The sequence below is a fragment of the Magnetospirillum sp. XM-1 genome (genome assembly GCF_001511835.1).
In the GTDB taxonomy this organism is placed as follows: Bacteria; Pseudomonadota; Alphaproteobacteria; order Rhodospirillales; family Magnetospirillaceae; genus Phaeospirillum.
Genome location: NZ_LN997848.1, coordinates 3566153 through 3679088, shown reverse-complemented (window position 1 = coordinate 3679088; position 112936 = coordinate 3566153). Strand labels below are relative to the sequence as shown.

At 66.8% G+C, this 112936-nt stretch carries 103 protein-coding genes, 4 tRNA genes and 1 riboswitch (2 of these 108 cut by a window edge); of the genes, 66 read left to right on the top strand and 41 right to left on the bottom strand.

Going from position 1 to position 112936, the window contains the following annotated elements; genetic code table 11:
* On the top strand, window positions 1-823 hold the 3' portion of the coding sequence (locus tag XM1_RS17020) for a fumarylacetoacetate hydrolase family protein (protein ID WP_068435567.1). The gene continues 200 nt to the left of window position 1, outside the view; the window shows 823 of its 1023 coding nt (coding positions 201-1023); its start codon lies off the left edge, out of view; its stop codon occupies window positions 821-823.
* Between the two features lie 9 nt (window positions 824-832).
* On the opposite strand, the gene XM1_RS17015 is transcribed toward XM1_RS17020, so the two are convergent.
* Both XM1_RS17015 and XM1_RS17010 read right to left on the bottom strand, forming a co-directional pair.
* Window positions 833-2983, bottom strand: coding sequence for a methyl-accepting chemotaxis protein (locus XM1_RS17015; protein ID WP_068435565.1), 2151 nt, complete (start codon window positions 2981-2983; stop codon window positions 833-835).
* Window positions 2984-3077: 94 nt separating this feature from the next.
* Complete coding sequence (locus XM1_RS17010; protein ID WP_231920559.1) at window positions 3078-3911, bottom strand: DUF3108 domain-containing protein; 834 nt, start codon at window positions 3909-3911, stop codon at window positions 3078-3080.
* Window positions 3912-4124: 213 nt separating this feature from the next.
* Between XM1_RS17010 and XM1_RS17005 the strand changes: the two genes are divergently transcribed.
* From XM1_RS17005 to XM1_RS16990, 4 genes are all read left to right on the top strand, one after another.
* Window positions 4125-5711 carry a Re/Si-specific NAD(P)(+) transhydrogenase subunit alpha gene (locus tag XM1_RS17005; RefSeq protein WP_068435562.1) on the top strand — a complete coding sequence of 529 codons (1587 nt, stop codon included), beginning with the start codon at window positions 4125-4127 and terminating at the stop codon, window positions 5709-5711.
* A gap of 10 nt (window positions 5712-5721) precedes the next feature.
* Window positions 5722-7131, top strand: a complete 1410-nt coding sequence (gene pntB, locus XM1_RS17000) for a Re/Si-specific NAD(P)(+) transhydrogenase subunit beta (RefSeq protein ID WP_068435560.1) — start codon at window positions 5722-5724, stop codon at window positions 7129-7131.
* Window positions 7132-7529: 398 nt separating this feature from the next.
* On the top strand, window positions 7530-8525 hold the full coding sequence (locus XM1_RS16995) for a cytochrome-c peroxidase (protein WP_068435558.1): 996 nt from the start codon (window positions 7530-7532) through the stop codon (window positions 8523-8525).
* Window positions 8526-8604: 79 nt separating this feature from the next.
* Window positions 8605-9711 (top strand): NapC/NirT family cytochrome c, encoded by a 1107-nt coding sequence (locus XM1_RS16990; protein WP_231920558.1) that lies wholly within the window; start codon window positions 8605-8607, stop codon window positions 9709-9711.
* 9 nt (window positions 9712-9720) lie between these two features.
* Here XM1_RS16990 and XM1_RS16985 read toward each other — a convergent pair whose 3' ends face one another.
* Both XM1_RS16985 and rpsU read right to left on the bottom strand, forming a co-directional pair.
* Complete coding sequence (locus tag XM1_RS16985; RefSeq protein WP_068435556.1) at window positions 9721-11766, bottom strand: methyl-accepting chemotaxis protein; 2046 nt, start codon at window positions 11764-11766, stop codon at window positions 9721-9723.
* A 190-nt stretch (window positions 11767-11956) separates the two neighbouring features.
* The gene (rpsU, locus tag XM1_RS16980; protein ID WP_002726599.1) at window positions 11957-12160 is read right to left on the bottom strand and encodes a 30S ribosomal protein S21; all 204 of its coding nucleotides are present in this window, start codon (window positions 12158-12160) and stop codon (window positions 11957-11959) included.
* Window positions 12161-12321: 161 nt separating this feature from the next.
* Between rpsU and XM1_RS16975 the strand changes: the two genes are divergently transcribed.
* Window positions 12322-12963 (top strand): COQ9 family protein, encoded by a 642-nt coding sequence (locus XM1_RS16975; RefSeq protein ID WP_068435555.1) that lies wholly within the window; start codon window positions 12322-12324, stop codon window positions 12961-12963.
* Here the strand turns inward: XM1_RS16975 and XM1_RS16970 are convergent, their stop codons facing one another.
* The 3 genes from XM1_RS16970 to XM1_RS25040 all read right to left on the bottom strand — a co-directional run bounded on the left by XM1_RS16970 (window position 12964) and on the right by XM1_RS25040 (window position 15416).
* Window positions 12964-13827: a suppressor protein gene (locus XM1_RS16970; RefSeq protein ID WP_068435550.1), complete on the bottom strand. Its 864-nt coding sequence runs from the start codon at window positions 13825-13827 to the stop codon at window positions 12964-12966.
* A 120-nt stretch (window positions 13828-13947) separates the two neighbouring features.
* Window positions 13948-14925: an EF-hand domain-containing protein gene (locus tag XM1_RS16965; RefSeq protein ID WP_082700571.1), complete on the bottom strand. Its 978-nt coding sequence runs from the start codon at window positions 14923-14925 to the stop codon at window positions 13948-13950.
* Between the two features lie 257 nt (window positions 14926-15182).
* Window positions 15183-15416 carry a hypothetical protein gene (locus tag XM1_RS25040; RefSeq protein ID WP_231920811.1) on the bottom strand — a complete coding sequence of 78 codons (234 nt, stop codon included), beginning with the start codon at window positions 15414-15416 and terminating at the stop codon, window positions 15183-15185.
* Between XM1_RS25040 and XM1_RS16960 the strand changes: the two genes are divergently transcribed.
* The 5 genes from XM1_RS16960 (at window position 15303) to XM1_RS16940 (ending at window position 19084) form a co-directional block, all read left to right on the top strand.
* Window positions 15303-15899, top strand: coding sequence for an RNA polymerase sigma factor (locus tag XM1_RS16960; RefSeq protein ID WP_068435548.1), 597 nt, complete (start codon window positions 15303-15305; stop codon window positions 15897-15899). The two genes, XM1_RS25040 and XM1_RS16960, sit on opposite strands and share 114 nt — an antisense overlap.
* Window positions 15896-16222: a hypothetical protein gene (locus XM1_RS16955; RefSeq protein WP_068435546.1), complete on the top strand. Its 327-nt coding sequence runs from the start codon at window positions 15896-15898 to the stop codon at window positions 16220-16222. The genes XM1_RS16960 and XM1_RS16955 overlap by 4 nt, the downstream gene beginning before the upstream one ends.
* Complete coding sequence (locus tag XM1_RS16950) at window positions 16222-16692, top strand: periplasmic heavy metal sensor (RefSeq protein ID WP_068435545.1); 471 nt, start codon at window positions 16222-16224, stop codon at window positions 16690-16692. The genes XM1_RS16955 and XM1_RS16950 overlap by 1 nt, the downstream gene beginning before the upstream one ends.
* 71 nt (window positions 16693-16763) lie before the next feature.
* Window positions 16764-17879 carry a peptide chain release factor 2 gene (gene prfB, locus XM1_RS16945; protein WP_068435544.1) on the top strand — a complete coding sequence of 372 codons (1116 nt, stop codon included), beginning with the start codon at window positions 16764-16766 and terminating at the stop codon, window positions 17877-17879.
* Between the two features lie 164 nt (window positions 17880-18043).
* Window positions 18044-19084 carry a TIM44-like domain-containing protein gene (locus XM1_RS16940; protein ID WP_068435543.1) on the top strand — a complete coding sequence of 347 codons (1041 nt, stop codon included), beginning with the start codon at window positions 18044-18046 and terminating at the stop codon, window positions 19082-19084.
* Window positions 19085-19141: 57 nt separating this feature from the next.
* Here XM1_RS16940 and XM1_RS16935 read toward each other — a convergent pair whose 3' ends face one another.
* From XM1_RS16935 to XM1_RS16925, 3 genes are all read right to left on the bottom strand, one after another.
* A complete protein-coding gene (locus XM1_RS16935; RefSeq protein WP_068435542.1) occupies window positions 19142-19429 on the bottom strand; it encodes a hypothetical protein in 288 nt (95 codons plus the stop codon).
* 66 nt (window positions 19430-19495) lie between these two features.
* Window positions 19496-20209, bottom strand: a complete 714-nt coding sequence (locus XM1_RS16930) for a TetR/AcrR family transcriptional regulator (RefSeq protein ID WP_068435540.1) — start codon at window positions 20207-20209, stop codon at window positions 19496-19498.
* A 59-nt stretch (window positions 20210-20268) separates the two neighbouring features.
* Window positions 20269-20730 (bottom strand): carbon monoxide dehydrogenase subunit G, encoded by a 462-nt coding sequence (locus tag XM1_RS16925; RefSeq protein ID WP_068435538.1) that lies wholly within the window; start codon window positions 20728-20730, stop codon window positions 20269-20271.
* 88 nt (window positions 20731-20818) lie between these two features.
* On the opposite strand from XM1_RS16925, the gene XM1_RS16920 reads away from it, so the two are divergent.
* Window positions 20819-21706 carry a DMT family transporter gene (locus XM1_RS16920; RefSeq protein ID WP_068435536.1) on the top strand — a complete coding sequence of 296 codons (888 nt, stop codon included), beginning with the start codon at window positions 20819-20821 and terminating at the stop codon, window positions 21704-21706.
* Window positions 21707-22227: 521 nt separating this feature from the next.
* Window positions 22228-23106, top strand: a complete 879-nt coding sequence (rpoH, locus tag XM1_RS16915) for an RNA polymerase sigma factor RpoH (RefSeq protein WP_068435534.1) — start codon at window positions 22228-22230, stop codon at window positions 23104-23106.
* Window positions 23107-23233: 127 nt separating this feature from the next.
* Here rpoH and XM1_RS16910 read toward each other — a convergent pair whose 3' ends face one another.
* The 3 genes from XM1_RS16910 to gltX form a co-directional block, all read right to left on the bottom strand.
* Entirely contained in the window at window positions 23234-23575 is a 342-nt protein-coding gene (locus tag XM1_RS16910) for a cyclic nucleotide-binding domain-containing protein (RefSeq protein ID WP_068435532.1), read from the bottom strand.
* A 196-nt stretch (window positions 23576-23771) separates the two neighbouring features.
* On the bottom strand, window positions 23772-25088 hold the full coding sequence (gene gltA, locus XM1_RS16905; RefSeq protein ID WP_068435530.1) for a citrate synthase: 1317 nt from the start codon (window positions 25086-25088) through the stop codon (window positions 23772-23774).
* 50 nt (window positions 25089-25138) lie between these two features.
* The gene (gene gltX, locus XM1_RS16900) at window positions 25139-26572 is read right to left on the bottom strand and encodes a glutamate--tRNA ligase (protein WP_068435526.1); all 1434 of its coding nucleotides are present in this window, start codon (window positions 26570-26572) and stop codon (window positions 25139-25141) included.
* A gap of 176 nt (window positions 26573-26748) precedes the next feature.
* Here gltX and XM1_RS16895 point away from each other — a divergent pair, with 176 nt between their 5' ends.
* Window positions 26749-28908: a ComEC/Rec2 family competence protein gene (locus tag XM1_RS16895; protein WP_068435521.1), complete on the top strand. Its 2160-nt coding sequence runs from the start codon at window positions 26749-26751 to the stop codon at window positions 28906-28908.
* Here XM1_RS16895 and XM1_RS16890 read toward each other — a convergent pair.
* The 3 genes from XM1_RS16890 to XM1_RS16880 all read right to left on the bottom strand — a co-directional run bounded on the left by XM1_RS16890 (window position 28905) and on the right by XM1_RS16880 (window position 32448).
* Window positions 28905-30623 carry an ATP-binding protein gene (locus XM1_RS16890; protein WP_068435519.1) on the bottom strand — a complete coding sequence of 573 codons (1719 nt, stop codon included), beginning with the start codon at window positions 30621-30623 and terminating at the stop codon, window positions 28905-28907. The two genes, XM1_RS16895 and XM1_RS16890, sit on opposite strands and share 4 nt — an antisense overlap.
* A gap of 82 nt (window positions 30624-30705) precedes the next feature.
* Complete coding sequence (locus XM1_RS16885; RefSeq protein ID WP_231920557.1) at window positions 30706-31122, bottom strand: bacteriohemerythrin; 417 nt, start codon at window positions 31120-31122, stop codon at window positions 30706-30708.
* 60 nt (window positions 31123-31182) lie between these two features.
* On the bottom strand, window positions 31183-32448 hold the full coding sequence (locus tag XM1_RS16880; RefSeq protein WP_068435516.1) for a D-amino acid dehydrogenase: 1266 nt from the start codon (window positions 32446-32448) through the stop codon (window positions 31183-31185).
* A gap of 82 nt (window positions 32449-32530) precedes the next feature.
* On the opposite strand from XM1_RS16880, the gene XM1_RS16875 reads away from it, so the two are divergent.
* Both XM1_RS16875 and XM1_RS16870 read left to right on the top strand, forming a co-directional pair.
* Window positions 32531-33982 carry a bifunctional ADP-dependent NAD(P)H-hydrate dehydratase/NAD(P)H-hydrate epimerase gene (locus XM1_RS16875; protein WP_068435514.1) on the top strand — a complete coding sequence of 484 codons (1452 nt, stop codon included), beginning with the start codon at window positions 32531-32533 and terminating at the stop codon, window positions 33980-33982.
* Window positions 33979-35397, top strand: coding sequence for a malonyl-CoA decarboxylase (locus XM1_RS16870; protein ID WP_068435512.1), 1419 nt, complete (start codon window positions 33979-33981; stop codon window positions 35395-35397). The genes XM1_RS16875 and XM1_RS16870 overlap by 4 nt, the downstream gene beginning before the upstream one ends.
* 66 nt (window positions 35398-35463) lie before the next feature.
* Here the strand turns inward: XM1_RS16870 and XM1_RS16865 are convergent, their stop codons facing one another.
* Complete coding sequence (locus tag XM1_RS16865) at window positions 35464-36795, bottom strand: globin-coupled sensor protein (RefSeq protein WP_068435510.1); 1332 nt, start codon at window positions 36793-36795, stop codon at window positions 35464-35466.
* Window positions 36796-37043: 248 nt separating this feature from the next.
* Here XM1_RS16865 and XM1_RS16860 point away from each other — a divergent pair.
* The 7 genes from XM1_RS16860 (at window position 37044) to XM1_RS16830 (ending at window position 44116) form a co-directional block, all read left to right on the top strand.
* Window positions 37044-37128 (top strand) — tRNA-Leu (locus XM1_RS16860).
* 84 nt (window positions 37129-37212) lie between these two features.
* Window positions 37213-38598: a trigger factor gene (gene tig, locus XM1_RS16855; protein ID WP_068435508.1), complete on the top strand. Its 1386-nt coding sequence runs from the start codon at window positions 37213-37215 to the stop codon at window positions 38596-38598.
* Between the two features lie 108 nt (window positions 38599-38706).
* Window positions 38707-39348 carry an ATP-dependent Clp endopeptidase proteolytic subunit ClpP gene (gene clpP / locus XM1_RS16850; protein WP_068435506.1) on the top strand — a complete coding sequence of 214 codons (642 nt, stop codon included), beginning with the start codon at window positions 38707-38709 and terminating at the stop codon, window positions 39346-39348.
* 160 nt (window positions 39349-39508) lie between these two features.
* Complete coding sequence (gene clpX / locus XM1_RS16845; protein WP_068435504.1) at window positions 39509-40774, top strand: ATP-dependent Clp protease ATP-binding subunit ClpX; 1266 nt, start codon at window positions 39509-39511, stop codon at window positions 40772-40774.
* A gap of 252 nt (window positions 40775-41026) precedes the next feature.
* Window positions 41027-43438 carry an endopeptidase La gene (lon, locus tag XM1_RS16840; RefSeq protein WP_068435501.1) on the top strand — a complete coding sequence of 804 codons (2412 nt, stop codon included), beginning with the start codon at window positions 41027-41029 and terminating at the stop codon, window positions 43436-43438.
* Between the two features lie 226 nt (window positions 43439-43664).
* On the top strand, window positions 43665-43937 hold the full coding sequence (locus XM1_RS16835) for an HU family DNA-binding protein (protein WP_008617506.1): 273 nt from the start codon (window positions 43665-43667) through the stop codon (window positions 43935-43937).
* Between the two features lie 103 nt (window positions 43938-44040).
* Window positions 44041-44116, top strand: a tRNA-Val gene (locus XM1_RS16830).
* Between the two features lie 78 nt (window positions 44117-44194).
* Here the strand turns inward: XM1_RS16830 and XM1_RS16825 are convergent.
* Together XM1_RS16825 and XM1_RS16820 are read right to left on the bottom strand one after the other, a co-directional pair.
* A complete protein-coding gene (locus XM1_RS16825; protein WP_068435500.1) occupies window positions 44195-46168 on the bottom strand; it encodes a methyl-accepting chemotaxis protein in 1974 nt (657 codons plus the stop codon).
* Window positions 46169-46354: 186 nt separating this feature from the next.
* Window positions 46355-46430 (bottom strand) — tRNA-Lys (locus tag XM1_RS16820).
* A 173-nt stretch (window positions 46431-46603) separates the two neighbouring features.
* Between XM1_RS16820 and XM1_RS16815 the strand changes: the two genes are divergently transcribed.
* Entirely contained in the window at window positions 46604-47962 is a 1359-nt protein-coding gene (locus XM1_RS16815) for a TrpB-like pyridoxal phosphate-dependent enzyme (RefSeq protein WP_068435498.1), read from the top strand.
* Window positions 47963-48025: 63 nt separating this feature from the next.
* On the opposite strand, the gene XM1_RS16810 is transcribed toward XM1_RS16815, so the two are convergent.
* The 5 genes from XM1_RS16810 to argC form a co-directional block, all read right to left on the bottom strand.
* Window positions 48026-50662: an AsmA family protein gene (locus XM1_RS16810; protein WP_231920556.1), complete on the bottom strand. Its 2637-nt coding sequence runs from the start codon at window positions 50660-50662 to the stop codon at window positions 48026-48028.
* An 8-nt stretch (window positions 50663-50670) separates the two neighbouring features.
* Window positions 50671-52080: a hypothetical protein gene (locus XM1_RS16805; protein WP_068435493.1), complete on the bottom strand. Its 1410-nt coding sequence runs from the start codon at window positions 52078-52080 to the stop codon at window positions 50671-50673.
* On the bottom strand, window positions 52077-53648 hold the full coding sequence (locus XM1_RS16800) for a hypothetical protein (protein ID WP_068435491.1): 1572 nt from the start codon (window positions 53646-53648) through the stop codon (window positions 52077-52079). Before XM1_RS16800 ends, XM1_RS16805 begins: the two co-directional genes overlap by 4 nt.
* A gap of 77 nt (window positions 53649-53725) precedes the next feature.
* The gene (locus XM1_RS16795) at window positions 53726-54244 is read right to left on the bottom strand and encodes a gamma carbonic anhydrase family protein (RefSeq protein ID WP_068435486.1); all 519 of its coding nucleotides are present in this window, start codon (window positions 54242-54244) and stop codon (window positions 53726-53728) included.
* Between the two features lie 9 nt (window positions 54245-54253).
* Complete coding sequence (gene argC, locus XM1_RS16790; RefSeq protein WP_172821972.1) at window positions 54254-55297, bottom strand: N-acetyl-gamma-glutamyl-phosphate reductase; 1044 nt, start codon at window positions 55295-55297, stop codon at window positions 54254-54256.
* An 85-nt stretch (window positions 55298-55382) separates the two neighbouring features.
* A riboswitch (cobalamin riboswitch) is annotated at window positions 55383-55568 on the top strand.
* An 89-nt stretch (window positions 55569-55657) separates the two neighbouring features.
* On the opposite strand from argC, the gene cbpA reads away from it, so the two are divergent.
* From cbpA to XM1_RS16780, 3 genes are all read left to right on the top strand, one after another.
* The gene (gene cbpA, locus XM1_RS23525) at window positions 55658-55774 is read left to right on the top strand and encodes a modified peptide precursor CbpA (RefSeq protein WP_082700568.1); all 117 of its coding nucleotides are present in this window, start codon (window positions 55658-55660) and stop codon (window positions 55772-55774) included.
* Window positions 55771-57150 carry a peptide-modifying radical SAM enzyme CbpB gene (gene cbpB, locus XM1_RS16785; RefSeq protein WP_068435484.1) on the top strand — a complete coding sequence of 460 codons (1380 nt, stop codon included), beginning with the start codon at window positions 55771-55773 and terminating at the stop codon, window positions 57148-57150. The genes cbpA and cbpB overlap by 4 nt, the downstream gene beginning before the upstream one ends.
* A gap of 172 nt (window positions 57151-57322) precedes the next feature.
* The gene (locus XM1_RS16780) at window positions 57323-57679 is read left to right on the top strand and encodes a DUF4189 domain-containing protein (protein WP_068435483.1); all 357 of its coding nucleotides are present in this window, start codon (window positions 57323-57325) and stop codon (window positions 57677-57679) included.
* A 7-nt stretch (window positions 57680-57686) separates the two neighbouring features.
* Here XM1_RS16780 and XM1_RS16775 read toward each other — a convergent pair whose 3' ends face one another.
* From XM1_RS16775 to XM1_RS16760, 4 genes are read right to left on the bottom strand one after another with little or no spacing between them, the layout of a single operon-like run.
* Complete coding sequence (locus XM1_RS16775) at window positions 57687-58847, bottom strand: hypothetical protein (protein ID WP_068435482.1); 1161 nt, start codon at window positions 58845-58847, stop codon at window positions 57687-57689.
* Window positions 58844-59311 (bottom strand): hypothetical protein, encoded by a 468-nt coding sequence (locus tag XM1_RS16770; RefSeq protein ID WP_068435480.1) that lies wholly within the window; start codon window positions 59309-59311, stop codon window positions 58844-58846. The genes XM1_RS16775 and XM1_RS16770 overlap by 4 nt, the downstream gene beginning before the upstream one ends.
* The gene (locus tag XM1_RS16765; protein ID WP_068435478.1) at window positions 59308-60663 is read right to left on the bottom strand and encodes a hypothetical protein; all 1356 of its coding nucleotides are present in this window, start codon (window positions 60661-60663) and stop codon (window positions 59308-59310) included. Before XM1_RS16765 ends, XM1_RS16770 begins: the two co-directional genes overlap by 4 nt.
* A 10-nt stretch (window positions 60664-60673) precedes the next feature.
* Entirely contained in the window at window positions 60674-61303 is a 630-nt protein-coding gene (locus tag XM1_RS16760; protein WP_068435476.1) for a penicillin-binding protein activator LpoB, read from the bottom strand.
* Window positions 61304-61482: 179 nt separating this feature from the next.
* On the opposite strand from XM1_RS16760, the gene XM1_RS16755 reads away from it, so the two are divergent.
* Window positions 61483-62805 carry a GGDEF domain-containing response regulator gene (locus XM1_RS16755; protein WP_231920555.1) on the top strand — a complete coding sequence of 441 codons (1323 nt, stop codon included), beginning with the start codon at window positions 61483-61485 and terminating at the stop codon, window positions 62803-62805.
* A 1-nt stretch (window position 62806) separates the two neighbouring features.
* On the opposite strand, the gene XM1_RS16750 is transcribed toward XM1_RS16755, so the two are convergent.
* The 5 genes from XM1_RS16750 to XM1_RS16730 form a co-directional block, all read right to left on the bottom strand.
* Window positions 62807-63133 (bottom strand): DUF6867 family protein, encoded by a 327-nt coding sequence (locus tag XM1_RS16750; protein ID WP_068435472.1) that lies wholly within the window; start codon window positions 63131-63133, stop codon window positions 62807-62809.
* Window positions 63130-63843: an ABC transporter ATP-binding protein gene (locus XM1_RS16745; RefSeq protein WP_068435470.1), complete on the bottom strand. Its 714-nt coding sequence runs from the start codon at window positions 63841-63843 to the stop codon at window positions 63130-63132. The genes XM1_RS16750 and XM1_RS16745 overlap by 4 nt, the downstream gene beginning before the upstream one ends.
* A complete protein-coding gene (locus XM1_RS16740) occupies window positions 63843-64616 on the bottom strand; it encodes an ABC transporter ATP-binding protein (protein ID WP_068435468.1) in 774 nt (257 codons plus the stop codon). The genes XM1_RS16745 and XM1_RS16740 overlap by 1 nt, the downstream gene beginning before the upstream one ends.
* Before the next feature lie 119 nt (window positions 64617-64735).
* Window positions 64736-65983 carry a high-affinity branched-chain amino acid ABC transporter permease LivM gene (gene livM / locus XM1_RS16735; protein ID WP_068435466.1) on the bottom strand — a complete coding sequence of 416 codons (1248 nt, stop codon included), beginning with the start codon at window positions 65981-65983 and terminating at the stop codon, window positions 64736-64738.
* A 1-nt stretch (window position 65984) separates the two neighbouring features.
* Window positions 65985-66899, bottom strand: a complete 915-nt coding sequence (locus tag XM1_RS16730) for a branched-chain amino acid transporter permease subunit LivH (protein WP_068435464.1) — start codon at window positions 66897-66899, stop codon at window positions 65985-65987.
* Window positions 66900-67133: 234 nt separating this feature from the next.
* Between XM1_RS16730 and XM1_RS16725 the strand changes: the two genes are divergently transcribed.
* The 6 genes from XM1_RS16725 (at window position 67134) to XM1_RS16700 (ending at window position 73372) form a co-directional block, all read left to right on the top strand.
* On the top strand, window positions 67134-68813 hold the full coding sequence (locus tag XM1_RS16725; RefSeq protein ID WP_068435462.1) for a methyl-accepting chemotaxis protein: 1680 nt from the start codon (window positions 67134-67136) through the stop codon (window positions 68811-68813).
* Between the two features lie 61 nt (window positions 68814-68874).
* Complete coding sequence (locus tag XM1_RS16720) at window positions 68875-71070, top strand: cation-translocating P-type ATPase (protein WP_231920553.1); 2196 nt, start codon at window positions 68875-68877, stop codon at window positions 71068-71070.
* Window positions 71067-71462 (top strand): Cu(I)-responsive transcriptional regulator, encoded by a 396-nt coding sequence (gene cueR, locus XM1_RS16715; RefSeq protein WP_068435461.1) that lies wholly within the window; start codon window positions 71067-71069, stop codon window positions 71460-71462. The genes XM1_RS16720 and cueR overlap by 4 nt, the downstream gene beginning before the upstream one ends.
* An 86-nt stretch (window positions 71463-71548) precedes the next feature.
* The gene (locus XM1_RS16710) at window positions 71549-72640 is read left to right on the top strand and encodes a divergent polysaccharide deacetylase family protein (RefSeq protein WP_068435460.1); all 1092 of its coding nucleotides are present in this window, start codon (window positions 71549-71551) and stop codon (window positions 72638-72640) included.
* Window positions 72641-72723: 83 nt separating this feature from the next.
* Entirely contained in the window at window positions 72724-73101 is a 378-nt protein-coding gene (locus tag XM1_RS16705; protein ID WP_068435459.1) for a hypothetical protein, read from the top strand.
* A 70-nt stretch (window positions 73102-73171) separates the two neighbouring features.
* Window positions 73172-73372: a heavy-metal-associated domain-containing protein gene (locus tag XM1_RS16700; RefSeq protein WP_068435457.1), complete on the top strand. Its 201-nt coding sequence runs from the start codon at window positions 73172-73174 to the stop codon at window positions 73370-73372.
* Here the strand turns inward: XM1_RS16700 and XM1_RS16695 are convergent.
* The 3 genes from XM1_RS16695 to XM1_RS16685 all read right to left on the bottom strand — a co-directional run bounded on the left by XM1_RS16695 (window position 73369) and on the right by XM1_RS16685 (window position 77650).
* Complete coding sequence (locus XM1_RS16695; RefSeq protein WP_068435453.1) at window positions 73369-73938, bottom strand: hypothetical protein; 570 nt, start codon at window positions 73936-73938, stop codon at window positions 73369-73371. The genes XM1_RS16700 and XM1_RS16695 overlap by 4 nt on opposite strands.
* Window positions 73939-74239: 301 nt before the next feature.
* Complete coding sequence (gene trpE / locus XM1_RS16690) at window positions 74240-75760, bottom strand: anthranilate synthase component I (protein WP_068435448.1); 1521 nt, start codon at window positions 75758-75760, stop codon at window positions 74240-74242.
* Between the two features lie 18 nt (window positions 75761-75778).
* Entirely contained in the window at window positions 75779-77650 is a 1872-nt protein-coding gene (locus XM1_RS16685; RefSeq protein WP_068435446.1) for a peptidyl-prolyl cis-trans isomerase, read from the bottom strand.
* Between the two features lie 277 nt (window positions 77651-77927).
* On the opposite strand from XM1_RS16685, the gene XM1_RS16680 reads away from it, so the two are divergent.
* From XM1_RS16680 to XM1_RS16525, 32 genes are all read left to right on the top strand, one after another.
* The gene (locus XM1_RS16680; protein WP_068435444.1) at window positions 77928-78329 is read left to right on the top strand and encodes a hypothetical protein; all 402 of its coding nucleotides are present in this window, start codon (window positions 77928-77930) and stop codon (window positions 78327-78329) included.
* A 27-nt stretch (window positions 78330-78356) separates the two neighbouring features.
* Entirely contained in the window at window positions 78357-78587 is a 231-nt protein-coding gene (locus XM1_RS16675; protein ID WP_068435441.1) for a sulfurtransferase TusA family protein, read from the top strand.
* Between the two features lie 104 nt (window positions 78588-78691).
* Entirely contained in the window at window positions 78692-79831 is a 1140-nt protein-coding gene (locus tag XM1_RS16670) for an NAD(P)/FAD-dependent oxidoreductase (protein ID WP_068435439.1), read from the top strand.
* A gap of 10 nt (window positions 79832-79841) precedes the next feature.
* A complete protein-coding gene (locus XM1_RS16665) occupies window positions 79842-80387 on the top strand; it encodes a hypothetical protein (RefSeq protein ID WP_068435437.1) in 546 nt (181 codons plus the stop codon).
* Window positions 80388-80517: 130 nt separating this feature from the next.
* Window positions 80518-81273 (top strand): triose-phosphate isomerase, encoded by a 756-nt coding sequence (tpiA, locus tag XM1_RS16660; protein WP_068435435.1) that lies wholly within the window; start codon window positions 80518-80520, stop codon window positions 81271-81273.
* A gap of 152 nt (window positions 81274-81425) precedes the next feature.
* The gene (secG, locus tag XM1_RS16655) at window positions 81426-81761 is read left to right on the top strand and encodes a preprotein translocase subunit SecG (protein WP_068435433.1); all 336 of its coding nucleotides are present in this window, start codon (window positions 81426-81428) and stop codon (window positions 81759-81761) included.
* A 96-nt stretch (window positions 81762-81857) separates the two neighbouring features.
* The gene (locus XM1_RS16650) at window positions 81858-83483 is read left to right on the top strand and encodes a CTP synthase (RefSeq protein WP_068435431.1); all 1626 of its coding nucleotides are present in this window, start codon (window positions 81858-81860) and stop codon (window positions 83481-83483) included.
* Window positions 83484-83511: 28 nt separating this feature from the next.
* On the top strand, window positions 83512-84363 hold the full coding sequence (kdsA, locus tag XM1_RS16645; RefSeq protein ID WP_068435429.1) for a 3-deoxy-8-phosphooctulonate synthase: 852 nt from the start codon (window positions 83512-83514) through the stop codon (window positions 84361-84363).
* A 27-nt stretch (window positions 84364-84390) separates the two neighbouring features.
* Window positions 84391-85668, top strand: a complete 1278-nt coding sequence (eno, locus tag XM1_RS16640; protein WP_068435427.1) for a phosphopyruvate hydratase — start codon at window positions 84391-84393, stop codon at window positions 85666-85668.
* A gap of 310 nt (window positions 85669-85978) precedes the next feature.
* A tRNA-Asp gene (locus tag XM1_RS16635) sits at window positions 85979-86055 on the top strand.
* 246 nt (window positions 86056-86301) lie between these two features.
* Entirely contained in the window at window positions 86302-86667 is a 366-nt protein-coding gene (locus XM1_RS16630) for an NADH-quinone oxidoreductase subunit A (RefSeq protein ID WP_011385165.1), read from the top strand.
* Between the two features lie 20 nt (window positions 86668-86687).
* Window positions 86688-87224, top strand: a complete 537-nt coding sequence (locus tag XM1_RS16625) for an NADH-quinone oxidoreductase subunit B family protein (protein ID WP_369816052.1) — start codon at window positions 86688-86690, stop codon at window positions 87222-87224.
* A gap of 21 nt (window positions 87225-87245) precedes the next feature.
* Complete coding sequence (locus XM1_RS16620; RefSeq protein ID WP_068435423.1) at window positions 87246-87845, top strand: NADH-quinone oxidoreductase subunit C; 600 nt, start codon at window positions 87246-87248, stop codon at window positions 87843-87845.
* 1 nt (window position 87846) lies between these two features.
* The gene (locus XM1_RS16615; protein WP_068435421.1) at window positions 87847-89025 is read left to right on the top strand and encodes an NADH-quinone oxidoreductase subunit D; all 1179 of its coding nucleotides are present in this window, start codon (window positions 87847-87849) and stop codon (window positions 89023-89025) included.
* Window positions 89022-89630 (top strand): NADH-quinone oxidoreductase subunit NuoE, encoded by a 609-nt coding sequence (gene nuoE / locus XM1_RS16610; RefSeq protein WP_068435419.1) that lies wholly within the window; start codon window positions 89022-89024, stop codon window positions 89628-89630. Before XM1_RS16615 ends, nuoE begins: the two co-directional genes overlap by 4 nt.
* Window positions 89630-90913, top strand: coding sequence for an NADH-quinone oxidoreductase subunit NuoF (nuoF, locus tag XM1_RS16605; protein WP_068435413.1), 1284 nt, complete (start codon window positions 89630-89632; stop codon window positions 90911-90913). The genes nuoE and nuoF overlap by 1 nt, the downstream gene beginning before the upstream one ends.
* A 16-nt stretch (window positions 90914-90929) precedes the next feature.
* On the top strand, window positions 90930-93002 hold the full coding sequence (nuoG, locus tag XM1_RS16600) for an NADH-quinone oxidoreductase subunit NuoG (RefSeq protein WP_068435411.1): 2073 nt from the start codon (window positions 90930-90932) through the stop codon (window positions 93000-93002).
* On the top strand, window positions 92995-94020 hold the full coding sequence (nuoH, locus tag XM1_RS16595) for an NADH-quinone oxidoreductase subunit NuoH (protein ID WP_068435410.1): 1026 nt from the start codon (window positions 92995-92997) through the stop codon (window positions 94018-94020). The genes nuoG and nuoH overlap by 8 nt, the downstream gene beginning before the upstream one ends.
* A 13-nt stretch (window positions 94021-94033) precedes the next feature.
* Window positions 94034-94522, top strand: coding sequence for an NADH-quinone oxidoreductase subunit NuoI (nuoI, locus tag XM1_RS16590; protein WP_068435409.1), 489 nt, complete (start codon window positions 94034-94036; stop codon window positions 94520-94522).
* Window positions 94523-94535: 13 nt separating this feature from the next.
* Window positions 94536-95144, top strand: coding sequence for an NADH-quinone oxidoreductase subunit J (locus tag XM1_RS16585; protein WP_068435408.1), 609 nt, complete (start codon window positions 94536-94538; stop codon window positions 95142-95144).
* Window positions 95144-95455 (top strand): NADH-quinone oxidoreductase subunit NuoK, encoded by a 312-nt coding sequence (gene nuoK, locus XM1_RS16580; protein ID WP_068435407.1) that lies wholly within the window; start codon window positions 95144-95146, stop codon window positions 95453-95455. The genes XM1_RS16585 and nuoK overlap by 1 nt, the downstream gene beginning before the upstream one ends.
* Window positions 95456-95459: 4 nt before the next feature.
* On the top strand, window positions 95460-97388 hold the full coding sequence (nuoL, locus tag XM1_RS16575) for an NADH-quinone oxidoreductase subunit L (protein WP_068435405.1): 1929 nt from the start codon (window positions 95460-95462) through the stop codon (window positions 97386-97388).
* A gap of 18 nt (window positions 97389-97406) precedes the next feature.
* The gene (locus tag XM1_RS16570; protein WP_068435402.1) at window positions 97407-98921 is read left to right on the top strand and encodes an NADH-quinone oxidoreductase subunit M; all 1515 of its coding nucleotides are present in this window, start codon (window positions 97407-97409) and stop codon (window positions 98919-98921) included.
* A gap of 14 nt (window positions 98922-98935) precedes the next feature.
* Window positions 98936-100399 (top strand): NADH-quinone oxidoreductase subunit NuoN, encoded by a 1464-nt coding sequence (nuoN, locus tag XM1_RS16565; RefSeq protein WP_068435401.1) that lies wholly within the window; start codon window positions 98936-98938, stop codon window positions 100397-100399.
* The gene (locus XM1_RS16560) at window positions 100396-101142 is read left to right on the top strand and encodes a biotin--[acetyl-CoA-carboxylase] ligase (RefSeq protein ID WP_068435399.1); all 747 of its coding nucleotides are present in this window, start codon (window positions 100396-100398) and stop codon (window positions 101140-101142) included. Before nuoN ends, XM1_RS16560 begins: the two co-directional genes overlap by 4 nt.
* A 12-nt stretch (window positions 101143-101154) precedes the next feature.
* Complete coding sequence (locus XM1_RS16555) at window positions 101155-101937, top strand: type III pantothenate kinase (RefSeq protein ID WP_068435397.1); 783 nt, start codon at window positions 101155-101157, stop codon at window positions 101935-101937.
* Window positions 101934-103583: a ribonuclease J gene (locus XM1_RS16550; RefSeq protein WP_068435394.1), complete on the top strand. Its 1650-nt coding sequence runs from the start codon at window positions 101934-101936 to the stop codon at window positions 103581-103583. The genes XM1_RS16555 and XM1_RS16550 overlap by 4 nt, the downstream gene beginning before the upstream one ends.
* Before the next feature lie 106 nt (window positions 103584-103689).
* Window positions 103690-104172: a flavodoxin FldA gene (gene fldA / locus XM1_RS16545; RefSeq protein ID WP_068435392.1), complete on the top strand. Its 483-nt coding sequence runs from the start codon at window positions 103690-103692 to the stop codon at window positions 104170-104172.
* Window positions 104169-104543: a DUF2023 family protein gene (locus XM1_RS16540; RefSeq protein ID WP_068435390.1), complete on the top strand. Its 375-nt coding sequence runs from the start codon at window positions 104169-104171 to the stop codon at window positions 104541-104543. Before fldA ends, XM1_RS16540 begins: the two co-directional genes overlap by 4 nt.
* A 92-nt stretch (window positions 104544-104635) precedes the next feature.
* Complete coding sequence (locus tag XM1_RS16535; RefSeq protein WP_068435387.1) at window positions 104636-106693, top strand: methyl-accepting chemotaxis protein; 2058 nt, start codon at window positions 104636-104638, stop codon at window positions 106691-106693.
* A gap of 43 nt (window positions 106694-106736) precedes the next feature.
* Window positions 106737-107228: a molybdopterin-guanine dinucleotide biosynthesis protein B gene (gene mobB, locus XM1_RS16530; protein ID WP_068435385.1), complete on the top strand. Its 492-nt coding sequence runs from the start codon at window positions 106737-106739 to the stop codon at window positions 107226-107228.
* 421 nt (window positions 107229-107649) lie between these two features.
* A complete protein-coding gene (locus XM1_RS16525; RefSeq protein ID WP_068435384.1) occupies window positions 107650-108282 on the top strand; it encodes a response regulator transcription factor in 633 nt (210 codons plus the stop codon).
* A 53-nt stretch (window positions 108283-108335) separates the two neighbouring features.
* On the opposite strand, the gene XM1_RS16520 is transcribed toward XM1_RS16525, so the two are convergent.
* The 5 genes in view from XM1_RS16520 to bioD are tightly spaced (at most 13 nt apart) and all read right to left on the bottom strand, a layout consistent with a single transcriptional unit that may run on beyond the window.
* Window positions 108336-109013 carry an ABC transporter ATP-binding protein gene (locus XM1_RS16520; RefSeq protein ID WP_068435383.1) on the bottom strand — a complete coding sequence of 226 codons (678 nt, stop codon included), beginning with the start codon at window positions 109011-109013 and terminating at the stop codon, window positions 108336-108338.
* On the bottom strand, window positions 109010-110257 hold the full coding sequence (locus XM1_RS16515; protein ID WP_068435381.1) for an ABC transporter permease: 1248 nt from the start codon (window positions 110255-110257) through the stop codon (window positions 109010-109012). The genes XM1_RS16520 and XM1_RS16515 overlap by 4 nt, the downstream gene beginning before the upstream one ends.
* Window positions 110258-110270: 13 nt before the next feature.
* On the bottom strand, window positions 110271-111281 hold the full coding sequence (locus XM1_RS16510) for an efflux RND transporter periplasmic adaptor subunit (RefSeq protein WP_068435379.1): 1011 nt from the start codon (window positions 111279-111281) through the stop codon (window positions 110271-110273).
* Entirely contained in the window at window positions 111278-112597 is a 1320-nt protein-coding gene (gene bioA / locus XM1_RS16505; protein WP_068435377.1) for an adenosylmethionine--8-amino-7-oxononanoate transaminase, read from the bottom strand. Before bioA ends, XM1_RS16510 begins: the two co-directional genes overlap by 4 nt.
* Window positions 112594-112936, bottom strand: the 3' portion of a protein-coding gene (bioD, locus tag XM1_RS16500; RefSeq protein ID WP_068435375.1) for a dethiobiotin synthase. 275 nt of this gene lie beyond the right edge of the window; 343 of the gene's 618 nt are visible here — the last part of the coding sequence; its start codon lies off the right edge, out of view; its stop codon occupies window positions 112594-112596. The genes bioA and bioD overlap by 4 nt, the downstream gene beginning before the upstream one ends.

The window sequence follows — 112936 nt, the reverse complement described above, 5'->3', positions numbered from 1 at the left end:
GGCGGCCAAGGCGCGCGGCATGACCCTGTCCTTCGATCCCTCGAACATGGTTTCGCTGATCGCCGCCGGTGATTTCGCCCTGGCCCAGGCCCGCCAGCTGATGCTGGAAGGCCCCGATTCCGGCCCCATGGTGTCCGACGTCCGGCTGCTGGCCCCCATTCCGGAACCGACCCGCAACGTCTACGCGGTGGGCTGGAACTATCTCGAGCATTTCAAGGAGGGCGAGGCCATGCGCCTCAAGACCGCCGAACTGCCCGAGCATCCGGTGTTCTTCTCCAAGGCGGTGGGGACCATCAACGGGCCCTACGACCCCATTCCCTATGACCCGGCGGTGTCGACCTCCATCGACTGGGAGTGCGAACTGGCGGTGATCATCGGCAAGAAGGGCAGGAACATCGCCGAGGCTGACGCCATGAAGCACGTCTTCGGCTTTTGCGTCATCAATGACACCACCGCCCGCGACGTGCAGCAGAAGAAGCACGGCGGCCAGTGGTTCAAGGGCAAGAGCCTGGACGGGCACGGACCGCTGGGCCCCTGGATCGTGCCGGCCTCGGACATCGACCACACCCGGGTCCATCTGATCACCCGCGTCAACGGCGTGGTCAAGCAGGACGCCAGCACCGAGCAGATGTACTTCAAGGTGCCGCGCATCATCGCCGAACTGTCGGCGGGATTGACGCTCGAGCCCGGCGACATCATCGCCACCGGCACGCCGCCCGGGGTGGGTGGCGCGCGCAAGCCCCCGGAATTTCTCAAGCTCGGCGACGTGATGGAGACCGAGATCGTCGAGATCGGCCTGCTCAGGAACGTGATCGGCGGATAGGAAGCGGGATCACCCCGCCATCCGGGCTTCCTCCAGGGCGGCCAGTTCGGTGGCCAGGGTCTCCAGCATGGCGACCACGGCCACCGACGCCTTGTTCATGTCGTCGATGGCGGCGAAGGCGGAATCCAGGTCGCCTTGGGCGGCATGGGTCAGCGCCCGCTTGGCCGCCGCGTGCACCTCCTGGTGCGGGGTGACCAGATTGGAATAGGCGGGCTTGCCCGAGATGGCCTTGTCGGTGATGGCGTCGTACCACTTGCCCAGGCGGCAATTGTGGTGGTCGGGCACACCGTCGGCCTTCAGGTCCGTACGGCCCAGCACGCCGTCCAGCACCCGGCGCTTGAAGGCGATGTGGTCGTTCTTGGCGATCTCCACCAGCAGGGCGCCCGAGCCCAACTGGGCGTAGTTGCCCACCTGGGAATCCAGGTGCTGGCTCATGCGGCCCATGGCTTCCAGCACGTCGCCCAGCAGCTTGTTGTTGGCCTGGGTCAGGCTGACCACCTGGGTGGTGCCGTCGGCCAGCTTTCCGGCGGTGTCCGACTGGCTGTCCAGCACGTGGGAGATGGTGCTCATGCTGGTCTGCACCGAGCCCACCTGATCGGCGATGCCGTGCAGGCGCTCGCCCAGCGCGCCCACCAGCGAGCGGCCTTCGGTGACCGCTCCGGTGCTTTCGTCGATGGCGCCGACGATGGCCCCCATCTCGCCCTGCAATCCCTCGATGCGCGAGCGGATGTCCACCGTGGCTTTGGCGGTCTGGTTGGCCAGGTTCTTGACCTCGCCCGCCACCACGGCGAACCCTTTTCCCGCCTCGCCGGCACGCGCCGCCTCGATGGTGGCGTTCAAGGCCAGCAGGTTGGTCTGGCCGGCGACCGTCTCGATGGCGGTGACGATCTCGCCGATCTGGGCCGAGGCCTCGGCCAGCCCCTGGACCTTATGGCCGGCAGCGTTGACCGCGGCGACGATGCGCTCGAAGGCCGACAGCGCCTCCTGGCTGGCGTTCAGGCCGGTGACCGCCGCCTGTCCGGCTTCGCCCGCGCCTTGGGCGGCCTGGGAGGAATCGGCGTTGATGGCCTCGATGGACTCGCGCATTTCGTCCACCGCCTGGGCCATGCGGCCCACCTCGGCGGTGGACATGTCGATTTCGCGCTTCATGCGCGACAGGGTGATCATCGCCTCGTTGCCCAGCATGGCCGCCTGGACCAGTGAGCGCAGCATGTCGCGCTGCATGATGAAGCGGTCGTGGTCGGCCTTCTTGCGCGCCGCCTGGCGCTCGGCTTCAGCGGCGTCGAGACGGCTGCGGGTCTCGGCCATCTCGCCCAGCACCTCGGCCACCTCGCGGAACTCGTCCCTGCGCTGGGGGCTGAGTTGCATGGCGTCGCCCGCCTCGCCGGTGCGCAGGGTGTTGACGTCGTGATGCAGCGCCCTGAACCCCGACGAGACGCTGCCGGTGATCAGCAGGCCAAGGCCGCCCACCACCGCCAGGATGGCGGCCAGCAGCATGCCGCGCTGGGCCAGTTCGGCCTTGAAGGCGGTGTCGATGTCGTCGATGTAGACGCCCGAGCCGATCAGCCAGCCCCATTGGGGAAAGCCTTTGACGTAGGACATCTTGGGATAGGTCTCGGTGGTGACGCCGCCGCCCTCCTTGGGCTTGGGCCAGTCATAGGTGACGTAGCCCTGTCCGGCCTTGTCGACCACCGTGACGAAGGCCCCGAACAGGTTGACGTTGTTCAGCGGCTCGAACGGGCCGGAATTGCCGGTCCGCATGGAGGTGGCCTTGTTGAACTTGGCATCGTCGAGGATCTTGCCGTCCAGCTGGGGCGAGATGGGGTGCATGACGATTCGGGGCACCGGCTTGCCCATGTCGTTCATCCACAGATACTCGACCTTTTCGTAGCGCATCTTCTTGATGGCGCCCATGGCGGCGGCCTTGGCCTGATCCTCGCTCATGCGGCCCTGTTTCGCCTCTTCGGCGTAATGGTCGAGCACGCCCGAAGCGGCCTCGACCACGTGGCGCAGCTTGACCTCGCGCGCCGCCACCATCTCTTCCTTAAGTTGAAGCGAATCGGCGACGAAGACGGCGGCGAGGCCTGCCAGGGGCAGGCCGCCCAAAAGCCACAGACGCGTGGTGATCCGCAGCCCGGACAGGGCGTCGAGCATTCCCATGGTTCCAGCCTCCCTTGGCGCGCCCGGTTCATGCCGGCGCGTCCGCACACTCTTTGGTGTCAGCCTAATATGCAGGAAGGATGAGATACAAGGGTTACGGCTCACCCGCCGCCAGCAGCGGGGCGCATTGTTCCGCCGCCACCCGGCAGGGCTCGACGGCGTTGATCACCGTGGCGGCGGCGAAGCTGTCGGTGTAGATGCGCAGCGGCAGAAGGCTGTCGGGGTCCAGGTGGACGACGTACTCGGCCCCGGACCACATCTTCTGGAAGCGCGGCTTGAAGCCGGCCACCGGGCGCAGCACCATGGCCAGTTCGATGGAATCGTATCCCCGGCCCCGGATGTCGAGGCGCCTGGCCCCCTTGACCGCCACGTCGAAATCATAGGCGCGGCGGCCGTCATAGCCCGCCACCTTGAAATTGGCCGGGCCGTCCCCGGCCATGGCCTGCCGGGCCTTGCGGCCGACCACCGACACATTGGTCAGCGGGTCGCGTACGCCCTTCTTCGCCTCGGGCGGCACGGCGGGGGCGGGCTCGTCGTCCTCGGGCGGCGGCGCGAACACCGCCAGCACCTCGTCGAGCACGGTGACCGCCTCGCCGCCGCTGTAATGCACGCGCAGCATCTGCTCCTGGTAACGGCCCCGAAAGCGGGTCTGGTAATGCTCGGAGCCCAGTTCGCCCGAACCGATGTCGCGGCCGCCGCCCTCGGCGGCGAAGCGCAGGCGCAGAAGCTTGTCGAACAGGCCGACGGTGCGGATGGTCATGCCGGTGCGGACCGCTTCGCCTTGCTGGTCGCGGGTCACCGCCATGTCGCCGGCGTGAAAGCCGCCCCACATGATCTCGTAGCGCCAGCCCAGAGGGTCGGCGATGGCCGGCGACGCCGCCCCGAGGGCGGCGACGAGAACGGTGGCGATTGCCGCAGGCCTGGCCATGGTTCCTCCTGGAAACGCCGGCCAGGATGGCAAGATCCGCCCGGTCAACGCCTTGATCAAGGTCATGCGGCCCCCTCGGGCGCCGTCTACTGTAAAATAGGTCCAAACGACTGATTTTCAAACACGATCGGGCTTGGCAAACCGCCGCTCAGAAGGCATTGTTCTGGGCAAAATGTACGGCAAATGCAGTAACAGCCAGCAACAGGAGAAGCCATGTCTCTGACCATTGGTGTTCCCAGGGAAACGTTCCCCAACGAGAAGCGGGTGGCAACGGTTCCCGACGTCGTCGAGAAGCTGATCAAGCTGGGCTTCTCGGTGGTGGTCGAGACGGGGGCGGGCGCGCTCGCCAATTTCGATGACGAGTCCTATGTGGCGTCGGGCGCCTCCATCGCCAAGAGCGCCGCCGAGCTTTGGAACGCGTCGAACGTGGTCTTCAAGGTCCGCGCCCCCAGCATGGACGAGGTGCCGCTGATCAAGGAAGGCACCATCCTGATCGGCTTCATCTGGCCGGCCCAGAATCCCGATCTGATGGAGGCCCTGAAGGCCCGCAAGATCACCGTGCTGGCCATGGATTGCGTGCCGCGCCAGCTTTCCCGCGCCCAGAAGATGGACGCGCTGTCCTCCATGGCCAACATCGCCGGCTACCGCGCCGTGATCGAGGCCGCCAACCAATTCGGCCGCTTCTTCACCGGCCAGATCACCGCCGCGGGCAAGGTTCCGCCGGCCAAGGTGTTCGTCGCCGGCGCCGGCGTGGCCGGTCTGGCCGCCATCGGCACCTCGGTGGGTCTGGGCGCCGTCGTGCGCGCCAACGACACCCGCGCCGAGGTGGCCGATCAGGTCAAATCCATGGGCGCCGAGTTCGTCAAGGTGGACTACGAGGAAGAGGGCTCGGGCGGCGGCGGCTACGCCAAGGTCATGAGCGAGGGCTTCCAGGCCGCCCAGCGCGAGATGTACGCCCAGCAGGCGCGCGAGGTGGACATCATCATCACCACCGCCCTGATCCCCGGCAAGCCGGCGCCCCGGCTGATCACCGCCGACATGGTCAAGTCCATGAAGGCCGGCAGCGTCATCGTCGACATGGCCGCCGAACAGGGTGGCAATTGCGAGCTGACCGTGCCGGGCGAGGTGGTGGTGCGCCACGGCGTGACCATCGTCGGCTACGCCGACCTGCCGTCGCGCCTGTCCAAGCAGGCCTCGACGCTGTACGCCACCAACCTGCTGCGCCTCACTGAGGAGATGTGCAAGGCCAAGGACGGCACCATCGACGTCAACATGGAAGACGACGCCATCCGCGGCCTGACCGTCATCAAGGAAGGCGAGATCACCTGGCCGCCGCCGCCCCTGGTGCTGCCGGCCCCGCCCGCGCCCAAGCCGGCCGCCGCCATGCCGGAGAAGAAGTCGTCGGGCCACGGCCACGGCGCCGGCGAGCCCATGAGCGTCAAGACCCTGGCCATCGTCATGGGCATCGGCGCCCTGGCCTTCTGGTTCGTCGGCTCCTACGCGCCGGCCGCCTTCCTCGGTCATTTCACCGTGTTCGTGCTGGCCTGCTTCGTCGGCTACATGGTGGTGTGGAACGTCACTCCGGCGCTGCACACCCCCCTGATGAGCGTCACCAACGCCATCTCGTCGATCATCGTGATCGGCGCGCTGGTGCAGATTTCCCCCCCGCTGGCCGAGGGCGTCTCGCGTCCCGGCTTCTTCATCGGCCTTCTGGCGGTGATCAGCATCATCCTCACCTCGATCAACATGTTCGGCGGCTTCGCGGTCACCAAGCGCATGTTGGCGATGTTCCGCAAGTAAGGGGGGCACCATGTCTTCGAGTCTCGCTACCGTTTCCTATATCGGTGCCACCATCCTGTTCATCCTGTCCCTGGGCGGCCTGTCCAATCCCGAGACCTCGCGGCGCGGCAACGTGCTGGGCATGATCGGCATGACGCTGGCGGTGATCGCCACCGTCTTCGGGCCGGAAGTCACCTGGGGCGGCGTGCCGTGGATCGTCATCGCCATGGCCATCGGCGGCTCGGTCGGCCTGTATGCCGCCCGCACTGTGCAGATGACCCAGATGCCCGAGTTGGTCGCCCTGATGCACTCGCTGGTCGGTCTGGCCGCCTGTCTGGTGGGCTACGCCTCCTATGCCGACACCGCTCACACCTTCGTCGGCGTCGAGAAGACCATCCACGAGGTCGAGATCTATATCGGCATCCTGATCGGCGCGATCACCTTCTCCGGCTCGCTGATCGCCTTCGGCAAGCTGTCGGCCAAGATCGACGGCAAGCCGCTGCTGCTGCCCGCCCGCCACTGGCTCAACCTGGCCGGTCTGCTGGTGGTGATCTATTTCGGCAAGGTGTTCGTCAACGCCGAAAGCGCCTGGGGCGGCTCGTTCGCCCTGATCGTCATGACCGGCATCGCGCTGGCCTTCGGCGTCCACATGGTGATGGCCATCGGCGGCGCCGACATGCCGGTGGTGGTCTCCATGCTGAACAGCTATTCCGGCTGGGCGGCCTCGGCCACCGGCTTCATGCTGAACAACGACCTCCTGATCGTCACCGGCGCGCTGGTGGGTTCCTCGGGCGCCATCCTATCGTACATCATGTGCCGGGCCATGAACCGAAACTTCGTCAGCGTCATCGCCGGCGGCTTCGGCACCAGCGGCGGCACCGTGGTGGCGGCGGCCGACGGCCAGCCGGCCGGCGAGGTCAGCCCGATCAGCGCCGTCGAGACCGCCGAACTGCTGAAGGACGCCAAGAACGTGATCATCGTTCCCGGCTACGGCATGGCGGTGGCCCAGGCCCAGCACACGGTGTTCGAGATCACCAAGCACCTGCGCGAGAAGGGCGTCAACGTCCGCTTCGGCATCCACCCGGTGGCGGGCCGCATGCCCGGCCACATGAACGTGCTGCTGGCCGAGGCCAAGGTTCCCTATGACGTCGTCATGGAGATGGACGAGATCAACGACGACTTCCCCGACACGGACGTCGCCATGGTCATCGGTGCCAACGACATCGTCAATCCGGCGGCGCAGGAGGATCCCAATTCCCCCATCGCCGGCATGCCGGTTCTCGAGGTGTGGAAGGCCAGGACCTCCATCGTCATGAAGCGTTCCATGGCGTCCGGCTATGCCGGCGTCGACAATCCGCTGTTCTACAAGGAGAACAACCGGATGCTGTTCGGCGACGCCAAGAAGATGCTGGACGAGGTGCTGGGCGCGCTGAAGGCGTAATACCAGGATGCGCTGATCGAAACCGATCATCGCATCGCCCTCAATCGCCGGGCGCCGCCCGTGGCGGGTTGGCTCCCGCCGCATAAGCGGCGCGGTCCCTTGGACCTAGCCAAACTGCAATGAGTCGGGCTCATCGCAGTTTGGTGTAGGCCTTCCTAGTCATAGCCTGAGCAGGCGGCGGCCTTCCGAAAGGGAGGCCGCCGCTTTGCTTTCGGCCATATGCTGATTGTTTAGAGTTAGAAGAATTCTAAATACATCTTCCAAATCCACATTAAAGTTGTGAGTATGGTCGGGTGCTCGCATCCCGGGCCCGGCCGGAAGGAGAGAGCCGGCGGGGCGGGGGGAAGTCCTCCGGGGAGTGGTCACGCACTGAAAATCGATATCAGGGGTACCATGCCATGATCAGACGCATGACGCTTTCGCTCGCCCTTTTCCTGGGACTGGGAGCGGTTCCGGCCCTGGCGGCCAACGAGCCGATCCAGCCCATCGCGCCGGCCAAGGTCAAGGATGCCGGGATGGTCGAGCTGGGCAAGAAGCTCTACTTCGACACCCGCCTGTCCAAGTCGGGTTTCATCTCGTGCAATTCCTGCCACAACCTGTCGCTGGGCGGCACCGACAACCTCAAGACCTCCATCGGCCATAACTGGCAGAAGGGGCCGATCAACGCGCCCACCGTTCTGAATTCCAGCCTGAACCTGGCGCAGTTCTGGGACGGCCGTGCGCTCACCCTGCAGGACCAGGCGGGCGGCCCCATCGCCAATCCCGGCGAGATGGCTTCGACCCACACCCTGGCGCTGTCGGTGCTGCAGTCCATTCCGGCCTATGTGGACGAGTACAAGAAGGTGTTCAAGTCGGACAAGATCAGCGTCGACGGCGTCACCAAGGCCATCGCAGCCTTCGAGGAGACCCTGGTCACCCCCAACTCGCGCTTCGACAAGTGGCTGAAGGGCGACAAGAAGGCGCTCACCGCCCAGGAAGTAGCCGGCTACGAGCTGTTCAAGGATTCGGGCTGCACCGGCTGCCATAACGGCGCGGCCGCCGGCGGCAACACCTACCAGAAGATGGGCGTGATCGAGCCCTACAAGTCGTCCAGCCCGGCCGAGGGCCGCGTCGCGGTGACCAAGGAGGAGGCCGACCGCTTCTTCTTCAAGGTGCCGACGCTGCGCAACGTCGAACTGACCTACCCCTACTTCCATGACGGTGAGGCCGCCACCCTGGCCGACGCGGTCGACACCATGGGCCGCATCCAGCTGGGCAAGAAGTTCAGCCCTGAGGAGAACGGCAAGATCGTGGCCTTCCTCAAGTCCATGACCGGCGAGCAGCCCAGCTTCGCCCTGCCCATCCTGCCGCCGTCCAACGAGAACACTCCGCGTCCGCAGCCCTTCGACAAGTAAGGGATCGGGTCAAGAAACAAGAGAGGGAGTGGGGCCGGAAATCTCTTCCGGCCCCATCGTTTCGAGGAGAGGGCGGGCCGTGCGCAAGGTGATCTGGGGATTGGCGTGGATGCTGGCGGGGGTGGTCGCCTGGGGCGGCTTCAACACCGCGCTCGAGGCCACCAACACCACGTCCTTTTGCATTTCCTGCCACGTCATGCGCGACACGGTCTACGTCGAATACCGGCAATCGGCCCATTTCCAGAACCGTTCGGGAGTGCGGGCGGGCTGTCCCGACTGCCACGTGCCCAGGGACTGGAACCACAAGCTGATCCGCAAGGCCCAGGCCAGCAACGAGCTGTTCCATTGGGCGCTGGGCTCCATCGACACGCCGGAAAAGTTCGAGGCCAAGCGCCACGACCTGGCGGCGCGGGAATGGACGCGCATGCGGGAAAGCGATTCCCGCGAATGCCGCAATTGCCATTCCTTTGAAGCCATGGACTTTCACAAGCAGTCCATGAAGGCGGCCCGCGCCATGCGCGAAGCGGCCAAGGCGGGCAAGACCTGCATCGACTGCCACAAGGCGGTGGCCCACAAGATGCCCGACGTCACCTTGAAGCACCGGGCCATGCTGGCCGCCCTGTCCGCCGAGGCGCGGAATACGGTTCCGGCGGTGGGCGACGTGGTCTATGCCGTCGAGCCCAGAATGCTGCGGTCCCGGCCCGATGCCGAGCCGGTGGGCGAACTGGCGGCGGCGGTTCCCGTCCGGGTGCTGGCCGTGGCCGGCGATTCGGTGGAGATCGAGATTGCCGCCTGGGTCCGCGACGGCACGCCGGCCGTTCTCTACAGCCGCTTCGGCAAGCGCATGGCCGTCGCCAGCCTGACCGAGGCCGCCCAATCCGTGCTGGAAAGCGGAGAGACGAAGGAAGACGCCGATACGGGGCAGGCCTGGACGGCGCAGCGCCTGCGGGCCTGGGCCCCGGCGGCGGGCTGGACCCGCGACCCGGAAAGGCTGTGGGCCTATGGCGAGCGCATGGTGCAGGACAATTGCACCCTGTGCCACACCCGGCGCTCGCCCGGGGAATACACCGCCGATGCCTGGATCGGCCATTTCAATATGATGCGCCGCCTGGTGCCGCTCGACGATTCCGAAGCCGCCTTCCTGCTGACCTACCTGCAGGGAAGGGCGGGGGACATGGTCCCCTGACACGGCTCCTCAGGCCCGCTCCACCCCGGCCAGGAAGCGCTGGACCGAGGTGTTGAGGGTCTCCGACTGGCGGCCGAGCGCCTGGACGGCGCCCAGCACGTCGGTGGCGGTCTTGCCGGTTTCGCCGGCCTCGCTGGTGACGTCGGTGACGTGGCGCGAGACCTCGCGGGTGCCGCCGGCGGCTTCGGCCACGTTGCGGGCGATGTCCCGGGTGGTGGCGTCCTGCTCCTCCACCGCCGCGGCGATGGCCGACGCGACCTGATTGATGCGCTCGATGATGGCGCCGATGCTCTCGATGGCCGAGACCGCCTGGTCGGTGGCCGATTGCACGGCGCCTACCTGCTCGGTGATCTGGCTGGTGGCCTTGGCGGTCTGGGTGGCGAGGTGCTTGACCTCGTTGGCGACGACGGCGAAACCCTTGCCCGCCTCGCCGGCCCGCGCCGCCTCGATGGTGGCGTTCAGGGCCAAGAGGTTGGTCTGGCCGGCGATGTCGCCGATCATGGTGACCACCTCGCCGATGTTGCGCGCCGCGTCCGCCAGCCCGTGGACCAGGGCGTTGGTGCGCTCGGCCTCGACCACCGCTTCCTGCGACACCTGGGCCGAGGTGGCGACCTGGCGGCTGATCTCGTTGATGGAGGCGGCCAGTTCCTCGGCGGCGCCGGCCACCGTCTCGACGTTGATGCTGGCCTCCTCGGCGGCGGCGGCCACGGCGGCCGCGTGGCCCTCCATGCTCTGGGCCGAGGCGCCCAGCGAGTTGGCCGAATTGTCCAGCAGGCGGGTGGCGTCGCCCACCGCCGCCAGGGCGCCGGATACCTCCTGGCGGAAGGCGGCGGTCAGTTGCTCGATGGCCTGGCGGCGGCGCTCCTTGGCCTCCTGCTCGGACTTCTGCTCGGCGGCCAGCGCCTCGGCGGCGATGCGGTTGTTGCGGAAGACCTCGACGGCGCGGGCCATCTCGCCCTCCTCGGTCTGCAACTGGAGCCCGTCCACCGAGATGGAGGTGTCGCCGGTGGCCAGCCGGCTCATGGCCTGGGTGATATGGGCGATGGGGCCGGTGATGCCGCGGGCCAGCACGCCGGCGGCGGCGAAGGTGATGCCCAGGCCGCCGATCACCGCGATGATCTGGCCCCACAGGAACAGCTGGGCGTCCGAGCTGGTCTTGGTGGCGGACGCCACCAGATCCGAGGCGATGCGGTCCTCGACCACCTTCATCAGGTCGATGCGCTTGGTGGTGGCCTCGAACCACTTGGGTGCGGGGACGCCCTCGCCGCCGGCCAGGGCCTTGGCGTGGGCGGCTTCACGCATGGCGTTGACCTCGGCGACGATGGGGTCGCCCATCTTGTCGCGGAAGAAGGCCACCAGTTCGGGGGACGCGGTGCGGATGAAATGGGAGAACAGCATCTCCTGGTCGGCGATCAACGAGACCAGACGGCGGTAGATCACCGGATCGAAGGTTCCGGCGAAGCCGGCCGAGCCGGTGGCGCGCTCCTGGCCGGCCCGCTCCTTGGCCTCCATGAAGGCGAGATAGGCGCTGACCGCCTCGGCGGCCTTCTTGTCGGGGGTCTGGCGGGCCATCTGGCCGACCATGTCCAGCTGGACCTTGATCATGGCGGTATAGGCCTGGAACACCGCGTTGCGGTCCAGGGTTCCCGCCTCGATGTCGCCGCGCAGCTTGGCGCGTCCGGCCAGCGCCTCGCGCGCCTTGCCGAGCGAGGAGGCGAAGTCCGGTCCCAGGGCGGCGGCGGAAACGCCGGCCTGCTCCTCGAAGCGCTTGGCCATGTCGTCGGAGAGCTTGCGCTGGGCCTCGACCCGGTCGCCGAACTGCTTGCGGCCGCTGGCCACGTAAAGCGACGAGGCGCCGCGTTCCTTCTGCAGCTCATGGACGACGGTGCTGACGCTGTTGGCCATGGCGGCCATGCGGATCAGCCCGCTGGTGTCGTTGACCACCAGCCAGCGGAGCACGATCACATAGCCAGAGAAGGCGACAAGGCCGAACACCGGAAGTAGAAAAGCCAGAAGAATACGTCGCCCAATCCTAAGATTACGCAGTAATTCCATGGCCGGAACCCCCCCAGACGACCCAATCCCGCATACAAACTACTAGTATGAGGCCCCAGGGGCAAGGCGGCAAATTTGCTGAAAATCAAGACCGAAAAGCGCCATGACCTAGGGTCATGGCGCCAGCGATGGCGACGCTTGAATTTCCGGTCCGGCCGCGCCTTTTATCGGTGCGGCCGAATTGAAGGCTTTAGAAGCCCTCGCGCTCCAGGCGCTTGCGCTCCAGCTTGCGGGCGCGACGCACGGCTTCGGCCTTTTCACGGGCGCGACGCTCGGACGGCTTCTCATAGTTCCTGCGAAGCTTCATCTCGCGGAAAACCCCCTCGCGCTGCATCTTCTTCTTGAGCGCCTTCAGGGCCTGATCGACATTGTTGTCACGAACGAGAACTTGCACGTTTCGCCACCGCTCCTCTACGCTAGAAAACCCTCCCGACGGTCGGCATCTCTGCCGTCCGGGGAGGTGGGTTGATAGCACAGTGCCGCCCCCTTGTGAAGGGGTTAGGCGGGGCCTATAACCCGGAAAGTGCTTTTGTTCGCAGCCGGGGAGATTTTGACATGGAATCGCGTCCGCTCAAGGATGCCCTGGTGGGCGCCATGCTGCCCCACGCCACCTTCGACGGCTGGTCTTCCGCGACCCTGGCGGTGGCGGCCGACGACCTGGAAATCGAGCGGGCGCTGCTGCCCCGGCTGTTCCCCAGGGGCGCCGTGGATGCGGTGGCCCATTTCGTCGACCACGCCAACCGGACCATGGAGGCCGATCTGGCCGGGGCCGGGCTGGAAGGGCGCGGCGTGGGGGAAAAGGTCTTCCTGGCGGTGAAGCTGCGCCTCGAGCGCTGGGGCGAGCACCGCGAGGCCATCCGCCGCGCCACCTCGCTCCTGGCCCTGCCGCAGAATCTTCCCCTGGCGGCACGGCTGACCTGGGGGACGGCCGACGCGATCTGGCTGGCGGTGGGCGACCGCGCTCACGATTTCTCGTGGTATTCCAAGCGCGCCACCCTGGCGGCGGTATACTCCGCCACCTTGCTCTACTGGCTGGACGATGAATCCGAGGGCTCGGCCGACACCTGGGGCTTCCTGCGCCGCCGTCTGGCCGAAATCCGCTCGCTGCCGCAATTGCGCCAGAAGCTCGAAGGGCTGGTGGGCGGCCCGAAGACCGCCCTGATGAGCCGGTTCAGGTCGCCCCTGTCCGGCTGCTGATCACGCCACCGTGTCGATCAGGCCGCCCGACAGCAGCTTGCCCAGATAGGACGAGGTCGCCTCGGAATCGGAATTGCCCTTGGTCAGGGATTTGAGGATCGACTGCAGCGCGTCGGCACTGGACCCATCCGCCTGTCCATAGGTCACCGAGGTGGAACTGGAGCCGTCGCCGTATTTGGTGACGGTGGTCTTGGTGCCGTCGGGCGAGGTGGTGGTGGTCACCGAGACCACTTCGTCCGACGAGCCGCTGGAGGACCCTTCGCTGGCCGACCCGCCGCCACCGCCGCCACCCGCCGGGGGTGGGCCGGAAGGCGCGCCGCCGCCCGCTGGCGGACCGGCATTTTGCAAACCGGTGGCGAACTGCTCCTGGCTGAGGCCCTTGGCGCCGTCGCCGCCGCTGTTCTCGGCGATCTTGTCGTAGAACTTGCCGGCGTCTTCCTCGCTGACCTTGTCGGGGCGTCCGGCGACGAATTCGTCGCGGGTCACCGTGCCGTCGCCGTCGCTGTCCAGCTTGGAGAACAGTTCCGCCGCATCCGGGCCGCCCTGGCCCCCGGCGCCCTGGCTGCCGCCGGGGCCGCCCGATTGCCGGATCTGGCTTTCGAATTCATCGAGCGCCTTGACCACCGCGTCGGCCTGCTCCTGGCTGAGCGCGCCGGAGGACACGCCCTCGGTCAGCTTGGCCTCGATGGCGGCACGCATGTCGGTGGGCGAGGGGGGCTGGCCCGACGAGGACTGCGACTGGAAGACCGATGAGATATCCGATTCCACCTGCGAGGCCACGTCCGACGACAGGCCGTTCTTCTTCAGGTCGTTGAGCAGCAGGTTCTGGATGGAGGATTGGTTCCCCACGGAGGCAATGGACATGGCCCTTCTCCTTCTGAGATCGAGGTTCTGTTTGCTTCCACGGGGGCGCTTGGGGTTTCCCTGCGAAAAAAAGCGCCTTCCATGCCGAATGGGTGGTCCGGCATGGAAGGCGCGGGAAGGCTAGGCCGCCAGATTGGTGTTGGCGACGCTGAGCAGGTTGGCCTTCTGATACGAGCCGATGGCCTTGAGCAGTTCCTGCAACAAAAGGTCGTCGTTGCTGCTGGAGGTCTGTGTCGAGGCCGTCTGGCTGGCGGCCGCCTGGTCGGGCGGTCCGGCCTTCTTCATGCCCTCGGCCAGCTGGTCCTGGCTGAGGCCGGAGGCGGAATCGGCCCCCGCGACCGAGGTGATCTTGTCGTAGAAGGAGCCTGCCTGATCCTCGCTGACCTCGCCGGGGCGTCCGGCCACGAATTCCGACTTGGTGACCGTGCCGTCGCCGTCGCTGTCCAGGTCCTCGAACATCTTCGACGGATCGGGAGCCTGGCTGGAACCGGAAGCCGAGGATTGCTGGAGCATGGCCAGCAACTGGTTGATCAGCTGGTTGTCGGTGGAGCCGGTCTCGGAAGACGATTCCGAATCCGGGGGAGGCGGCGGGCCCATGGCCTGAAGCCCGCTGGCCAGCTGGTCCTGGCTGAGGCCGGTGGCCGAGTCCGCCCCGGCCGCCGAGGCGATCTTGTCGAAGAATGCGCCGGCCTGCTCCTCGCTGACATCGTCCGGGCGCCCCGACACGAATTCGTCGCGGGAGACGGTGCCATCGGCATCGGCATCCAGGTCCTCGAACATCTCCTCCGGGTCGGGCGGGCCGCCGCGGCCCCCCTTTTGGCCGCCCTGGACCTCCTGGGATTGCAGCAGCACCGCCTGCATGCCCGACGCCATCTGCTGGAAGGCGGAACTCAGCGCGTCCTGGCTGAGCGACCCGCTGCCCGACGAATCCAGCTTGTCGAACAGGGCGCCCGCCTGATCCTCGCTGACGTCGTCTGGCTTTCCGACAATGAACTCATTGCGGCTGACGCTGTTGTCTGAATTTGTGTCGAGCTTTTTAAAGATAGAACTGATGTTCTGTTGGGATTGTGAGGCGGATGTGCCTAGTCCGTGTAGCATGGTGACTCTCCATCAGTTATGAACTGATCGGATAAAATTCCGGTCGAGTCGTTCCACGCTTGAGCTATTGCTTTACATGTGCTGGTTATATAAAAATAATTATTTTCTTTTTCTTGAAAAGACGTGGTGCACCGCTCTATTTCTATGCGGTGTCGTCTCGCTCATCCCGCTGCAAGGTGGGGGCCAGGGCGCGATGCTACCCATAACGCCTTGATTCGGTGTGAAATGTCTCGTTTCTCCGCCCCATCGTGCGCTCTTCACCCGGCAGGACTTGCCGGGTCGGGCGGCAGATTTTGCCGGGTGGGCGCATGATTTTCCGCATGGATCGCTTTTTTCGTGCCGTTCAATCTTGCGATGACGGTTGTCGTGGAGGTGGTTTGGATCAGGGCGGGCGGACGCGTTCCCAGGGGGATGCGGCCAGTGACGACGATCTGCTGCGTTTCATCGCCCAAGGAGACCGCCGGTGCTTCCAGCGGCTGATGGATCGGCATGTCCGCGCCATGCTGGCCCTGGCCACCCGCGTGCTGCGCAATTCCGACGACGCCGACGAGGTGGTGCAGGAGGCATTCTTGAAGGTGTGGACCATGGCGCCCAAGTGGCAATCGGACCGCGACGCCAAGTTTTCCACATGGCTGTACCGGGTGGTGTTGAACGCCAGCCTGGACCGATTGCGCCGGGTCCGCTTCGTCGCCGAGGACGAGGCGGAGGAACAGGCCGATCCCGCTCCGGGCGGGCTGGAGCGCGCCATGGCCCGCCAGCGCGAACGGCTGGTCTCGGCGGCCATGGCCGAGATGCCGGCCAGACAACGCCAGGCGTTATCGCTATACTATTTCAGCGACTTGAGCGCCCCGGAGGCGGCGCGGGTGCTGGACCTGTCGCTGGGCGCCATGGAGGCCCTGCTGGTGCGGGGCAAGCGCAGCCTGAGGACCGCCCTGGCCCGCCTGGGCGTTCGGGGCATTGGAGACGTGACATGAGTGCCGACGATCTGGACGAAGTGATGCGCAGACTGGCGCCCCCGGTGGAGGTGTCGCCCGAGCGCGCCCTGCGTGTCATGGACGCCGTGATGGCCCGCCTGGACGAGCGGAGCATGGCGGCCGCGCCAAGGCCTTCGTTCGGGGGAGGGCTGAGGGGTGGGGAATGGCTGGCGGGGCTGCTACCGTTCTCCCGCTTCGCCCTGCCCATGGCCGCCGCCGTCTTGCTGGGCATCGTGGTCGGCCATGATCTGCGCGCCGATACCGAGACCGTCGTCCTGGGCCAGGACCTTGTCACCACTTATTATTCGGGGCTGGGCTATTGATGGGGCGTGACTTTCTTTCCCGCTGGGCCTTGCCGGTGTCGCTGGCCCTCAACGTCTTTCTGGCCACGGTCCTGGTCATGCGTGAACCGGGCCCGCCGCCGCGTCCGCCCGGCGGCGGGCCGCCCAGCCCGCTGCACATCGCCGAGCGGCTGGCTGCCGACCTGCCGCCGGCCGATGCCGCGATCCTGCGCGCCGCCATCGCCCGGCGCGCCCAGGAGGTGGAATACCGGAACGGCATCTGGACCGGTCTGCCGGCGCGGATCGGCACGGCGCTGGCCGCTCCCGATTTCGACGCCGAGTCCCTGCGCGCCATATTGGCCGAGGGCCGCCAGGCCCATGCCGCCATGGACGACGCCGTCGCCGAGGTGATCATGGAAGCCGCGTCGGGCATGTCGGCGGAGGGCCGCCATGCCGTGGCCCGCTGGCGTCCGCCCCATCCGCCCAAGGGCGGGCCGCCGCCGCCGCGCTAATCTCTCGGGTTGCCAGTGGGGGCGGACTTCCTTAAAAAGGGCGCCTCCATAATGCCTTTAGGGGAACAGCCATGCGGGCCGAGATCGAGGCGCTCGCCCAGGACATCCGGCGCTCTGCCGCCCTGCTCAAGCGTCATCTCAATTGGGACGAGGCCTTGATGCGGCTCGACGAGCTGAACGCATCGGCCGAGAATCCCGATCTGTGGAACGACGCCGCCAACGCCCAGAAGATCATGCGCGAGCGCACCGAGCTGGATAACGCCATCCAGGGCTGCCGGACGCTGGAGCGCGAGCTGGCCGATCTGCTGGAACTGATCGAGCTGGGCGAGATGGAAGGCGACCAGACGGTCATCGACGACGCCGAGGAACAGGTCCGCGCGCTCAAGGAGCGCGCCGGCAAGATGGAGCTGGAGACCCTGCTCTCGGGCGAGGCCGACCACAACGATTGCTATCTGGAAATCAACGCCGGGGCCGGCGGCACCGAATCCCAGGACTGGGCCGAGATGCTGCTGCGCATGTACACCCGCTGGGCCGAGAAGCACGGCTACAAGGTGGAATGGCTGGAAGAAAGCGCCGGCGAGCAGGCGGGCATCAAGTCGGCCACCGTGCGCATCCTCGGCCATAACGCCTATGGCTGGCTGAAGACCGAAAGCGGCGTCCACCGGCTGGTGCGCATCTCGCCCTATGACAGCGCGGCGCGCCGCCACACCAGCTTCTCCTCGGCCTGGGTCTATCCGGTGATCGACGACACCATCGACATCCAGATCAACGAGAGCGAGTGCCGCATCGACACCTACCGCGCATCGGGCGCCGGCGGCCAGCACATCAACAAGACCGATTCGGCGGTGCGTATCACCCACATTCCCACCGGCATCGCCGTGGCCTGCCAGATGGAGCGCTCCCAGCACCAGAACCGGGCGCGGGCCTGGGACATGCTGCGCGCCCGGCTCTACGAGGCCGAGCTGCAGAAGCGCGAGGCCGCCGCCCAGGCGCTGGAAGACCAGAAGACCGATATCGGCTGGGGCCACCAGATCCGCTCCTACGTGCTGCAGCCCTACCAGATGGTCAAGGACCTGCGGACCAACGTGGAGACCTCGGACACCCAGGGCGTTCTCGACGGCGACCTGGACATGTTCATGGCCGCCTCGCTGGCCGCCCGCGTCCAGGGCGAGGCCGACCAGGGGTAAAAGGCCGGGGGAGGATGCGGGCGGGACGCCTGCGCTCCCGATGACGCCAAATCCCGGAGCGCGGGCGTCCCGCCCGCCTTCCCGTCAGGTTAAATTTTAGTAGCCGGTTTGCTTTCCGCCCGGACCACCCTATAACAAGGGGGTGATTCCTTGGGAGGAATGAGATGAGGCATGTGGTGATTTCGGCCGTGGTGGCCCTGGTGCTGGCTCTGGCCGGTGCGGGTGATGCCCTGGCCAAGGCGGGCAGCACGTCCAAGTCCAGCGGCGGCAGCTTTGGCTCGCGCGGGTCCCGGACCTATGACGCGCCCATGGAGCGCACGCTGGCACCGCCCCCGGCCCAGACCAAGCCCGCCGGACCGCCGCCGGCGCCCCAGGCGGCGCCCCGCCCCGGTGCGGTGGATTCGGCCCCGCTGGCTCCGGCCGGCGCCGGTGCCTCGGCCATGCGTCCCGCCACTCCCATGGGGGCGCCCGTGGGCCAGCCCAGCTTCTTTCAGCGCAATCCCATGATGGCGGGAATCGCCGGCGGCCTGTTGGGGGCCGGCATCGGTTCCATGCTGTTCGGGCATTCTCCGGCGCTGGCCGCCGCGTCGGACGCGGCGCCCGGCGCCAGCATGCTGGGCCTGCTGCTGCAACTGGCCATCATCGGCGGTCTGGTGTGGCTGGCCATCCGGCTGTTCCGCGGACGCTCGCAGCCGGCGGTGCCGGCGGGCAACCCCTACATGGCCCAGCACGCGGCCGGCCAGCATGTGGAGCCCATGATCTCCGCCGCTCCGGCCCAGCCGCGCATCGAGCGGGAATTCGACGCCTCGGGCAACGACCAGGACGCCTTCACCGAGATCCTGCTCGGTGTGCAGAAGGCGTGGAGCGACGGCAACCTGATGCAGCTGAAGCGCTTCGCCACCCCCGAGGTGGTCTCCTACCTGTCCGAGGACATGAGCCGCAACGCCAGCGAGGGCCTGGCCAACAAGGTGGAGAACGTCGCCTTGCTGAAGGGCGATGTCAGCGAATCGTGGAGCGAGGGCGGCTTCGACTACCTGACCGCCATCCTGACCTTCTCGTGCAACGATTACATGGTGCGCCTGGATACTGGCGCGGTGGCCGACGGCAATCCGCGCGCGACGGTCACCCACACCGAGGCCTGGACCTTCGTGCGCAGCACCAATGGTGGCCGCTGGCTGCTTTCGGCGGTGCAGCAGGTGCAGTAGCGCCGGACCATGAAAAAGCCCCCGGCCGAGCGGCCGGGGGCTTTTTTACTTTCTGCCTCAGTACCCGAAGCCGTAGCGGCCGCAGCGGAAAGCCGCCACTTCCGGGGTGAGGATGCCGCATTTGAAGGGGGCGAAGCTCTGGCCCAGCAGGCCGCGCACTTCCATGCCGGCGTTGTGGCACTGGCGGTCGGCGATGGCGCGGACCTCTTCCGGTCCTGACAGCCATGTGCTGTAGCAGACATAGCTGGCGGGGCCCTCGGGCGTGTCGGGCACCAGCGGCTTGGGCGTGCTGGAGCAGGCCCCCAGGGCCAGGGTCACGGTAACGGCCAGAACTGCCTTGCGCATGCTCGAAATCCCCCTTTGGATAGCCACCGACTGGTAGCCTTCCCGGGGGCGGCTTGGCAAGCTGTTTTACTTGGCCGTGGCCGAGACGAAGCGGCGGTAGCTGTCGCCGATGCCGCCCAGATAGGTGCGGACCAACTCGGTGATCACCGGCGTCAGGTCGGCGGGGGTCTGGGCGTGATAGACCCAGCGGCGCACCCCCACATAGGCGATGGCGCCGTGCAGCCCGGCCACCATCTCGATTTCCTCGAGGCTGACCGGATCATCCCCTCCGACGCCGAGGTCGGCGCGCAATTCCCGGCACATGGGCACGAAGAGCTGGTCGCGCACATGCTGCATGTAGCGGTTGGCGATGGAGCCGTCCTTCAGCCCGGCGAACATGAACAGCCGCACCCGCTCGTAGCTGAAATTCGCTTTGGTATATGCAAGATAGAAATCGATCAGCCGATCCACCAGGGGGCGCGAGCGGTCCTGCAGCGTGGCGATCCAGGCCGGCTCCCAGGTGTTGAGGAAGACCTCCTTGTAGACCCGCTCGATCAAGGCGTCCTTGTCGGGAAAATAGCGGTAGAGCAGGGGTTGGGTAACCCCCAGCCGGTCGGCCAGCGCCCGGGTCTGTCCCTCGAAGCCCACTTCGGCGAAAAAGCGGATGGCCTCGGTGATGATCAGCTTTTCCCGCTCCTTGCGTGGCAAACGGCGACGAATTCTGTCGTCGGTCGATATGGGGACGGGGCGGAACTGCTCGACGTTAATGGCCGAATCCCGGCCGGCGGCGCGTGTCTCCATAATCCCCCCCCTACGCCAACTGATGACGTATTGTGACAATATGTAATACGTAGCGATCCTTATTGAGAACTGCAATCAGGTTGCGACCCGAGATTCGTATTCAGGCGCGAAAAAAACTGGTTTGCCGTCTTGACGGCGAAGCCGTGCAGCAGCCGGCCGCCCACCGAGGCCAGGCGGCCGCCGATTTCACCCGCCGCCTTCCAGCGCAGCAGGGTGGCGTCGCCGTCGTCTTCCAAGGTGACGCGGGCCGAGCCCGAGACGAATCCTGCCACGCCACCCTGGCCCTGGCCTTTCAGGGTGTAGGCTTGGGCCTCGATCACGTCGTCCAGGGTGAGATTCCCGGAAAAGCGGGCCGCCAGCGCGCCGACCCGGATGGCCACGGTGGCGGTGTAAGCTCCGGGACCGGTGGCCTCCAGCTTTTCGCAGCCGGGGATGCAGGCGGCCAGCAGCGTAGGGTCGTTGAGGGCCTGCCAAACCACGGCGCGCGGCGCGGCGATGCGGTGCTCTCCGTCGAAGTCCAACGCATTTCTCCTTTGTGCGGGAATTGGTGGATCATGCCACGGTCGGCATGGCAAAGTCTGCGTCCTGAAAACAGTGGTATGACCAGACATGCGCGCATTCAGTCTGCTGGCTCTTCTGGTCCTGGTCTGGGGCGGCAACTGGCCGATCATGAAGATCGGGCTGGCCCACATCCAGCCTTTATGGTTCTGCACGCTCCGCCTCGCCCTGGGTCTGGTCAGCATGGTGCTGATCCTGGCGCCCATGGGAAAGCTCCGCCTGCCGCCCCGGGGGGACTGGCCGGTGATGGCTTCGCTGGGGCTGCTCAACATGGCCCTGTTCATGGTGCTGACCAATCTGGCGCTGCTGGTGGTGCCGGCCGGGCGGTCGGCCATCCTGGCCTATTCAACGCCGTTGTGGGTGGCGCCGGGGGCGGCGCTGTTCCTGGGGGAACGGCTGACCCGCGGAAGGCTGGCCGGGCTGGCCCTGGGGTTGGGCGGCATCGTGGTGCTGTTCAATCCGCTCACCTTCGACTGGAGCGACCGGGCGGCGGTGACCGGCAACCTGATGCTGCTGGCCGCCGCCCTGGTCTGGGCGGCGGTGATCCTGCACATCCGCAGGCATCGCTGGCAGTCCTCACCGCTGGAACTGGTGCCGTGGCAGATGCTGGTCGGCCTGGTGCCGGTGGCGGCGGCGGCGGTGCTGATCGAGGGGCCGCCGGCCCCCGACGGCAGCTTCGAACTGGTCTGGACGCTGCTCTACAACGGCACCCTGGCCACCGCCTTCGCCTATTGGGCGGCGGTGACCGTCAACCGGCTGCTGCCGGCGCTGACCGTGTCGCTCAGTTTCCTGTCGGTACCCGCCTTCGGGCTGGTGATTTCGTCGCTATTGCTGGGCGAGAGGCTGTCGTTGACCAACATGGCGGGGCTGGCCCTGATCGCCGGCGGGGTGGGCGTGGTCGCCCTGGCCGGCGCGCGCGAACGCCGTCCGGAAGGCTGAGGAGAGGCCTCAAAAACACAACCCCGCCCCGGCAGGGAGGGCGGGGCGGGGTCCGTGTACGCCGGCCAATCGGAGGGAGGGGCCGGCGCCTTACCTTTTCGTTCGTCCGGCGGAAACTGTGCTGGTCGCCGGGGAGAGCTTCATCATGACTCAAATTTCGCCGGGTGGATTCGCCGGTTCGGAATGGCCGCCATGCAGACGGCGAAGGCTGCCACATTCCCGCCACGATCGGCTGTTTAGCTGATCATAAGAGCAAACGGCGACGCGGTTCGCCCCCTTGATTTCGGCAGGGCCTTGCCACCATAATGGTGATGGTGGAATCGGTCGGTGCCCATGATGGGGCCGAGCCGTCCGCCGGATCGGAGCGCTGCCATGAAGGCGGGTTCCGGGTCATGTTGCTCGATGGAGGATGTGACGATGCGTATGATGATGCAGGGCTACGACTAGCGGTCTTTTCCGGTTTTTCAAACGATTCCCGGCGTGTTGGGCGCCAGGAAGGCACAAACTGGAGGGATCAGAACATGTCGGTTGCCAAACTTCCGGTCGTCGCCGGTGACGACGGCCTCGCCAAATACCTCAGGGATATCAAGGAATTCCCCGTCCTCGCCCCCGAGGAGGAATTCATGCTGGCCAAGCGCTGGACCGATTACGGCGACAAGGACGCCGCCCATCGGCTGGTGACCAGCCATCTGCGTCTGGTCGCCAAGATCGCGCTGGGCTATCGCCATTACGGCCTGCCGGTCGCCGACCTGATCAGCGAGGGCAATATCGGCCTGATGCGGGCGGTCAAGAAATTCGAGCCGGAGCGCGGCTTCCGCCTGGCCACCTACGCCATGTGGTGGATCAAGGCCTCGCTCAACGAGTTCGTGCTGAATTCGTGGTCCATGGTGCGGATCGGCACCCTGGCGGCGCAAAAGAAGCTGTTCTTCAACCTGCGGCGCATCAAGTCGCGCCTGCGCCTGCTGGAAGCGGGCGATCTGGCGCCCGAGCACGTGGCGACCATCGCCCGCGAACTGGACGTGGATGAAAGCGACGTGGTCGCCATGAACCGCCGCATGGCGGGACGCGATTCCTCGCTCAACACTCCCGTCGGCGAGGGCGGCACCGAGATTCAGGACTTGATGGCCGACGAGGCCGACAACCAGGAAACCGCCTTCGCCAAGCGCGAGGAACTGTCCAAGGGCCGTGCCCTGATCGCCCGGGCGCTGGACACCCTGACCGAGCGCGAGCGCGAGGTGTTCATCGAGCGCCGCCTTAAGGACGACCCCGTGACCCTGGAGGAGTTGGGCGGGCGCTACGGCGTATCGCGCGAACGCATCCGCCAGATCGAGGTCAAGGCCTTCGAGAAGGTGCGCGACCTGGTGCAGGCCGGCTTCCTGCCGGCACCGGCGCGGGCCTGATCCCTGGGGCTCTCGCCCCAAATCCCAGCCGAGGCGATGCCCCGGACCCCCTTTGATATTCAGTGAACGGGGTTCGGGGCCGTGGCCCTGGGCGGGTGCGGGCGGCAGCCCGCGCTTTCTTTTCGTCTCAGCCCAGCTTGCCGGCCATGGACCGGACGTTCTGGACCAGGATGCCCAGCAGCTTGATGACGAAGGGATCGACGCCCTTCAGCTTGGAATCGACCACCGAGCGGGGGATGACGATCAGGGTGGTCTCGGTCTTGGCCCGCGCCGTGGCCATGCGCGGCGCCCCGTCGATCAGGGCCATTTCGCCGAAGATGGTGTTGCCCCCCAGTTCGGCGAAGACCTTTTCGCCCTTCAGCAATTCCACCGTTCCCGACTGGATGATGAAGGCCTGGTCGCCGCTGTCGCCTTCCTTGAAGACGTGGCCGCCAGGATGGACGACGCGGCGGTCGAGGAAATTCATCATGGCGGCGTCTCCTGGCTTGGGCTAACGCCAACCTGCCATACTTAAGGCCAGGATGACCAGCGCGGAAAAGCCAAGTGCCGCCAGTGCGATCACGAGGCGGCGCTTCGCCTCGGGATGGGTGTTGTCGTTGGCGGGTCTTGGAATGCGTTGGGGCGGCGCCTTGCGGCGCCGCCCCTCCGGTACTCTCTGGTCCGACTTAGCCACGCTTGGCGAGCGGGACGAAATCCCGCTGCGCCGGGCCGACATACAGCTGGCGCGGACGGCCGATCTTCTGATCGGGGTCGGTCAGCATCTCGTTCCACTGGGCGATCCAGCCCACGGTGCGGGCCAGGGCGAACAGGCAGGTGAACACCTGGGTGGGGATGCCCATGGCCTTGAAAATGATGCCCGAGTAGAAGTCCACGTTCGGGAACAGCTTGCGGCTGACGAAGTACTCGTCCTCCAGCGCGATGCGCTCCAGCTCCATGGCCAGCTTCAGCAGCGGGTCGTCGTGGACGCCCAGCTCGTTCAGCACTTCGTGGCAGGTCTTGGCCATGATCTTGGCGCGCGGGTCGTAGTTCTTGTACACGCGGTGGCCGAAGCCCATCAGACGGAACGGATCGTCCTTGTCCTTGGCCTTCTTGATGTATTCGGGGATGCGGTCGACCGAGCCGATCTCGTGCAGCATCTGCAGCACGGCCTCGTTGGCGCCGCCATGGGCGGGACCCCACAGCGAGGCGATGCCGGCGGCGATGCAGGCGAAGGGGTTGGCGCCCGACGAACCGGCCAGACGGACGGTCGAGGTCGAGGCGTTCTGCTCGTGGTCGGCGTGCAGGATCAGGATGCGGTCCATGGCCTTGGCCAGGACCGGGCTGACCTTGTATTCCTCGCAAGGCGTGGCGAACATCATGTGCAGGAAGTTCTCGGCGTAGGAGAGCTTGTTCTGCGGGTACATGAAGGGCTGGCCCTGGGAGTACTTGTAGGCCCAGGCGACGATGGTCGGCATCTTGGCGACCAGACGGTAGCTGGCGATCATCCGCTGGTGCGGATCATTGATGTCGGTGGAGTCGTGGTAGAAGGCGGCCATGGCGCCCACCACGCCGCACATCACGGCCATGGGGTGCGAGTCGCGGCGGAAGCCGCGGAAGAAGAACGAGATCTGCTCGTTCAGCATGGAGTGACGGGTGATGTCGCTCTCGAACTTGGCCTTCTGCTCGGCGTTGGGCAGCTCGCCCTTGAGGATGGCATAGGCCACTTCCAGGAAGGAGCAGTTCTCGGCCAGATCGGAGATGGCGTAGCCGCGGTGCAGCAGGACGCCGGCGTCGCCGTCGATGTAGGTGATGGCCGATTTGCACGAGCCGGTGGACATGTAGCCGGGGTCATAGGTGAAGATGTCCTGGCTGGCGTAAAGGGAGCGGATATCCGCCACCTTGGGGCCGATGGAGCCGGACAGCAGCGGGAATTCCGTGGTCTTGCCGGTGCTGTTGTTGATCAGCGTGACGGATTCCTTGGGAGTCTTGTTCTCGTTCGTCATGTCTTCATACCCCGTGGTCTACTTCACTGTTTAAACGTGTCCGGCAGCCGTCAGGCCGCCGATGATTCCGTGGGCCGGGTCCCGCCGAGGGCGTCCTCGATGCGGCCCAGCGATTCCTCGCGGCCCAGCACTTCCATCACTTCGAAGATGGGAGGCGAGACCGAGGAACCGGCAAGCGCCGCCCGCAAGGGCTGGGCGATCTTGCCGAGCTTCTGCCCCCGCGCCTCGGCCAGGCGGCGGGCGGCGTCCTCGAGAGTGTCGCGCGTCCAGGCGTCCACTCCTTTGACTTCGGCCATGTAGGCGGCAAGATCGGCGGCGGCCGTCGGGTCGGCCATGGTCTTGGCCGCCTTCTCGTCCAGCGCCAGCGGCCGCTCGGCCACGTAGAACAGCGCCGAATCGGCCAGTTCCAGCATGGTCTTGGCCCGTTCCTTCAACCCGGTCATGCCGGTGCGCAGGCGGGCGACGGCCTGGCCGTTCAGCTTTCCGCCGCTCTTGGCCTCCAGCATGGGGACCAGCAGCTCGGTCAGGCGGCCGTCATCGGCCTGGCGCATGTAATGGCCGTTGAGATTGGTCAGCTTGACGAAGTCGAAGCGCGACGGCGACCGGCCCACCGAATCCAGGTTGAACCATTCGATCGCCTGCTCGGTCGAGATGATCTCGTCGTCGCCGTGGCTCCAGCCCAGGCGCAGCAGGTAGTTGCGCATGGCCTCGGGCAGGAAGCCCATGTCGCGATAGGCATCGACGCCCAGCGCGCCGTGGCGCTTGGACAGCTTGGCGCCGTCGGCGCCGTGGATCAGCGGAATATGGGCGAAAACCGGCACGTCCCAGCCGCAGGCCTTGTACAGCTGGTACTGGCGGAAGGCGTTGGTGAGGTGGTCGTCGCCGCGGATGACGTGGGTGATGCCCATGTCGTGGTCGTCCACCACCACGGACAGCATATAGGTGGGCGTGCCGTCGGCGCGCAGCAGCACCATGTCGTCCAGTTGGTCGTTGGCGACGCGCACGTCGCCCTGGACCAGATCGGCGATGACGGTCTCGCCCTCGTTGGGGGCCTTGAGGCGCACCACGAAGGGGGCGCCGGCCGGAGCCTCGGACGGGGCGCGGTCGCGCCAGATGCCGGGATAGCGCATAGGCAGGCCCTTGGCCTTCTGCTCCTCGCGGATGGCGGCCAGCTCGTCCTGGGTGCAGTAGCAGCGATAGGCCTTGCCCTCGTCCAGCAGCTTGCGCGCCACCTCGGCATGGCGGCCGGCGCGCGAGAACTGCATCACCGCCTCGCCGTCCCAGTCCAGGCCCAGCCACCTGATGCCATCGAAGATGGCTTCCACCGCCGCCTCGGTCGAGCGGGCGCGGTCGGTATCTTCGATGCGCAGCAGGAATTTGCCGCCGAAATGGCGGGCGAACAGCCAGTTGAACAGGGCGGTGCGCCCTCCGCCGATGTGGAGGTAGCCGGTGGGAGAGGGGGCGAAGCGGGTAACGACAGTCATGACGATGCTTTCGGCGTCCTTTATGCCGCATGGGACAAGGCTGCCTTGTGTAGCATATCTTTATGCCCCTGACAGCCCGGTGTTGGGGGTGGATGGCAAAAAACCCGCCCGATTGGATAGGGGTTTTCCCGACCGCACGCTCCGGATCGGACGCGGCGGCAAATCTCCTGCGCGCAATGGAAGAGTGCCTGCTGGCCGAGCGGGGGCGCTGGCCCTTGTGGCTGCCCGTTTTTCTGGGCGTGGGGATCGGCCTTTACTTCGCCCTGCCCGTCGAGCCCAGCCCTTTCTGGGGCTGGGCCGGGCTGGCGGCGGCCATCGGCTGTCTCCTTCTGGTCCGCCGCCGGTCCCTGCCGCTGATGCTGGCCACCTCCTGCCTGCTGGCGGTGGCGCTGGGATACGCCGTCGTCCAGGTCCGCAGCCTGCGTCTGGCCGCTCCGGTGGTGGAGCGGCCCACCGGCGCCCTGATGCTCGAAGGCGTGGTGGTGGAGGTCGAGGCCCTGCCCGACGGCGGCAGCCGCCTGACGCTGGACCGGGTGGCCCATGACCGCGACGATGTCCTGGTTCCCTTGAAGGCCCGCATCAAGGCCAAGCCCGGCCTCGCTCCGGTCAACGTGGGCGACCGCGTCCGGGTGCGGGCCATGCTGATGCCGCCGGCCCAGCCGGCCATGCCCGGTGCCTTCGACTTCGCCCGTTTCGCCTGGTTCCGGCAATTGGGAGGCATCGGCTCGGCGCTGGGGCCGGTGACGGTGGTCGAACCGGGCGCCGCCGGCGGCTGGAAGGGAGAGCTCACCATCGCCGTCAACGACATCCGCCACGCCATGACGGCGCGCATCCTGGCGGTGCTGCCCGGCGACCGGGGGGCGGTGACGGCGGCGCTGACCACCGGCGACCAGATGCCCATTTCGGCCCCCATGATGCAGGCCTACCGGGATTCGGGCCTGGCCCACATCCTGTCCATCTCGGGCCTGCACATCACCATGGCCGCCGGGCTGGTGTTCGTGGGCCTACGGGGCCTGCTGGCGCTGTTTCCGCCCCTGGCGCTGCGCTATCCCATCAAGAAGTGGGCGGCGGCCCTGGCGATTGCGTTCGCCGGCTTCTACACCCTGCTGGCCGGTTCGCCGGTTCCGGCCCAGCGCTCCTTCTTCATGACCGGGCTGGTGCTGCTGGCGGTGCTGCTGGACCGCATGGCGCTGTCCATGCGGCTGGTGGCCTGGGCGGCGGTGGTGATCCTGCTGTGGGCGCCCGAGGAACTGATCGGTCCCAGTTTCCAGATGTCGTTTGCCGCCGTGGTGGCCATGATCGCCGCCTACGAAAGCCTGACGCCCCGCCAGGGCGCCTGGCGGGCGGCGCATCCCGGAATCCTGCCGGCGGTGGGGCTTTACGTGTTCGGGGTGGTGACGACGACGGTGATCGCCGGGTTTGCCACGGCGGTCTACGGCATCTTCCACTTCAACCGCTTCGCCGTGTGGTCGGTGGCGGCCAACATGATCGCCGTGCCGCTGACCGGCTTCTGGGTGATGCCCTGGGCGCTGGTGATGTTCGTGCTGATGCCGCTCGGGCTGGAATCCCTGGCCCTGGTTCCCATGGGCTGGGGTGTCGAGGGCGTCAACCGGGTGGCGGTGTGGGTGGCGTCGTGGCCCAGTTCGGCGGTGACCCTTCCCATCCTGCCGCTGTGGGCCATGGTGACGTTCACCCTGGGCGGAAGCTGGCTGTGCCTGTGGCGGGGGAGGTGGCGGTGGTGGGGGGTGCTGCCCATGGCCGCCGCCCTGGCCTCCATGGCCTTCGCCCGGCCTCCCGATTTGCTGGTGGACGGGCGCGGCGACGGCATGGCGGTGCGCGCCGGCGACGGGACCCTATTGCTCAACGGCAAGGGCGGGCGGATTCTCAAGGACACGTGGAGCCGCCGGGCGGGGCCCGCCGCGTCCGAGCGCTGGCCGAAGAAAAGCTCGTCCAGGGACGGCCGGCTGCGCTGCGACGAAAGCGGCTGCCTGTGGCGGGTGGACGGAAGGGTGGTGGCCCTGGTCAAGGACGAGGACAACCCGGAAAAGGCCTGCGCCGGGGCCGACGTGGTGGTGAGCAGTGTGCCGTTGCGCGGCACCTGCCGGGGCGCCCGCGTGCTGATCGACCGCTTCGACCTGTGGCGGCGGGGACCGCATGCCCTGTGGCTGGAGCCGGACGGCGTGCGCGTCGAGACGGTGGCGGGATGGCAGGGCGACCGGCCCTGGGCCTGGCATCCCCATCCCCGCAAGAAGGCCAAGGCGCCAGCGCAGACCGCCCCGCGCGAACCGCCCTCTTTGCGTGAGCCGGACGAGAGGAAGGACGAGGAGGAGGATTAGTCGTCTTGAGCGTCGCGGGCGGTGAAGTAGAAGGTGGAGCCCTCGCCCGGCTTGGATTCGACCCAGATGCGGCCGCCCAGGCGGGTGACGATGCGCTGGCACAGCGCCAGGCCGATGCCGGTTCCCTCGTAGGCCGAATCGGCGTGCAGGCGCTGGAAGATGACGAAGATGCGCTCGAAATGCTCGGGCTCGATGCCGATGCCGTTGTCCTTGACCGCGAAGCGCCAGATAGAGTTGGACAGCCGCACCGCCTCGATATGGATGACCGGGGGCCGTTCGGGGTGGCGGTATTTCAGCGCGTTGCCCAGCAAATTCTGGAACAGGCTGGACAACTGGCTTTCGTCGGCCTCGATGGTGGGCAGGGGGGCGATGGAGACCGTGGCGCCGCTTTCCTCGATCACCGCCTTCAGGTTGCCGGCGGCGATGTCGGCGGCGCGGGCCGCCGACACGGGCTGCAGCGGCTTGGCCTGGCTGTTGATGCGCGAATAGTGCAGCAGGTCGGTGATCAGCCGGTACATGCGCTTGGTGCCGGCGGTGAGGAAGGCGATGTACTCGTTGGCCTCGTCGTCCAGCTTGTCGCGGTAGCGGCGGTCGAGCATCTGGGCATAGCCGGTGATGACGCGCAGCGGCGTCTTCAGGTCGTGGGAGGCCACATAGGCGAAGCGTTCCAGGTCGGCGTTGGAGCGTTCCAGCATTTCGGCGGCGGCGCGGCTGGTCTGTTCGGCCTGGCTCAGGCGGCGGTTGCGGGTGTCGAGCACCAGCACGAGAACGGCGAAGGCCAGGATTGCCATAGCGAACAGGCTGGTCTCGATCACTTCCGATTGCCTGGCGGCCTCCAGTCCGGCGGCGATGTCGGAATCGGCGAAGCCGATTACCGCCACCAGGGGATAGTCGGCCAGCCGTTTGTAAAGGAAGGTCCGCTCGATGCCATCGAGCAGAGAGCGTTTGCGGAACTTGCCCTCGGCCTTGGATTGCGCCTCGCCCCAGATCTGCAGGCTCGACATCGGCGCCGCGTCGGCCTCCGGCGGCGGCTGGCGGGCAAGGAGGATGCGGTCCAGCCCGAAAATGGCCGCCGACGAATTCGGACCCAGCGTCATGTCCCGGTAAAAGCCGGCGATCTGGCTGGAGTGGACGTTCAGCACGATGACCCCGTTCAAGCTCTTGCCGTTCAGCAGCGGCCGGGCCACGTGGAAGTACTGCCGGTCGGGTTCGGTGCTGTTGTTGTTGGCTCCGATCAGCAATCCGTCGCTTGTGGCGCCCTGGAAGTGAAGGAACGCCGCCTGGTCGGAAAGGTCGGTGCCGCGCGGCAGGGCCGGATCGGACGAGAACGCGACGCGCCCGCGCTGGTCCATGACGGTCAGGGTGCTGGAAAAGAGGTTCGATTTGGGCGGCGTCACCCGGTCGAGGAATCGTCCCAGATTGCCGGTCCCCTCGCGCTCGCTGAAATCACGCGCCGCGCGCAGGTAGACATCGGCCAGGTCGAACAGCCGGACGGTCTGAATCTCGAAGGATTGCAGGATCTTGCGCGCCTGCAATTCGGAGAATTCGACCCGCTCGCGCTCCAGCTCGTCGAGATTGTTGAGGATGATGCTGATATAGGCGCCGATCAGCGCCAGGGCGGTGACGACGATGCCAACCCGGCGAAGATCGATGAGCCTGGGCCGTTCACCCGTTGCCGGAACCGGTTCAGTCTTGCCGCGGAAAATCTGGAACAAAGACGTTCTGCCTTTGGCAATGGCGAAGAATGGCGCCCCGAGCGTGGCGGGAGACTGAGCTTATCGCGGAAATTTCACCCTGTCACGGGCGAGCCCGAAGGGGCGGCGGGTGTTGCGGGTGGGGGGCATAGCGCCGCAGCATCACGTCGCTTTGCACCATGTGATGCGACACCCAATCCTTGATCAGGGCGGCGAGGTCTCTGAGCATGGCGCCGTGGTCGGCCTTGTGGGGCGTGGCCTGATAGAGGTTCTGCAGGTCGGCCAGCCGTCCCAGCAGGGCCTGATGTTCGCGGTGGTGGGCGTCCTGGAAGGGAAAGCCGCATTCCCGCTGGGCCTTTTCCTCGCGGCTGAAATTGATGGAGGTCTGCTCGTACAATCCGGTGAGGAACGTGCCGATGGCGGTGTCGGCGCCCGCATGGCGGAGCGTGGCCTCGAATTCGTTCACATGGGCCAAGAACTGTTTCTGCGCCTTGTCGATTTCCGGGTGACCGGTACTCATGGCGTCGCGCCACACCAACATCGCTGCCTCCGGGCGTCGTCTCCACGCCCATTCCCTTTTCTAAAGGTAGGATGCGAAACGTGCGACGCCCAGTCCATCCATACCGATGTCCGGTTGCTGGCCAGACACAAGGTCGGCGATCACCCGGCCCGAGCCGCAGGACATGGTCCAGCCGAGCGTGCCGTGTCCGGTGTTCAGCCACAGGTTGGAGAACGGCGTGGCGCCCAGCAGCGGCACGCTGTCGGGGGTGACGGGACGCAGGCCGGCCCAGGGCTCGGCGCGGTCGAAATCGCCGCCGTCGGGGAACAGGCGCCGGGTGTTCTCCAGGATCAGGCGGGACCGCAGCGGGTTGAGCGAACGGTCGTAGCCCGCCATCTCGGCGGTTCCGGCGGCGCGCAAGCGGTCGCCCAGGCGGGAATAGACCATCTTGTGCTCGTCGTCGGTGACGGAGACGAAGGGCGCGCCGGCATGGTTGGCCACCGGCACGGTGACGGAATAGCCCTTGGCCGGAATGACGGGCAGCTTCAGCCCCAGCGGCCGGGCCAGCAGGGGCGAGTCGCAGCCGGCGGCAAGGACATAGGCGTCGCCGGCGATGGTCTCGGCCCCGGCGGCCAGGCCGCTCACCCGGCCGCCGTCCCGGAGCAGGCCCTGGATCGGCACGTTCCAGCGGAACTCGACGCCCCTGGCCGCCGCCAGTTCCGCCAGGCGGCGGGTGAATTTGTGGGCGTCGCCGCTTTCGTCGTCGGGGGTGTAGATGCCGCCGGCCAATTCCCCCCGCACGGCGGCCAGGGCGGGTTCGATGCCGACGCACTCGTCCGCGTTTTTGGGCATGCGGCGCAGGCCGTGGCGGATCATCACCTCGGCGGCGCGGCAGGCGTGCTCGAACTCGGCGCCGTCGCGGTAGACGTGGAGGATGCCCCGGGTCTGCTGGTCGTAGTCGATGCCGGTCTCGGCGCGCAACTCGCCCAGGCAGGCGCGGGAATACAGGGCGACCCGCAGCGTGCGTTCGGTGTTGATCTCGGCTTGGCTGCGCGGGCAATTGGCCAGGAAGCGCAGGCCCCAGGCCCACAGCGCCGGATCCCAGCGGTTCCAGCGGAACAGGAGCGGCGCGTCCTCGCGGCCCAGCCATTTCAGCACCTTGGGCAGGACGGACGGGTTGGCCCAGGGCTCGGCGTGGCAGGGGGACACCTGGCCGCCATTGGCGAAGCTGGTCTCGAGCCCGGCGCCCTCGCGCCGGTCCACCACGGTCACGTCGTGACCGGCCCTGGCGAGATACCAGGCGCTGGCGGTGCCGATCACTCCGGCTCCGATGACCACGACCTTCACTTCAGTCCTCCGTGCGAGCCCGAAACATCTAATGCAGCCGCTCCGCGTTGGCAAATGGGCAGTTGCGCATTACCCTTGGGGGATGAGCGACGAGATACTCAGCGTTGAACAGATGTACCGGGCCGACGGCCTGGCCCTGTCGGCGGGAATTGCCGGCGAGCGGCTGATGGAGGCGGCGGGATGGGCCGTGGCCCGTGCCGCGCGGCGCCTGTTGCCCCGGGGCCGCGTCGCCATCCTGTGCGGTCCCGGCAACAACGGCGGCGACGGCTTCGTGGCGGCGCGGCTGCTGGCCCGCGAGGGAAGGGCGGTGCGCGTCGGCCTGCTGGGCGATCCGGCGCGGCTGAAGGGGGACGCCGCCCTGATGGCGGAGCGCTGGACGGGACGGGTCGAGCCCTTGACGCCGGCCGTCCTCGACGGCTGCGTCGGCGTGATCGACGCCCTGTTCGGCGCCGGGCTGGCCCGCCCCCTGGACGGCGAGGCCCGATTGGTGGTCGAGGAGATCGGCCGGCGTAAGCTGCCGGTGATCGCCGTCGACGTTCCCTCGGGCGTTCACGGCGACAGCGGCGCCGTGATGGGCGCCGCCCCCGATTGTCTCGCCACCGTGACCTTCTTCCGCCCCAAGCCCGGCCATTGCCTGGTTCCCGGACGGCTCAAATGCGGCGAGGTCGTCGTCGCCGATATCGGCATTCCCGACGCGGCGCTGGACGACATCAAGCCCGCCATTCGCCGCAACGGGCCGGCGGCCTGGGCGTTGCCCGCCATCGCGCCCGACGGGCACAAATACTCCCGCGGCCACGCCCTGATCCTGGGCGGGGCCGAGATGACCGGCGCCGCCAGGCTGGCGGCGCGTGCCGCGCGCCGCGTGGGGGCGGGGCTGGTCACCATCGCCGCGCCGCCCCGGGCGCTGGACCTCTATCGTGCCGGCGATCCCGGCCTGCTGGTGATCTCGGCCGAGCCCTTCGACGCCGCGCTGGCCGATCCGCGCCGCAACGCCCTGCTGCTCGGTCCCGGCGGCGGGGTGGGCGAGGGGATGGCGTCCCGGGTGGCGGCAGCGCTGGCCACCGGGCGGCCTTGCGTGCTGGATGCCGACGCGCCCGGCAGTTTCGAAGGAAGGGGCGAAGATCTGTTCCGGCGCCTGTCCGACCGGATCGTCCTCACCCCCCATGACGGCGAGTTCAAGCGCCTGTTCGGCGAGGTGGCCGGGAGTCGCCTGGAACGGGCGCTGCACGGGGCGCGGGCCTCGGGGGCGGTGGTGCTGCTCAAGGGGCCGGACACCGTGGTGGCCCATCCCGACGGTCGCGCCACCATCACCACCGATGCGCCGCCCTTCCTTGCCACCGCCGGGTCTGGCGACGTGCTGGCCGGGCTGATCGTCGGGCTGCTGGCCCAGGGGATGGAACCTTTCGCCGCCGCCTCGGCCGCCGCCTGGTTGCACGGGCGGGTGGCTGTCGCGCATGGGCCCGGCCTGATCGCCGAGGATCTGCCGGACGCCCTTCCCGCAATCCTGGCCGCAAGGGGGGGTAATCACCCATGAACGAGGTTCAGACTGCCGCTGTCACTCTGCTGGCCCGCCTGAAGGGCGTGTGGCGCGACATCGCCGGCTCGGACGGGGCGGGCAAGGTGCCGCCGCTCTCTCCCCTGTTGCCCGAGGGCGATCTGGTCCGGCTGCGCGCCCAGATGGCGGCCTGCCTCGAATCGCGGGGCGGCGAGGTTTCCGCCCGCGCCCGGGCGGCGGCCCTGGGGCGGGCCTATCTGTCCCTGGCGGCCGAGGGACGGGTGCGCTTCCTGTCCCTGCTGGCCACGGATTTCGGGCCGGACCGGGATGCGGTGGACGCGGCGGCGGCGGCCATGGCCGGGGCGGCGGACGACGCGGCGCGCGCCCGGGCCGAGATGGCGCTGCGCCAGGCGCTGGAGCCGCCGCGCCTCAAATTGCTGACCCAGTTCAACGCGCTTCCCGAGGGCGTCAAGTTCCTGGTGGACATGCGGGCCGAACTGATGGGGCTGATGCGCGAGCATCCCCATCTGGCGCCGCTGGAGGGCGACCTGAAGGGGTTGCTGACCTCGTGGTTCGACGTGGGCTTCCTGGTGCTGGAGCGCGTCACCTGGCGCTCTGCGGCGGCCGTCTTGGAAAAGATCATGCAGTACGAGGCGGTGCATGCCATCCAGGGCTGGACCGACCTGAAGAACCGCCTGGATTCCGACCGCCGCCTCTACGCCTTCTTCCATCCGCGCATGCCCGATGAGCCGCTGATCTTCGTCGAGGTGGCCCTGGTCCAGGACATGGCCGGCAACGTCCAGGACCTGCTGGACCCCACCGCGCCGCTGGGCGACGTGGACAAGGCCGACACCGCCATCTTCTATTCCATCAACAACGCCCAGCGTGGTCTGGCGGGAATCAGCTTCGGCAATTTCCTGATCAAGCGGGTGGTGGACGACCTGTCGCGGGAGTTCAAGCAGATCAGGACCTTCGCCACCCTGTCGCCCATCCCCGGCTTCCGCCGCTGGCTGGACGGCCGCCTGACCACGGGCGAGCCGGGTCTGCTGACGCCCGCCGAGCATAAGGCGCTGACCCGTGCCACCGGCGGCATGGGCGCCAAGGGCAGCCTCAAGGCGCTGCTGGCCGAACCCGACTGGACGGCCGAGCCCCTGCTGGCCGAGGCGCTGGAGGGGCCGCTGACCCGGCTCGCCGCCCGCTACCTGGCTCGCGAGAAGCGCCCCGACGGCATGGCGGCGCTGGACCCGGTGGCCCATTTCCACCTGTCCAACGGGGCGCGTGTCGAGCGGATCAACTGGATGGCCGACATGTCGGCCAACGGATTGGCGCAGTCGGCGGGGCTGATGGTCAACTACCTCTATGACCTGGGCGACATCGATTCCAACCACGAAGCCTATTCGGCCAGTGGCAAGGTGGCGGTGTCGGGACGGGTCAAGGCGTTGATTAAGGGCTAGGGGGCGGGCGGGACGCCCGCGCTCCCAATGATCGTGGAGCGCGGGCGTCCCGCCCGCATTCCCGACTCAGCCGGCGCGGATCTGGGCGACGAAGCGGTCCACCTGGGTTTCCAGCTGGGCGGAATCGCGCGACAGGGTCGAGGCGGCATCCAGCACCTGGCGGGCGGCGTCGCCGGTTTCGGCGGCGGCGGCGTTGACCCGGGTGATGGTCTCGGTCACTTCCGAGGTGCCCTGGGCCGCCTGCTGGACGTTGCGGGCGATTTCGCCGGTGGCGGCGCCCTGTTCCTCCACCGCGGCGGCGATGGAGCCCGAGATCTGGTTGATCTGGCCGATGGTGCTGGCGATGCCGCCGATGGCGGTGACCGCGTCGCGGGTGGCCGATTGCACGGCGGAAATCTGGGCGGCGATCTCCTCGGTGGCCTTGCCGGTCTGGTTGGCCAGGCTCTTCACCTCGTTGGCGACGACGGCGAAGCCCTTGCCGGCGTCGCCGGCCCGCGCCGCCTCGATGGTGGCGTTCAAGGCCAAGAGGTTGGTCTGGCTGGCGATGTCGTTGATCAGCTTCACCACCTGGCCGATCTTGCTGGCCGCCTCGGCCAGGCTTTGCACCATCTGGTTGGTGCGGTCGGCCTCCACCATGGCGTTGGCGGCGATCTGGGCCGACTGGGACACCTGGCGGCTGATCTCGGTGATGGAGGAGGACAGTTCCTCGGCCGCCGCCGCCACGGTCTGGATGTTGACGGTGGCTTCTTCCGCCGCCGCCGCCACGGTGGTGGACTGGCGCGAGGTTTCCTCGGCGGTCGACGTCATGGTCTTGGCGGTGGATTCCATCTGGCCCGCCGACGAGGCCACCGAGGCCACCAATCCCTTGACCTCGCGCTCGAAGACGTCGGCCTTGGCGCCCAGCTCGCGGGCGATGATGGCGGCGGTGTTGGTCTCGATATAGACCGAGGTGGCCAGGTCCATGTCCAGGAACGCGGCCTTGTTGATGGCGTTCAGCACCTGGGTGAGGCGCCGGGGGTCCTTGCGGTAATAATCCACCGCAATGCCGGTGACCATGTTCAGCACGAAGCAATAACCGGCGGTGTACCACTTGGGCTCCAGGCCGATGCGCTGGTGGACCTTGCCGATCTCGGTGACCTGGGCGAAGTAGCGGTCGTCGAACTGGCCGAGGAACACGCTTTCCATCCAATGCTTCTTCTGCATGGAGCGGGCGTGGGCCATGCGCTCGGGGTTGGCGAACATCTTGGCGGTCGCCGGATTGTTGCTGACATGGCGGTAGAAGGTATCGAGAACCCCGTCGATATGTCGCGCCAAGATATCGCGGAATTCCCGCAATGCGCGCTTGGTCTCTTCGTCGATCTGCAGAAAGGCGATGCTTGAAGTGCGGTCGAGGTTCATTTTGCCACCTGATCCCCAATAATACGTAGACAGCGAGTATGAGGCAGGGGGGGAAGGCTTTCAAATCGATTCCGGCCAGAGGCGGATCGGGCGACTCGACTTTTTTCTTGCCCGAAGCCCGGTGGAAAGGAGCTTGCGGCTTTTCCCTGTTTCCCTGGAAACGAACATGCTATAGACAGGACCCTCCCGACGGGGCGGCCCCAGGGCGCGCATTTGCGCGCGCGAAGGCAGCCGGCGTGTTTGGCCGTGCGGGCGTGGTGGAATTGGTAGACACACTGGATTTAGGTTCCAGCGGCGCAAGCCATGGGGGTTCAAGTCCCTTCGCCCGCACCAGCCACCGCCGCCGCCGCCGCTTAAAGCAGGCCGTCTGGCGGGAGCAGCGATTTCAACTCACTCGATTCGATTGGCGATAGACTGATGCAGGTAACCGAGATCAATGCCGAAGGCCTGAAGCGCGAATTCAAGGTCGTCGTTCCCGCCCAGCAACTGGAAACCCGGATGCAGGACAAGCTGGCGGAGATCGCCCGCAACGTGGCCATGCCGGGCTTCCGCCCCGGCAAGGTGCCCATGACCATCGTGCGCAAGAAGTACGGCGGCGCGGTGATGGGCGAGATTCTGGAGAACGCCGTCAACGACGGCGCCGGCAAGGCCATCACTGACGGCAACCTGCGTCCGGCCATGCAGCCCAAGATCGAGATCACCAAGTACGAGGAAGGCTCGGACCTGGAGTTCACCGTGGCGGTGGAAGTGCTGCCCGAGATCAAGACCATGGATTTCGGCACCATCAACCTGGTGCGCGACAAGGCCGTGGTGCCGGACGCCGAGGTGGACGACGCCCTGGCCAAGATCGCCGAGCGCAACGAGACCTCCGAGGCGGTCAAGCGCGCGTCCAAGTCGGGCGACGTGGTCGTCATCGACTTCGTGGGCAAGGTTGACGGCGTAGCGTTCCCCGGCGGCACCGCCGAGGGCTACTCGCTGAAGCTGGGCTCCAACACCTTCATTCCGGGCTTCGAGGACCAGCTGGTCGGCAAGAAGGCCGAGTCGGACGTCGAGGTCAACGTGACCTTCCCCGAGGGTTACGGCAACGAATCCCTGGCCGGCAAGCCCGCTTTGTTCGAGGTCAAGGTCAAGGAAGTGCGCGCCCCCAAGGCCGCCGCCGTGGACGACGAGCTGGCCAAGTCGGTCGGCCTGGAAAGCCTCGACGCGCTCAAGACCGCCATCCGCGAGGAAATCGCCCGCGAGCTGGACGGCGTGTCGCGCATGAAGCTGAAGCGCGCCCTGCTGGACGCGCTGTCGGCGGGTCACGACTTCCAGGTGCCCCCGGGCATGCTGGACGCCGAGTTCGAGGCCATCTGGAAGCAGGTCGAGTCCGATAAGGAAGCCGGCCGCCAGGACCCCGCCGACGCCGCCAAGTCCGAGGACGAGCTGAAGGCCGAGTACCGCACCCTGGCCGAGCGCCGCGTGCGCCTGGGCCTGCTGCTGGCCGAGGTCGGCCGGGTCAACGAGATCAACGTGACCCAGGAAGACCTGAACCGCGGCATCATGATGGAAGCCCGCCGCTACCCCGGCCAGGAGCATCTGGTGCTGCAGTACTACCAGAAGAACACCGAAGCCCTGGAATCGCTGCGCGCTCCCCTCTACGAGGAGAAGGTGGTCGATTTCATCCTGGAGCTGGCCAAGATCACCGACAAGGAAGTGTCGGTGGACGACCTGCGCAAGGACCCCGACGAGGCTTCCGCCGAGGGCGACGCCCCGGCCAAGCCGAAGAAGAAGGCCGCCGCCAAGAAGAAGGCGGCCGAATAGGTCTCGACCCGACGTGCAATGCCCGCGATATTCACCATATGAATATCGCGGGCGGCCAATTTCCTCGGCGTCCGCCCCCGCCGTTGCCAAATCCATGAAGGACGGAACATGCGCGAAAGAGACCCGATCGACCTGTACATGAACACCCTGGTTCCCATGGTGGTCGAGCAGACCAACCGGGGCGAGCGGTCCTACGACATCTATTCGCGCCTGCTGAAGGAGCGGATCATCTTCCTGACCGGACAGGTGTACGACGAGGTCGCCAGCCTGATCTGCGCCCAGCTGTTGTTCCTGGAATCCGAGAATCCCAACAAGGACATCGCCTTCTACATCAACTCGCCGGGCGGCGTGGTGACGTCGGGCCTGGCCATGTACGACACCATGCAGTACATCCGTCCGCACGTCTCCACCGTGTGCATCGGCCAGGCGGCCTCCATGGGCTCGCTGCTGATGACCGCCGGCGAGAAGGGCAAGCGTTTCTCCCTGCCCAACGCCCGCATCATGGTTCACCAGCCGTCGGGCGGCGCCCAGGGCCAGGCCACCGATATCGAGATCCAGGCCCGCGAGATCCTTGCGCTGCGCGCCCGGCTGAACAACATCTATGTTCAGCACACCGGCCAGCCGCTGGACGTCATCGAGAAGGTGATGGAACGCGACAAGTTCATGACCGCCGAGGAGGCCAAGGAATTCGGCCTGATCGACGAGGTGGTGAACAAGCGTCCCGCCGCCGAGGGCGACAGCGCTTCCTGACGTCCGTTCACGCGACAGCGGCCGGGCCGGTTCCTGAACGGAACCCGCCCGGCCGTTTGCTTATGCGGTTCAGGCAGAATTGTCGTTGTCTGGCGTGGCGGGCTGTGTCTAACATGATTTCGCGGGTGCGATGCGGCCGTTTTGATCCAATGGAGTTTCGATGACCAAGTCCTCTAGCGGCGATTCCAAGAACACCCTCTACTGCTCGTTCTGCGGCAAGAGCCAGCACGAGGTGAGGAAGCTTATCGCCGGGCCGACCGTGTTCATCTGCGATGAATGCGTCGAGCTGTGCATGGACATCATCCGCGAAGAGCACAAGACCCACATGGTCCGCTCGCGCGATGGCGTGCCGACCCCCAAGGACATCTGCCAGGTGCTCGATGACTACGTCATCGGCCAGGGCCATGCCAAGAAGGTGCTGTCGGTCGCCGTCCACAACCACTACAAGCGCCTGCAGCACGGCGGCAAGAACAACGAAGTCGAGCTGGCCAAGTCCAACATCCTGCTGATCGGCCCCACCGGCTGCGGCAAGACCCTGCTGGCCCAGACCCTGGCCCGCATCCTCGACGTGCCCTTCACCATGGCCGACGCCACCACGCTGACCGAGGCCGGTTACGTGGGCGAGGACGTGGAGAACATCATCCTCAAGCTGCTGCAGGCCGCCGAATACAATGTCGAGCGGGCCCAGCGCGGCATCGTCTACATCGACGAAGTGGACAAGATCAGCCGCAAGTCCGACAACCCGTCCATCACCCGCGACGTGTCGGGCGAGGGCGTGCAGCAGGCCCTGCTGAAGATCATGGAAGGCACCGTCGCCTCGGTGCCGCCCCAGGGTGGGCGCAAGCATCCGCAGCAGGAATTCCTGCAGGTGGACACCACCAACATCCTGTTCATCTGTGGCGGCGCCTTCGCCGGGCTGGAGAAGATCATCGGCAGCAGAGGCCGGGGTACCTCCATCGGCTTTGGCGCCGACGTGCGCGGCCCGGACGAGCGGCGCACCGGCGAAATCCTGCGCGAGGTCGAGCCCGAGGATCTGCTGAAGTTCGGCCTGATCCCGGAATTCGTCGGCCGTCTGCCGGTTCTGGCGACGCTCGAGGATCTGGACGTCGACGCCCTGATCGACATCCTGTCCAAGCCCAAGAACGCCCTGGTCAAGCAGTACCAGCGCCTGTTCGAGATGGAGGACACCCGTCTCACCTTCTCCGACGACGCGCTGAAGGCCATCTCGGAAAAGGCCATCGCCCGCAAGACCGGTGCCCGCGGCCTGCGCTCCATCATGGAAAGCATTCTGCTCGACACCATGTTCGACCTGCCCGGCCTTGACGCCGTGGACGAGGTGGTGATCAACAAGGAAGTGGTGGAGGGCCGCGCCAAGCCGCTCTACATCTACGCCGAACGGCGCGAGGACACCGGCGCCAGCGCTTAAATTCGGTTCGAAGCGTGAAAAAACGGGCGGGTTCCCCTGATCAGGGGGCCCGCCCGTCGCTTTTCACACAATTCCTAGTGTTCCGCATCGGCCTAAGGCCAAAATCTGCATTGCGGACACCCCCGACAAGACACTAGAATCGTCGGACATGGCTTGACGACGGGGGGAGTCCGCCCCAGCTAGAGCCTGTAACGTGACAGTACAAAGACGGGCCGGCCCAGTTGGGTGGCCCGCCGGCGTGAATGAGGCAGCATGGTCGATACCCCTCCTGGCGATGTTTTTCCCGTCCTTCCGCTCCGGGACATCGTCGTCTTCCCCCACATGATCGTCCCGCTGTTCGTCGGCCGGGAGAAATCCGTGCGGGCGCTGGAAGACGTGATGCGGGAAGACAAGCAGATCCTGCTGGTCGCCCAGAAGAACGCCGCCCAGGACGACCCCACCACCGAGGACATCTATTCGGTGGGCACCGTGTCTACCGTGCTGCAGCTGCTCAAGCTGCCCGACGGCACCGTCAAGGTGCTGGTCGAGGGCGGCAAGCGCGCCAAGATCACCGGCTTTACCGACAACGAGAATTTCTTCCAGGCCACCGCCGAGGTGGTGGACGAGCGTGAAGGCGACCAGCAGGAGCTGGAGGCGCTGTCGCGCTCGGTGGTCAGCCAGTTCGAGCAGTACATCAAGCTCAACAAGAAGATTCCGCCCGAGGTGCTGGTCTCGGTCAATCAGATCGAGGATTCGGCCAAGCTGGCCGACACCGTGGCGTCCCATCTGGCGCTGAAGATCGCCGAGAAGCAGGAACTCCTCGAGATCGAGGTGGTCTCCGAGCGGCTCGAGCGGGTCTATTCCTACATGGAGGGCGAGATCGGCGTCCTTCAGGTGGAAAAGAAGATCCGCAACCGCGTCAAGCGGCAGATGGAAAAGACTCAGCGCGAGTACTATCTGAACGAGCAGCTGAAGGCCATTCAGAAGGAGCTGGGCGAGGGCGACGACGGCAAGGACGAGACCGCCGAGCTGGAAGAGCGCATCGCCAAGACCAAGCTGACCGTCGAGGCCCGCGAGAAGGCCATGGCCGAGCTGAAGAAGCTCAAGTCCATGAGCCCCATGTCGGCCGAGGCCACCGTGGTGCGCAACTACCTCGACTGGCTGCTGACCATTCCGTGGAAGAAGCGGACCAAGGTCAAGAAGGACGTCAAGCTGGCGGAATCGGTGCTCAACGCCGACCATTACGGCCTGGAGAAGGTCAAGGAACGCATCCTCGAATATCTCGCGGTGCAGATCCGCACCGACAAGGTGCGGGGGCCCATCCTGTGCCTGGTCGGCCCGCCCGGCGTGGGCAAGACCTCGCTCGGCAAGTCCATCGCCAAGGCCACGGGGCGCAACTTCGTGCGCATGAGCCTGGGCGGCGTCCGTGACGAGGCCGAGGTGCGCGGCCACCGCCGTACCTATATCGGCTCCATGCCCGGCAAGGTCGTCCAGGGCATGAAGAAGGCCAAGTCGTCCAATCCGCTGTTCCTCCTCGACGAGATCGACAAGCTGGGCGCCGACTGGCGCGGCGATCCGGCTTCCGCGCTGCTCGAGGTGCTGGATCCCGAGCAGAACGCCACCTTCAACGACCATTACCTGGAGGTGGATTACGACCTCTCCGACGTGATGTTCGTGACCACCGCCAATACCATGCGCATGCCCCAGCCGCTGCTGGACCGCATGGAGATCATCCGCCTGTCCGGCTACACCGAGGACGAGAAGGTGGAAATCTCCAAGCGCCACCTGCTGCCCAAGGTGATCAAGGCCGCCGGCTTGAAGAAGGGCGAGTGGTCCATCTCGGACGAGGCGCTGCGTCACATCGTGCGCTACTACACCCGCGAGGCGGGCGTGCGCAACATGGAGCGCGAACTGGCCAATCTGGCCCGCAAGGCGGTCAAGGAGATCGTCTCGACCCGCAAGACCAAGGTCGCCGTCACGCCCCGCAACCTGGAAAAGTACGCCGGCATCCACCGCTACCGCTTCGGCGAGGTGGAGGAACAGGATCTGGTCGGCGTGGTCACCGGTCTGGCCTGGACCGAGGTGGGCGGCGAGCTGCTGACCATCGAGGCGGTCAGCATGCCGGGCAAGGGCACCTTCAGCCACACCGGCAAGCTGGGCGACGTCATGCAGGAATCCGTGCAGGCGGCCCGCTCCTACGTGCGCTCGCGCTCGGTCAGCTTAGGGATCAAGCCCACCGTGTTCGAGAAGCGCGACATCCACGTCCACGTGCCCGAGGGCGCCACGCCCAAGGACGGCCCCTCGGCCGGCGTCGCCATGTGCACCACCATCGTCTCCGTGCTGACCGGCATTCCGGTCCGCCGCGACGTGGCCATGACCGGCGAGATCACGCTGCGCGGCCGGGTGCTGCCCATCGGGGGCCTGAAGGAAAAGCTGCTGGCGGCGTTGCGCGGCGGCATCAAGACCGTTCTCATCCCCAAGGAGAACGAGAAGGACCTGGCCGAGATTCCCGACAACGTGAAGAAGGGCCTGGACATCATCCCGGTGGCTACCGCCGACGAGGTTCTGTCCCTGGCCCTGGTCCGCAAGCCGGTGGCCATCGAGTGGGACGAGCCCGACGACGTGGCCGAAGCCAAGCCGGCCAAGGACGGCGAGGCTGTGGCCGGCGGATTGGTCACCCACTGAGCGCAATAAGGGCATTTCCCTAGTTAAAACCGGCGTATTCCCTCGGGAATCGCCGGTTTTGCATATGTGAGTCGAGGGCGCCAGGGGCGTGGATGCCAGCAAATCCGCCATTTCTCGGCGATTGCGCATTGACGCTATCCGATAGGCTGAATTAGACTGACGGCTGTCTAATTCGATAGGCGGTATTGCCGGCTATCAATGTCGGTATAACGAAGGGGGTCCTCAGGTGAACAAGAACGATCTCGTGACGGCCGTGGCTGGCGCCGCTGGTCTGTCCAAGGCCGATGCGGCTAAGGCCGTGGACGGTGTTTTCGAAGCCATCACCTCCGCGCTGAAGGGCGGCGATGAGGTTCGTCTGGTCGGTTTCGGCACTTTCGCCGTCGCGTCGCGCGCGGCGTCCGAGGGCCGCAATCCCCGCACCGGCGAAAAGATCAAGATTCCGGCCTCCAAGCAGCCGAAGTTCAAGGCTGGCAAGGGCCTGAAGGACGGCATCCAGTAAGGCTGCCCCTTCAAAAGTACATTGCGCCGGCCGCCCGAAGGGGCGGCCGGTTTGGTTTTGGGGGCTTGCCCAAAACCCGAGAGCGTCCTAGAACCTGCCTGTGGGGCGGTTAGCTCAGCTGGCAGAGCATCTCGTTTACACCGAGAGGGTCGGCGGTTCGATCCCGTCACCGCCCACCAAGCCTTCAATACGTGGCTCTTTGAGCGGCCGCAGGCATCGCCTGCCGCCGCCGCTTCGGCCGGCGTCAACGCCTGTTTCTACGCCTGCGCCTCGTCGTTGAGGCGAAGGATGAATTTCTCCGTCTCGCCGGTCAGCCCATCAACGATCTGGGTCAGGTCCTTGGCGCTCCAGATCACGCGAATCGTTCCGGCGCATGTCTGGGCCGAGGCCCGGGCCATCTGGCTGACCGACAGGGCCACCTTGTTGGCCTGATGGGCGACCTCGTCCACATTGCTGGCGATTTCGCGGGTGGACGCGTCCTGCTGCTGGATCGCCCCCGCGATGGCCGAGGAGATGCCGTCCAGGGTGCCGATCACCGAAACCACCTCCTGGATGCTTGCCGACATGGACCGGGTGGAGGCCTGGATCTCGGCAACCTTGCCGCCGATGTCCTCGGTGGCGCGCGCCGTCTGGTTGGCCAGGTTCTTGACCTCGCCCGCCACCACCGCGAAGCCCTTTCCCGCCTCGCCGGCCCGGGCCGCCTCGATGGTGGCGTTCAAGGCCAGGAGGTTGGTCTGCGACGCGATGTCGTTGATGAGGTGGACGATGTCGCCGATGGAGCGCACGACGTCGGAAAGCTCGTCCATCTTCTCGGCGGTGCCTGATACGCCGGCCACGGCCTCCCGGGTAACGTCCCCGGCGCTGCTGATCTGCTGGGCGATCTCGTCGACCGCCAGCGACAGCTGTCTCGCCGCCTCCGAGACGATGCCCGCGTGTTCGCTGGTAATCCTGGCGGCCTCGCCCATTTCCATGGACAGGCTGCCGCTGCGTTCCGAGCGTTCGGACATCTTCTGGGCGGTCATGCGGATGCCGATCGTGGCGGCATCGACGGAATCGACCTTGGCTTTTACCTCCTGCGCATGCTCGGACGCCGCCATGTTGCGCGAGGCCCGATCCTCCTCCTGGCGCTGGCGTGCCGATTGCGCCTCGCGTTCCATCCTCTCCTTGTCGATGGCGTTGCGCTTGAACACCTCGACGGCGCGGGCCATGGCCCCCACCTCGTCCTTGCGTTCGGTCGAGGGAATGTCGATTTCCAGCCGGCCTTCGGCCAGTTCACGGGTGACCTTGGAGATGCGCACCAGCGGCTCGGCGATGTTGCGGGCCAGCAGCCAGGCGGCCGACAGACCGATCAGCAGAATCAGGGCCGCGCCCCCGAACGCCTTGTTCCTGGCACTGCGCAATTCGGCCATGTAGTCCTCGGTGCCCAGCACCAGTTCCACCACCGCCGCCGGTTTGCCGGAATAGTCCAGGAGAGGCGACGCCAGGGCGGCGACGGGGCGGCCATCGATGTCTCCTTCCCGGATGATCGTTTGTCCCGCCATGGCCTGGGCCCAGTCGGAATCCGACAGGAACGGGCGGTCGGTGGTGGCCGCCAGGGGCTTCATGCCGCCCGAGGCGGCATCGCGGATCAGGACGGTGGCATCGGCGCCGTAGCGTGATTTGAAATCCTCGACGAACTTGCGTCCCAGGGCCATGCCGAATTCGACCGTTCCCAGATGGCTCGGCCCGTTGAACAGCGGAACCACCCCCCGGGCGCCCAGTCCCGACACCCCCGCCTCAAGCCCGGCGACCGCCTGGCGAGAGGTATTCGCCTCGACCACCGTCTGTCGGATGCGCGAAAGGTCGTCGCCGAATTTTCCCGGCATGTGCAGGCGAAGGAATGACGTCGCAGGGGGAAGATGAAACTGGAACTGGTCGACGCCCATGCGATTCTTCAATGGCGTGAAGCCCGGCAGAAAGAGCTTCGAAAGCCGTTCGCGGTCGCCGGTGGCGAAGGCCTGCTGGACATCCGGAATGCCGGCGACCAGCAGCGCCATGCCCGTCGCCCCCTCGACCTGGGCGGCGATGGCGGAGTCGAAGGCCTGCCGCAGTCCCGCCAATTCCCGCTTCTCGGCCTGGGTGATGGTGGACGACACCTGCTGCAGCATCAGCGGCAGGACGCCGAGGATCACGATCGCCAGCAAGCCGACGAAGCTGAAGACGAGACGCCCCTTGATTTTCATGCCGACCATGGCCCCCTCCGTCGCTTTGCCTGGCTTTGGCGGCTCTTCCCCATGCGTGGGAGCAAGCCTATCCCAGAAGGATAGGTGAGATGGCATATACGTGCTTTTGCTAATATTGAGGGGCAGCCTTGTCCCAGATCGGGAGGGCAAAAATCAAAGGCCCCGGAAGCGAATGGCTTCCGGGGCCCCTGAATTTGGTGGGCGCACAAGGACTCGAACCTTGGACCAGCTGATTAAGAGTCAGCTGCTCTACCAACTGAGCTATACGCCCTCAGTGTCTCCGGTTTCGGCCGTAGCCCCCGCCGGAGGGCCGCTTTATAGGTCGAACGAAGGGTCTGTGCAAGCGGAAAATTCACTTCTCTTCGCACTCTTTGCAACGGCGCCGGCAGAGCGTAAAACCATCCCCACAATATCACATCCCGAAAGGGGAGAGGGGACACCGCCATGACCGAGAGCACCAAGTACCTGCTGTCCGAGGATCGCCTGCCCAAGGCCTGGTACAACCTCAATGCCGATCTGGCCGTCCCCGCGCCGCCGCCGCTGCATCCCGGCACCGGCCAGCCCATCGGCCCCGACGATCTGGCTCCCATTTTCCCCATGGCGGTGATCGCCCAGGAAGTGACGCAGGAACGCTGGGTCGAGATCCCCGAGCCGGTGCGGGACGTCTATCGCCTGTGGCGGCCCAGCCCGCTGGTCCGGGCCCGGCGCCTGGAGAAGGCGCTGGGCACGCCTGCCAAGATCTATTTCAAGTACGAGGGCGTCAGCCCGGCCGGCAGCCACAAGCCCAACACTTCGGTGCCCCAGGCCTTCTACAACAAGCAGGAAGGCGTCAAGCGCATCGCCACCGAGACCGGCGCCGGGCAGTGGGGGTCGTCCATGGCCTTCGCCGGCTCGCTGTTCGGCCTGGATGTCGAGGTGTTCATGGTCAAGGTCTCCTTTGATCAGAAGCCCTATCGCCGGGCGCTGATGGAGACCTACGGCGCCAAGTGCATTCCCAGCCCGTCCAACCTGACCCATGCCGGCCGCGCCATCCTGGAGAAGGATCCCAATTCCAACGGCTCGCTGGGTATCGCCATCTCGGAAGCAGTCGAGGTCGCCGCCTCGCGCGACGACACCAAGTACGCGCTGGGCAGCGTCTTGAACCACGTCTGCCTGCACCAGACCATCATCGGCGAGGAAGCCATGATGCAGATGGAGATGGCCGACGATTCTCCGGACATCGTCATCGCCTGCACCGGCGGCGGCTCCAACTTCGCCGGCCTGGCCTTCCCCTACATCCGCGAGAACCTGAAGGGGGCCAAGACCCGCGTCATCGGCGTCGAGCCCGCCTCGTGCCCGACGCTGACCAAGGGCCTCTACGCCTACGATTTCGGCGATACCGGCAAGCTGACCCCGCTGGTCAAGATGCACACGCTGGGCGCCACCTTCATGCCGCCGGGCTCGCATGCCGGCGGCCTGCGCTATCACGGCATGGCCCCCATGGTCAGCCATGTGAAGGAACTGGGCCTGATGGAGGCGCGCGCCTATCACCAGACCGAGTGCTTCGCGGCCGCCGTGCAGTTCGCCCGCTCGGAAGGCATCGTGCCCGCACCTGAATCGTCGCACGCCGTCAAGGGCGCCATCGACGAGGCCCTGCGCTGCAAGGCCGAGGGCAAGGCCGAGACCATCCTGTTCAACCTGTCGGGCCACGGCCATTTCGACATGCAGGCCTATACCGACTTCTTCGCCGGCAAGCTCAAGGACAACACCTACACCCAGGCCGACCTGGACGCCGCCCTGGCCGAACTGCCCAAGGTGGGCTGAGGCCTCGGGCGGGCGGGACGCCCGCGCTCCGAAAGAGGGGGGCGCGGGCGTCCCGCCCGCATCCTATTCCGCCTTCTTCTTGCCGAAGGCGGAGAACAGGCCGCGCAGCGCGTCGCCGGCCTTGAGTTTCCTGGGGGCGTCGGAGTTTTCTCCGGCGCCCTTGGGATTCAAGGCCTTGCCCAATCCCTTTTCCACCAGCCAGCGCTGCAGGTCGTTGACGTCCACCGCCTTGACCGGCGCGGCCAGCGGGCCCTCCAGCCGCAGCCCCAGGGCTGGGGCGTCGGGGGCGGCCAGCCGGAAGGCGATCTTCGACGAGATGGTTTCCCTGGGCAGATCGAGGGTGGCGATGCCGGTGGCGCCGCCGCCGTCGGCCACCAGGGCAAGGTCGCGGCTGGCGACGATGCCCCTGTCGGCGGTGAAGGTGCCCGACAGGCTGGAAAAGCGCGAGCTTCCCCCCGACAGCCCGGCCTGGACCAGCCCCAGCAGGCTGCCGAGATTCTCCAGATTGCGCATGCGCGTATCCATGGCGGCGAGATCGAAGCCGCTGACCTCGCCGTCGGCCACCAGGACCTTGCCGTTGCCCGACAGGCTGGCCGCCAGGGCGGCGGGCGAGGTTCCGGCGGCGGCAAGGCGCATCTCGGCTCCCATGCGCCCCTTCTCCAGCCGCAGACCGCCGGCCGACGGCCTGATCTGGGCCAGCTCGGCCTCCTTCAGATTGGCCGACAGGGTCATGGCGTTGGCGGCCACGCGGCCGGCGGCGGCCAGTTCGCCGCCCAGCAGGCGGCCCGACAGGCGGTCGAGGTCGAGGACGCCCTTGGCCAGCCCCATATGGGCGCGAACCTGGTCGAGCCGCCAGCGCTCCAGGCTGACGGATTTGGCCTCGAGGGTGACGTCGGCGTCCAGGGCCTGCAGCCAGCCCAGGTCGAGGGGAGACCGCGACCACGCGCCGTCCGAGGACAGGGCGGCCGCAATGATGGGCGGCGGCGGCGGGGCGGCATAGCCGGTGCGCCGGCGGGGTTTCGGCTCGTCGGCCTTGTCCTTGCCCTCGGCGGGCAGGAACGGGTCCAGCGCGATGGCGTTGCCCGTCAGGCTGGCGGTCAGCCTGGGCCGCCCCTCCAGGGCGAGGGCCGCCTTGCCGCCCAGAACGGCGTCGCCGGCCCGCGCCTGCACCTCGTCGAAGGCCAGTTGGCTGCTGTTTCCCTCGACGCGGCCGGTGACGGACAATTCGCCGTTGCCGCGCGGACGGTAGGCGGGCGCCAGGGTGCGCATGGCCTGGGCGAAGCCGGCGGCGCGCAAGGATGCGTTCCCCGCGACCCTTCCACCCTCCCAGCTCCCGTCGAAGCCGAAGGCCAGTCCGGGCAAGCCCAGTTCCGCCTTCACCGGCACCGGCCACGCCAGCCCGGCGCCGATCATGCCGGTGACGCGGCGTTCGTCCAGATCCAGGGTGAGCGCGTTGAGCGACAGCCGGTTGTCGGCAAGCCGCACCTTACCTTCCAGCTTGGCCCTGGCCGGCGTGGGAGAGCCGCCCAGGCCGATCCACTGGCGTAAGGTAGGCAAGTTGCGGCTTTCTACCCGAAGGTCGCCCTCGAAGCGCGGGCGGCCTTCGGGCGTGGAAAGCGCGCCGGTCAGCTTGACCGCGCCGGCGCCGGGCAGCCGGGCCGACGCCTGGGACAGGGTCAGGCGGCCGCCGTCCAGCAGGGCGTTCAACTGGATGTTGGAAACGATCTCGCCCCGCCAGATCAGGCGGCCGATGCCGATATCGAGATTGGCCGCGAGATCCTGCGGCAGTTCGAAAGGCTGCGAGGCGGCGGGGGCGGGCGATGGCGGTTGCGGCCCGCCGGTGGGGGCCGGTGCGGCGGTTGGGGCGGCCGGGGCGGTTGGGGCGGCTGGGCGGGGGGCGGCGGGCGTCTGCCGGGCGTCCAGGTCGAAGCTGTCGGCCCGAAGGGTGACGTCCATCAGGGCGGGACTGCCGTTCCGGCTGGCCACCACGCTGCCGGTGATGGTCGAATCACCCAGGATCACCCCTAGGTCGGAGATCACCACCTCGTCCGGGGTCAGGCGCAATCCGGCCTGGGCCGACAGGGGGGAATCGGGCAATTGTCCCGACCCGGCGGCCCGGGCCAGGGAAGCCAGCGACACCTCGACCTTGCCGTCCAGCCCGCCCTTGCCGAAGCGTCCCTCGAAGCCGGCCGAGCTTTCCAGCGACGGCATGGCGAGGCTGGCCTTCAAGGGCGCCGTCTCGTTGGCGGCGGGGCGCGATCCGCTCGCCTCCAGGGTGACGGGCTTGCCCCACAGCTTGGCGTTTCCGCTGACGGCAAAGGCGTCCTTCGCCGCCGAGGCGCGAAGATTCAAGCCGTCGACGGGGCCTGCGCGTCCTCCCTCGATGAGAATGTCGGACAGTTCGGGACGGCCGGACAGCAAGGCGCCCAGCGACAGGCCCAGGCGCACCCGGTCCAGGGAGGCGGCGTTTTCCACCGCCACCGCCGCCAGGGTCACCGCCGGGCTGGGCAGGATGCGCAGGCTGATGGGGCCGGCCACGGTGACCTTGCGGCCCACCAGGGTGGAAGCTTCGGCCTCGATGCGCCCGCGCCAGGAATTGCCGTCCATCAGGATCGGGGCGGCAAGGGCCAGGGCCAGCCCGGCGGCCGTGACGGCGGCGGCGGCGATGGCGACGGGCGGGCTGACCGGCAGGCGGGACAAGGGCGGCCTCACAGCATCAGGGACAGGGCCACCATCCATACCCCGAGAAGCAGGGCCCCGACCACAACGAACCGCCGGTTCCAGGTATGCGATACCGTCCGGACAGGGACTTCCGCCACCCTTGCCACCGACATCACCGCCGCGCCTACGGGAGTGGTGCAGATGGACAGCGCCCAGGCCCCCAGCATGCCGCTGGCCAGGACCAGGGGATTGATGCCGGCCGCCGAAAGGCTGCCCAGCGCGCTGCCCAGCAAGGTGATGGTGACCAGTTGCGAGATGCCCGCATGGGCCGCCACCATCACGCCCCAGGCCAGCAGCACCGCCACGGCGACGGGTGGCAGGGGGATCAGGGCGATGGCGTGCGCCGTGTCCTCAGGCGTGATGAAGGCCGCCACGACGCTGCCCAGGAACATGGCGCCGCCCAGCATGGCCACCTCGGAGCGGAAGCCGGGCAGGCTGTCGCACACATGGCCGACGAACAGCCGAAAGGTCAGGGCCGTGCGCGGGAGAAGCGCTCCCGATTGCTGGGCGAACAGCCAGATGACCGCAGCCAGGGGCACGACGATCATGGCGCCCACCACCAGCCGCACGCCCAGCATCTCGGCCAGGGCGACGGCGCCGACCACGATGGCGGCCACCAGGGCGATCAGGCCGAGGATGGGGCGGAACTGGGTCTTGTGCCGGTGGGGGGGCAGGCGGCGGGTATGGGGGGGGAAGTCCAGGCGGTCCAGCACCCAGCCCCAGCCCATCAGGATCAGGGCCAGGACGACCTGCAGGGACACCAGATGCCACCACGCCAGCCCCGGCACCACCTGCTGGATCACGGCGAAGGACACCGCCAGCGGCGACCACGCGGTCATCATGGCGAAGCCGCGCAGGATGGCGGTCATCATGCGCCGCTTGCGGATGCCCTTGACGATCTCGTCGCCGTTGGCGGCGCTCAAGGTGTTGCCCTTGGCCACCATCATGCCCAAGAGGGCCAGCACGCCGAAATTGAGCACCAGCGCGATCAGGTGGCTGCCCAAGGACAGCGCGGCGTAGCGGCGTCCGGGGCCCTGGCGCACCATCTGCTCGCCGCAGCGGCGGATCAGGCGCGACGTGCGGGCGCTGTCGCGCAGCATGCCCAGCGTGGTGAACAGCCCGACCAGGAAGACGGATTCTCCCATGCCGTGGCGCAGCGTCTGGAGGGGCAGGGGCAGGAACTGGGCGGCGGCCAGGGCGGCCAGCAGGGCGGCCGCCAGCATGCGCTTTCCCCCGGCCGAGATGGCGCTCCATTCCAGCGCCACGTAAAGCAGCAGGGCGGCCCCGGCTGCGTCGCTGGCCCAGGCCCAGCGGAACAGCGCCCAGCCGATGGCGCCGCCGATCACCGCGACCATGGCCAGGGTGGACAGCGCCCCCCTGAGTTGCGGCCCGGTCACGATGGTCCGGCGGTGAAGCGCGAGCGGGGAGCGGGCAGCGCCTTGGCCGGGCGGGGCAGGTCCTTCATCAGGCCAGGGCCGTTCATCATGGCGAAGCCGCCCAGGACCGTTCCCACCACCACCTTGCGCCGCCGGACGCCCCAGACGCAGACCTTGAGGCCCAGCGTCTCGGCCTGGCGGCGCAGCTGTTGCAGCCCGGCCAGCAGGTGGTCGTCGTCGGTCTTGTCGGCGTTGGGCAGTTCGGCCAGGTCGATACTGACCAGATTGACGCCGGCCAGGGCCACGCGGTTCAGGGCCGGATGGCTGAGCGGCTCGCGGATGATGATCTCGCGGCACAGGGGGCGGATGGCGCTGACCGCCTCGGACAGGGCGACCGGGGCCAGATTGGCCGGCAGGCCGAACAGGTCGATGACCAGCGCCTGGGTGCGCACCGCCTCGGGGATGTCGGCGAAGGGGGCCAGCACCGACATGCGGGCCGAGGTGCCGAGCGAGCCCCAGTGCAGCGGCACCACCATCCGGGCGGAGCTGTTGTCGGACTGGGCCGCCTTGATGCCGCGCACCGCCGCACCGGCGACGAATTTGTCCAGCCTGACGATGGATTCCCCGTCGGCGGCGGGATAGGCGCGGCTGCCCTCGTAGGCGGCCTGCCCCGGCTCGTCCACGCGCTGCACGTTCGCGCGGTAGGCACCGATCACCTCGCCCTCTTCCATCCAGGTGGGGCGCCAGACCAGGGAGAGGGCGGCATCGCCGGGAAGGGGCGGCGCGGCGTCCAGGCCCGGCGCGATATCGTCGGCGGGACGTTCGGCGGCGACCGATTGCCAATTGGGGTCGGCCTTGCTCCGGGCCGAGCCGTCCACGGGGGCGTCGCGCCAGTTGGGGTCGAGCCTGTTGCGCTCGGCCACCGTCATGGCCTCCCATTGCGGGCCTTTGTCGCGCCGGGGGGCGGCGTCCTCGGGCGGGGCGATGGGAGGAGGAGCGGGGGCCTGTTCGGCGATCACCGCGCGGGTTTCGGTGATTGCGGCGGCCAGGGCCGCCAGATCCAGCTCGCCGTTTTCGTCGAGCGCGTCGGCCAGTGAGATTTCCGCCGCCAGCGCCAGGGGGCGGTCATGGCCGGCGAACTGGCTGCCCACCAGCCGGGTGCCTAGGTCCTGGGCGATGCGCACGGCGCGGCGTCGCGCCTCGGCGGCGGGGGTGTTGCGGAACACCAGGACGAACAGGTCGGGGCCCTTGCGGCCGAAGACGTTGCCGGCGCCCAGATGCAGGTTGATGACGCCCTCGGCGATCAGCATGACCTTTTCGGCGATGCGGGCCCATTTGTCACCCACCGCCTCGTGGAACTCCACCAGGGAGATCAGGTGCAGCTTGGTCTGATACTGGCCGTCATCCTCGGCCAGCAGCCCTTCCAGCGCCAGGGTGAAGGAATCGTCCACCAGGGCGGTGGACGCGGTCTCCTTCGGCGCGGCGGCGGGGGCCTCGGCCTTGCCGCCGCCCATCAGCCGGCCGATGAGGGCCAGAGGGCCGGCCAGCGCCGTCTTCAGACCGCCCTTCTTCCTCGCCTTGTCAGCCATGCTTACCCCGTCTTGTCCCCAGACCGGAAAGAGTAGGAGGGCGGAAGACACGGCGCAAGTATGGCACCGGGCTAGGCTTAGCCTTTGATATACTTGGCGGCCAGTTCCACGTACTTCTCGGCCGAGACCGGGAAGAAGGCGATTTCCTCGTCCGACAGGCGGCGCAGCATCTTGGCCGGGTTGCCGGCCCACAACTCGCCCGACTTGACGCGCTTGCCCGGCGTGACGACGGCTCCGGCCGCCACCATGGCGCCCGATTCCACCACCGCGCCGTCCAGGACCACCGCGCCCATGCCGATGAAGCAGCGGTCCTCCAGGGTGCAGGCGTGCAGGATGGCGCCGTGCCCGATGGTGATGTCCGAGCCCAGATAGGTCCCCAGCTTGCCGCCGGTCACGTGGATGATGGTGCCGTCCTGGATGTTGTTGCGCTCGCCGATGCGGATCTCGTGGACGTCGCCGCGGATGACGCAGTTGAACCACACCGAGGTGCCGGCGCCGATCACCGTGTCGCCGATCACCGTGGCGGTGGGCGCGATGAAGACGTTCTCGCCGATGGTCGGGCTGACGCCCTGGAAGGGCATGATGTTGCCGCTCATCTCAAGTCCTCACGGGAACAGGGGTTGCTGTTCGAGACCCAGGGTCTCGGGCAGGCCGAACATCAGGTTCATGTTCTGCAGCGCCTGGCCCGAGGCGCCCTTGACCAGATTGTCGATCACCGAGGTGATAATGATCCGCCCCGGCACCCGGTCGTCGAACACGCTCATCAGGCAATGGTTGGAGCCGCGCACATGCCGCGTGTGGGGCACCACGCCCTCGGGCAGGACGCGGACGAAGGGTTCGTCGTTGTAGGTCTTGGCGAGGCAGGCCCGCAGGTCGGCGGCCTTGGCGCCCTTCTTCGTCTTGACGTAGATGGTCGACAGCATGCCCCGGCTCATGGGGATCAGGTGGGGAGTGAAGGTCACCAGCACCGGAGCGCCCGCCGCCTCCGACAGGCCCTGCTCGATCTCGGGCGAATGCCGGTGGCTGGCGACGCCGTAGGCGTGCATGCCCTCGGTCACCTCGGTGTAGAGGTTGGCCTCCTTGGCGGCGCGTCCGGCGCCCGACACGCCCGACTTGGCGTCGATGACGATGTCGGTCGCCTCGATCAGCCCGGCTTTCAGCAGCGGGATCAGCGGCAGCTGCACCGAGGTCGGATAGCAGCCGGGATTGGCCACCAGCCGGGCCTTGGCCACCGGGCCGCGCGCCAGCTCGGTCAGGCCGTAGACCGCCTGCTTCTGCAAGTCCGGCGCCCGGTGCTCGTGGCCGTACCACTGGGCATAGGTGTCGACGTTGAACAGCCGGAAATCGGCCGACAAATCCACCACCTTGACCGAGGCGGGTAGGGCGGCGATCACCTCCTGGGTGGTGCCGTGGGGCAGGCAGCAGAACACCGCGTCGACGGTCTTGAAGTCCACCTGGTCGATGGCGACCAGGTTGGGCAGCTTGAGGCCGCCCAGATGGGGGAAGACCGAATCCATGGACTGGCCCGCCTTGCGGTCGCCGGTCATCACCTTGACGTGGAAGGCCGGATGCAGCGCCAGCAGGCGCACGAGCTCGGCGCCGGTATAGCCGCTGGCTCCCAAGATGGCGACGGAAACGTCCTTCATGATGACCCACCTTCCTTGGCATTGGGGGGCGGACGATAGCAGGCCCTTTTCAGCGCGACAACCGCCGGAACTTGACGTCTCCATTGCGGTATTGTAGAGCCATCTTTGTCCTGCATCCCGGAACACGGTGAAATTCCGTGGCGGTCCCGCCGCTGTAATCGGGGACACGGACCACAGGGGCGTCCGAGCCCCAGCCACTGGCGATAAGCCGGGAAGGCGTGGTTTCGTGGCTGATCCGAGAGCCAGAAGACCTGCACGGACATGGTTGAACGAGGGGCGAAATCCGATGGCAAAGGGTTTCGGCTGGTGCGCGTCCGCGCCCCGGCCGGAAAGCCCCTTTGGCATACGTTAAGGATTATCGCCATGACCAAGACCGACACCAAGAAGCGTCCCTCCGTCATCGCCGTTCGCAAGACCTGCGACGCCGAGGGCACCGGCCTGTCCCATTACGTCCTGATGGACAAGCAGGTGAAGCGGTGAACCAGGCGGCCCCCATCCGTGGGGGCCGTCTTCCCGACGGCCTCCAGACCTTCGACATCGGCCACGCCGATTACACCGCCCTGATCGACGCCGACAACGCCTTCTGGGCGCTGGTGCGCAAGGACGAGATGGACAATGTCCTGGACGACGGCGCCCTGGAGCGCGACTGGCGGGCCAAGCGGGACGACTTCGCCCGCGAGATGGACATGCTGCGCTTCCATCTCAAGCCCTCGGCGGTCTATTTCAACCCCACCGAACGCTGCAACCTGGACTGCTCGTACTGCTACATCCCGCAGAAGATGCGGCGTACCGGCGAGCATATGAGCCGGGACAAGCTGATGGACGCCATGGTGCGGCTCGACGAGTACTTCTCGCGCACCATGCCGCCCGAAAGGAAGCCGCAGATCATCTTCCATGGCGCCGAACCGCTGCTCAACAAGGACGCCATGTTCGAGGCCATCGACGCCTATTCCGACCGCTTCCGCTTCGGGGTGCAGACCAACGCCACCCTGCTGGACGACGCGGCGGTGGAGTTCCTGACGTCTCGGGGCTGCGGTATCGGCCTGTCGCTGGACGCGCCCAAACCCGAGGTGGCCGACCGCTCGCGCAAGCGCTGGACCGGCGACGGGGTGTTCGCCTCGACGGTGGACGCCATCCGCCGCCTCAAGGGCTATGCCGGCTTCAACGTCATCTGCACCATGAACCGCGAGAATCTGGGCCAGCTGACCGAGATGGTGGAATTCCTCCACGCCGAGGAGGTGCCGGCCTGCATGCTGAACGTGGTCCGCTGCACCCAGCCGGGCGGGCAAGGGGCGTGGGCCGAGGATCAGGCGGTGTCCAGGGCCTATCTGGCGGCCCTGGACCGCACCCACCAGCTTTACCGCGAAACGGGCCGCAAGCTGGTGGTGGCCAATTTCGTCAACATCCTGATCTCCATCCTGGCCCCTACGGCACGGCGGCTGATGTGCGACATCTCGCCCTGCGGCGGCGGGCGGTCGTTCTTCGCCCTGGCGCCCGACGGCTCGCTGTTCCCGTGCTCGGAGTTCATCGGCCTGCCGGCCTTCGCCGGGGGCAACCTGTTTACCGACCGGGTGGAGGACGTGCTGGACAGCCCGGCCTTCAAGCTGGTGACGGGGCGCAAGGTGGAGGACATCAAGGCCTGCTCCACCTGTCCGGTGCGGCATTTCTGCGGCTCGCCCTGTCCGGCCGAGGCGCACGAGGCCAATGGCGGCATGGACAAGATCGGGGCCTATTGCGGCTTCTATCTCGATCAGGCGCAGTACGCCTTCCGCCTGATCGCCGACGGTATCGCCGAGGATTATATGTGGGACGGCTGGGATGACGGCACCGAGACGGCGTTTGCCTTCGGCTGCTGATTTTTCTGCCCTAACGCTTACCGCCGGGGCGGCAGGATTCCTGCTGTCCCGGTCCGGTGGCGGGGGAGACGTTCGGCATATGTCAGAAACCGCAATAAATTTGGAATAGTTTGAATCTGATAGGAAGAGTACGCTCCCAGAGGCTGAATATACTCCTCAGGAGGGGACGAAGATGAAGAAGATGATCATGGCCGCGGTAATGGCGGCGGGTATTGCCCTGACCGGTTCCGCCTGGGCGGCGGGCGCCATCGCGGTCGACGACGCCGACGCGACCAAGGCCAGCGAAGTGGGCTTCGGCGTCGGCAGCGGCGCCACCCGCGAGGAGGCCGGCATCGACGCGGTGCGCGAGTGCAAGAAGGCCGGCAACAGCAGCTGCAAGGTGGCGGTGCGTTACGACACCTGCGGCGCCTACGCCACCTCCAAGGACTACACCGGCGTGGGCTGGGGCAGCAGCGAGGGCGAGGCCAAGGCCAACGCCCTGGAAGCCTGCGGCAAGGGCTGCAAGGTGGCGGTTTCCGACTGCCAGTAAAACCTGATCACTGTTTGGTTGGACGGGGCATAGGCGGCTCTTCGGCTGTCGGCCCCGTTTCGACTTTCTGGGCTTCCGTCTTGGCTGCCTTCTCGGGGGCGGGCAGGGGCTTGGCCTCCACGTCGGGCAGCGGCACGGCGCTGTCGTTGGGGACGGGTTTGGCCGTGGCCGTGGGAACGGCCGGCGGCGGCGTGATGGCGGTGGGGGCGGTCGGGGCCGTCTTGGCCACCGGAACGGCGCCGCCTTCCAGGCGCGGCAGCATGGCGCTCATCACGTTGGTGGCCAGGTTGTGGGCGATGAGCGAAAGCTTGGGCGGTTTGCGCTTCCTCTCGAAGCCGGTCGAGGTGGCCTTGTAGCGCTGGTCTGCGCGCTCGGGGCCGAAGCTTTCGTCGTCCTCGTCGGGCAGGTCGAAGCCCTTGGAGGTGGCGGTGGCCTTGTCGGTCTTCTGCCATTCCTTCAGCGCCCGGCTGTTGACCATGGCCAGCACCCGTCCGGTCTTGACGTCCAGGATGCGGGCGCGCAGCTCGTAGCCGGTGGTGGATTGGGCCGAATCGGCGACCAGAACCTCGACCATCAGGTCGGCCATGGTCTGCATGGCCATTACCTCGACGGTCTTGGGATCGATCTCCTCGGCGCCGGCCCCCATGATGCGGGTGATCATGGTGCGGTCGACCACCTGCGCGTCGGCCTGCAGGAAGGGAGCCAGGAAGCCGTCCTGGAACTCCCACTCCCAGGTTTCCTCCCGCGGCCGGCGCTCGGCGGAATCGCCGGCGCGGCGCTGGGTCTCGGTGACGCTTTGCTTTCCGCCCGACTGCTTGAGGGTCAGGTCGCCCTCGGTGGAATTGCGGCTCTTGTCGGCGGTGACGGTGCGGGTCTCGGAATACCACTGGGCCAGGGTGTCCGACAGCTGCCGGTTCCACCAGAAGGCCAGGCGCGGCCGTCCGCCCTGGGCGTAGGAATCCTTAAAGCGGGCGACGACGTCTTCCTGGGGCTTGAACGGGTCGGGCCGGGGGATGGCGGCGTCCAGGGTCTCGGCCCCGTCGCGGGCGGCCGGGGCGGCCTTGGGCGGCGCCTGGTAGGGCGGCACCTTGGGTCCGACGGTCTGGGCCTCGGCCATCACGGGGACCAGCAGGGCGAGGGCCGATACGGCCAGGAGACGGGTGATCATTTGCCTTCCCTCATCTCGATCATGTAGCCGTCCACGGCCTTGTCGCCCAAGGACAGCTCGCGGTAGGTGACGGAGGTGCGCGGCGCGAACTGCATCCGGCGCCAGGCGCTGACCGGCTCGGACGCCGCGCCGTCGGCGGCGTAGAACTGGGTGCGGGCCTCGGCGTTTTGCGGGAAGTCGGTGCAGTTGACCACCTGGGCCAGCACCTCGACCGTCCCGGTCTCGGTGCGCCGGGCGGCGATGGAGCGCACGTAGAGCTTCCGGATGATGTTGGGATCGGTGATGTTCACCGAGTTCATGGGCATTTCCTTCAAGGGTGAGGACGAGCCCTCGACCATGGCCGGACCGGCGACCAGATCGCGCTGGCTGGCGACGCGGCTCATGTCGCAATGGGGCGCGGGGTCCAGCGAGGCGCAGCCGCCCAGCAGCAGCAGACCGAAGGCGGGAACGAGCAGGCGCTTCATGGCGATGACTCCTTGGATTTGGCCTCTGCCGCCGGAATGACGATGGGCGACGCCATCACCTCGGCGGGAACGGAATTTGGGGCGCGCGGGTTGCGGGGAACGGCCGAGCCGTGCCGGGCCCAGACCAGGCCGCACTTGCCGGCCCGCTGGATCGGGCTCGTCACCGTTTCCAGCGGCGTGCCGCCGGAGGACTGGAACGAGACGTCGATGGTGGCGACCTTGTCGGGCAGCGACAGGGTCAGCCCCTGCACCCGGTCGGAGAGGTTGTCCCAATAGCGGGTGTCGGCCTGGGATTCGATGGTGCTGGCGAACAGCTTGGACAGGCCGCCGATCACCGCCAGTCCGGCACCAATCATGGCGGCGCCGGCCTGGGCCTGCTGGCGGGCCTCGCGCTGTTCCTTGGTTTCTCGATGGCGGGGGCGGTCGGTCGCCACCTTGGCGGCCACCGCTGCGCCGATCAGGGCGACGTTGCCCACGGTGTCGGCGGTATCCTTGTATTCGGCCTTGCCCTCCAGGATGGAATCGAAGGGCCGCCCGCCCCGGGTCGAGGCCTGGCGGAAGATGTCCTCCAGCAGCACGGCATTTCCCGTAGGATGGTCCTTGGGGCGGTCGGGATCGGTCCAGGCGATGTTGACCGCCTCCGCGCTGCCGCTGCGCTTGATCTTCAGGCGCGGCCCGTCGGAGATCTTCACCGGGGCGGTTCCGGTCTCGACCAGCACCAGAACGTTATCCTTGTCACGCGGCAGGGGCGCGTCCTTGTTGATGGCGCGGAATTCCTTGAAGTCCTCGGTGGCCAGCGATTCGTTGCCCGAGCAATGGGCCGCCCAGCCCTGCAGGAAGGGCATCAGGGCGAAATCGGCGCGGTACTGCTCCTCCTCGGCGAAGGCGTCCTGCAGCATGCCGCCCTTGAAGCTGGCCCGGGCGTTCTCGTAATCGCCGGCCTTCATATAGAGCAGGCCGCGATAGTAATAGGCCATGGCGCGCTCGTAGGGTTCGCCCTTGAAGTCCTTGATGCCTTCCTTGATCCACAGTCCGCGCGCCTTGCGGGCCTCCTCGTTGTCGGCGTAGATGGCCTCGATGCCGACCAGGGCGTCATCGAACAATTGCTCGGCCAGACGGTCGCGGCCCATGGCGAAGCTGGCCAGCCCCAGGCGCATGTCGTTGAGCACCCGGTTGCGGTCGCCTTGGGCCTGGGCGATGAAGAAATGGCGGCGCAGTTCCGTCGGCTTGTCGTCCAGATAGGCCTGGACCACCGAGGGCGCCGGGCTGACCTCCTGCTCGCGCGTGGTCACGCAGCCCGACGCCAGTCCGGCGATGATGACGACGCTCAACCAGGAAGGCCGGGCGGCCATGGGGGTGATCCTAGCGATAGATGATGTCGTCCTGGGCGGCCTTGGCGAATTCGTAGATGCCGCTCCAGACGATTTCCGAGGTTTCCAGGTCGACCATCTCGAAGACGATCTGGTTGTAGCGCTGCATCATGCCGCTCTTGGGATCGCGGGAATCCAGCGAGGTGATGCGCCCGCCCAGACGGTAGTCGCCGCCCTTGGGGGCGCGGGCGCTGGGCAGGGTGGCCTTGTCCACCACGCCCTGGCGCTTCAACTCGCGCTCCTTGGCCACCATGTCGGCGTAGTTGCGCCCGACGAACTGCATGCGGCCCGAAGCGGCGCGGTTGAGGCCCACCCGCAGCCGGTCGGTGATGGAGTTCTTGTTCAGGCGCGACGAGCTCTCGTTATAGAAATATTCGGAATCGATGATGACGTTGGGCGGCACCTGGACGTTGGCGAGGCGCGGCTGGCTCAGCATGTCGCGCATCATCTGGTCGGTCATGCCGATGATGTCCTGGGACTCGATGCCCACGCCCTTCACCGGCCCGACACTACCCGGATCGATATAGACACTGGGGCTTCCGGCGGTGTTGTCGACGTTCTGGCAGGCGGCGAGCGCCAGGCCTGCGAAAAGCACGGAAGCAAAGGCGGGCAGGCGGCGCATGGTCGACATCCTCGAAAGCAGGTGAACCGATGATAGAATCGCGTGTAATTGGGGCGATGATATGGCATTCGTCGGTACCACGCATCACGCTTTCGTAAACCGACGCAGGCCGCTAGTATTGCCGCAACGGACCGGGCGAGTCCGATGCTTGAGGGGATGGCTGGACCTTGTCGGAAACCATGTTCGCACTGCTGGTCGAGGATTCTCCGACCCAGGCCCTGTTGACTTTGGCCGAGCTGGAAAAGGTCCCCAACGTCAAGGTCGATCACGCCGTCTCGCTGGCCTCCGCCCTGGAATTCATCCAGCGCAAGCGCTACCACGTCATTTTTCTCGACCTGACGCTTCCCGATTCGGTGGGGGACGAGACGGTGCGGCGCTTCTGCGGCGCGGCGCCGGAACTGGCGGTGGTGGTGCTCACCAACCACGACGACGACCAGCAGGCGCTGATGGCGCTGGAACACGGCGCCCAGGACTACCTGCTGAAGGCCAAGATCGACGCCGAATCGCTGTCGCGTTCGTTCCGCTACGCCATTCACAGGAAGCGCGCCGAGATTCTGGTGCGCGAGGCCCGCGACGCTGCGCTGGAAGCCAATCGTCAGCTGGAACGGCGCATGCGCCAGATCGACTGCATGTACGGCGTGTCGCGCATCCTGGAATCGCCGGAACTGCCGCTGCAGGTGGCGCTGGAGCAGGTGGTGGCCAAGGCCCCCTCTGCCTGGCTGAGGCCCGAGACCATCTGCGTTCGTCTGAGCTGTCTGCCCGGCCTGCTGCCCAGCGGCATCGTCCAGACGCCCGGCTTCGTCGAGACCGCCTACCGCCTGGAGGCCCAGGTATTCGCCGGCTCTCGCCCGGCCGGGCGCATCGAGATCTGCTGGACCGAAACCCCGCCGGCCGAGGGTGACGAGGCCTTTTCCACCTCGGAGCGCGAACTGGTGCGCGAACTGGCCCGCCGGATCGGTCTCGCCCTGGAGCGGGCCTGCGTCCAGAAGGAACTGGTGCAGCTGGCGACCACCGACTTCCTCACCGACGCCTGCAACCGCCGGCACTTCATGCAGTCCACGGCGGCGGAAATCCAGCGGGCCGGCCGCTATGGCCGTCCCATGTCGCTGCTGATGATCGATCTCGACCACTTCAAGCGCATCAACGACGAACGGGGCCATGCCGCCGGCGACGAGGCGCTGAAGGCCTTCGTGGTGATGGCCCGCGACCTGTTGCGCGACCAGGACATCATCGGCCGCATGGGCGGCGAGGAATTCGCCATCGCCCTGCCGGAAACCGCCCTCAATCCCGCCCTGGTGGTGGCCGAGCGCCTGCGCATCCGGCTGGCCGGGCTGCAGGTGCCGGTGGGCGGCGGCGAGCCCATCACGCTCAGCGCCAGCTTCGGCGTCGCCGAATGCAAGGTGGGGGCGGGCGAGGGGCTGGAGGCCTGCCTGGGACGCGCCGACGCGGCGCTCTACCGCGCCAAGGCCATGGGCCGCAACCGGGTCGAGCCCGCCGAATAACTCAGAGCTTGCGCAGGGAGAACGGCCCGGTCCTGACGTACAACCAGGGATACTGGTCGGCCATGCGGCGCACCTGGGTCAGACGCCAGGACAGCAAACCGATGCAGACCAGGACGGCGCTGTCCAGCAGCCAGCCGGAAAATGACAGCAACTGGCCGCCGAACAGGGCGAAGCCGAGGAAGCGGTCGGCGGCGCCCAGCAGCAGGGCATAGGGGATCACCTGCCAGGCGGGGCGCCAGGTGGCGGCCAGCGCCTGGCCGGTCATGAAGGCGCAGCCGCCGAACAGCACGATGGTCAGGCCGACGAAGACGGGGAACGAGGTGATCATCCGTGTCCTCCCCCCAGGTATTGGGCGCGGATTTCCGCGTTGGCCAGCAGTTCGGCGCCGGTGCCGCTCATGGTGACCTTGCCGTTGACCATGACGTAGCCGCGATGGGCCAGTTTCAGCGCATGGAAGGCGTTCTGCTCCACCAGGAAGACGGTGACGCCCTGCTCGCGGTTGATCTCGGCGACGATCTCGAAGATCTGGCGCACCACCAGCGGCGCCAGACCGAGCGAGGGCTCGTCCAGCAGCAGGATCTTGGGCCGGCTCATCAGGGCGCGGCCGATGGCCAGCATCTGCTGCTCGCCCCCCGACAGGGTGCCGCCGCGCTGGGCCAGACGCTCCTTGAGGCGGGGGAACAGGCCCAGCACCCGCTCCAGATCCTGGTCGAAATGGGCGGGGTTGGCCATGGCGGCGCCCATCTGCAGGTTTTCCAGCACGCTCATGCGCGGGAAGATGCGCCGCCCCTCGGGCGAATGGGCGAGGCCCCGGCGCATGATGTGATGGGTGGCAAGACCCGTGATGTCCTCGCCCGCCAGCCGGACCTTGCCGGCGCTGGCCCGGGGATTGCCGCAGATGGTCATCAGAAGGGTGGTCTTGCCCGCTCCGTTGGCGCCCACCAGGGCGACGATTTCGCCCTCGGCCACGTCGATGTCTACGCCGTGCAGCGCCTGGATGCGGCCATAGCCCGAGTGAAGCCCCTCGATGCGCAGCATCAGCCGGCCTCCTCTTCGTCGGGCTCGCCCAGATAGGCGCGGATCACCGCCGGGTCGGCCTTGATGGCCTCGGGCGCGCCCTCGGCGATTTTCTTGCCGTAATCCAGCACCACGATATGGTCGGAGATCTCCATCACCACGCTCATGTCGTGTTCGATCAGCAGCAGGCCGATGCCGTTCTCGGCGCGGATGTCCAGCAGCAGGCGGTTCAGCTCGGCCGACTCGCGGGGGTTGAGGCCGGCGGCCGGCTCGTCCAGGCACAGCAGCACCGGCTCGGTGCACATGGCCCGCGCGATTTCCAGGCGGCGCTGATGGCCATAGGGCAGGCTGCCTGCCTCCTCGTCGGCGAAGGGGGTGAGGCCCACCTTGTCCAGCCAATGCCGCGCCCGCTCCACCGCCCGGGCTTCGGCCTGGGCGTAGCGCGCCAGGCCCAGCAGCCCGGCCAGCGAAAACAGGGAGGCCCGCATCAGCGCCGTATGCTGGGCGACGATCAGGTTCTCCAGCACGCTCATGCGGGCGAACAGGCGGATGTTCTGGAAGGTCCGCGCCACCCCGGCCGTCTGGGTGATGGTGAAGTCGTCCAGGCGTTCCAGCAGCATGGGGCCTGACGGGTGGTTCAGTGCGATGCGCCCCACCTGCGGCTTGTAGAAGCCGGTGATGCAGTTGAACAAGGTGGTCTTGCCCGCGCCGTTGGGGCCGATCACCGCGGTGATGTCCTTGGGCGCCGCCGAGAACGACAGGTCGTTGACGGCGAACAGGCCGCCGAAGCGCATGGTCACGTGCTCGACGTTTAATAAGGGCCCCTCAGACGCCGGGCGCCCACCTCCGTGGGCTTGGCTCCTCCGCTTCGCTCCGGGCGCCTCAATGGCGCCGCGCTTCGGCTGCGCCTCGCTCATGATGCGTCTTTCAAACGAATGGTGGGCTCACGCGTTGACAAGAGGCCCGAGGGCTTCCACAGCATGATCAGCACCATGGCGGCGCCGAAGGCCAGCATGCGGAATTGCTGCAACTCGCGGAACCATTCGGGCAGGCCGACCAGCAACAGGGCAGCCAGCACGATGCCGATCTGGCTGCCCATGCCGCCCAGCACCACGATGGCCAGGATCACCGCCGATTCGATGAAGGTGAAGCTTTCCGGGCTGATGAAGCCCTGCCTGGTGGCGAAGAACGACCCGGCGAACCCGGCGAACATGGCCCCGGTGGCGAAGGCCGACAGCTTGACCGTGGTGGGGTTGATGCCGAGCGACCGGCAGGCGATCTCGTCCTCCCTCAACGCCTCCCAGGCGCGGCCCACCGGCAGGCGGCGGATGCGCAGCGTGAACAGGTTGGTCAGCAGCGCCAGCACCAGGATCAGGAAATACAGGAACATCACCCGGTGGTCGGCCGAGTATTCCAGGCCGAAGAACTCGGCGAAGCCCTTCTGGCCTTCGGGCGGGACCATCTTGAACGACAGGCCGAAGAAGGACGGGCGCTCGATGCCAGAGATGCCGTTGGGGCCGCCGGTGACGTCCTGCCAGTTCTGCAGCACCACGCGGATGATCTCGCCCAGGCCCATGGTGACGATGGCGATGTAGTCACCCCGAAGGCGGAGCACGGGAAAGCCCAGCACCATGCCGAACAGGGCGGCCAGCAAGCCGGCCAGCGGCAGGCAGACCCAGAACGACAGGCCGAAGGTCTGGCTCAGCAGGGCGTAGGAATAGGCCCCCACCGCGTAGAAGGCGACGAAGCCCAGGTCCAGCAGCCCGGCGAGGCCCACCACGATGTTCAGGCCCCAGCCCAGCATGACGTAGATGAGCACCAAGGTGGCCTTGTCCACCACGTTGCGCCCGGCGAACGGCAGGAAGGGCAGGACCAGGGCGAAGGCCACCATGGCCCAGCCCAGATAGACCATCACCCGTCGCGGGGGCGCCGGCATGCTGGGAACTTTGTCGGCCAGGACGCGGCGGAGGAGGCCGATGGCCAGACGGCCGCCGGCGACGATGGCCGCCGACCAGAGGACCCAGTCCAGGCGGTTGGACAGGCTGAGGCCGCTGGCCGAATCCTCCAGGCGCACGCCCAGCATGGGCAGCGCCATGGCGGCGGCCACCAGCCCCGCCAGGACGGCGTCCACCAGAGCCGCGCGCACTTCGCCGCCCCGCATCTCAGATCTTCTCCACGTCGGGCTTGCCCAACAGGCCGGTGGGGCGGAAGACCAGCACCGCCACCAGGATGGAGAAGGTGGCGACGTCCTTGTACTCGATGGAGAAATAGGCCGACCAGAAGGCCTCGATCAGGCCGATCAAGAGCCCGCCCAGCATGGCGCCGGGCAGCGAGCCGATGCCGCCCAGGACGGCCGCCGTGAACGCCTTGATGCCGGCCAGAAAGCCGATATAGAAGTCGATCACCCCGTAATACAGCGTCACCATCATGCCGGCCACGCCGGCCAGCCCGGCGCCGATGACGAAGGTGGTGGAGATCACCCGGTCCACGTCGATGCCCAGCAGCGACGCCATCTTCATGTCCTGCTCGCAGGCGCGCTGGGCGCGGCCTAAGGCGGTGCGTGTGATCACCCAGGTGAACGCCGCCATCAGGCCCAGCGTCAGCGCCATGATGACGATCTGCATCCAGCTGAGGCTGACCACGAAATCGCCGCCGTCCATCAGGGTTAGCCCGCCCCTGAAGACGGGGGGCAGCGGCTTGGCCCTGGCGCCTTGGGCCTGGGCGACGAAATTCTGCAAGATGATGGATACGCCGATGGCCGAGATCAGCGGCGCCAGCCTGGGGGCCGAGCGCAGCGGGCGATAGGCCACCCGCTCGGCAGTCCAGCCCCACAGCGCGGTCAGCCCCATGGCGGCGACCAGGGTGAGCACCAGGGCCAGCGGCACCGAGGTGCCGAACACCGTGGTTGCCGCCAGGAAGGTGATCAGCGAAATGAACGCGCCCACCATGTAGATCGTGCCATGGGCGAAATTGATCATGCCCAGCACGCCGTAAACCATGGTGTAGCCAAGGGCGACCAGACCATAGATGGCGCCCAGCGTCAGTCCGTTTATCAATTGCTGGAGAAAATACTCCATTCCCCCACCCCGGCCGATGAATTCAATTCAATCGAGTCGCAAGAAACCTACTCGGACGGGCGGGCGTGTCAACTGCCAAGGCGGCCGGAAGGCAGGGCGGTCGCGCTTTTCGCCGCAGATTGGCGAGGGGTTGTAATTCCAGAAGTCATACCCAATTCATTGTTTGGATTATTTCTAAGGTTAGGTGGGGCGAGGGCAGCCGATCTGACTCCGAGATTTTAAGAGGCATAGACTATGCTTGACCGTTTCAATGTTGCCCAAAAGTTGCTCATCGCCTTTGGTGCAGTTCTTTTGGTTGTTGTTGGTCTGTCGGCGTTCGCCATCAATCGCATGGCGGCCATGAATCTGGCGGCCCTGGATATCGCGGAGAACTGGCTGCCCGGCCTGGGCGCCGCCAGGGAGGTCGACAGCCTGCTGGCCAAGCAGCGGGCCACCACCTTCCGGCACATCCTGACCACCGACGACAAGCAGATGGTCGAGGTCGAGCGGATTCTGGAGGGCCAGATCAGGGACTTCCAGACTGCCAAGGAGCATTACGCCAGATTGCTCGCCACCCCGGAGGAGCGGGCCAATTACGAAGCCTGGGTCAAGGTGATGGCCGATTACGACGCCATGGTGGCCAAGGTGTTGGTTCTGTCGCGCCAGAACCAGAACGACGCCGCCCGCGATCTGGTGCTGAGTAACCTGAAACTCTATACCGATTCCCAGATGCACGCCGCCAAGGCGGTGCAGATCAACGAAGACGGCGCGAAACAGGCGACCCGGACCGCCGAGGCGCTGTACTCGTGGTCGCGGACGGTGCTGATCGGCACGGTGGCCGTTGTGCTTGCCCTGGTGGTGGCCTTCGGCCTCATGCTGCGCAGCAGCATCGCGACCCCCGTCATCGCCATGACCGCCGCCATGAACCGTCTGGCGGACAAGGACATGTCGGTGGTCATTCCGGCTCAGGGACGGACCGACGAGGTGGGGCGCATGGCCGCCGCCATGCAGACCTTCAAGGAGAACATGATCCGCTCCGACCAGCTGGAAGCCGAGCAGCGGGCGGCGCAGGAGCACAATCTGGCGCGCGGCCGGACGATCGAGACCCTGACCGGCGATTTCGACAATGCGGTGTCGCGTATGCTGGGCGAGGTTTCCAATGCCTCCCATAGCATGGAGGAGGCGGCCCAGAGCATGAGCGCCACGGCACAGCAGACCAGCCGCCAGACGGTGCTGGTCGCAGCCGCCACCGAGGAGGCCTCGTCCAGCGTCCAGACCGTGGCCGCCGCCGCCGAGGAACTGGCTTCGTCCATCCACGAGATCGGACGCCAGGTCACCCAGTCCTCCCACGTGGCCCGGATGGCCGCCGAGGAGGCGTCCAAGACCAATGAGACGGTGACCGGCCTGGCGGAAAGCTCGGCCAAGATCGGCGACGTGGTCAACCTGATCAACGACATCGCGTCCCAGACCAATCTGCTGGCCTTGAACGCCACCATCGAGGCAGCCAGGGCCGGCGACGCCGGCAAGGGATTCGCCGTGGTGGCCGGTGAGGTGAAGAACCTCGCCAACCAGACCGGCCGCGCCACCGAGGAGATCAGCCAGCAGATCTCCGCGGTGCAGGAGGCCACCCGCCAGGCGGTGGACGCCATCGGCGGCATCGTCAAGCGTATCGAGGAGATCAACCAGATTTCGGCGGCCATCGCCAGCGCGGTGGAGGAACAGAGCGCCGCCACCGCCGAGATCGCCCGCAACGTCCAGCAGGCGGCGTCGGGCACCCAGGAAGTGTCGGCCAATATCAGCGGTGTCACCCAGGCGGCCGAGGAAACGGGCGCGGTGGCCACCTCGGTGCTGTCCTCGGTGCAGGCGGTGAACCGTCTGGCCGATTCCCTGCGCGGCGTGGTGGCGGCCTTCCTGGGCAACGTCAAGTCGGCCTGATCTGCATGAAAAACAGGTGTTGACCTTCCAGTCGCTGGAAGGTCAACACTGGCGGCACCATATGAAGTCCAAAGGTGCCGCCATGACCAGCCAAAGCCTGTCCCTGCCCGTCAAGGGAATGACCTGCGCCGCCTGCTCCACCCGCCTGGAGCGGGTTCTGGGCAAGGTGGCCGGCGTCGAGCAGGCGCTGGTCAGCCTGGCGGCCGAACGCGCCGACATCCGTTTCGACGCCGACCAGGCCCGGCCCGAGGATCTGGTCTCGGCCATCGTCAAGGCCGGGTTCCACGCCGACCTCGCCCAGAGCGGCGACGAGGACCTGGACCGGGAAGAGGCGGAGCACGCCGCCGAATCCGCCCGCCATCTGCGCCTGCTGGCCCTTTCCGCCCTGCTGACCCTGCCGCTGATCGGCCAGATGGTCCTCGACATGGCCGGGCTGCACATCATGATTCCGGCCGAGATCCAGCTGCTGCTGGCCTTGCCGGTGCAGTTCTGGATCGGGGCGCGTTTCTATACCGGCGCCTGGGCCTCGCTGAAGGGCGGCGCGGGCAACATGGACGTGCTGGTGGTGCTGGGCACCTCGGCCGCCTTCGGCCTGTCGGCCTGGCATGTGCTGGCCGGCGACGCCCATCACGGCAATCTCTATTTCGAGGGCGCTTCGGTGGTCATCACCCTGGTGCTGCTGGGCAAGTGGCTGGAGGGCCGCGCCAAGCGCTCGGCGGCCGGCGCCATTCGCGCCCTGATGCGCCTGAAGCCCGACACCGCCAGGGTGGAGCGCGACGGGCTGGTCATCGAGGTTCCCGCCGCCCTGGTGGCGGTGGGCGAAGTGGTGCTGGTCCGCCCCGGCGAGCGTGCCCCCGTGGATGGCCGGGTGGTGGACGGCGCATCCCAAATGGACGAATCCCTGATCACCGGCGAAAGCCTGCCGGTGCCCAAGGGGGCCGGCGACGAGGTGGTGGCCGGCGCGGTCAACGGCGAGGGATTGCTGCGGGTCGAGGCGACCCGGGTCGGCGCGCAATCGACCATCAGCCGCATCATCCGCATGGTCCAGGGCGCCCAGGCCGCCAAGGCCCCGGTGCAGAAGCTGGTGGACCGCATCTCCAATGTGTTCGTGCCGGTGGTGACGGTGATCGCCGTGGCGAGCTTCCTCGGCTGGTGGCTGATGGTTGGCGATTTGCAGACCGCCTTCGTGGCGGCGGTGTCGGTGCTGGTCATCGCGTGTCCCTGCGCGCTGGGCCTCGCCACCCCCACCGGCATCATGGTCGGCACCGGGCTGGCGGCGCGGCACGGGATTCTCATCAAGGACGCCGAGGCGCTGGAACTGGCCCACAAGGTCCAGGTGGTGGTGTTCGACAAGACCGGCACCCTGACCGAGGGCCGCCCGGCGGTGGCCTCCATCAAATCCGCCGATGGTGACGAGGCCTCTTTGCTGCGTCTTGCCGCCTCGGCCCAGCAGGGCAGCGAGCATCCCCTGGCCCGTGCCCTGCTGGCCGCGGCCGGTGAAGGCCTGGCGCCGCTCGGCGCCTTCCGCTCGCTGCCCGGCCGGGGGCTGGAGGCCGAGGTGGAGGGCCGCGCCCTGCTGATCGGCAGCCGCCGCCTGATGAATGAGCGCAGTATCGATCCCGGTCCGCTGGCCGAGAACGCCGAGGCGGAAGAGGCCCAGGGCCGCACCCTGATGTGGGTGGCGGAAGGCTCCACCATGCTGGGCTTCGTCGCGGTGGCCGATCCGGTCAAGCCCAGCGCGGCCCAGGCCGTGGCGCGGCTGAAGGCATTGGGGCTGGAGACGGTGATGCTGACCGGCGACAACGCGCGGGCGGCGGCGGCCGTGGCCCGGGCCGCCGGGGTGGACCGGGTGCTGGCCGAGGTGCTGCCCGAGGACAAGGAGGCGGAAATCCGCCGTCTCAAGGACGAAGGCCGGGTGGTGGCCATGGTGGGCGACGGCATCAACGACGCCCCGGCGCTGGCCGCCGCCCATATCGGCATCGCCATGGGCACCGGCACCGATGTCGCCATGCAGGCGGCGGGCATCACCCTGGTCAAGGGCGACCCGGCCCGCCTGCCCGAAGCCATCGGCATTTCGCGGGCCACCACCGCCAAGATCCGCCAGAACCTGTTCTGGGCCTTCGCCTACAACGTGGTGGCCATTCCGGCGGCCGCCCTGGGACTGCTGACACCGGTGATCGCCGGCGCGGCCATGGCCATGTCGTCGGTGTCGGTGGTGTCCAACTCCCTGCTGCTGCGGCGCTGGAGGATGAAATGAACATCGGCGAGGCGGCGCGGCGCTCCGGGGTTTCGGCCAAGACCATCCGCTATTACGAATCCGTCGGGCTGATCCCGGCCGCCGGGCGCACCGCGTCGGGCTACCGCGCCTATACCGCAAACGAGGTGGAGACGCTGCGCTTCATCCATCGGGCGCGTTCGCTGGGCTTCTCGGTGGGCGACGTGGCCGGGCTTTTGGAATTGTGGCGCGACCGCTCGCGGGCCAGCGCCGACGTCAAGGCCATTGCTTTGAAGCATGTGGCCGATATCGAGCGCAAGATCGCCGAACTGGACACCATCCGCCGCACCCTTTTGGACCTGACCACGCGCTGCTGCGGCGACGATCATCCGGAATGCCCGATTCTGGAAGAGTTGGCGACCACGGCCCGTTGAGCCTTTGCGCCCCCGGCCGTTTGGCCTTACAAGGATGGCGGTTTCAATACGGGTGGTGAGACGTGGGGCGGCGAGACGTCAGACGCATGCTGATGGGCAACAAGACGCCCCTGTGGGAGCGGCCCGCCGTGCTGGTCGGCCTGATGGTCGGCGTGCTGGCCCTTGGCGTCGCCATCGGCATGGCGCTGGGCCTGTGGTCGGGCAAGTCGTCCAAGCCCGTTCCCGGCGCCGAGCAGGCCCCGGCCCCGGTGATCGCCGCCACCGCTCCGCCGCCGCCGGCCGCCTCGGCCGCTCCCGATGAGGACGAGGGCGGGCCCCTGCTGGCCCCGCCGCCGCCGCGACCCGATCCCGGCTCGTCCGAGGCCCTGGAATTCGGCCATGCCTCCGACGTGGTGTCGCTGGCGCCCGCGCCGCCGCCGCCGCCCATCCCCGAGGTCAAGCTGCCCCCGGCGGGAGCGGCGGTGTGGCTGAAGAACGCCCTGCCGACGCCCAAGACCGGCGGGCGGCCGGTGATCGCCATCGTCATCGACGATCTCGGAATCGACCGCCGTCGCAGCGAGCGCATGGCCCAGCTCAAGGGGCCGCTGACGCTGTCTTACATGACCTATGCCGACGACGTGGCGCGCCAGGCCCACGACGCCCGGGTGCGCGGCCATGAATTGATGGTCCACGTGCCCATGCAGCCGCAGAGCCGCAGCTACGACCCGGGGCCGGAAGTGCTGGAAGTGGGGCTGTCGGCGGACGAGATCCGCCGCCGCCTGGATTGGGGCCTGTCGCGCTTCGACGGCTATGTGGGCATCAACAACCACATGGGCTCGCGCTTCACCTCGGACGCGGCGGGCATGCGGGTGGTGATGGGGGAATTGCGCCGGCGCGGCCTGGCCTTCATCGATTCGGTGACCTCGGAGCGCACGGTGGGGGCCGAGACGGCGCGCCATTACGGCGTGCCCTTCGCCGCCCGCCACGTCTTCCTCGACAACGACCAGGGCGTCGCCCATGTGCGGGCCCAACTGGCCAAGACCGAGGCCTATGCCCGCAAGCACGGCGCCGCCATCGCCATCGGCCATCCCCACGACGGCACCATCGAGGCCCTGGCCGGCTGGCTGCCGGGACTGGAAGCGCGCGGCTTCGTGCTGGTGCCGGTCAGCACCGTCGTCCGCATGGGCAACGGGCAATAATAAGGGTATTTACCTAGGTCTGGAATTCTTTAGACTGCCCTGGGCGAGACGTGGCCGATGGGACGGCCCGGGGGGATGGCGCGATGGTCTGGACGGCGGAAGCCTTGGCCCAGGATGGGCTGATCATTCTTGAATATTCGGGTCTGATTCACAGTGGCGAGGTGGAGGCTTCGGCCATGGAGACCTTGCGGCTGGCGGCCGAAACCGGAATCACCCGCGTTCTGGCCGATTGCTCCAGCATGTCCATCGGCGGGCACACCATTCTCGATCTGGCGCTGCTGATCGATTGGATGAGCGAGATGAACTACCGCCATATATCCGAGGCGATTGTCGCCCCGCCCGGAGCCCCGGCCTCGGAAAACGTCGACTTCTGGGTTCTGGCGGCGAAGAACCGGGGGTTCAACCTGCGGCGGTTCGAAACCCGCGAGGCGGCTCTCGCCTGGTTGGCGACGACGCCGTGAATCCCCTTGACCTTCCATCGGCGGGAAGGTTCACACTTCCCCCCAATGCAATCCTCATGGAGAGACGATCATGTCCACCACTTACCGCGTCACCGGCATGAGCTGCGGCGGCTGTTCCAAGTCGGTGACCGCGGCCATCCAGGAAATCGCCCCCGGCGCCAAGGTCGAGGTCGACCTGGGCAGCAAGGCGGTGACCGTGGACGGCGCCGACGAGGCCCAGGTCCGTCAGGCGGTGGATGCCGCCGGTTTCGGTTTCGAAGGCCGGGTCTAGCCCTCGGCCTGGGCCGCTCCCTCGGCCCGCGCCAGACGGCGCAGGACCTCGGCGGTTTCCTCCAGCGCGTCCACCTGATGGTCCAGCCACACCCGGCCCAGCGCGCCGTTCAGGGCCCAGGCCGGGCAGGATGCGGTGCGGGTGGAAAGCTCGCAATCGCACGAACGCAGCAGGGCGTCGATCTGGCGACGGCGCACCGCCGGCGGGACCAGATCGAGGAAGGCCAGCTTGAGGCGGATTCCCACCTGGCCGAAGGTTGAAAGCGGGGCGGCCAGGGGCTGTGCGATCAGGTCGTGCAGCTTGCGCCGCCCGTCGCCGGTGATGGCCAGGCGGGTGGACCGCTCCACCGGATTGAGCAAGCCGTCCGCCAGCATCTCGTCCATGGCGTCGAAGACCAGTTGCGACACCGGCGCCCAGCCCGGGCCGACCAGGGCGGCGACCGCCCGGATGGCGTCGTCCACGGGCAGGGAGCTACGCTCGACGGCGCCCAGCACGGCCAGCCAGATGTAATCCCTGGCGGTCATGGCCTGCCGGCTCAGGATCGTCCGGCCTTCGATGAACCCCATCACGCCCTCCAAGTGCAAATGCGAATGAATCGCAATGTGCGGGAGCAGGGACGAGATTGCAACTCTTTCGTTGGGAAAGGGGGGCAACGGGTCAGAATTTCAAATTGTTTGATTTCTTCGTCTTGGCCGGGCTTGTCCCGGCCACCCAAGCCCATCCGTCTGGCGGGATACTGCCGGAACGGCATGGATACGCGGGACAAGCCCGCGCATGACGGCTATCGGTGGCCGGCGCAGCGTTCAATTCGAGCGAGGCAGTGTCCCACCAAGCCTGGCGACGTTGCCGTGGTTGGAAAATAGGCGGCTACTGCTTGACCAGGGTGTAGTCGATGGCGTCCTCGGCGGCGCGCACCAGGGCGCGGGCCTTGTTCATGCACTCCTCGTGCTCGGACAGCGGCACCGAATCGGCGACGATGCCCGCACCCGCCTGGACGTACATGGTGCCGTCCTTGACCAGGGTGGTCCGAAGCGCGATGCAGGTGTCCATGTTGCCGTTGCCGTCGAAATAGCCGATGGCGCCGGCATAGAACGAGCGGCGCTCGGTCTCCAGCTCGTCGATGATCTCCATGGCGCGGATCTTGGGGGCGCCCGAGGTGGTGCCGGCCGGGAAGCCGGCCATCAGGGCGTCCATGGCGTCGCAGCCTTCGCGGATCTTGCCTTCCACATTGGAGACGATGTGCATGACGTGGGAATAGTATTCCACCGCCATCTTCTTGGTGACCTCGACCGAGCCGATGGAGGCCACCCGGCCCACGTCGTTACGGCCCAGGTCCAGCAGCATCAGGTGCTCGGCCAGTTCCTTGGGATCGGCCAGCAGGTCGGCGGCCAGTTCCTCGTCCTCGGCGGGGGTCTTGCCCCGGCGGCGCGTGCCGGCGATGGGACGGATGGTGACCTTCTCGTCGCGCAGGCGCACCAGGATTTCCGGGCTGGAGCCCACCAGCTGGAACTCGCCCAGGTCCAGGAAGAACAGGAACGGGCTGGGATTGAGGCGGCGCAGCGAACGGTACAGCGAGAACGGCGGCAGCCGGAAGGGCACCGCCAGACGCTGGGACAGCACCACCTGGAAGATGTCACCGGCGGCGATGTATTCCTGGGCCTTCTCCACCATGCGGCAGTAATGCTCGGGCGACACGCTGGGCACCGGGATGGGCTGGTGCTCGTCCCGGGGAAAGCCCAGATAGGTGTGGGGCAGGGGGGATTCCAGGGATTCGACGATGTGCTCGAGCCGCTCCCAGGCCAGGTCCCAGGCGGCCTGGGCGTCCATGCCGGCCCGCGGCCAGACGGGCGCCACGGCGGTCAGCGTGCCGTTGACGTTGTCGAACACCGCCATGATGGTGGGGCGCATGAAGATGCCGTCGGGCACCTTGATGGGGTCGGGATTGCCGTCGGGCAGCTTTTCCGCCAGCCGCACCATGTCGTAGCTCATATAGCCGATCAGGCCGGCCGACATGGGGGGCAGGTGGGGCGGCGTCTCGATGCCGCATTCGGCCACCAGGGCGCGCAAGCTGTCCAGGGCGCCGGACTTGGCGGCCACGGGACAGGGCTGGTACGACCCGGTCTTGGAACGGGCGTTGCGGTTGATCCACGCCTCGTTGCCCACGCACTTCCACAGAAGGTCGGGCTTCATGCCGAGGATGGAATAGCGGCCGCGCACCGCGCCGCCTTCCACCGATTCCAGCAAGAAGGCGTTGGGCTGGCCGTTGGCCAGCTTCAGGAAGGCGGAAACCGGCGTCTCCAGATCGGCCACCAGGACCCGCCAGACCACCTGGGGCCTGCCACTGTCATAGGCTTCGGCGAAGGCGGGGAAGTCGGGCTGATGGGTCATGATGGGACGATTGCTCTTCTACTCTTCGCGGGTCAGCTGGGGACGGTCGACCTTGACCCCGATGGAGGCGTTCAGCGCGGCGATGTACTGGTCGGCGATGTCGGTGGCCACCGCCTGCGAGACGCGCTGGCGGGCGGCGTTGGTCACAGCCGGGTTGGCGTTGACGTCGAAGGGCACCACGCTGGTCAGGCGGGCCACCAGGGTGCCGCCCTGGACCGGCGCGACGGCCACGCCGCCCGGCTGGGCCTTGAACAGTTCGGCGATCACCGTGGCGGGCAGGGCGCTGCCTTCGCCGGGCTCGCGGACGAACGGCTTGGAGGTCTCCACCTTGGCGCCGGCGGACTGGGCCACCTGGGCGGCGCTTTCGCCGGCCTTGATGCGGTCGGCCAGCTTCTGGGCCTTGTCGCGGGCCTGCTCCTGGCGGCGTTCGGCCTGCCAGGTGGCGACCACCTCGGCCTTGATGTCGGCCAGGAGCTTGGGGGCCGGCGGCGTGACGCCGTCGACCCGCAGCAGGAAGTAGCCGTTGTTGGGCACTTCGGTCAGCGGGCTCTCGGTGCTCTGCTCGGTATGGAAGGCCACGTCGAGGAACTGGTCGGACTTGGGCAGGTCGGCTACCGGCTTGCCGTTCGGGCCGCGCCCCTGGGCATCCAGCGCCGCGATCTTGACGGTCTTGAGGTTGTGGCGCTTGGCTGCCTCCTCCAGGGTGGCGCCGCCGCCGAGCGCGTCTTCCACCTTGTTGGCCAGCTCGGCCAGGCCGTCCATGGACTTTTCCTTGCGCAGGTCCTGTTCGAGCTGCTTTTTCACCTCGTCGAAGCTGCGGGTGCGGCCGGGCTGCACCTGGCTCACCTTGACCACGTGCCAGCCCAGCGCCGACTTGATCGGCTGGCCGGTGGCGCCGGCCGACAGCTTGAACACCGCCTCGGCCAGGCCTTCGGGCAGGTCGCCCTTTTCGATGGTGCCCAGATCGATGATCTCGGCGCCCAGCGCCTTGGCGACCGCCGCCAAATCCTTGCCCTGGGTCACCAGATCGGTGGCCTTGGCCGCCGCCGACTGCTCGTCGAAGACGATCTGCGACACGGCACGGCGTTCGGGGGTGGAGAATTCCTCCAGACGCTGCTGGTAGGTCTCCTGCAGCATGGCCTCGTCGATGTCGATGCCGCCCGCCACGTCGGCGGGGCGCAGCAGCAGCACGGTCAGCGCCCTGTATTCCGGCGCCATGAAGCGGCTGAGGTTGTCCTTGTAATAGGCCTCCAGCTGGGCCGCCTCGGGGGCGGGCGGCAGCGGGGTGGACTCGTCCTTGACCACGAAGGTTTCGGCCACCCGGCGCTCCTCGCGCCAGGCCAGCAGCGGGTCGGTCAGCGCCACGGGGGCGCCGATGCCGGCGGCGACGGTCTCCACCATCTGGTTGCGCACCATGTTGGTGCGCTCGGTCTTCATGAAGCTGTCCTCGGTGAAGCCCAGGCGGGCGAGGCGCGAGCGGAAGACGTCGCGGTCGAACTGGCCGGTCGGCCCCTTGAAGGCCGGATTGGAGGCCACCCGGCGCAGGATGGTCTCGTCGGTGGCGGCAAGGCCCAGCGAGCGGGCCGCCTCGTCGATCAGGGTCCGCGCGATCAGGGAATCGATGGTGCGGTCCAGCATGCCCATCTTGCGGGCATCCTCCGGCGTCAGCTTGCCGCCGAACAGCGGCTGCAGGCGCTCCACCTCGCGCTTGAACTCGGCCATCACCTCGGCGGCCGACATGGACGTCTTGCCGATCTCGATGGCCGGGCTGCGGCCGACGCCGCCGCGCACCACGTCGCCGGCGCCCCAGGTGATAAAGCTCAGGCCCAACAGTGCGAACAGCAACCTGACGATCCAGGTCTTCGAAGCGGTGCGGAATACGTCGAGCATGGAGTTGCCTGAGTCCGAAAAAGGTGTTGGGACGCGCCGAAAGCCCGGCCGTCCTGGGCAGCGGCATAATAAGGAGGGGGCAGGGGGGCCGCAACATGGAAGTGGCGCTTGGCATGCCGGTTCCCGCCTTCGCCCGTCTCGCCGCCGAAAGGCATATTCGATGCGGGATGGGCGGAATGTTGTTGCGGAAAAACCCTGGAATCTGTGTATATAATAAAAATCGAAGGTAAGCCGGTTCTTATAAGCCGGCGCCAACCATAAGAACGCAGGGGAGCCGATGTCGTCCAAGCCGCTCTACGTGATGCTGTGCTCAGGCGAGCACGAGAAGATTCAACTGGCCGCCATGGTGGCCTCGGTGGCCGCCGTCTCCGACCGGCCGGTTGAGGTGTTCGTCACCATGAACGCCGTCCTGGCCTTCGAGCGGGGCAAGAGCCCGGCCGAACGCTATCAGGGGGGCCACTTCCACGAGATGTTCAAGACCCAGAACGTCCCCGACGCCATCGAGCTGTTCGGCCAGGGCAAGATGCTGGGCGAGATGAAGATGTGGGCCTGTTCCATGGTGCTCGACCTGAAGCACTGGGATTGCGACAAGCACCTGACCGAGGACCTGTTCGACGGTCCCATGGGTCTGGCCAAGTTCCTCGCCGACGCCGAGTCGGGCGAGCTCATCACCATCTGACGTCTCTCTATAAGAAGGAAGAACACCATGGCTGAACGCCAGAAGATCGACGCCCGCGGCGCCTTTTGCCCCGGGCCGCTGATGGAACTGATCGCCGCCCTCAAGCTGGCCTCCATCGGCGACGAGGTGGACGTGTGGTCCTCGGACAAGGGCTCCGCCTCGGACATTCCCGCCTGGTGCGCCAAGGTCGGCCATTCCGTGGTCGAGACCTCCGAGCACGACGGCTACTGGAGCGTCGTGGTACGCAAGGCCAAATAGGCGTAGAGTGACTTCATGATAACCGCCAAAATGGCGGAACAAGTGCCGCGAAGACGGCATTAATAAAATAAATATACATCAATGCTCTCGTAGGGAGGGAGTTCATGTCCAAGACGATTCTGATCGTCGGCGGTGGGCTTGCGGGCACCATCGTCGCCAATGGTATCTGCCGCCAGATGGGGCCGGAACTGCGGTCCGGCGCTCTCAACATCACCATGCTGGGGACCAGCGAGACCCACATGTACCAGCCGGGGCTGCTGTACATCCCCTTCGGCCGCATGCGCGAGGCCGAGTTGTTCCGCGACCAGCGCAAGGTGCTGGACAAGCGCGTCAACTTCTTCGTCGATCCCGCCAAGAACATCGACGTGGAGAAGAATCAGGTCACCACCGAGGCGGGGCGGACCTTCAAGTACGATTACCTGGTGCTGGCCACCGGCTCGCGCATCATGCCGCAGACCATTCCCGGCATGACCGAGGGCGGCCACTGGTTCTACGACCTGGACGGCGCCCGTAAGCTGCGCAAGGCCCTGAACGAGTTCCAGGGCGGCAAGATCGTCGTCAACGTCAACGCCCCCCACAAGTGCCCGGTGGCGCCGCTGGAAGTGGCGTTCATGCTGCACGACTTCCTCAAGGCCAAGGGGCTGTGGGACAAGACCGAGCTGACCTACACCTATCCCATCGGCCGCCTGCACGCGCTCGAGCCCGTGGCCCATTGGGCCAAGCCGGAATTCGAGAAGCTGGGCATCAAGTACGAGACCTTCTTCAACACGGAAAGCGTCGATCCGGAAAAGAAGCTCATCAAGTCCATGGAAGGCTCCGAGCTTCCCTACGACCTCTTGATCACCGTGCCGCCCCATCAGGGCGCCCAGGTGATCGACGATTCCGGGCTGGGCAAGGGCGGCTGGGTGCCGACCAACACCAAGACCCTCCACCGCGACGGCTCCACCAACGTCTTCGTGGTGGGCGACACCACCAACATTCCCATCTCCAAGGCCGGTTCCACCGCCCATTTCGAGGCCGACGTCACCATCGACAACCTGGTGTCGCTGTGCCAGGAAGGCACCTTCGCCCGTGAATACGACGGCAAGGTGTTCTGCTTCGTCGAGACCGGGCTGGGCAGCGGCACCTATGTGTGGTTCAACTACACCACGCCGCCCAATCCCGGGCCGCCGTCGCAGATGATCCACTGGTTCAAGCTGGCCTATAACCGGCTGTACTGGCTGTCGGCCCGCGGCCTGCTCTAGGAGGGGCGCCATGAACGAGATCCCGAAGATCGAGGTCGATTCCGGCGCTGCCGAAATGGCCCGTCTGGCCCAGGGCGTCCGCGAGGCCCTGTCCGATTCCATGGTCGAGCGCCTGACCAGCACGGCGGGTAACGCGCTCGAAGTGGTGGACAAGCTCAACGAGCCCGACGTCAAGGACGGCATCATCTCTCTGCTCGACGCCGTCGGCACGCTCCAGCGGACCGGGGCGCTGCAGACGGTGATCGACGCCCTGTTCATGCTGCACGCCATGCGCTCGGCGGCCACCGATTCCATGGTGGACCGCGCCTTCTCCTTCATCGAGCACATGGCCAACAATCTGGGAACCGAGGACCTCGCCACCCTGGCCCACGAGGCCAAGGGCGCCATGGAGGACGCCATCGATTCCTGCAACATCCCCGGCGGCGGCGGCGGCCTGTTCGGCACCGTCCGCATGCTGTCCCAGAAGGAGACCCAGGAAGCGCTGCGCTTCATGCTGTCCTTCTCGTGCTCGCTGAAGAAGCGCGCCGTCTACCTGGCCAAAAGCCCGCAGGTCTAGCGGCAGGCCGAGGCGACATTTCAAGGGCGGGGCCGGAAACGGTCCCGCCTTAGTTTTTTGGCCTGTAGCCATAGCCTTTCTGGTGGTATATGGCGCGCAGCGAATTTCATCAGGCAAGGGGACCTCCGCCATGACCGCTCGTCGCAAGCTGATCGCCGGTAACTGGAAGATGAACGGCCTGAAGGCCGACGGTCTGGCGCTGGCAAAGGGGATCGCCGACAAGCTGGCGTCCGCCTCTCCCAATTGCGACATGCTGGTCTGTCCGCCCTTCACCCTGATCGCCCCGGTGGCGGATGCCGTTTCCGGCTCCAAGCTGGCGGTGGGCGGCCAGGATTGCCATGCCAAGACCTCGGGCGCCCATACCGGCGACACCTCGCCCGCCATGCTGGCCGATCTGGGCTGCAAGTACGCCATCGTCGGCCATTCCGAGCGCCGCACCGACCACGCCGAGACCGACGCGGTGGTCAAGGCCAAGGCCCAGGCCGCCATTGCCGCCGGTCTGGTGGCCATCGTCTGCATCGGCGAGACCCTGGCCCAGCGCGACGCCGGCCAGACCATCGAGGTCAACCGCTCGCAGCTCAACGGCTCGCTGCCCGAGGGCGCCAATGCCGCCAACACCGTCATCGCCTACGAGCCGGTATGGGCCATCGGCACCGGCCGCGTCGCCACCCCCGCCCAGGCGCAGGAAGTGCATGCCGCCATCCGCGCCGAGCTGGTGAAGCTGGTGGGCGCCGCCGAGGCGGGCAAGATGCGCATCCTCTACGGCGGCTCCATGAAGCCGGACAACGCCAAGGAATTGCTGGCCCTGCCCGACGTGGACGGCGGCCTGATCGGCGGCGCGGCGCTCAAGGTGGCGGATTTCTGGGCCATCGCCGAGAGCTGCTGACAAGAGCCTGGGAATAACCGGCGGCGTCGGGAACTTTGCACTAGCCTTCCGCCGCCGCCGAGGATAAAAACGCCTGCAACAAATCCTTCGCGCCCGAGGCCGGTTCCGTATGGGACCCGGTCGCGGGCGGCCAATTTTTCGGTGGCTCATCCATGGACGTCTTTCCGATCATCCTCGTCATTCATCTGATCCTCGCCGTTTCGCTGGTGGGCGTGATCCTGCTGCAGCGGAGCGAGGGCGGCGCGCTGGGTATCGGCGGCGGAAGTGGCGGCGGGCTGATGACCGGCCGGGCGGCTGGCAATCTGCTGACGCGGACCACCGCCATCCTGGCGACTTCGTTCTTCGTGACCAGCCTGGTCCTGGCTCTGCTGGCCAATTCGCGGACCGGTGGCAGCTCGCCGTTCGAGAAGCTGAACGACGTTCCCGCCGCGGCGGCTCCTGCGGCTCCGGCCGAGCCTGCCGCGCCCAGCGCGCCGCTGGCGCGCTAGGGTCCAAGCGGACCGAATTTAAGTAAGGGGGCGTCGCCGCCCGGCCAAGGGGCGGGGACGGCGTTTGGGGAAACGAAAAGCGAGGGCGAAAGTCCGATGACCCGTTTCATCTTCATCACCGGCGGTGTGGTTTCCTCGCTTGGCAAGGGCCTGGCCTCGGCGGCGCTGGGTGCGCTGCTCCAGGCGCGCGGCTTCAAGGTCCGCCTGCGCAAGCTGGATCCTTATCTCAACGTCGATCCGGGCACCATGAGCCCCTACCAGCACGGCGAGGTCTACGTCACCGACGACGGGGCCGAGACAGACCTGGACCTGGGCCATTACGAGCGCTTCACCGGCGTGGCCTCGCGCAAGAGCGACAACATCACCACCGGGCGCATCTATTCCAACGTGATCGCCAAGGAGCGGCGCGGCGACTATCTGGGCGCCACCGTCCAGGTGATTCCGCACGTCACCGACGCCATTAAGGAATTCGTCAAGAGCGACCTGACGGACGAGGATTTCTGCCTGTGCGAGATCGGCGGCACGGTGGGCGACATCGAAAGCCTGCCGTTCCTGGAAGCCATCCGCCAGCTGGGCAACGAGCTGGGGCGCGAGCGCACCATGTTCGTCCACCTGACCCTGGTGCCCTACATTCCCTCGGCGGGCGAGCTGAAGACCAAGCCGACCCAGCATTCGGTCAAGGAACTGCTCAGCGTCGGCATCCAGCCCGACATGCTGATGTGCCGCTGCGACCGCGAGATTCCCGAAGGCGATCGCCGCAAGATCGCCCTGTTCTGCAACGTGGCGCCCGACGCGGTGATTCCGGCGCTGGACGTGGACACCATCTACCAGGTGCCCATCGCCTATCACCAGCAGGGCATGGACGCCGTGGTGTGCCGCCACTTCCAAGTGGACGCGCCCAAGCCGGACCTCAAGCGCTGGTCGACCATCGTCGACCGCATCCGCCAGCCCGAGGGCGAGGTCACCATCGCCATCGTCGGCAAGTACATCAGCCTGCTGGACAGCTACAAGTCCCTGGCCGAGGCGCTGCACCACGGCGGCATCGCCAACAACGTCAAGGTCAACCTGAACTGGATCGACAGCCAGATCTTCGAGCAGGGCGACGTGGTCCAGCATCTGGAACCCTGCGACGCGATCCTGGTGCCCGGCGGTTTCGGCGAGCGCGGCGCCTTCGGCAAGGTCGAGGCGGTGCGCTTCGCCCGCGAACGCAAGGTCCCCTATTTCGGCATCTGTTTCGGCATGCAGATGGCGGTGATCGAGGCGGCCCGCAACATGGCGGGCTACAAGAACGCCAGCTCCACCGAGTTCGGCCCCTGCGACAATCCCGTGGTTGGCCTGATGACCGAGTGGATGAAGGGCAACATGCTGGAGAAGCGGGCGGAATCCGGCGATCTGGGCGGCACCATGCGCCTCGGCGCCTATGAATGCGACCTGAAGCAGGGTTCGCGGGTGCGCGAGATCTACGGCCAGGGCCGCATTTCCGAGCGCCACCGCCACCGCTACGAGGTCAACATGGGCTTCAAGGCCGATCTGGAGAAGACCGGCCTGTCGTTCTCGGGCCTGTCGCCCGACGGCCTGCTGCCCGAGATCGTCGAGATCCCCGACCATCCCTGGTTCGTCGGCGTGCAGTTCCATCCGGAACTCAAGTCCAAGCCCTTCGATCCCCATCCGCTGTTCACCAGCTTCATCGCGGCGGCGGTCCGCCAAAGCCGTCTCGTTTAACCCGCGACTCGTCTAAAAGGCTTTCGCCATGACCCAGACCCGCCATCACGTTGCCGTCAATGACGATGTCATTCTCGGCAACGATCTGCCTTTGGTGCTGATCGCGGGTCCCTGTCAGATGGAAAGCCGGGACCACGCCCTGGAATGCGCCGAGGCGCTGAAGACCATCGCCGCCGAGGCGGGCATCGCGCTGATCTACAAGTCGTCCTTCGACAAGGCCAACCGCACCTCGCTGGCGGGCAAGCGCGGTGTCGGGCTGGACAAGGCCATTCCCATCTTCGCCGAGATCAAGGCCAGGTTCGGGCTGCCGGTGCTGACCGACGTCCACACCGAGGAGCAATGCACCATCGCCGCCAAGGTGGCCGACGTGCTGCAGATTCCGGCCTTCCTGTGCCGCCAGACCGACCTGCTGGTGGCCGCCGGGCGTACCGGCGCGGTGATCAACGTCAAGAAGGGCCAGTTCCTGGCGCCCTGGGACATGGCCAACGTGGCCGCCAAGATCGAAAGCACTGGCAATTCGCGCATCGCGCTCACCGAGCGCGGCGCCAGCTTCGGCTACAACACTCTGGTCACCGACATGCGCGGCCTGCCCATCATGGCGCGTACCGGCTGGCCGGTGATCATGGACGCCACCCACGCGGTGCAGGCGCCGGGCGGCCAGGGCAATTCGTCGGGCGGCGACCGCCGCTTCGCGCCCGTCCTGGCGCGGGCCGCCGTCGCCATCGGCATCGCCGGCGTCTTCGTCGAATGCCATCCAGATCCCGATCATGCGCCGTCCGACGGCCCCAACATGATCGCCATGAAGGACATGCCGGCGCTGATCGAGGTTCTGATGAAGCTCGACGCCACCGCCAAGTCGTTTCCCGTTTCCATTGACTGATCCCAGTCGTTCCAGGGGAGAGTACCGATGACCGCCATTATCGATATCCATGGCCGCGAGATTCTCGACTCGCGCGGCAATCCCACCATCGAAGTCGACGTGGTGCTGGAAACCGGCGTGATCGGCCGCGCGGCCGTTCCGTCGGGGGCTTCCACCGGCGTCCACGAGGCGTGCGAGCTGCGTGATGGCGACAAGAAGCGCTATCTCGGCAAGGGCGTGCAGAAGGCCTGCGAATCGGTCAACGGCGAGATCTATGACGCCCTGTCCGGCATGGACGTCGAGGACCAGATCCTGCTCGACAAGACCATGATCGACCTGGACGGCACCCCCAACAAGTCCCGCCTGGGCGCCAACGCCATCCTGGGCGTGTCGCTGGCCGCCGCCAAGGCCGCCGCCGAGGAATCCGGCCTGCCGCTGTACCGCTATGTGGGCGGCGCCTTCGCCTCCACCCTGCCGGTGCCGATGATGAACATCATCAATGGCGGCGCGCATGCCGACAATCCCATCGACATCCAGGAATTCATGATCATGCCGGTGGGCGCCGGCTCGTGCTCCGAGGCCATCCGCATGGGCGCCGAGGTGTTCCACGCGCTGAAGAAGACCCTGAAGGACGCCGGCCACAACACCAATGTGGGCGACGAGGGCGGCTTCGCGCCGAACCTGAAGAGCGCCGAGATGGCGCTGGACTTCATCATGAAGTCCATCGAGACCGCCGGCTTCAAGCCGGGCGACGACATCATGCTGGCGCTGGACTGCGCCTCCTCCGAGTTCTTCAAGGAGGGCAAGTATGTCATGGAAGGCGCCAAGAAGACCTTCGATCAGAAGGGCCTGGTCAAGTTCTACGCCAAGCTGGTGGCCAACTACCCGATCATCTCCATCGAGGACGGCTGCGCCGAGGACGACCTGGTGGGTTGGGAATTGCTGACCGACGCGCTGGGCGCCAAGTGCCAGTTGGTGGGCGACGACCTGTTCGTCACCAACCCCGAGCGCCTGTCCATGGGCATCGACAAGGGCCTGGCCAATTCCATCCTGGTCAAGGTCAACCAGATCGGCACCCTGTCCGAGACCCTGGAAGCCGTCGACATGGCCCACAAGGCCGGCTACACCGCCGTCATGAGCCACCGTTCGGGCGAGACCGAGGATTCGACCATCGCCGACCTGGCCGTCGCCACCAATTGCGGCCAGATCAAGACCGGCTCGCTGTCGCGCTCGGACCGTATCGCCAAGTACAACCAGCTGATCCGCATCGAGGAACTGCTGGGCTCGGCGGCGCGCTACGCCGGCGCCACCATCATGAAGCGCTAACGATTGTTTGAGTTTGGTGGGATCGCTTTTCCGTTTCGTCACCCTCGGGCTTGACCCGAGGGTCCATGGATAGCCGGGGCAAGCCCGGCTATGACGGGGAGAGGGGGGCATTTCCGCCTAAACCGGGCAGTTTATTTACGACGAATGGGGAAGGGGGCCTGCGGGCCCCCTTTTTCATGGGCGCCGCCGGTTGGAATGCCTGTTTCACGCCCCGGCGCAAGGGGCAAATTTCGCTGCAATGCGGCCTTGTTTGCTTGACAGGCCATGGGGGGTGGATTACACCACGCCTACCCACGCGGGTGGCTGCGGAGGGGGTGTAGCTCAGTTGGTTAGAGCGCCGGCCTGTCACGCCGGAGGTCGCGGGTTCGAGCCCCGTCACTCCCGCCATCCCGCCTGATACCGATCGCCGAGCGAGGGGCTGGTGCGGTCGCGGGCGGGATTGTCTGCGGTCTATTGGTATGTTGCAGGAGGGGGTACCCGTTCGGCGCGCTCGCCAAAGTCGCTCAATCCGTCCGATTCCAATAGGTCGATCTCTTCGCTTTGCAGCTATGAAATCCGGCCGGTGACGGACGTGCGACCACACGAAGCGCCGGGGCTTCCTCCGATCGGACACCTCTTGGTAGGGCAGGGACGATGGAAGCTTGGCTGCTCGAATATCTGCCGATCCTGATTTTCCTCGGTATCGCGATCGTCATTTCGGCGATCTGCGTCGGGGCGTCGTGGATCGTGGCGCGCCAGAAACCCGACACCGAAAAGGCCACGGCCTATGAATGCGGCTTCGACGCCTTCGGCGACGCCCGTTCCAAGTTCGAGGTCCGGTTCTACCTCGTCGCCATCCTGTTCATCATCTTCGACCTGGAAGTGGCCTTCCTGTTCCCGTGGGCGGTCGCCCTGGGCAAGATCGGCATGTTCGGCTTCTGGTCCATGATGGTGTTCCTGGGTGTTCTGACCATCGGCTTCATCTACGAATGGCGAAAGGGAGCCCTGGAATGGGAGTGACCCCGTCCACCGGCGGCATCATGTCGCCCGATCACGCGGCAGCGCTGCCTCCTGGCCCGGCCCAGGACGCGCTGCTGAAGGCCGTTACCACCGAGATTTCCGACAAGGGCTTCGTCCTGGCCAGCGTCGACGCGGTGGTCAACTGGGCCCGCACCGGCTCGCTTTGGCCCATGACCTTCGGTCTGGCCTGCTGCGCCGTGGAAATGATGCATGCCGGCTGTTCGCGCTATGACATGGACCGTTTCGGCGTGGTCTTCCGTCCCAGCCCGCGTCAGTCGGATCTGATGATCGTCGCCGGCACGCTGACCAACAAGATGGCCCCGGCGCTGCGCCGCGTGTACGACCAGATGGCCGAGCCCCGCTGGGTGATCTCCATGGGCTCGTGCGCCAACGGCGGCGGCTATTATCACTATTCCTACTCGGTGGTGCGCGGTTGCGACCGCATCGTGCCGGTGGACATCTATGTGCCGGGCTGCCCCCCGTCGGCGGAAGCGCTGATGTACGGCATCCTGCAGCTGCAGAAGAAGATCCGCCGCACCGGCTCCATCCTCCGATAGCGCCGAAGAGGGACTCCTAAGATGACGCAAGCGCTGAAGGATCTTGGCGAGTACATCGCCCAAGCCCTGCCCCAGGATGTGCTGGGAACCGAGGTCAACCGCTGCGGCGAGCTGTCGCTCACCGTCAAGGCCGCCTCCATCGTCAAGGTGCTGAGCTTCCTGCGCGACGACGCGGGCTGCCTGTTCAAGCAACTGGTGGACGTGTGCGGCGTGGACTGGCCGGGGCGCGAACAGCGCTTCGACGTGGTCTACCACCTGCTCTCCATGAAGCATAACCAGCGGGTCCGCGTGAAGGTCGCCACCGACGAGGAGACCGCCGTCCCCTCTGCCACCGCCGTGTTCAACTCGGCCAACTGGTTCGAGCGCGAGGTGTGGGACATGTTCGGCGTGCTGTTCTCGGACCATCCGGATCTGCGCCGCATCCTCACCGATTACGGTTTCGAGGGCCATCCGCTCAGGAAGGACTTCCCGCTGACCGGCTATGTGGAGATGCGCTACGACGACGAGACCAAGCGCGTGGTCTACGAGCCGGTGAAGCTGACCCAGGATTTCCGCAGCTTCGATTTCCTGTCGCCCTGGGAAGGGCCGGGGATGCTGCCCGGCGATGAGAAGGCGAACTGACATGGCCGAATCCCAGATCCAGAGCTACACCATCAACTTCGGCCCGCAGCACCCTGCGGCGCACGGCGTGCTGCGCCTCATCCTCGAGATGTCGGGCGAGGTCGTCGACCGCGCCGACCCCCATGTGGGCCTGCTGCACCGCGGCACCGAGAAGCTGATCGAGCACAAGACCTACGTCCAGGCGGTTCCCTATTTCGACCGTCTCGACTATGTGGGCACCATGAACCAGGAGCATGTCTTCGTGCTGGCCACGGAGCGTCTGCTGGGCATCGAGGTGCCGGCGCGGGCCAAGTACATCCGCACGCTCTATGACGAGATCGGCCGCATCCTGAACCATCTGCTGAACGTCACCGCGTTCATCTTCGACGTGGGCGGCATGACTCCGCTGCTCTACGGCTTCGAGGAGCGCGAGAAGCTGATGGAGTTCTACGAGCGCGCCTGCGGCGCCCGTCTGCATGCCAATTACTACCGTCCGGGCGGCGTCTCCGCCGACGTGTCGCAGGGCCTGCTGGACGATATTGGCGAGTGGTGCGAGACCTTCCCCAAGGTCCTCGACGACATCGAGACCCTGGCCACCGAGAACCGCATCTTCAAGCAGCGCACCGTCGATATCGGCGTCGTCAGCCCGGAACAGGCGCTGGACTGGGGCTTCACCGGCCCCAACCTGCGCGCTTCGGGTATCGCCTGGGACCTGCGCAAGGCCCAGCCCTACGAGGTCTATGACGAGCTGGACTTCGACATCCCCGTCGGCAAGAACGGCGACGGCTGGGAGCGCTATCTGGTCCGCGTCCTCGAGATGCGCGAATCGGTGAAGATCATGAAGCAGTGCCTGGCCAAGATGCCGGGCGGCCCGGTCAAGGTGGAAGACAACAAGATCACCCCGCCCCGGCGCTCCGAGATGAAGACCTCGATGGAATCGCTGATCCATCACTTCAAGCTCTTCACCGAGGGCTTCCGGGTGCCGGCGGGCGAGACCTACACCGCCATCGAGGCCCCCAAGGGCGAGTTCGCCGTCTATCTGATCGCCGACGGCACCGGCAAGCCCTACCGCTGCAAGATCCGTCCGCCGGGATACGTTCACCTGCAGGCGCTCGACATGATGTCCAAGGGACACATGCTGGCCGACGTGGTGTCCAATATCGGCTCCATCGACATCGTTTTCGGCGAGATCGACCGATGAGCAATCACTCCTACGAACCGGAAAGCTTCGCTTTCACCCCCGAATACCTGGAGAAGGCCAAGGCCTTCATCGCCAAGTATCCTGCCGGCCGTCAGCAGAGCGCCGTGATGCCGCTGCTCGACCTGGCCCAGCGCCAGGAAGGCTGGCTCAGCCGCGCCGCCATGGAAGTCATCGCCGAGATGCTGGACATGGCCCCCATCCGGGTGGAGGAGGTGGCGACCTTCTACACCATGTACAACAGGAAGCCCGTGGGTAAGTTCCACGTGCAGGTCTGCACCAACCTGCCGTGCATGCTGCGTGGTTCCGACGACGTGGTGGCCGCCGCCAAGGCCGCGCTGGGCGTCGAGTTCGGCGACATGACCGCCGACGGCAAGTTCACCCTGTCCGAGGTGGAATGCCTGGGCGCCTGCGTCAACGCGCCCATGATGCAGATCAACGACGATTACTACGAGGACCTGACGGCCGAGACCACCAAGGCGGTGCTCGAGGCCTTGAAGCGCGGCGAGACGCCGAAGCCCGGTCCCCAGAACGGTCGTCAGTTCTCGTGCCCGGCCGGTGGCCCCACCAGCCTGACCGAGTTGAAGTTCGAGGGGGGGAAGGCCTGATGCTGCGCGATCAAGACAGGATTTTCACCAACCTCTACGGTTTCCACGACTGGCGTCTGAAGGGCGCCATGTCGCGAGGCGACTGGAACGGCACCAAGGACATTCTGGCCAAGGGCCGCGACTGGATCATCGAGGAGATGAAGACCTCGGGCCTGCGCGGCCGCGGCGGTGCGGGCTTCCCCACCGGCGTCAAGTGGTCGTTCATGCCCAAGACCGAGGGCTCGCGTCCGCACTACCTGGTGATCAACGCCGACGAAGGCGAGCCGGGGACCTGCAAGGACCGCGAGATGATGCGCTTCGATCCGCATAAGCTGATCGAGGGCGCGCTGATCGCCTCTTTCGCCATCGGCGCGCACGCCGCCTACATCTACATCCGCGGCGAGTTCGTGCGCGAAGCCGAGCATCTCAACATCGCCATCGACGAGGCGCGCGCCGCGGGCTTCATCGGCCCCAACGCCTGCGGTTCGGGCTGGGACTTCGAGTGCTACGTCCATCGCGGCGCCGGCGCCTATGTCTGCGGCGAGGAATCGGCGCTGATCGAAAGCCTGGAAGGCAAGAAGGGCCAGCCGCGCCTCAAGCCGCCGTTCCCGGCCGGCGTGGGCCTCTATGGCTGCCCCACCACCGTGAACAACGTTGAATCCATCGCCGTGGCGCCGACCATCCTGCGTCGCGGCGGCGCTTGGTTCGCCGGTTTGGGCAAGCCCAACAACACCGGCACCAAGGTGTTCTGCATTTCCGGCCACGTGAACACGCCGTGCAACGTGGAAGAGGAGATGGGCATCCCCTTGAAGGAGCTCATCGAGAAGCATGCCGGCGGCGTGCGGGGCGGCTGGGACAACCTGCTGGCCATCATTCCCGGCGGCTCCTCGGTCCCCATGCTGACCAAGAGCCAGTGCGAGGAAGTCACCATGGACTTCGACGCGCTGCGCGCCATGCGTTCGGGCCTCGGCACGGCGGCCGTGATGGTGATGGACAAGTCCACCGATCTGGTGCGCGCCATCCACCGTCTGTCGCGCTTCTACTGGCACGAAAGCTGCGGCCAGTGCACGCCGTGCCGCGAAGGCACCGGCTGGATGAGCCGCATGATGGGCCGCATGGTCACCGGCGACGCCGAGTTGTCGGAAATCGATCTGCTGGAAGAGATTTCCCGCCAGATCGAAGGCCACACCATCTGCGCGCTGGGCGACGCCGCCGCGTGGCCGATCCAGGGCCTGATCCGCGCCTTCCGTCCCGAGATGGAGCGCCGGATCATCGAACGCCAAGCCAAGACCAACGCGGCCTGAGAAGAGAGAAGCCCCAATGCCCAAACTGACCATTGACGGCAGGGAAATCGAAGTCGAGGCCGGGACGACCATCATCCAGGCCGCCGATCTGCTCGGCATCGAGATTCCCCGTTTCTGCTACCACGAGCGTCTGGCCATCGCCGGCAATTGCCGCATGTGCCTGGTCGAAGTGGAAAAGATGCCCAAGCCGGCGGCGTCCTGCGCCATGCCGGTGGGCGAAGGCATGGTGGTGAAGACCAACACCCCGGCGGTGCGCAAGGCGCGCCAGGGCGTGATGGAATTCCTGCTGCTCAACCACCCGCTGGACTGCCCCATCTGCGACCAGGGCGGCGAGTGCGACCTGCAGGACCAGGCCATGGCCTACGGTTCCGACAAGAACCGCTGCCAGGAAGGCAAGCGCGCCATTCCGGACAAGGATTACGGTCCGCTGGTCCAGACCATGATGACGCGCTGCATCCAGTGCACCCGTTGTGTCCGCTTCATCTCGGAAGTGGCCGGCACCCCGGTGCTGGGCGGCCTGGGCCGCGGCGAGCATCTGGAGATCGGCCGCTACGTCAACGCGGCGGTGTCGTCGGAGCTGTCGGGCAACCTGATCGACCTGTGCCCGGTGGGGGCGCTGACCAACAAGCCGGCCAGCTACACCTACCGCTCCTGGGAGCTGAAGAAGACCGAGAGCATCGACGCCATGGACGCGTTGGGCTCGGCCATCCGGGTCGATACCCGTGGCAACGAGGTCATCCGCATCCTGCCGCGCGTCGCCGAGGACGTGAACGAGGAATGGTTGTCTGACCGCTCGCGCTTCGCCTGCGACGGCCTGAAGCGCCAGCGCCTCGACAAGCCCTATGTGCGTAAGGACGGCAAGCTGGTCCCCGCCACCTGGAACGAGGCGTTCGCCGCCATCGCCGCCAAGGTGAAGGCCGCCGGCACCAAGATCGCCGCCATCGCCGGCGATCAGGCCGATGCCGAGACCATGGTGGCCTACAAGGATCTGCTGGCCGCGCTCGGCTCGCAGGCCATCGACTGCCGCCAGGACGGCGCCAAGCTGGACGCCTCGGTCCGCGCCTCGTACCTGTTCAACAGCACGGCCGCCGGTATCGAAGAGGCCGACGCCCTGCTGATCGTGGGCTCGAACCCCCGCAAGGAGAACCCGGTCCTCAACGCCCGCATCCGCAAGCGTTGGCAGAAGGGCGGTTTCAAGGTGGCCCGCATCGGCCACAAGGGCGACCTGACCTACAAGTACGAGCACCTGGGCGACGACGCCTCGATCCTGAAGGCGGTCGCCGAGGGCAGCCATCCCTTCTTCGAGGTGTTGAAGAACGCCAAGAAGCCGGCCCTGATCGTCGGGCAGGGGGCGCTGTCGCGCAAGGACGGCGCCGTCATCCTGGGTCTGGCCCGCAAGCTGGCCGACGCCGCCGGCATGGTCAAGGACGGCTGGAACGGCTTCAACGTGCTGCACACCGCCGCCGCCCGCGTCGGCGGCCTGGACCTGGGCTTCGTGCCGGGCCAGGGCTGGCGCGACGTGGACCACATCCTCGACGGCGCCCACAAGGGCGATGTCCAGGTGGTGTTCCTGATCGGCGCCGACGAGGTGGACATGAAGGGCCTGGGCGACGCCTTCGTGGTGTACCAGGGCTCCCACGGCGATGCCGGCGCTCACCGCGCCGACGTCATCCTGCCGGGTGCCGCCTACACCGAGAAGAGCGCCACCTTCGTCAACCTGGAAGGCCGCGCCCAGGCCACCCGCCTCGCGGTGTTCCCGCCGGGCGAGGCCAAGGAAGACTGGCGCATCGTCCGCGCGCTGTCCGAGGTGCTGGGCAAGGCTCTGCCTTACGACAGCCTCAAGGCCGTGCGTGAGCGTCTGGCCAAGGCCAGCCCGGTGTTCGCTGACCTGGGTAAAGTCACTCCCGCCGCCTGGGGCGCCGCGTTCGGCGCCGAGGGCAGCCTGGAGGGCGGCGCCCTGGTGAGCAACATCGACAACTTCTATCAGACCGACCCGATCAGCCGCGCCTCCAAGACCATGGCGGAATGCACGGCAGCCTTCGGCGGTGGTTGCAACCACAAGCACAAGAAGACGGGGACCCATGGTTGACCTTCTGACCGGGCTGCTGCCCCCCTTCGTGTGGCGTCTGCTGATCATCGTTCTGCAGATCGTCGCCATCGTCCTGCCGCTGCTGATCGCGGTGGCCTACCTCACCTACGCCGAGCGCAAGGTGATCGGCGCCATGCAGATGCGCAAGGGACCCAACGTGGTCGGTCCCCTGGGCCTGCTGCAGCCCATGGCCGACGGCCTCAAGCTGTTCGTCAAGGAGACGGTGCTGCCCACCAGCGCCAACCGCGCGGTGTTCATCGGCGCGCCGATGCTGACCTTCTTCCTGGCGCTCGTCGCCTGGGCGGTGATTCCCTTCGACAAGGGCTGGGTGCTGGCCGACATCAATGTCGGCGTGCTGTACCTGTTCGCCATCTCGTCCTTGGGCGTCTACGGCATCATCATGGCGGGCTGGGCGTCCAACTCGAAATACGCCTTCCTGGGCGGCCTGCGTTCGGCGGCGCAGATGGTGTCCTATGAGGTCTCCATCGGCTTCATCCTGATCTCGGTGCTGCTGACCGTGGGTTCGCTGAACCTGTCGGACGTGGTGACGGCGCAGTCGAAGATGTGGTTCATCATCCCGCACTTCCCGCTGTTCATCCTGTTCATCATCTCGGGCCTCGCCGAAACCAACCGCGCCCCCTTCGACCTTCCGGAAGCGGAAGCCGAACTGGTGGCCGGCTACAACGTCGAATACTCGGCCATGACCTTCGCCCTGTTCTTCCTGGGCGAGTACGCCAACATGCTGATGATGGGGGCGATGACCTCCATCCTCTTCCTGGGCGGCTGGATGGCTCCGTTCGGCCTCTCGTGGCTGCCCATCCCCGGCGTGCTGTGGTTCGTCATCAAGATCTGCCTGGTGATGTTCGTCTTCCTGTGGGTTCGCGCCACCTTCCCGCGCTATCGCTACGACCAGCTGATGCGCCTGGGCTGGAAGGTGTTCCTGCCGTTCTCGCTGTTCTGGCTGGTGCTGACCGCAAGCGTGCTGACCGCTTTCGGCTGGCTGCCGAACCAGGGTTAAGGAGAGAAAAGCGATGTCGTTCCTCGACCGCACCGCGCGCGCCTTTCTGCTGACCGAGCTCGTCCAGGGCTTGGCGCTGACGCTGCGCTACATGTTCAAGCCCAAGGTGACCATCAACTACCCCTATGAAAAGGGGCCGCTGTCGGTCCGCTTCCGGGGCGAGCACTGCCTGCGCCGTTATCCCAACGGCGAAGAGCGCTGCATCGCCTGCAAGCTGTGCGAGGCCATCTGCCCCGCCCAGGCGATCACCATCGAGGCCGAGCCCCGGCCCGACGGCTCGCGCCGGGCGCGCCGCTACGACCTCGACATGACCAAGTGCATCTATTGCGGTCTGTGCCAGGAGGCCTGCCCGGTGGACGCCATCGTCGAGGGTCCGAATTTCGAGTACGCCACCGAGACGCGGGCGGAACTCATGTACAACAAGTCCAAGTTGCTCGCCAACGGCGACCGCTGGGAGGCCGAGCTGGCCTACCGCATCGCCGCCGACGCGCCCTACCGGTGACGGGAGACCATCCATGTTCACGGCTCTGATCTTCTACATGTTCGCCGCCATCGCGGTGGCGAGCGGCGTGATGGTGATCTCATCGCGCAATCCGGTGCATTCGGTGCTCTGGCTGATCCTAGCGTTCTTCAACGCGGCGGGCCTGTTCCTGCTGCTGGGCGCCGAATTCCTGGCCATGGTGCTGGTGGTGGTCTATGTGGGCGCCGTCGCGGTGCTCTTCCTGTTCGTCGTGATGATGCTCGACATCAACATGGTGGAGATGAAGGAAGGCTTCCTGCAGTACCTGCCCACCGGCGCGCTGATCGGCGTTGTCCTGCTGGTCGAACTGTTGGCCATGTTCGGCGGCTGGGCCTTCGCGCCCGACGTCGAGGCCATGGTCAAGGCGCCGATGCCGACCCTGGACCAGGCGTCCAACACCGTGGCGCTGGGCAAGCTGATCTACACCAACTACGTCTACCTGTTCCAGGCGTCGGGTCTGGTGCTGCTGGTCGCCATGATCGGCACCATCCTGCTGACCCACCGCAAGCGGTCGGGCGTGCGCAAGCAGGTCATCGCCGATCAGGTCAGCCGCTCGCGCGATAACGTGGAACTCAAGAAGGTCCAGTCGGGGAGGGGCATCTGATGCTCGAGATCGGTCTGTCCCACTACCTGACGGTAGCCGCCATCCTGTTCACGCTGGGCGTGATGGGCATCTTCCTGAACCGGAAGAACGTCATCATCATCATGATGTCCATCGAACTGATGCTTCTGGCCGTCAACATCAACATGGTGGCCTTCTCGTCCTATCTGAACGATCTGGTAGGCCAGGTATTCGCCATGTTCATCCTGACCGTGGCCGCCGCCGAGGCCGCCATCGGCCTAGCCATCGTCGTCGTCTTCTTCCGTAACCGCGGCACCATCGCGGTGGAAGAAATCAGCCAGCTCAAGGGGTAAGCGGATGATCACTGCAACCGTATTCCTGCCGCTCCTTGGCGCCGTGGTGGCCGGCCTGTTCGGCCGCTTCATCGGCGACAGGGGCGCGCAGATCGTCACCTGCACCCTGCTGGTGGCGTCGGCCGTGATGGCCGGGCTGATCTTCCAGAAGGTCGCCATCGGCGGCGAGGCCCAGACCGTGGTGGTCGCCGAGTGGATCCGCTCGGGCACCATGGCCGTCAACTGGTCGCTGAAGGTCGACACGCTGACCGCCGTGATGCTGATCGTCGTCACCTGGGTGTCGGCGGCCGTGCACGTCTACTCGGTCGGCTACATGAGCCATGATCCGTCCATCTGGCGGTTCCAGAGCTACCTGTCGCTGTTCACCTTCGCCATGCTGATGCTGGTGACCTCGGACAATCTGGTTCAGATGTTCTTCGGCTGGGAAGGCGTCGGTGTCGCCTCCTACCTGCTGATCGGCTTCTGGTACGAGAAGCCCTCGGCCTCGGCCGCCGCCATCAAGGCCTTCGTGGTCAACCGCGTCGGCGATTTCGGCTTCGCGCTCGGCATCTTCGGCGTCTACTTCCTGTTCGGCTCGGTGGGCTTCGATCCCATCTTCGCCGCCGCCGCCGACAAGGCCAACGCCACCGTCACCTTCTTCGGCGTCGAGTGGCACGCCATCACCATCTGCTGCCTGCTGCTGTTCGTCGGCGCCATGGGCAAGTCGGCCCAGCTGGGCCTGCACACCTGGCTGCCCGACGCCATGGAGGGCCCGACCCCGGTCTCCGCCCTGATCCATGCCGCCACCATGGTCACCGCCGGCGTCTTCATGGTCGCCCGCATGAGCCCGCTGTTCGAGTTCTCGGACACCGCTCTCACCGTGGTGACCGTGATCGGCGCCGCCACCGCCATCTTCGCGGCGACGGTAGGCTGCGTGCAGAACGACATCAAGCGCGTGATCGCGTATTCCACCTGCTCGCAGCTGGGCTACATGTTCTTCGCCATCGGCGTGTCGGCCTACCAGGCCGCCATCTTCCACCTGATGACCCACGCCTTCTTCAAGGCCCTGCTGTTCCTGGGCGCCGGCTCGGTGATCCACGCCATGAGCGACGAGCAGGACATCCGCCGCATGGGCGGCATCTGGAAGCACGTCAAGGTCACCTGGGTGCTGATGTGGATCGGTTCGCTGGCGCTGGCCGGCATTCCCTTCTTCGCCGGCTACTACTCCAAGGACACCATCCTGGAAGCCGCCTGGGGCTCGCACACCATCGCCGGCCAGGGCGCTTATTGGATCGGCTGCCTGGCGGCCTTCCTGACCGCCTTCTACTCCTGGCGTCTGCTGCTGCTGACCTTCCACGGCCGCCCGCGCGCCGACGAGCATGTGATGGCCCATGTCCATGAGAGCCCGGCGGTGATGCTGATCCCGCTGCTGTTCCTGGCCTGTGGCGCGCTGTTCGCCGGCTGGGCGGGCTACGAGATGTTCGTCGGCCATCACCAGCACGATTTCTGGCGCTCCGCCATCCTGGTGACCGAGGCTCATCCCAGCCTGGAGAACGCCCACCACGTTCCCTCGTGGGTGGCCCTGCTGCCCACCGTGGTGGCGGTGTCGGGCATCGCCCTGGCCTATCTCTTCTACGTGTTCGCTCCGGGTCTGCCGGTGGCGCTGGCCAACGCCTTCCAGGGCGTCTACCAGTTCCTGCTGAACAAGTGGTACTTCGACGAGCTGTACGACCGCATCTTCGTAAAGCCCGCCTTCAAGCTCGGCCGCGGTCTGTGGCAGGGTGGCGACGGCGCGCTGATCGACGGCGTCGGTCCGGACGGCGTGGCGGCGGCGACCCGTGCGGTCGCGGCCAAGGTGGCTCGCGCCCAGAGCGGCTACCTCTACCACTACGCCTACGCCATGCTGATCGGCGTGGCGGCGTTCGTCACCTGGTACATTTTCAACGCGCGCTGAGGACGAGGAAGACGCCCCATGAACGACTGGCCCCTTCTCTCGCTGACCACGTTCCTGCCCCTGGCCGGAGCGCTGTTCATCCTCACCATCCGCGGCGAAACCGAGGTGGTGGCGCGCAACGCCCGCAACGTGGCGCTGCTCACCTCCATCGCCACCTTCGTGGTGTCGCTGTTCATCTTAGGCAAGTTCAACGGCGCCTCGCCGGACTTCCAGCTGAAGGAAACCGCGCTGTGGTTCCCCGGAACCACCATCGCCTATTCCATGGGCGTTGACGGCATCTCGGTGTGGTTCGTGCTGCTGTCCACCTTCCTGTGCCCCATCTGCATCCTGGCCGCCTTCGGCTCGGTGGAGAAGCGGGTCAAGGAGTACATGGTGGCCTTCATGATCCTCGAGACCATGATGATCGGCATGTTCTGCGCGCTGGACCTGGTGCTGTTCTACATCTTCTTCGAAGCCGTCCTGATCCCGATGTTCATCATCATCGGCGTATGGGGCGGTCAGCGGCGGGTGTACGCGGCGTTCAAGTTCTTCCTCTATACCCTGCTGGGTTCGGTGCTGATGCTGGTCGCCATGCTGGCCATGTATTTCGACGCCCACACCACCGACATCCCGTCGCTGATGGCCCACTCGTTCCCCTTCAAGATGCAGCTGTGGCTGTGGCTGGCCTTCTTCGCCTCGTTCGCGGTGAAGGTTCCCATGTGGCCGGTGCACACCTGGCTGCCCGACGCCCACGTGGAAGCGCCCACCGGCGGTTCGGTGATCCTGGCGGGCGTGCTGCTGAAGATGGGTGCCTACGGCTTCATCCGCTTCTCCATCCCCATGCTGCCGGACGCGTCGGTGTACTTCACGCCGCTGATCTACACCCTGTCCATCGTCGCGGTGATCTACACCTCGCTGGTGGCCCTGGTGCAGGAGGACATGAAGAAGCTGATCGCCTATTCGTCCGTCGCCCACATGGGTTACGTGACCATCGGCATCTTCGCCATGACCACCCAGGGCGTCGAGGGCGCGCTGTTCCAGATGCTGTCGCACGGCATCGTCTCGGGCGCGCTGTTCCTTTGCGTCGGCGTGATCTACGACCGCATGCACACCCGCGAGATCGCCCGCTACGGCGGCCTCGCCACCCGCATGCCCAAGTACGCCGCGGTGTTCATGCTGTTCACCATGGCTTCGGTCGGCCTGCCCGGCACCGCCGGCTTCGTCGGCGAGTTCCTGGTGCTGATGGGCGTGTTCCAGGTCAACACCTGGGTGGCGTTCTTCGCCGCCACCGGTCTGGTTCTGGGTGCCGCCTACATGCTGTACCTCTATCGCCGGGTGGTGTTCGGCCGGCTCACCCGCGAGGATCTCAAGGGGATCCTCGACATGAGCCCGCGCGAGATCGCGGTGTTCGCGCCGCTGATCGTCATGACCATCTGGATGGGCGTCGCTCCCGGCACCTTCCTCGAGCCGATGCATGCGTCGGTGACCAAGCTGATCTCCAATTACGAGCTTGCTCGGGCCGCCCATGACGGCCTGACGCTGGCTGCCCGCTAAGGGGGACCTAAGACGTGATCAAGACTCTCGACCTCGTCCCGGTCCTGCCGGAAATCTTCCTGGCGGCGGCCGGCCTGGCCCTGCTGATGCTGGGCGTGTTCCGCAAGGAGGACAGCACCAAGTCGGTGTCCGTCCTGGTGATCCTGGCGCTCGGCGCCGCCATGGTGCTGGTGTCCAGCCTGGGCGGCGAACGCCTGGTGGCCTTCGGCGGCCTGTTCGTGGCCGACCGCTTCGCCGGTTTCGCCAAGGGCATGGTGCTGGTGGCCTCGGCCATCGCCACCGCCATGTCGCTGCCTTATCTCGAGCGCGAGAAGATCGGCCGCTTCGAGTACCCGGTGCTGGTGCTGTTCGCCACGCTCGGCATGATGATGATGATCTCGGCCAACGACTTCCTGGCCCTGTATCTGGGTCTGGAACTGCAGAGCCTGTCGCTCTACGTGCTGGCCGCCTATAACCGCGACAACGCCCGGGCTACCGAGGCGGGCCTCAAGTACTTCGTGCTGGGCGCGCTGGCCTCGGGCCTGCTGCTCTACGGCGTGTCGCTGATCTACGGCTTTGCCGGCACCACCTCGTTCGAGACCCTGGCCAACCTGTTCTCGGGCGGGCACGAGCATCCGGTGAAGCCCAACCTGGGCGTCATCGCCGGTCTGGTCTTCGTGCTGGCGGGCCTGTGCTTCAAGGTCTCGGCGGTGCCCTTCCACATGTGGGCTCCCGACGTCTACGAGGGCGCGCCCACGCCGGTGACCTCGTTCTTCGCCGTGGCCCCCAAGATCGCCGCGCTGTGCCTGCTGACCCGCGTCATGACCGGCCCCTTCGCCGATCTGGTGGAGCAGTGGCGCCAGGTGGTGACCTTCATCGCCATCGGCTCCATGTTCGTCGGCGCCTTCGCCGCCGTGGTCCAGACCAACATCAAGCGTCTGATGGCCTATTCGTCCATCGGCCATGTGGGCTTCGTGCTGGTCGGCATCGCCGCCGGCTCGACGCTGGGCATCCAGGGCGTGCTGATCTACCTGGCCATCTATCTGTTCATGAACGTGGGCACCTTCGCGGTGATCCTGTCCATGCGCCAGAAGGGCCGCATGGTGGAAGGCATCGACGATCTGGCCGGCCTGTCCAAGACCCATCCCATGATGGCCTTCGTCATGGCGGTGCTGATGTTCTCCATGGCGGGCGTGCCGCCGCTGGCGGGCTTCTGGGGCAAGTTCTACGTGTTCATGGCCGCCGTCGAGGCCGGCATGTACACCCTGGCCATCATCGGCCTGTTGTCCTCGGTAGTGAGCGCCTACTACTACCTGCGCATCATCAAGGTCATGTACTTCGATGAGCCGGTGGAAGCCTTCGACAAGCCGGTGGGCGCCTCCATGACCCTGGTGATGGCGGTTTCCACCCTGGTGATCCTGGCCTTCACCCTGATCCCGGCGCCGCTGGTGACCAGCGCCAAGGCGGCGGCCCAGGTGCTGTTCCCGGCCGCGGGATGACTTTGATCCAACTGCCGGCGCCGTTCAGCCATGTGGGCCTGGACAGCGTCGGCAGCACCAACGACGAGGCGCGGCGGCGGGTCGAAGACGGCACCGCCGCCGATCTTTTGGTGGTGACCGCCCGGCGCCAGAGTGCGGGGCGCGGCCGGCGCGGCCGGACGTGGGAAAGCCCCGAGGGCAACCTGCACGCCTCCTTCGCGCTGCGCATCCATCGCCCGCTGACGGAGGCGGCCCAGATGGGCTTCGTGGCGGCGCTCGGCCTGGCCGAGGCCCTTGACGAAGTGGTCCCCGGTCACGATGTGCGCTGCAAGTGGCCCAACGACGTGCTGATCGAGGGGCGCAAGGTGGCGGGCATGCTGCTGGAAAGCGCCGGCGACGGCTGGCTGGTGCTGGGCATCGGCGTCGATGTGGCTACGCGGCCGGCGCCCGGTGAAACCTTGTATGCGACCTTGTCGCTGGCGGAACTGGGCTATGGCGGCGATACTGCCGATGTGCTGAACGCGCTTTGCCGGCATTTCGGCCCGTGGCTGGCCCGCTGGCGGGAAGAGGGCTTCGCCCCCATCCGGGCCGCCTGGCTGGGCCGCGCGCGGGGATTGGGCGAGGCGGCTCTGGTCCGCCTCGAGGCCGAGACGCTGACCGGCGTGTTCGCCGGCCTGGACGAAGAGGGCGGCATGCTGCTCGACCAGGGTGACGCGGGTATTCGCCGGGTGCTGGCCGGCGACGTGTTTTTTCCGGGATTGTGACGGAGCTCAACCATGCTGTTGGCCATCGATTCGGGCAACACCAACATCGTCTTCGCCGTCTATGACGGCGACACCCTGCGCGGCGAGTGGCGCGCCTCGACCGATTCCGAGCGCACCGCCGACGAGTTGGGCGTGTGGCTCACCCAGTTGCTGACCATCGAAGGCCTGAACCGCCTGGACATCAAGTCGGCGATCATCGCCTCGGTGGTGCCGGCCATGGTGTTCGGGCTGAAGACGCTGTGCCGCCGCTACTTCAAGTGCGAGCCGCTGGTGGTCGGCGACGAGGGTGTCGATCTCGGCCTGTCCATCCTGCTGGACCGGCCCGAGGAAGTGGGCGCCGACCGTCTGGTCAACGCCGTGGCGGCGCACAAATACTACAAGGGGCCGCTGATCGTCATCGATTTCGGCACCGCCACCACCTTCGACGTGGTGGACGCCGAGGGCAATTACTGCGGCGGCGCCATCTCGCCCGGCATCAACCTGTCCTTGGAGGCGCTGCACATGGCCGCCGCCAAACTGCCGCGCGTCGCCATCGGCCGCCCGCGCCAGGTGATCGGCCGGGCCACGGTGCCGGCCATGCAATCGGGCATCTTCTGGGGCTATGTCGGCCTGATCGAGGGATTGGTGAAGCGCATCAAGGAGGAGTTCGGCTCGGACATGCTGGTGGTGGCCACCGGCGGCCTGGCGCCGCTGTTCGCCGAGGCCACCAAGGTGATCAACGCGCTGGACGCCGATCTGACGCTGCGCGGCCTGCTCGAGATCAACCGCCGCAACATCGCCCTGGTGCGGGAATGAGCCAGGGCGAACTCGTCTTCCTGCCGCTGGGGGGTGTCGGCGAGATCGGCATGAACCTGGCGCTGTACGGCTACGGCGGCAAGTGGCTGATCGTCGATTGCGGCGTGTCGTTCGGCGACGAGACCATGCCCATGGTCGACGTGGTGATGGCCGATCCCGCCTGGATCGAGGAGCGCCGCGATAAGCTGGTGGGCATCGTGATCACCCATGGCCACGAGGACCATCTGGGCGCCGTCCAGTACCTGTGGGACCGGCTGCGCTGTCCCGTCTGGGCGACCCCGTTCTCGGCCTCGATCCTGAAGAACAAGCTGCACGAGACCGGGCTGCATACCCAGGTGCCTCTCAATGTAGTTGAGCTGGGCTCGCGCTTCGCGGTGGGTCCGTTCGAGGTCGAAATGATCTCGATCACTCATTCCATCCCCGAGCCGAATTTGCTGGCCATCCGCACGCCGCTCGGCACCATCGTCCATACCGGCGACTGGAAGTTCGACCCCGATCCGCTGCTGGGTCTGCCCACCGATGCCGAGGCCCTGCGCCGGGTGGGCAAGGAAGGCGTCCTGGCCCTGATCGGCGATTCCACCAACGTCTTCACCAAGGGCCATTCGGGGTCGGAATCCCAGGTGCGCGGCAGCCTGATCGAGCTGCTGGGCCGCTTCGACGGACGCATCGCGGTGTCGTGCTTCGCCACCAACGTGGCGCGGTTGGAAAGCATCACCGTGGCGGCCATGGCCAACGACCGCAACGTCGCCCTGGTGGGGCGGAGCTTGTGGCGCATCGACAAGGCGGCGCGCGAGAACGGCTATCTCGCCGACCTGCCGCCCTTCCTCACCGAGCACGACGCCGGCTACCTGCCCAAGGACAAGGTGGTCTACATCTGCACGGGCAGCCAGGGCGAGCCCCGCGCCGCCCTGGCCCGCATCGCGTCGGGCGACCACCCCCATGTCAAGCTGGGCAAGGGCGACGTCTGCATCTTCTCGTCGCGCATCATTCCCGGCAACGAGAAGGACATCTTCAGGCTGCAGAACGACCTCGTCCGCTTAGGCGTCGAGGTGGTGACCGAGAAGGACGAGTTCGTCCACGTCTCGGGCCATCCTGCCCGCGAAGAGATGGAGGAGATGTACCGCCTGCTGCGTCCGCGTATCGCCGTGCCGGTGCATGGCGAGGCCCGCCACCTGCAGGAGCACGCCCGGCTGGCGCGGGCCTGTGGGGTGGGGGAGGCCGTCGAGACCTCCAACGGCACCATGCTGCGCTTGGCCCCCGGCCCGGTGGAGGTGGTCGACCATGTGCCGACCGGCAAGCTCTGCGTCGACGGGCCGCGCATCGTGCGGCTCGATTCCGAGGTTCTGCGCAACCGGCGGCGCATGGTGTTCAACGGCTCGGCGGTGGTCACCGTGGTTCTGGACAAGGCGGGCAAGCTGCTGGGCGACCCGCAGTTGACGGCGCTGGGCCTGCTCGACGCCGGCCACGAGGCGGAGGAGCACGACGCGGTGGTCGAGGCGGTGAGGGACGCCATCGAGGAACTGCCCCTGAAGGTCCGCCGCGACGACGGCGTGGTGCGCGAGACCGCCCGCCTGGCGGTGCGCCGCTCGCTCAGGGATACCCACGGCAAGAAGCCCATCACCGACGTGCATCTGGTTCGGGTCTGAGGGGAGGGGGGGATCAAATCCTCGGCACCGCTTCGATCAAAGATATTGCGAGTGATTATCAATATCACTAAAATGGCCCCGGCAATCACAGGCCGGGAGCCGCCATATGAACGTGACCGTGATATTCGGTTCGGATTCGGGAGCCACTAGGGATGTTGCCGCCCGCATCGCCAAGCGGATCGGGGGGCGGCTGCTGGATGTCCAGGAGGCGCGGACCGACGATTACGAAGGCTGCGACCTGCTGATCCTGGGCAGTCCCACCTATGGCGTGGGGGAATTGCAGACCGACTGGGACCTCTATGTGGATCAGCTGGAGGCGGCGGACCTTGCGTCGCGCAAGGTGGCGCTGTTCGGCACCGGCGACCAGATGACCTATCCCGACAGCTTCGTCGATGCCATGGGCATCCTCTACGACAAGGTGGTGGCCCGCGGAGGCGAGGTGATCGGCTTTACCGAGACCTCCGGCTACGACTTTTCCGCCTCCACCGCGCTCCGGGGCGACCTGTTCGTCGGCCTGGCCTTGGACGAGGACACCCAGTCCCATCTGACCAACGCCCGCATCGATGCCTGGCTGGAGCAATTGCGATGAAATCACAGGTCATGGGGGACCTCGTCCACCGCCTTTACGAGCACCGCAAGGGCGTCCGCCAGCTGTTCATGATGACCATGAGCGCCCAGGACTCGCTGGTGGTGGTCAACCGGCTGCGGGGCGAAGCCATCGAATACCATGTCCAGACGGTCAGCCCGCGCAAGGTCAATGTGTTCTTCGGCCGCGAGGCCTGCGTCGAACTGGTGCGCCATGTGGTCACCAAGCCGCTGTGCAAGCTGACGCCGGAGGAGGATTTCATCCTGGGGACGCTGCTGGGCTACGACCGCGAGCAGCAATGCCTGCGCTTCCTGTCCATGACCCGCGACGGGCGCGGGACTGGCCTGCGGCAGGCGGTGGCCGCTTCGGGTTGAGTCACCAAACCGTCATCGTCCCGACACGGAAGAGTCCCGCTCAAGCCTTATGATCCCGCCCGGGGGAAAGGGGATCATCGAGCCTTGAGGACATGATCGTGAAGCAGGATGCCGTTACCGCCGATGTCTTCGGCCTTCGCCCCTTTTCCCTGACCTGGGCGCGCGAGGGCCTTCGGGCCGGCGAGGTGCCGTTCCTGGCCGACCTTCCCATCCGGGGGCGCCTCATTCTCCTGGTGGTCCTGGCCCTGGCCGCCGCCGTGGTGTTCGGCAGCGTCTACCTCGCCGCCGGACAGCGCATCGAGGCCATGCTCCAGGACCAGGATTCCTATCGCCGCCTCAACGATCTGGCCGGCGACGTGCGGGCCCGTTCGGCGGTGGCCCAGAACCTGATGGAGGTGTTTGCCCGCGAGCACGAGGCCGCCACCGCCGATTCCCTCAACCACGATCTGGAGCAGATCCGCGCCCGCCTGGACGCGGTGGCCGAACTGTCGGCCGGCGGCCCCATGGCCGAGGCGGTGGGCGAGGCCCAGGTGGGGGTCGAGGCCATTGCCCAGTCCTTCGCCCGTCTGGAGGGCGAGATGACCCGCCTGGGCCTGACGGCGCAGTCCGGGCTGCGGGCGCGTCTCACCGAGTCCGCCCGCGCCGTGGAACAGGAACTGGCCATGTGGCCGGCCTCGGCGCCGCTGTCGCTGGCGGTGACCAAGCTGCGTCTGGCCGAGCGCGATTTCATGCTGGACGGGCAGGGGGGCGCCTTGGGGCGGCATCAGGCCGCCCTGGGGCAACTGGACATGGCGCTGGATTCCTCGACGCTGCCCAATTCCACCCGCGACGACCTGCGGCGTCTCAGCATCGTCTATGGCAAGGATTTCCAGGCCTTCGCCGCCGGCGCCCAGTCGGTCAAGGGCGAACTGGCCGAGGTGCGGGCCGGGTTCCAGGCCCTGCAGCCAGTGATGCAGCGGGTGCTGGCCTTCGCCCGCGAAGGCATGGCCCAAGCCATCGCCGCCCAGGAGGCCGAGCGCCGCGCCACCGGCCGCCAGGTCGCCCTGGTCGGCATGCTGGCGGGCCTCTCCTTCCTGGCCGCCTGCCTGATCATCGCCCACTCCATCACCCGGCCGGTGCGCCTGATCCAGGACGCCATGGAGCGCCTGTCCCACGGCGACCACGCCGTCGCCGTGCCCGGCACCGGGCGCCGGGACGAAATCGGCGACATGGCGCGTGCCGTCGGCGTGTTCAAGGAGAACGCCATCGCCATGGTGCGGCTGCAAGACGAGCAGCATTCCATCCGGGCCAAGGCCGATGCCGCCAACCGCGCCCATCTGCTCTGTCTGGCCGAGGGATTCGAGCAGGCGGTGAAGAGCACCGCCGATCTGGTCGCCTCCAACGCGGTGGGTATCCGCGATACCGCCGAACGCATGACGTCGGGCGCCGACAGCGGCAAGAGCAGCGCGCTGGCGGTGGCCGAGGCGGCCCGCCAATGCCGGGCGACGGTGCGTTCGGTGGCCGAGGCCACCACCGAGCTGGGGGGCTCTGTGCGGGAAATCTCCACCGGGGCCGAAGGGGCCGCGGCCATCGCCCAGGACGCAGTGACCCGTCTTGCCGCCACCACCGGACGCATCCAGAGCCTGTCCGAGGTGGCCGGGCGGATCGGCCGGGTGGTGACCATGATCGAGGAGATTGCCCAGCGCACCAACATGCTGGCGCTCAACGCCACCATCGAGGCCCAGCGGGCGGGCGAGGCCGGCAAGGGCTTCGCCGTGGTGGCGGGAGAGGTCAAGCACCTCGCCCACCAGACGGCGCGCTCCACCCGCGAGATCGCCGCCCAGGTGGCGGAAATCCAGGGCGCGACCGCCGACACCGCCACGGCCATCGACGGCATCGGCGAGGCCATCTGGCGCATGGACCGCATCGCCGGCGAGGTGGCCGGCGCGGTGGTCCGCCAGCGCGAGATCACCGGCCGGATCGAGCAATGCGTCGAGGAGATGGACGCCGACGCCGCCGTGGTGGGCGACGGCGTCGCCTCGGTGACCCAGGCGGCGGTCCGCTACTGCGCGGCGGCCATCCGGGTGATCTGGGCGGCCAAGGACCTGGCGCGGCCCGCCACCGCGCTGAACCACGAGGTGGATTCCTTCCTGTCCACCGTCCGGCGCTAGATACGCACTTGCCCATGGCGGCCGGTTTGATAGGCTGGCCGCCATGAAAGTCTTCGGAATCGCCGGCTGGAGCGGCAGCGGCAAGACCACTCTGCTCGTCCGGCTGATCCCGGCCCTGGTCAAGGCCGGAATCAAGGTCGCCACCGTCAAGCACACCCACCACGACCCGGCCGTCGGCGACGAGGAGTGCCGGGCGCTGGCCCGTGCCGGCGCGGTGGAGACCGTCGTCGCCTCGCCGCATCGCCTCGCCCTGATTCACGAAATTCATCCGGGCGAGACCGAACCGCCCCTCGACTGGCTGATGAAACGCTTCGCCGGAATCGATCTCCTTTTGATCGAAGGCTATAAATGGGCCTCGCATCCTAAACTGGAAGTGTGGAACCCCTCCCTGGGCAAGTCCATGCTGGCGCCTGCGGAAAAAAGCATTGTCGCTCTAGCTTCGGACGAGCCGGTCAACGCCGTTTCGTTGCCGAGATTTCATCGCGATGATGTCGAAGGGATAGCGGCTTATATTTGCCAGTATTGCCAAATTTGATTTGTGATTATTTGTGGCAATTGAAGTTTTATCCATAAGAATAATACGCTGAGGCAAGGAAACTCCCAGAAAAAATGGGGGAAGCCCTCTCTTGCATCGGGTGTCGGCCTGATGCGGCGCGTTTATGCATTCCGATAGATTTCAACTTATGCTGATAAATCTCAATTACACCCGTGAGTGATATTTTAAACTCGCGAATATCTGTCATGCTCTTGCACATCTGGCGTTGCCCCCTGGGGCAAAGCATGATTAAAGTATTATGGGTTCTGGGGTTGCCGGCTGGCCGGGCTCGCCATTGGGGGCGGGGCGGTTGCCGGAGGGAAGATATGTTTCGCGTCGACTGTGTGACGCGGCTCCCGCGTGGGCAGGCCGAAGGGGTTCGGGCTGGCTTGGCGGATAAACTTTTTGGGGATTTTGTGCAATGAAGGTTCTTCTTGCCGACGATCATGCGTTGTTCCGTGAAGGGGTACGCATGGTTTTGGAAAGCCTGTCCGACGAACCGCTCGATATCATCGAGGCCAGCGATTTCAACCAGACGCTCAATCTGGTGCGCGGCGGCGGCGATATCGACGTGGCGTTGATGGATCTGTCCATGCCTGGGATGGACGGGTTTTCGGCCATCGGCGCGGTGCGTCGTTCGGCTCCCGATATCTATCTGGTGGTGGTTTCCGCGTCGGAGGATCCGCAGACGGTCCGAAAGGCGCTGGACAGCGGTGCCCACGGCTATATCTGCAAATCCGCCGGCAGCGCTTCCATGATGGCGGGCATCCGTTCGGTGCTGGCGGGCGACACCTTCGTCAGCCCGCATATCGTCGTGCCCGACGCCCTTCCGGTCGGGGGCGACATCAACGGCGAGCAACTGCATTCCCTGCTGACGCCGCGTCAGCGCGACGTGCTGGCCATGCTGCGCCAGGGCAAGTCCAACAAGGAAATCGCCCGTGATCTCAGCCTGGCCGAGATCACCGTCAAGCTGCACGTCACCGCCATCCTGCGGGCGCTGGGCTGCGAGAACCGCACCCAGGCGGCCATCCTTGCCGCCAAGATGGGCGTCTGACCCCGCATCAAGGCCAATGGCGGGCAGAAGGCCCGCCCCGTCCCACTTCCCGATCAGTCGACGATTCGCCCGTCCACCAGATGGATGCGGCGGTCGGCAGTTTGCGCCAGTTCGGCGTCATGGGTGACCACCACCACCGTTCGGCTCTGCCGGTGGGCGAGGTCGCGGAACAACTCGAACACCAGATGGGCGGTCCGGGTGTCCAGGTTGCCGGTAGGCTCGTCGGCCAGGATCAGCGGCGGGTCGTTGGCCAGCGCCCGGGCGATGGCGACGCGCTGCCGCTGGCCACCCGACAGCTGGTCGGGATATTTGCGCCGGTGATCGGCCAGTTCCAGCGAGTCCAGCAGCCCGGCGGCCCGCTGGCGGGCCTGGGAATCGCTTAAATTGCCCAGCCGGCGGATGGGGATCTCCACATTGGCCTGGCAGGTGAATTCCGGCAGCAGGAAGTGGAACTGGAAGACGAAGCCGATGGAGGCCAGGCGCAGTTCGGCCATGGCGTCGGGCGTAAGCCCGCCGGTTTGCCTGCCCAGCAAGCTGATGGACCCGGCAGTGGGGACATCGAGCAGCCCCAGCAGGTAAAGCAGCGACGACTTGCCCGAGCCCGAAGGCCCGGTTACCGCCACGAACTCGCCCCGTCCGATGGTCAGGTCGATATCCCTGACCAGGGTCACCGGCACCGGGCCGGGCAGGTCGCGGGTGACGCCTCTGGCTTCGATGGCTGTGTGTGTCACCCCGCCCCCCTGACGATGTCCACCGGATTGAGACGCGAGGCGCGGCGCGCCGGCACCCAGGCCGCCAGGGTGGCCGAGGTGATGGCCATGGCGGCGCTGATGGCGTAGTGGCGTGGCGTGCGGTAGAGCACGAAGCCCTGGGCCTTGACGAAGCCTTCCATCTGGAAATCCAGCGAGGCCATGAACTCGATCAGGCCCCAGCCCATCAGCCAGCCGATCACCGTGCCGATCAGCCCGACGATCAGGCCTTCCATGACGAAGATGCGGCGGATGTCCTTGTCCCGGAACCCCATGGATTTGAGGATGCCGATATCCCTGGTCTTTTCGAACACCACGGTGGAGATGACGTTGAAGATGCCGAAGCAGGCGACGATCAGGATGGCGCTGACCGTGGAATACATGATGGCGTTCTGGATGACGAAGATGCCCAGCACGTTGCGCGACTGCTCCATCCAGGGCTCGGAGCGGTAGCCGAAGCGGCGCTCGATCTCGGCGGCCAGCGGCCCGGCCTGCTCCACGTCGTCCAGCCGGAGATTGAGGCGGTTGATGACGTTGGGGCGGTTCTGGAGGATCTGCGCCTTCTTCAGCAAGGTATAGACCTCGAAATTGTCCATCAGGGTGATGTTGCTGCGGAAGATCCCGACCACCTTCATTTTCAGCATGACGCCCTGGGGCGACACCGCCGAGATCAGGTCGTCCTTGCGGATGCCGGCCTTGGCCGCCACGCCCTCGCCCAGGATGATGCCGTTCGACGTGGTGTAAAGGGCGTCCAGCGAGCCCGACAGCAGGTCCTTTTCCAGATGGGTGACGTGGCGTTCTCGTTCGGGCTGGATGCCGGTGACGTTGACCGAGACGTCCTTGCCGCCGAAGCGCAGCAGCAGGTTGCCCGACAGCGCCGGGGCCACGTGGACGCCGGGCATCTCTTCCAGGGTGGCCAGCATGTTGCGCGCCCCCCGGATGCCGCGCACCTCTTCCCGGGGCTTGAGGCCGCGCAGGGAAATGGCGCCGTCGGGATAGGCCCGCTCCACCGCCTGCCTGGGTGCGGCCCGCACCTCGTCCTTGACGATGATGTGGGGCTGGACGTCGATGATCCGTGCGATGAAGTCGCGCTGGAAGCCCTGCATCATGGCCGAGATGCCGATGAAGAAGGCGACGCCCAGCGACACGCCCAACAGCGAGACCAGGGTCTGGCGCCGCCGGTGGCGCAGGTGCTGGAGCGCGATGGACAGGCCGAGCGGCAGCACCCTCGCGGTCCCCCTATTTCACCCGGACGCGGTCGCCGGGCTTCAATCCGGCGGTGGGCGAGGCGATCACCGGCCGGTCGGTTTCCAGCCCGCCGGTTACCTCGACCATGGTGCGGCCGCGGATGCCGGTGGTGACGGCCACGGCGACGACCCGCCCATCCGCCACCGCCAGGGCGGTGTTGCCGTCCTTCAGCGCGGTAACGGGGAGCAGCAGGGCGTCCGCATGCTCGGCGGTGATGATGTTGATCTCGGTGGTCATGCCCACCAGCAAGGGCGTGTCGTCGGGCAGCATTACCCGGACGCGGAAGGTCTTGTTGACCGGGTCGCCCTTGGGCGTGATGCGGTCGACCCTGGCTTCCAGCACCCGTTCGGCGAAGGCGTCGGCCTTGATCAGCACCTTCTGGCCGATCTTCACCCGGGCGATGTCCTCCTCGTCCACCTCGGCGGTGATGCGCAGCGGGCGGGGGGCGCCCACCCAGAACAGGGCGTCCTTGACCTCGGCCAGTTCGCCGATCTCGCCGTCGCGCTTCAGGACCACGCCGTCCATGGGCGAGGTGACCAGCAGGTCCGAGCGCTTCTGCCGCGCCGCGTTGATGGCGGCGGTGATCTGATTGAATTCGCTGCGCGCCTTCTGGGTGGCCTCGGTGGAGCGGTAGCCCCGTTCGGTCAGCGCCGCCGAGCGGTTCATCTCTTCGCGCCAATAGGCGGCCTTGGCCTCCAGCTCGGCGATGCGGGCGCGGGCCTCGCGGTCGTCCAGGCGGGCCAGCGGCTGGCCCTCCTTCACCGAATCGCCCTCGGCGGCCAGGATTTCGGCGATGCGACCCGGCGCCACGGGGGCGATGCGCGCCCATTTCTCGGCCTCCACCGTGCCGGTGGCGTAGATGGCCTCGACCGCCGGGCCGCGCCTGGGCAATGCCAGACTCACCTCGGGCGCGGACATCCGCCACCACCACCAGAAACCGGCGGCGGCGAGGCCCGCCAGGATCAGCAGCAGCGGCAATTGGCGGAGCAGGCGCTTGGTCATTTAACCAGGGCCCGCAGGACGTCTTCCACCCCATCCCAGGCCCGATTCAGCTCGGCATCGGTGGTGCAGTAGGGCGGCAGCAGGTAAAGGACGTTGCCGAGCGGGCGCAGCAGCAGGCCGCGTTCCAGGAAGGCGGCCTTCATCTTCGGCCCAATGCTGGCCTCGTAGCCCTTGCCGCCGCCGACGACGTCGAGCGCCGCCACCGTGCCGGTCAGCCGGGTATGGGCGACGTTGGCAAGCGACTTTAGGCCGTCCAGGCGTTCGCGGTGGATGGCCTCGATCGCCTTGATGCGCTGCTGGCAAGCGGGGCCTTCCAGCAGGTCGAGGGAGGCCAGGCCGGCGGCGCAGCCGATGGGATTGGCGGTGTAGGAATGGCCGTGCAGGAAGGCCTTGGACAGGTCCTGGCCCAGGAATGCCTCGAAGATGCCGTCGCGGGCCACGGTCATGGACAGGGCCAAGAAACCGCCGGTCAGTCCCTTGGACAGGCAGATCAGGTCGGGCGTGATGCCCGCCTTGGCGCAGGCGAAGATGTCGCCGGTGCGCCCGAAGCCGGTCATCACCTCGTCGAGGATCAGCAGCGAGCCATGCTCGCGCACCTTGGCCTCCAGCTTGACCAGGAATTCGGGGCGGCACATGCGCATGCCGCTGGCCCCTTGGATCAGCGGCTCGATGATCACGGCGGAGACGTGGTCGGGATTGGTGGAGAACATCATGTCCAGCGCGTCCAGCGCCGCATTCTCCTTGGCCTCCGCCTCCGCGTCGCCATTCCAGGTGGCGGGGAAGGGCACGGTCCGGACCGGAAACAGCATCTCCTTCCAGGCGTTGAAATAGCCCGATGAATGCCCGGCCGACATGGCCCCGGCGGTGTCGCCGTGATAGCCGCCCTCGAAGGCGATGTAGGTGGTGCGGTGTTGGCCTTTGTTGCGCCAGTACTGGTGCGCCAGCTTCAGCGCCACCTCCACGGCGGTGGAGCCGTCGTCGGAATAGAACGCCCGGTTCAGATCGCCGGGCAGGCGCTGGCAGACCCGGGCGGCGAGGCGCGCGGCGGGCTCGTGGGTGAAGTCGGCGAAGATCACCTGCTCGAGGCGCCCGGCCTGGTCGGCGACGGCCTGGGCGATGGCCGGGTTGGCGTGGCCGTGCAGGTTGACCCACCACGACGACACCATGTCCAGGTACTCGCGCCCGTCGGCGGCGAAGATGGTCGCGCCCTTGGCGCCCAGCGCCAGGATGGCCGGCTTGGCGGTGCCAGCCTGGGTGAAGGGATGCCAGACATGGCGGGCGTCCAGCGCCCGAAGATCGTCATAGGACAAGGTCATGGTTCACCCGGACAGGAAAAGGTGGGCGGCGGCAGGCCGGCGATGGTGGCGGCGGTGATTGCGGGCAGGGCCTCGATCTCGGCCAGCACGCGGATGGCGCCGAAATGCTCGACGGCTTCGCGGTTGGCGGGGTTCTTCTGGCCGTTCATCACCACGCCCAGGATGGGCACGCGGCGGCGGCGCAGGATCTCCAGCGTCATCAGGGTATGATTGATGGTCCCTAAGCCCGAACGCGCCACCACGACGGCCGGCAGTCCCAGGCGCTCCATCAGGTCGACCATCAGCGCCGCCTCGTTGATGGGGACCATGACGCCGCCGGCGCCTTCCACCACCAGGGCG

Coding starts and splice junctions, on each gene's coding strand:
- XM1_RS16705 (WP_068435459.1), top strand. CDS start 72,724: ATGGTCTGGACGGCGGAAGCCTTGGCCCAGGATGGGCTGATCATTCTT.
- XM1_RS16985 (WP_068435556.1), bottom strand. CDS start 11,766: ATGGAATTACTGCGTAATCTTAGGATTGGGCGACGTATTCTTCTGGCT.
- XM1_RS16730 (WP_068435464.1), bottom strand. CDS start 66,899: ATGGAGTATTTTCTCCAGCAATTGATAAACGGACTGACGCTGGGCGCC.
- tig (WP_068435508.1), top strand. CDS start 37,213: ATGCAGGTAACCGAGATCAATGCCGAAGGCCTGAAGCGCGAATTCAAG.
- nuoE (WP_068435419.1), top strand. CDS start 89,022: ATGAGCAATCACTCCTACGAACCGGAAAGCTTCGCTTTCACCCCCGAA.
- XM1_RS16885 (WP_231920557.1), bottom strand. CDS start 31,122: ATGAGTACCGGTCACCCGGAAATCGACAAGGCGCAGAAACAGTTCTTG.
- livM (WP_068435466.1), bottom strand. CDS start 65,983: ATGCGGGGCGGCGAAGTGCGCGCGGCTCTGGTGGACGCCGTCCTGGCG.
- XM1_RS17010 (WP_231920559.1), bottom strand. CDS start 3,911: ATGGCCAGGCCTGCGGCAATCGCCACCGTTCTCGTCGCCGCCCTCGGG.
- XM1_RS16955 (WP_068435546.1), top strand. CDS start 15,896: ATGAGTGCCGACGATCTGGACGAAGTGATGCGCAGACTGGCGCCCCCG.
- XM1_RS16930 (WP_068435540.1), bottom strand. CDS start 20,209: ATGGAGACACGCGCCGCCGGCCGGGATTCGGCCATTAACGTCGAGCAG.
- XM1_RS16910 (WP_068435532.1), bottom strand. CDS start 23,575: ATGATGAATTTCCTCGACCGCCGCGTCGTCCATCCTGGCGGCCACGTC.
- nuoI (WP_068435409.1), top strand. CDS start 94,034: ATGTCGTTCCTCGACCGCACCGCGCGCGCCTTTCTGCTGACCGAGCTC.
- nuoK (WP_068435407.1), top strand. CDS start 95,144: ATGCTCGAGATCGGTCTGTCCCACTACCTGACGGTAGCCGCCATCCTG.
- XM1_RS25040 (WP_231920811.1), bottom strand. CDS start 15,416: ATGCCGATCCATCAGCCGCTGGAAGCACCGGCGGTCTCCTTGGGCGAT.
- XM1_RS16725 (WP_068435462.1), top strand. CDS start 67,134: ATGCTTGACCGTTTCAATGTTGCCCAAAAGTTGCTCATCGCCTTTGGT.
- XM1_RS16780 (WP_068435483.1), top strand. CDS start 57,323: ATGAAGAAGATGATCATGGCCGCGGTAATGGCGGCGGGTATTGCCCTG.
- mobB (WP_068435385.1), top strand. CDS start 106,737: ATGAAAGTCTTCGGAATCGCCGGCTGGAGCGGCAGCGGCAAGACCACT.
- XM1_RS16740 (WP_068435468.1), bottom strand. CDS start 64,616: ATGCGCTTCGGCGGCCTGTTCGCCGTCAACGACCTGTCGTTCTCGGCG.
- XM1_RS16550 (WP_068435394.1), top strand. CDS start 101,934: ATGAGCCAGGGCGAACTCGTCTTCCTGCCGCTGGGGGGTGTCGGCGAG.
- eno (WP_068435427.1), top strand. CDS start 84,391: ATGACCGCCATTATCGATATCCATGGCCGCGAGATTCTCGACTCGCGC.
- XM1_RS16685 (WP_068435446.1), bottom strand. CDS start 77,650: ATGCTCGACGTATTCCGCACCGCTTCGAAGACCTGGATCGTCAGGTTG.
- tpiA (WP_068435435.1), top strand. CDS start 80,518: ATGACCGCTCGTCGCAAGCTGATCGCCGGTAACTGGAAGATGAACGGC.
- XM1_RS16815 (WP_068435498.1), top strand. CDS start 46,604: ATGACCGAGAGCACCAAGTACCTGCTGTCCGAGGATCGCCTGCCCAAG.
- XM1_RS16615 (WP_068435421.1), top strand. CDS start 87,847: ATGGCCGAATCCCAGATCCAGAGCTACACCATCAACTTCGGCCCGCAG.
- XM1_RS16750 (WP_068435472.1), bottom strand. CDS start 63,133: ATGATCACCTCGTTCCCCGTCTTCGTCGGCCTGACCATCGTGCTGTTC.
- XM1_RS16940 (WP_068435543.1), top strand. CDS start 18,044: ATGAGGCATGTGGTGATTTCGGCCGTGGTGGCCCTGGTGCTGGCTCTG.
- XM1_RS16620 (WP_068435423.1), top strand. CDS start 87,246: ATGACGCAAGCGCTGAAGGATCTTGGCGAGTACATCGCCCAAGCCCTG.
- XM1_RS16720 (WP_231920553.1), top strand. CDS start 68,875: ATGAAGTCCAAAGGTGCCGCCATGACCAGCCAAAGCCTGTCCCTGCCC.
- XM1_RS16630 (WP_011385165.1), top strand. CDS start 86,302: ATGGAAGCTTGGCTGCTCGAATATCTGCCGATCCTGATTTTCCTCGGT.
- XM1_RS16665 (WP_068435437.1), top strand. CDS start 79,842: ATGAACGAGATCCCGAAGATCGAGGTCGATTCCGGCGCTGCCGAAATG.
- secG (WP_068435433.1), top strand. CDS start 81,426: ATGGACGTCTTTCCGATCATCCTCGTCATTCATCTGATCCTCGCCGTT.
- XM1_RS16995 (WP_068435558.1), top strand. CDS start 7,530: ATGATCAGACGCATGACGCTTTCGCTCGCCCTTTTCCTGGGACTGGGA.
- XM1_RS16525 (WP_068435384.1), top strand. CDS start 107,650: ATGAAGGTTCTTCTTGCCGACGATCATGCGTTGTTCCGTGAAGGGGTA.
- XM1_RS16895 (WP_068435521.1), top strand. CDS start 26,749: ATGGAAGAGTGCCTGCTGGCCGAGCGGGGGCGCTGGCCCTTGTGGCTG.
- XM1_RS16975 (WP_068435555.1), top strand. CDS start 12,322: ATGGAATCGCGTCCGCTCAAGGATGCCCTGGTGGGCGCCATGCTGCCC.
- XM1_RS16920 (WP_068435536.1), top strand. CDS start 20,819: ATGCGCGCATTCAGTCTGCTGGCTCTTCTGGTCCTGGTCTGGGGCGGC.
- XM1_RS16870 (WP_068435512.1), top strand. CDS start 33,979: ATGAACGAGGTTCAGACTGCCGCTGTCACTCTGCTGGCCCGCCTGAAG.
- fldA (WP_068435392.1), top strand. CDS start 103,690: ATGAACGTGACCGTGATATTCGGTTCGGATTCGGGAGCCACTAGGGAT.
- XM1_RS16770 (WP_068435480.1), bottom strand. CDS start 59,311: ATGAAGCGCCTGCTCGTTCCCGCCTTCGGTCTGCTGCTGCTGGGCGGC.
- XM1_RS16625 (WP_369816052.1), top strand. CDS start 86,688: ATGTCGCCCGATCACGCGGCAGCGCTGCCTCCTGGCCCGGCCCAGGAC.
- prfB (WP_068435544.1), top strand. CDS start 16,764: ATGCGGGCCGAGATCGAGGCGCTCGCCCAGGACATCCGGCGCTCTGCC.
- XM1_RS16535 (WP_068435387.1), top strand. CDS start 104,636: ATGATCGTGAAGCAGGATGCCGTTACCGCCGATGTCTTCGGCCTTCGC.
- XM1_RS16680 (WP_068435444.1), top strand. CDS start 77,928: ATGTCGTCCAAGCCGCTCTACGTGATGCTGTGCTCAGGCGAGCACGAG.
- nuoF (WP_068435413.1), top strand. CDS start 89,630: ATGCTGCGCGATCAAGACAGGATTTTCACCAACCTCTACGGTTTCCAC.
- XM1_RS16585 (WP_068435408.1), top strand. CDS start 94,536: ATGTTCACGGCTCTGATCTTCTACATGTTCGCCGCCATCGCGGTGGCG.
- XM1_RS16570 (WP_068435402.1), top strand. CDS start 97,407: ATGAACGACTGGCCCCTTCTCTCGCTGACCACGTTCCTGCCCCTGGCC.
- clpP (WP_068435506.1), top strand. CDS start 38,707: ATGCGCGAAAGAGACCCGATCGACCTGTACATGAACACCCTGGTTCCC.
- XM1_RS16935 (WP_068435542.1), bottom strand. CDS start 19,429: ATGCGCAAGGCAGTTCTGGCCGTTACCGTGACCCTGGCCCTGGGGGCC.
- XM1_RS16775 (WP_068435482.1), bottom strand. CDS start 58,847: ATGATCACCCGTCTCCTGGCCGTATCGGCCCTCGCCCTGCTGGTCCCC.
- XM1_RS17015 (WP_068435565.1), bottom strand. CDS start 2,983: ATGGGAATGCTCGACGCCCTGTCCGGGCTGCGGATCACCACGCGTCTG.
- XM1_RS16670 (WP_068435439.1), top strand. CDS start 78,692: ATGTCCAAGACGATTCTGATCGTCGGCGGTGGGCTTGCGGGCACCATC.
- cbpA (WP_082700568.1), top strand. CDS start 55,658: ATGACCAAGACCGACACCAAGAAGCGTCCCTCCGTCATCGCCGTTCGC.
- XM1_RS16970 (WP_068435550.1), bottom strand. CDS start 13,827: ATGTCCATTGCCTCCGTGGGGAACCAATCCTCCATCCAGAACCTGCTG.
- XM1_RS16675 (WP_068435441.1), top strand. CDS start 78,357: ATGGCTGAACGCCAGAAGATCGACGCCCGCGGCGCCTTTTGCCCCGGG.
- lon (WP_068435501.1), top strand. CDS start 41,027: ATGGTCGATACCCCTCCTGGCGATGTTTTTCCCGTCCTTCCGCTCCGG.
- XM1_RS16755 (WP_231920555.1), top strand. CDS start 61,483: ATGTTCGCACTGCTGGTCGAGGATTCTCCGACCCAGGCCCTGTTGACT.
- XM1_RS16865 (WP_068435510.1), bottom strand. CDS start 36,795: ATGAACCTCGACCGCACTTCAAGCATCGCCTTTCTGCAGATCGACGAA.
- gltA (WP_068435530.1), bottom strand. CDS start 25,088: ATGACGAACGAGAACAAGACTCCCAAGGAATCCGTCACGCTGATCAAC.
- rpoH (WP_068435534.1), top strand. CDS start 22,228: ATGTCGGTTGCCAAACTTCCGGTCGTCGCCGGTGACGACGGCCTCGCC.
- XM1_RS16800 (WP_068435491.1), bottom strand. CDS start 53,648: ATGGCTGACAAGGCGAGGAAGAAGGGCGGTCTGAAGACGGCGCTGGCC.
- XM1_RS16710 (WP_068435460.1), top strand. CDS start 71,549: ATGCTGATGGGCAACAAGACGCCCCTGTGGGAGCGGCCCGCCGTGCTG.
- XM1_RS16795 (WP_068435486.1), bottom strand. CDS start 54,244: ATGAGCGGCAACATCATGCCCTTCCAGGGCGTCAGCCCGACCATCGGC.
- nuoL (WP_068435405.1), top strand. CDS start 95,460: ATGATCACTGCAACCGTATTCCTGCCGCTCCTTGGCGCCGTGGTGGCC.
- kdsA (WP_068435429.1), top strand. CDS start 83,512: ATGACCCAGACCCGCCATCACGTTGCCGTCAATGACGATGTCATTCTC.
- nuoG (WP_068435411.1), top strand. CDS start 90,930: ATGCCCAAACTGACCATTGACGGCAGGGAAATCGAAGTCGAGGCCGGG.
- trpE (WP_068435448.1), bottom strand. CDS start 75,760: ATGACCCATCAGCCCGACTTCCCCGCCTTCGCCGAAGCCTATGACAGT.
- XM1_RS16875 (WP_068435514.1), top strand. CDS start 32,531: ATGAGCGACGAGATACTCAGCGTTGAACAGATGTACCGGGCCGACGGC.
- XM1_RS17005 (WP_068435562.1), top strand. CDS start 4,125: ATGTCTCTGACCATTGGTGTTCCCAGGGAAACGTTCCCCAACGAGAAG.
- clpX (WP_068435504.1), top strand. CDS start 39,509: ATGACCAAGTCCTCTAGCGGCGATTCCAAGAACACCCTCTACTGCTCG.
- XM1_RS16695 (WP_068435453.1), bottom strand. CDS start 73,938: ATGGGGTTCATCGAAGGCCGGACGATCCTGAGCCGGCAGGCCATGACC.
- XM1_RS16700 (WP_068435457.1), top strand. CDS start 73,172: ATGTCCACCACTTACCGCGTCACCGGCATGAGCTGCGGCGGCTGTTCC.
- XM1_RS16540 (WP_068435390.1), top strand. CDS start 104,169: ATGAAATCACAGGTCATGGGGGACCTCGTCCACCGCCTTTACGAGCAC.
- XM1_RS16765 (WP_068435478.1), bottom strand. CDS start 60,663: ATGGCCGCCCGGCCTTCCTGGTTGAGCGTCGTCATCATCGCCGGACTG.
- XM1_RS16555 (WP_068435397.1), top strand. CDS start 101,155: ATGCTGTTGGCCATCGATTCGGGCAACACCAACATCGTCTTCGCCGTC.
- XM1_RS16510 (WP_068435379.1), bottom strand. CDS start 111,281: ATGACCAAGCGCCTGCTCCGCCAATTGCCGCTGCTGCTGATCCTGGCG.
- XM1_RS16965 (WP_082700571.1), bottom strand. CDS start 14,925: ATGCTACACGGACTAGGCACATCCGCCTCACAATCCCAACAGAACATC.
- cueR (WP_068435461.1), top strand. CDS start 71,067: ATGAACATCGGCGAGGCGGCGCGGCGCTCCGGGGTTTCGGCCAAGACC.
- bioA (WP_068435377.1), bottom strand. CDS start 112,597: ATGACCTTGTCCTATGACGATCTTCGGGCGCTGGACGCCCGCCATGTC.
- XM1_RS16560 (WP_068435399.1), top strand. CDS start 100,396: ATGACTTTGATCCAACTGCCGGCGCCGTTCAGCCATGTGGGCCTGGAC.
- pntB (WP_068435560.1), top strand. CDS start 5,722: ATGTCTTCGAGTCTCGCTACCGTTTCCTATATCGGTGCCACCATCCTG.
- XM1_RS16950 (WP_068435545.1), top strand. CDS start 16,222: ATGGGGCGTGACTTTCTTTCCCGCTGGGCCTTGCCGGTGTCGCTGGCC.
- XM1_RS16650 (WP_068435431.1), top strand. CDS start 81,858: ATGACCCGTTTCATCTTCATCACCGGCGGTGTGGTTTCCTCGCTTGGC.
- XM1_RS16745 (WP_068435470.1), bottom strand. CDS start 63,843: ATGCTGCGCATCGAGGGGCTTCACTCGGGCTATGGCCGCATCCAGGCG.
- nuoH (WP_068435410.1), top strand. CDS start 92,995: ATGGTTGACCTTCTGACCGGGCTGCTGCCCCCCTTCGTGTGGCGTCTG.
- XM1_RS16825 (WP_068435500.1), bottom strand. CDS start 46,168: ATGGTCGGCATGAAAATCAAGGGGCGTCTCGTCTTCAGCTTCGTCGGC.
- gltX (WP_068435526.1), bottom strand. CDS start 26,572: ATGACTGTCGTTACCCGCTTCGCCCCCTCTCCCACCGGCTACCTCCAC.
- XM1_RS16760 (WP_068435476.1), bottom strand. CDS start 61,303: ATGCGCCGCCTGCCCGCCTTTGCTTCCGTGCTTTTCGCAGGCCTGGCG.